Source organism: Nostoc sp., assembly GCF_036917465.1.
Taxonomy (GTDB): Bacteria; Cyanobacteriota; Cyanobacteriia; order Cyanobacteriales; family Nostocaceae; genus Nostoc.
The window spans coordinates 1-115,343 of the sequence record NZ_JBALDL010000096.1 but is presented as its reverse complement, the minus strand read 5'-3'; the positions used below and the strand labels follow the sequence as shown (position 1 = coordinate 115,343).

Genomic DNA, 115,343 nt, shown 5'->3' with positions numbered 1-115,343 from the left:
ACAGAAGATGTAGAAATGGTGATTCACCAAATGGCGATCGCAGGTTCAGAGCCGACTTTCTGCATGGGGGATGATATTCCTTTAGCAGTGCTGTCACAAAAGCCCCACCTGCTTTATGACTATTTCAAACAGCGCTTTGCTCAGGTGACTAACCCGGCGATCGATCCCCTACGGGAAAAGCTAGTGATGTCTCTGAAAGTCGAACTGGGTGAACGGGGTAACTTATTAGAACCCAAGCCAGAATATGCTCGGAGATTGAAACTGGAATCGCCAGTGTTAACGGATGGTGAATTAGAGGCAATTAAGCTGTCAGGATTTGCTACAGCTGAGTTGTCAACCTTATTTGCGATCGCCACTGGTACTGAAGGATTAAAAGCCGCAGTCCAATCTTTACAAGCACAAGCAGCTGAATCAGTCAGGGCAGGTGCAAAGATTTTAATTTTAAGCGACCAGATCCCCCCAACCCACGCCAGTTGTTTCAAGTCGGCAGAGCCGCCCAACGCACTGGCTCCCCTTAATAAGGGGGGCAACGAAGGGATCGGTACAGAAAATACATATATTCCTCCCTTGTTAGCAGTGGGTGCTGTACATCATCACCTGATTCGGGAAGGGTTGCGGATGAAAACATCCCTGATTGTCAATACTGCCCAATGCTGGAGTACTCATCACTTTGCTTGTCTGATTGGCTATGGTGCTGGCGCAGTTTGCCCATATATGGCTTTGGATACAGTTCGTGATTGGTGCGTTGATCCCAAAACCCAAAGGTTAATGGAGGTGAACAAACTTCCAACCCTCAACGTAGAACAAGCTTTAGGAAACTATCGCAAAGCAGTAGAGTCAGGTTTGCTGAAAATTCTCTCCAAGATGGGAATTTCTCTGCTTTCCAGCTATCAAGCAGCCCAAATCTTTGAAGCTATTGGTCTCGGTGGAGATTTAATCGAACTCGGATTTCGTGGTACGACTTCCCGCATCGGTGGTTTAAGTGTTAGCGAACTCGCTGATGAAGTGCTTTCCTTCCACGTCAAAGCTTTCCCAGAACTGACGACCAAAAAGTTAGAAAACCTGGGCTTTGTGCAGTACCGTCCTGGCGGCGAGTACCACATGAATAGCCCCGAAATGGTTAAGGCGCTGCATAAGGCTCTAGATGGCAAAAACTACGACCATTACGAAGTTTACAAAAAGCATCTCCAAGGCAGACCGGTAACGGCATTGCGAGACTTGCTAGACTTCCAAGGCGATCGCACTTCAATTCCTCTAGAAGAAGTAGAATCGGTAGCTGATATTGTCAAACGTTTCTGCACCGGTGGCATGTCTTTAGGCGCTTTGTCAAGAGAAGCCCATGAAACTTTAGCGATCGCCATGAATCGCATCGGCGGTAAATCTAACTCTGGGGAAGGCGGCGAAGACCCAGTGCGCTATAAAGTTTTAGATGATGTAGACGAGTCTGGTCACTCGCCAACCCTACCCCATCTAAAAGGATTGCGGAATGGGGATAAAGCCTATAGTGCCATTAAACAAGTTGCTTCAGGACGCTTTGGTGTCACGCCAGAGTACCTAGTGAACGCCAAACAAATTGAAATCAAAATTGCCCAAGGTGCCAAGCCTGGAGAAGGTGGACAACTGCCAGGACCCAAGGTGAGCCAATACATTGCGATGTTAAGGCGCTCGAAGCCAGGTGTAACGCTGATTTCACCACCACCGCACCACGATATCTATTCTATTGAAGACCTAGCGCAACTGATTTTTGATTTGCATCAAATTAATCCCAAAGCAAAGGTATCGGTGAAGCTAGTTTCAGAAGTTGGCATTGGCACGATCGCGGCTGGTGTGGCCAAGGCAAACGCTGATATTATCCAAATTTCTGGACATGATGGTGGTACAGGTGCATCTCCGCTTAGTTCGATTAAACACGCTGGTTCTCCGTGGGAATTAGGTTTAAGCGAAGTGCATCGGGTTTTGATGGAAAATAGTTTGCGCGATCGCGTGATTTTACGTGTAGATGGCGGACTAAAAAGTGGCTGGGATGTGGTAATAGGTGCATTGATGGGCGGTGAAGAATTCGGCTTTGGTTCCATTGCCATGATTGCCGAAGGGTGTGTCATGGCGCGAGTTTGCCATAAGAATACCTGCCCTGTGGGTGTTGCTACTCAGCAAGAAGAACTCCGCAAACGGTTTACAGGAATACCGGAAAAGGTTGTCAACTTCTTCTACTTCATCGCCGAAGAAGTGCGGAGTTTGTTAGCACGACTTGGTTACCGTTCATTGTCAGAAATCATTGGGCGTGCAGATTTGTTGAAATTGCGCGAGGAGGCAAAACTTACCAAAACGCGATCGCTAAATCTGGATTGTCTACTTCAGCTACCAGATAGTAGAGACAACCGTAGCTGGTTAGTACATGAAGAAGTCCATAGCAACGGCGTGGTTTTAGATGACAAGTTCCTTGCCGATCCCGATATTCAGACTGCCATTAGGGATCAATCCACTGTCACCAAGACTTATCCCATTGTTAATACTGACAGAACAGTGGGTACAAGATTAGCGGGTGCGATCGCTTCTCAATACGGTGATAGTGACTTTGAGGGGCAAATTAATCTCAACTTCACAGGTAGCGTAGGGCAAAGCTTTGGTGCATTCAACCTTCCCGGCATAATTCTGACTCTGGAAGGAGAGGCAAACGACTACGTAGGTAAAGGGATGCATGGTGGTGAAATCATCATTAAACCTCCAACTGATGCTACATATAACGCATCACAAAACGTCATAGTTGGCAATACCTGCCTTTATGGTGCGACTGGTGGCGTGTTATTTGCCAACGGTCTAGCCGGAGAACGCTTTGCTGTGAGAAACTCCAAAGGCATCGCAGTGATTGAAGGTGCTGGAGATCACTGCTGCGAATACATGACTGGTGGTGCGATCGTCGTCCTCGGCAAAGTAGGACGCAACGTTGCTGCTGGCATGACTGGTGGACTCGCATACTTCTTAGATGAAGATGACTCATTTCGTGAGTTAGTCAACCCGGAAATTGTCAAAATCCAACGGGTAATTACTGAAGCAGGTGCGAAACAACTGCAAGAATTAATCCAAACTCATGCAGAACGCACTGGTTCACCAAAGGCGAAGAAAATTCTGCAAAACTGGCAAGAATTTTTACCGAAATTCTGGCAGTTGGTTCCACCTTCTGAAGCTGATAGTCCCGAAGCTAATCCTGAAAAAAAAACTGAGTTCAGTTTAGTGACTAGTCATTAGACATCGGAATAAAACCTTGGTAGGCACAATTTATAAATTGTATCTACCAAGGTTTTACGGCAACCTATGCTTGATAATTTTAATTAAAAATACTCCTGTAATAGCTCCGTGGAACATTCCAAAGAATAATCTAAAAACGAATACTTCTACAACAAAAAAACAGAAAAAGGCTACATTTATAGTTTAGGAATTTATGAACGCCAGCGAAATACCTTATTATTCATGATGAATTTTAGTTTTTAGCCAATTACTATTGACAAATTAACCATAATTTATAATTAGTGCTTTTTATTAGCAAGCAGCTTTTTATCTGCATCTTCCATTTCTAAAAGTTCTGGAATAGTCACAAAGCGATAGCCTTGTTTTCTAAAATTGCTAATAATTTCTGGCAAAGCTTGTATAGTTCTAGAACGGTTGCCACCACCATCATGCATCAGCACAATACCACCAGGTTTTGAATCTTTAATTACGTTATTTATCAACTTTGGTACAGATGGTAATTTGTAATCTGTAGAGTCAGCCGACCACATCACCACAGTATATTTTTGCCCTTTAGCATAAGCATTTAATCCATTGTGCATGACACCCCCAGGCGGTCGGAACAGATTTGTTTTAGCACCTGTAACTTGATAAATTAGGTCTTCTGTGCGATCAATTTCAAAAGCAGCTGCTTGTGGATTAAAGAAGTGATACCAGTGATGCCAAGTATGGTTGCCAATGACGTGACCTTGAGTTACAATTTTCTTTCCTATTTCTGGAAAGTTTTTTAGATTCTGCCCAACAACAAAAAACGTTCCTTTGATATTATTTGATTTCAGAATATCTAATACTTGCTCTGTAGTGTCAGGCCAAGGGCCATCATCAAAGGTGAGAGCAATCACTTTCTCTCCGTTAGTGAGTTTTGCCTCGTTAATTATTGCCCCTTGAAAACGTGATGGTACTGCATAAGATAGTCCTTTTGTTTGTGCTTCTTGTTGCCAACTTGTAAGCATTGCTGCTTTTAATTTCTCAATGCGCTGCTGAGTTCCTACGTTTGCAGCTACATCCTTGATATCTATATTTTGTCTAATCTGAGCTTCCGAAGCATTTGGTCTTAGAAGCATCATAAAAGCAAGGCTAAAAACACCACCTAAAGCAAGCAGTGCAATTAATATTCCTTCTGGCCACAGAAACGACTTATTGTTTTCCACCTCATTGCTCCTTCAAATATCGAACCATCAACCCCGGTTATGACGGTACGTTATAGCACATTTTTTAGATATCTTAGATACCAGTTACTTTCTGATAATCCTGAAAATTGGAATTGGGGCTAACGAAGATTTACCATTGAGAAGATAGACTATACCGCTTTAACTGAATCTACATACTTTAGATTTGGATGAGCGCTTACACAATACTTAGTACTGTTTAATATCAACCCATTCATCGAAGGCAAAGTCTATACTTCCAAATTCTTAACGCTAGCTCCAAGAAGGAGCAAAATTAGATAATTAGCCACACCCCAACATCCTCTTAAATAGGAATTATGAATTAGTTTCTGTCTTTCATTTCACCGCTAAGGCAACACGAACATTTCAAGTTTTATAGCTTTATAAATAAGATTGAGCTAGACTGTTGCGCCTATAATTTGCAGTTTTCACAAGCTGAAATTTTTATCTTCAGACCTTCTGACAGCAAAATTGTAAGTTATACAACTTTGTGAATTATTTGATTAACATCCAAAACTACTTACAAGGGAAGGGGTATCTTTCAAAAAAGAGTATAGGAAACTATTAGTTCTATTCTTGATAAGATATATTCTACTGCCTGCTGCCATTTGTTCCTTTTTAAGAAAAAGTTAAGTTTTCGACTCACAGAATATTACCTTGCACTTTCTATGAAATAGACCAGACGAAAATTGATTAAATATAGTTTCTCATTGCCAAGGGGCACTTATGCGTTAATCTAGATACTTTTGACTGATTTAGCAAAAATAATTTTATCGGTAGTTTAGTCCTATTTTTAATGTTGATACCTTTAGCCTAAATTGCTAGTGAATTTTGTCTGTTAATCTTGTTCTCGATAATCTAGGAGATTTATATCTTATTAATAGTACAATCTAACATCTAGTGTCACCGTGTAATTACGTAAAAAATCGAATACATATAGGCAAGTTTTTTAAATCAATATTGAGTCCTATGTGGCATTTATGCTATTGAACTATTAAATTCTACACGTAAGTGCAAAATGTATTTTTTTACTATATACCTTGACAAAGCTAAGATTTTGTATTTAAAAGTACATTTAAATAGCAATGAATCTTATGTAATATCACTTAATAATACATATCAAAATATATTTTCCTTCAGCCGATATCAAATCTGCTCAACGATCGATAATAAAACTACCCCACCCGCCCTATGGGGAACCTTATGATGCCTTGGGGAGGGGTAAGGCGAGAACTATGGGCAATTTACTGCACATCATATCAGCCTATACCGAAGAAAGGTAGAGGACAGGAGGAAGTAGAACTGAAAATTATCCAATAACTTGCCTTATAATTGCAACAATTAGAATTAGGATTCTTAATTATCCAGGAATCTTGATGATTTGCTTGTATTCCCTAAGACATGTCATCGTTTATTGACAGTACTTTTACTTGTGTTTAGTAGACGTAATAACTGTATTATTTAATATCTATATGGGTTGATGCAAGACCTAAATTGTTTATAAGTATAAGTATAAGTAAGTAGGCAAGAAAAAATCAAGATATATTAAGGAATGTAAATTAAATTGGAATTAGCTTGTAGTGTTCGCGTAGCGTCTTGTAGAGAAGGCTTAATTTCTCAAATTAGGGCTGAAGCCCCACTACAAACCTTTAATTATTTACGGCGCTCTACTTACCTTTTGAGTCAAAATAATCAAGGTATTTGTCCCACTTCTGAAACTGGCTACAAATTTTTATGATTCCTCACGAAAGTGATGTAAAAGAAAAACATGCGTCGTTAAAAGTATTGCGTAGTTGGCAAGAAAATCTGATTTTAGTTGCGATCGCATTATTTTTAGCACTTCTGATCAGGACTTTTATTGCCGAACCCCGCTATATCCCTTCTGATTCGATGCTGCCAACCTTACATACTGGCGATCGCTTGGTAGTTGAAAAAGTATCCTACCATTTTCACCCTCCCATAACTGGGGATATTATTGTTTTTCAGCCACCCGCAGAACTACAACGTCGGGGATATCCTAAAGACCAAGCTTTTATCAAGCGGGTTATTGGTGAGCCTGGTGAGGTAATTAGTGTTGATTCTGGCAAAGTCTATCTCAACGGTCAACCATTGGCAGAAGACTATATTGCTGAACCACCAAATCAGCCATATCAACCAGTCAAAGTCCCAGAAGATGAATTTTTTGTCATGGGAGATAACCGCAATGATAGTAATGACTCTCGCTATTGGGGCTTTTTACCTAGAAAAAACGTCATTGGTCGGGCAACATTTCGTTTTTGGCCGCTCGATCGCATTGGGTTTATTTAATTAATTTTGGATTTTGGATTTTAGATTTTTCCTTCAATCCAAGTTGCGCTGTCAGCGCACCAAAAATGCAACTCAAAATCTAAAATTAGCAGAGTTAGGAGTTATTTTAAAACTTCTAACTTAAAACTTTAAATAATACATCAGTTGAGCGATCGCATCACCACTTAGCTCTAGCCGTCGTTGAAAATCAGCTAGGTTACGGTAAGGTCCTACTGATTGCCGATTTTGAACAACTGCTTCTGCTAAAGACAAATCTATAAATGGAATTTGGGCTAAGTTTTCGACTGTTGCTGTATTCGGATTGACTAAATGGGTCGGATTGTCTAGAGATTCGCGATCGTAGTAAATAAAATTTAGCAGAGGCTTTAATGGTTCCAGGCGCGGCGCTGGTATAGCCAAAGCCGCAGCGATATCTTCAATACAGTAAAATTTAACACCAGAATGCGAAAGTTCTACAAGCGATCGCGCTTGGTGAATTGACAAACCTGGTAAACGTAACCAATCATCGACAGTGGCTTGATTAGCATCAATGCGAATACCTAATTTTGCCGCAATTTGAATTTCTTCCCCAGATTGCAGGCGATAGTAAGGATCGTTGAGGAGCTTGGCGCGGAGTTTTTGCAGTCTGGGATTCAAAGGTAGCCAGTTATTCATCTTATCGCTTACCTCAAGAAATCTGGTCTAGCAATTGGCGGCGCTTTTGCTCAAACTCATACTCTGAAATCAGTCCATCTTGGCGCAAAGCATCTAATTCTCGCATTGCGTCAGCCATCGCTCCTATCTGATTACTTACCTTTTGTGAGTTTCTTGTCGCTGACTTGCCAAGATTAAAATTACGATCGAAAGCTTCTTCATCTTGGGCTAAATACCAAACTCCCTCAATAGCACTAGCTACCTTGGGAATGGGTGTCCAGGAAAGCAGCACATACAAAATACCCCACAACGGTTGTCCTAGATAGAATTTATGTAATCCTGAAATTGTTAGCGTGCCAGAAAAAGCTAAAACAGCAGCAATACTTCGACTTTTGCGCTTAGTCAACATATTTCTAATAAATCTATCAATACCACAGTTCCGACAATCAGATAGTCAACTACCTGGCTTCCCCTCCAGACTTTTGAAAGTCCCACACACAATTTTGAAGAAATTTGAGTAAGTTTCACATGACTGTGCATTGAGCTTTGATGCTAATTTTAAGTTTTTAACAGCTTTATTACTACTATGTCACAGACCTTACTACCGTCGGGATGGGTTGAAAAGCTTTGCGATCCTTACGCTGTCTTAGGAATCTCTATGATTGCTGACGATCGCCAGATTTTCAAACGCTATTACACTTTAGCGAAATTGTTACATCCCGATCGCAATACTAAAAACTGTAATTCAGATCAACAATTAGCAACGGCAATATTGAGCCATTTAATCAATCCAGCTTATGCACAACTGAAAAATCGACAGAAGCGCTTAATTGCGATCGCTATGCTGCGCTCCGATGCAAGAGTTTTGGATCAGAAGCCTTTGTCTTCTAAAAATGCCATAGCTCAGGAAATGATGGAAATGCCTACACCCGAAGCAGAATTATTTTACGAAGAAGCGATCGCCTGTTATGCAGAAGCTCAATACAAATCACTAGATCAGTTTTATCAGGTGACGCAACAAATTACTATACTAAATTTAGTATACTTACGCTTCCATAAACCAGACCTCTTCCTACCACAAAAAGTTGTTCCCATCATCCCTAAAGTAGAAGTCAACCCAGTTGAATTTACATTAACTGAAGTTAAACCAGTTTTGACAAACTACGCTCAACGTCATTACCAGCGAGCTATTGAATACGTCAAGCTAACCAAATGGCCCCTAGCCGTACAAGAACTGCGCGATGCCATCAAGTTAGAGCCAAATAACAGCGACTATTATGCCTTATTAGGTTTGGTACATCTCAAACAGAAATTTATCGGGATGGCTAGGGTTTATATCTGTCAAGCATTAAAACTGAATCCGCAAAATTCACTAGCTTTAAAATACGCTTCCGAACTGAAAATTAAACTGGGCGAAAACACCAATCCTAAATCAATGGCTAAAGCTATGAGTATTGCGGCTTTATTAAGTCGGTTTACACAGAGAAAAGGTTCTCAAGTCAAGTGTTGAAATTTGGGTAACAAACCTTACTAAAACCGAAGCTTAGTCATCAGATTACTCACCTAGACTAAAATAATAAATAGAAGTAAAACTATTAAGCTACTGAGTCTGGACACTCAGTTTAGTATAAGCAATATGGGATTCTTCGATTCTGAGATAGTTCAGCAAGAAGCTAAACAGCTATTTGAGGATGTTTCCTTCCTATGGCCCACCTAAGAGTGAATAAGGCACATAACATCCTGGCTCAAAGAGCATAAATACTGCTGTTGGTGTGTCTTGTTTTAGACGGCTTTCTACAAACAGCGGACGCGACGCACCCAGCAGTGTAGGAATAGACCCAACCCGTTCAAGTGGCCACCATGCTTTATTGATTAAATCTGTTTGTGACCTGCAATTTAGAGTTTTTCCATACATGTAATCCCGATCACACTCCAGAGGACCGACGTAGCTACGCTGACCGTATGGAATTGTACAAGGAATGCCGTTTCGTCCGGGCAAGGCATAACCGTGTTGCCGAAGGACACGTGGTAGGAACATGGCTGACAGTACGGAAAATGCCAGGATTCCTGCACCAAAGCGTAAAACTAGTTCTGTTAATAGCCATAAAGTCTTAACGAGGCAAATAGAGGTCAATCAGCGCATTTTCCGCGATTACAGACGGAAAGATGAATCTATAACGGGACTTGAACAAAGTTCAAGCCCAAACAAACCCTAAACGCTTTAGGTGTAAAGCAAATACAGTAAGTTTCACAGACCTTTATTGAGTCGGTCTAGCGAGAGGAAGCGTTTTCAAGTCAAGTGTTGAAATTTCGGTAACAAACCGTACTAAAAGCGAAGCTTAGTCACTAGATTACTCACCTAGACTAAAATAATAAATAGAAGTAAAACTATTAAGCTACTGAGTCTGGACACTCAGTCTAAATATAAGCAATATGGGATTCTTCGATTCTGAGATAATTCAGCAAGAAGCAAAACAGCTATTTGAGGATTATCAAGCACTAATCAAGCTTGGTAACAACTACGGCAAATTTGACCGCGATGGCAAAAAGCTGTTTATTGAGCAAATGGAAGCCATGATGGATCGGTATCGCATCTTTATGAAGCGTTTCGAGCTATCAGAAGATTTCATGGCCCAAATGACCGTAGAACAACTGAAAACACAATTAGGTCAATTCGGTGTCACCCCGCAACAAATGTTTGACCAAATGCACCTAACTTTGGAGCGGATGAAAACCGAGCTAGAAAAACAGGCTTAGTAAATTTTAGATTTTGGATTAATTGCCAATCCAAAATCCAAAACGTCAAATTATTGTGACTTAGGGCGAGAAAACTGAGAAGGTGACTTGAAGTTTTCTACTGGTGTGTTCTTAAGTGCCTTCTCCATAAAATCTTTCCAAATAGGAGCGACCATAACACCACCTGTTGCATGGTCAGCTAATTGTCTGTTGTCGTCTCTCCCTACCCAAACCGCAGTTGTTAACTGTGGCACAGTTCCAACAAACCAAATATCTTTTTCTGATGATGTCGTTCCCGTCTTACCGGCCGCTGGACGACCGATAGCAGCACCTTTACCAGTACCTTCAGAAATTACCGAGCGCATCACATCAATAATTGCTGCCGATGCCCAAGGATCGAGAACTAGCTGAGGCTTGGGAGTGTTGTCTAGCAACACGTTACCACTACTATCAGTGACACGGGCAATTACAGTTGGTGGTGACTGCCAACCATAATTAGCAAAGGTGGCATAAGCACTAGCCATTTCCAGAGGTGTAACACCAATTGCACCAAGAGGCAAGGAAGTAACAGGTTCCATCGGACTCATAATACCCAAGGTACGACAAGTTTCGATCACTCGATTCATTCCCACAGCCTTACCAATCTTGATTACAGGAATGTTTCGTGACTGGGCTAAAGCTGTTCTAATTGGCATCGATCCCCTAAAACTGTTATCGTAATTTCTGGGTGAGTACCAACCGTTACCATCTCGATAGCTGACTGGAGAATCTTCCACCGTTGAGTCTGCCGTATATTTACCAGTAGCAAAAGCAGTATAATATACAAATGGTTTAAAGGAAGATCCGGGCTGACGTTGAGCTTGAGTTGCCCGATTGAATTCACTGGTTTTAGGATCTATACCGCCCACCAATGCTTTGATAAAATGTGTGCGCGGATCAATTGACACCAGCGCCATTTGGTTTTTAGATAATCCCTGATCTAAAAGTGCTTTATGCCACTTAGTGACGGTTTCCTCTGCCATTATTTGGAACTTGGCATCAACTGTCGTTTGCACGCGCATCCCACCTTTTAGTAGTGTGTCACGCCCAAACTTTTTAGCCAATTCCTGGGCTACGGTGTTGGTTACGTAAGGTAAGGCACTACCTTGAAAGGATTTGATTTTACCAAGTTTGATTTCCTGCTTGAGGGCATTGTCATACTCAGATTGGTCGATCCAGTTTAATTCCAGCATCCGCCCCAGCACTTCTTTTTGTTTCTGTTTTGCCAGCTTCATGCTCACAAAGGGGCTGAATTCTTCTGGTGCTTGGATCAAACCCGCCATCATTGCTGACTCACCCAAGGTTAAATATTCTGATGACTTATTAAAGTAACTACGGGCTGCCGTTTGCACACCATAATTATTATGACCCCAATAAACTTGATTGAGGTACATTTCTAAAATTTGGTCTTTAGTGAGAATTTGCTCTAACCTGATTGCTAGCACTGCCTCTGCTAACTTGCGGGTAAAGGCGCGTTTTTGAGATAAAAACAGGTTTTTTACCAATTGCATAGTAACAGTAGAGCCACCCTCTTTGACTCCACCTGCTACCGCGTTAACTACTATAGCCCGGCCAACACCAGTCGGGTTAATACCGTGGTGATCGTAGAAGTGGCTATCTTCACTTGCTAATACAGCCCGTTTTAAATTCGGGGAAATTCTATCTAGGGGTACGACTTCCCGGTTGGCTTCCCCGTGAATACTCGTTAAAAGTTTACCCTTAACGTCATAGATGTAAGTTGTTTCTGAGGGAAAAAAGTTACGTAGCTGTCTCACATCTGGCAAGTTACGGAAACTAATGGCTAAACCAACCAGTCCTCCGGCTACAATGGAACTTGCCAACATGGTAATTGAGAGCAGAGTACCGCCAGTTACCTGACCGACTCCTTTCAAAAACTCAAAACCTGATGAAGCCCGACGTTGTGGCTGTTTATCTTCAAAAGTCCTAGAAGACGACACGGCGATTTCACTTCCTCACTTATAAATTTAACTGTAATTGATTGGACGAAGCAAGGCGGTTAATTTTTTGCAATTATAGTAGTTTGGCAGATGAGAAAGTGGATAAATTGCAAGTGTTTATAACCAACTTAACTTCTAGCGGGCAAAACATAGCTAACAGTGGATTTTCTAGTATGACGCAAGATTTTGCTTGGCTGCGTCGTGGTGTTGTAGAAGTTTTTCCACAACCAACTGATGTTAACAGCGAAAATCTAGAAAAGCGCTTGTTAACTACAAACCAACCTTTGAGGATCAAGTTGGGAATTGACCCTACTGGTACTGATATTCATCTTGGTCATAGCATACCAGTACGGAAACTGCGAGCGTTTCAAGATGCAGGGCATATAGCAGTTCTAATTATTGGCGATTTTACCGCACGTATTGGCGATCCGACAGGTAAATCTGAAGTGCGTCGTCAGCTTACAGAAGCAGATGTAGCCCAAAATGCTCAGACTTATCTCGATCAAGTACGTCCTATCTTGGATTTTGACACACCAGGAAGGTTAGAGGTGCGTTATAACTCCGAATGGCTCTCTGGGCTTAATTTAGAGAAAATTTTGGAATTACTCTCCACGATGACGGTGGGGCAGATGTTGGCTAAGGAAGGATTTGCCGATCGCTATAAGAAAGAGAATCCGATTTTTATCCATGAGTTCCTATACCCGTTAATGCAAGGTTTCGATTCCGTTGCTGTTGAAGCAGATGTGGAATTAGGAGGGACAGATCAAAAATTTAACATCGCTGTAGGCAGAGATTTGCAGCGCCATTTTGGTCAAAAGCCCCAGTTTGGGATGCTGCTGCCAATTTTGATTGGCACAGATGGGGTGCAAAAAATGTCTAAGTCTTTAGGTAATTATATTGGGTTGTCAGAACATCCGGGGCAAAAATATCAGAAGTTACAAGGGGTTCCAGATAATCTGCTGGAGGAGTATTTTGAACTGCTGACAGATTTACCTTTGGATAATTTGCCAGAAAATCCCCGCGATCGCCAAACTCTCCTAGCATGGGAAGTTGTCAAGCAGTACCACGGCGAAATAGCCGCCAAAGAAGCAAAAGAAGCAGCGCAAAGTGGCGGAAAGGAAGGTGCAGTTCCCGAATTTTCTCTAGCTGAAGCATCACAGTTTCCCGCGAAATTAGCCTATATTCTGAATGTCACTGGCTTATGCAAAAGTACAGGGGAAGGTAAGCGGAAAATTCAAGAAGGTGGAGTCCGCTTAGATGGCGATCGCATTACCGATGTTGATACTACTTTTGCTGATTCTGGTGAGTTACAAGGTAAGGTTTTACAAGTTGGGAAAAATAAGTTTGTGCGTTTAGTTTAAATGGGGAGTGGGGAGTAGGGAATGGGGAATAGTGAACAGGCTGAAAAACGAGTTATTGTGGCTTTGGATGTGCCGGATGAAGAAAGTGCGATCGCTCTTATAGATCAACTCCCGCAAGTGGTTTGGTGGAAAGTCGGCTTAGAGTTGTTTACTAGCACTGGCCCAAAAATTCTGCAAGTTTTGAAATCTAAGGAAAAGCGCATCTTCCTAGATTTAAAGTTTCACGATATCCCTAACACAGTTGCTGGCGCTTGTCGTAGTGCGGCTCGTTACGGGGTAGATTTATTGACAATTCATTCTACATCAGGGACAGAAGCTCTGAAAGCTGCAACAGAAGCGGCACAAGAAGGGGCTGCCCAAGCGGGTGTAAAACCGCCTAAGTTAATTGCTATTACCTTGTTAACGAGCATTTCTGCTAGAAAGTTGGCGTTTGATTTAAAGATTCCCCTAGAATTACCAGAATACGCGCTAGAAATGGCATTGCTGGCTCAAGAGGCGGGATTGGATGGGGCAGTTTGTTCGCCCCAAGAGGTGGCACAGTTGCGAGAAACTTGTGGAGATGACTTTTTGCTAGTTTGTCCGGGAGTACGACCAACTTGGGCTGATATTGGCGATCAAAAGCGATCGCTTACTCCAGCCCAAGCAATTATTGCTGGTGCAGATTATCTCGTAATTGGCCGTCCCATTACTACTGCTACTGAGCCGGAGTTAGCCTGGAAGAGGATTTCTGAGGAGTTAACCACAGTGACATGAAACTAAGAGTCAGTGAGAAACTCAAAGACAGGGCGCAGGGTGTAGGGGAGAAAAATTTTGCTTCTTCGCTTCAGAAAAAAAATTATAGTTGGCTTTTAGTTTGTAGCTTCTGGGTTTTAGTATTAAATATTCTTACTTACCCAGCATTCTCGATAAACCTTACCCCTAAACCCTCTCTTTTAGCAGAAAGGGAAAATATCAACGACGGGGCGAAATCTTTCTGTTCCGATCAAAATTTAGAAACATTAACTATACAGTTACTCCAAGATTTACCTAGTTATACTAATCGTGCTAGTCAACGCGCCCGTCGCCTCAGCAGAAGCAGTGATATTTACAGTTATATGCTAGTGGCAGGAAGACCTGAATTTACTCCTTTGCCCCTAAACCTTGAAAAATATAGTGCAGATGCGTCTAAAAACTCTACATCAGGAGTCGAGCAAGTTTTCTTTACTACCTTGGAGCGGCAGTACATAGGAAAGAAAGCGATCGAATTGCAAGAATTCCACTGGCTGTTGTTGACTAAAACTACAACTGGTTGGCATTTAGTAATGATGTTTACTCAAACTGGTTCCTATTCAGGAAAGCAGCCGTTATCCCCACCACGCGATAGTAGTAATGGCACTGTTGCCCAAGGGGTTAATACTTGGTTACGCGATTGCCAAGCTGGAAGTGTGCGTAAATAAAACCTAATTCAAAATCTTCTGGTTCTTCGGTTATTTTTATGGAAAATCTGCTTCAAAATCATTGAAAGCCCTACCCTATAAGCATTTCATTCAAAACAGTACCATAATTTTTTATAACCCTTGCCCCACAAGGATTTTGTTACAATCAATCCTCAAATACCATAAAAGGGACGCAAGAGCCAATCTTCTTAAATTAGGAGAATATTAAACAATGTCTAAAATACTTACTCAAATTCTCTATGAACAGGATTATCACTTGTGGTTAGAAACTACCTTAAAACAATTGTAAGAACGAGATTTAGAGCATCTTGATTGGAAGCATTTGATTGAGAAGATTGAAAGATTGGGTAATGAACAGAAGCACAAACTCGAAAGTTATCTTTTGCAACTTCGTAAACATCTCCTTTTGTATCAACATTGGAGTCTTCCTGAATGTAAAAATCATTGGGAAGTAGAAATTGATAATTTTCGGGTGGAACTTAGGAAATTAACCAAATCTAAAAACCTCTACAACTATCTGCTCACAGTGCCTGAAGAAGTCTACATTGATGCGCTACGACAAGCAAAAAAGAAAAGTGGATTGAATTGTTTTCCGCAAACTTGTCCTTATACCATTGAGCAAATTTTAGATGTGGATTATTTACCATCATTTATCTATTGTTCGATTAATCGATTCCATAAATATACATCATCCAATCACCGTGTATCAGTATAATTGCGCCTATGCCTTTGGAAAGATTTTCAGCAAGTTTAGCTGATAAACAGCCAAAGAAAGCATAGATTATTTAAAAACTAAAGCGGGCTTGAATTTAAGCGTTGTAACTCCCGTTTTTTGGCGATAACATAGAAATAAGTTTATTTAAAGCTTCTCAAACCGCTTTTAGCGTGAGTTTTTTTATGGAGATTCAATTAATCAACATCGGCTTTGGTAACATTGTGTCTGCTAACCGAGTAGTTGCGATTGTCAGTCCAGAGTCTGCCCCGATTAAGCGGATTATTACGGATGCACGGGACAGAGGTCAACTTATTGATGCAACTTACGGCCGTCGGACTAGGGCTGTAATTATCACCGATTCCAGCCACGTAATTCTGTCGGCAATTCAGCCGGAAACGGTAGCGAATCGCTTTGTAATTTCCCGCGATCATCAAACTGTAGATAATTAGTAGTAGGTTATTTCTACTCCTCTTTGTACCGAGCGGCAGTATTATCTGAATTAGATAAGTTTTTTGTCACCCTTGCTACAAATTCTTTAGTCACCAGTGAATTTGCTCAGGAACACAAGACTAATGAATAATATCTTCATTGATTAATTTATAGGTTGAGGGGATGATACCAGTTTTACCTATCGAGAGTAGTGCTACTACCGAAGAATATTTGCATTTAGGCAGATTGATTGTTTTAACTGGCCCTAGTGGGGTTGGTAAAGGCACTTTAATGCGATCGCTGCTACAACGTCATCCAGAACTTTATTTTTCCGTATCCGCAACCACTCGTTCTCCCCGTCCAGGGGAAATAGATGGCAAAAATTATTACTTTGTCAGCCGTAGTAAATTTGAACAGTTACTCGCTGAAGGTGAATTTTTAGAATGGGCAGAATTTGCTGGTAACTATTACGGCACTCCCCGCGAAGCTGTACTTAACCAAATTCATTCTGGCAAGTTGGTAGTGCTAGAAATTGAACTAGAAGGCGCAAGACAAATTCGTGCTTCTTTCCCCAGCGCCCTCAGCATTTTCATTTTACCGCCTTCTTTTGAGGAATTGGAGAAACGGATACGCGATCGCGCCCAAGACTCTGAAGAAGCGATCGCTCGTCGTCTACTCCGCGCCCAAGAAGAAATTCAAGCCGCAAATGAATTTGATATTCAAATCGTTAACGACGATTTTGAAACTGCTTTAAATGACATTGAAACGGTTTTGTTTAAATAAGTTTGGAGAGACGCGATTAATCGCGTCTGTACGGGAGTAAGGAGTTAGGAATTTTAACTCCTTACTTCTAACTCCTAACTCTTAATTTCTAAATTAACCAAATAAACCTTGAATTAGTCCCAGGTTGCTAGTCAAAAAGTAAGCAACTACTGCACCACCAATACCACCAATTAAGAAAGAACTGGCAAAGTTGTTCCAGCTTTCTTTAGAGTTAAAAGCATCTACCGGGGGATTGGGTACGGTAACGCTAGCAAGTGCTTTGGGTGGATTGCTATTGGAATACAAGGATAGACAAGCGGTAAGAACAACAACCAAGCCAATCGCTGCCAGTAAACCAGCTAAATTCGCATTATCTGTATCCCGCAGTGGGCCTAATTTGGCAAAGGGGCCAAATAGCAAGTAACCATGAGCCATGCCAACTTCTAAACCGCGTCTGGCAGGAGCCAGACCTGGGCGATAGGCAGGTAAGTTATTAATGAACCACTTGACCAAGGGAGAAGCATTAACCGGGGTTTCTAGGTTGCCAATCTGCGGATCGCGGAAAGCAGGGAAAACAACTTCCCGATTTCTGGGATCGCTGGGGAGATTCTTTGATGCATTTACAGCTTGTGCCATATTTTATGTTCGCCTCTAAATTTAAAATGGTGGCATTTTTATATTAATAATAATTGTAGCTAAAGATGTCTTTTGGCTAAGAAGTTTAGAAAAATTAATTTAGCTACTTTTAAAAGTGTGAAACTCGCGATCCTGTTTACAGAGCGCGAGTTTCAAAAAACTCTTTGTGCTACCTATTTGGGTGATAATTCTGCTTAACTAAGCCGAATATAACCACTACATAATTTTAGGAAAAACACAAGAAATTCAACTGTGCTAAATCCCTTGTTCCACTTATGGCAGTGGGTGGAAAAGTAAGTCGGGGAAAAAGAGGTTGAATTCAATCAAGATAACTGCTGTGATGGACAGCCAGATGGTAGCTGCAACCGGTGCTGTGGAAAGAAATTTAATCAAATAAGCTGATTGAGCGCCTTTGTCTGCCATGAATTTAGTCTCCAAAACGAATGAATTAGTTAAGCTGATTTAGCGTGGGGAAATGGGGATTTCTGAATCCTTGGCTGCTAATTTTCCAGAGAGAAGTTCTTGGACTGCTGCTACTGGCCAAGTAAAGCCTGATGCCATGATGGGTAGTGCCAAACCAAGATCGATTTGGATTTCTTTTAGTTCAGTGTCAGATTCCTTTTTGATTGCTTGCAGATAGGCACGACCTACCCAGCCAATCCAACCAGCAATATATAGAAACAGAATACTGGGAATCAAAAAGTCACCAGCCCGATCTAGACGACCATCAACAATCAAGTGGGGGTAGCCTTCAGGACCACACAGTGCCTGAGAATAACGCTCAAACCGCTTTCTCCCAGATTCGGGATCGGCGGTGGTATTACGGGCATTAGCTGCTAGCTCTTGAAAAGCGGGATTGTCCTTGCAGGGTGTCAAATTAGCCCCTAAAGCTTGTGCTGGGGAGGCAAAGTTGAACCAAAGACAAATCGCTAACATCAAAGCAAACAATCGTCGCATAGAGTTGTTTCCTTTTATTACAAAACAAGAAGTTCTTTGTACAAAACGAAGCGGCTTGTACAGTCGTTTATTTGCATAACTAGGAAGTCATCATACTCTTGGGTGGGAACCGAGTAAAGTTTAAGTAAATAAAAGTTAAAGCTTCTCAACCAAAATTAGAGTGCTGTTAGCGGATAGCTAGGGTTTAGCCCGTGCTGAGTAACGAGTGCTGAGTAAAGGAATTGTTGTTGTAGGGTAGTAAAGAAGCAAGATTTTCTCTCCACTATTCAGGACTCAGCACTCAGCACTCAAGAAATGACAACCGTTTTAGCAATAGAAACCAGCTGTGATGAAACTGCCGTCGCAATTGTTAACAATCGTAAAGTTTGCAGTAGTATTGTAGCCTCGCAAATTCCAGTCCATCAGCAGTATGGCGGGGTAGTGCCGGAAGTAGCGTCTCGCCAGCACTTGGAAACGATAAATGTTGCGATCGCCCAAGCCCTAGAGCAAGCGCAACTAGACTGGGGACAAATTGACGCAATTGCCGCTACTTGTGCGCCTGGACTCGTAGGAGCGCTGTTAGTAGGGTTAACTGCTGCCAAAACCCTAGCGATGGTACACAACAAACCATTTTTGGGAGTTCATCACCTCGAAGGTCACATTTACGCAACGTACTTGAGCGAATCAACTTTAAATCCCCCTTTCTTGAGTTTATTAGTTTCTGGCGGACATACAAGCTTGATTTTCGTCAAAGATTGTGGTAATTACGAAACACTAGGACAAACCCGTGATGATGCTGCGGGTGAAGCCTTTGATAAAGTGGCGCGATTATTAAAGCTAGGTTATCCCGGTGGCCCAGCGATTGATAAGTTGGCACAACAGGGAAATCCCCAAGCCTTTGCCTTACCAGAAGGAAAAGTTTCTTTACCTGGTGGGGGGTTTCATCGTTATGATGCAAGTTTTAGTGGGTTAAAAACGGCTGTATTGCGTTTAGTGCAGCAATTAGAGAAAGATGGTGGACAAGTGCCAGTAGCAGATGTAGCAGCTAGCTTTCAGGAAACCGTAGCGCGATCGCTAACCAAAAGAGCGATCGCCTGTGCCTTAGACTACGGTCTAGACACAATTGCCATTGGTGGCGGTGTAGCAGCCAATAGCGGATTAAGAAAAAACCTCCAAGCCGCCGCCATTCAACATAACCTCCGCGTCCTATTCCCCCCTCTAAAATTCTGTACCGATAACGCCGCCATGATCGGCTGTGCCGCCGCCGATCATCTATCCCGTGGTCATACATCCACCCTCACGTTAGGCGTTGAGTCTAGGTTAGCCCTAACCCAGGTGATGAAGTTGTATCACCCCGTTGAATAGTCATTTTTCATTAGTCATTTTTAACCACCAATGCCCAATGCCCAATGCTCAATGCCCAATAATTAATGACTAATGACAATCGACCGAATGCGATCGGCCACTTCATCCGGCTGTTCCAACATAGCCAAATGTCCGCAATTAGGAATTTCCAGAACATTGTCACCACAATATTGGAACAGCCTGTGAAAGCTAGCTAAATGGCGCACATACTTGGGTTCCATAACCTTATCCTCAGCACCAGCCAAAAAATAAACTGGCTGCTTCAGTTGAGATACTAGCTCAGGTAAACGATTGATTTCTTCCTCCGTTGTGGAATCTAACAGAGTTCCTAACGCTGCTTCTGGGTCAGCCACAACGAAATCAATTAGCCTCTGACGTGCCCAATGACGGTCTAAAGGACGAGCTACACTGGCTCTAGTAAACAGCAAATCAATCAAAGGCACTTGGGAGAGCCAACGCGGACGGACTTGCAAAAATTTCTGACCCGCCGAGCGAAACTGCTCAAAGGCTTCTTTGAGGTAAATACCACCGCCAGCGTTGATACAGATAACTCCCTTAACACACTCAGGTATTCGATCTGCTCCCCAAAGAGCGATCGTCCCTCCCAATGAGTGACCAATTAGCCAAGCACTAGTAATATTCAGCTGTTTTAGGAGAATGGCTAAATCCTGAGCATAAGCCGCAGGAGTATAAAGAGAATCGATTGGTGAGCCAACCGCACTACTGGAGATAGGCATTAGACTCAGAGAAGTTTGGGCCCCACTAAAATCAGTTTTTACCTGAGACTGGGATTCACCAAAACCCCGCAAATCATAGGAAAGGCACTGCAAATCATCTGATAGGCGGGAAATCACAGGTTGCCAATACCCACTGCTATTGAGCCAACCGTGGATAAATACTAAAGCGTGGGGGCAGGAAGTGGGAGCCGTTAGCTCGTATGCGTGTGGAACGCCCAAGATTTCAATAGTTGCCATACTTATATCGTACCCTGAAGGGCGAGTGCGACTAAAGACCGGACAAGAAGAGCTAGGAGTTTGGAGTGAGAAGTGAAGAGTTGTGAATTTTTAACTCATAACTCATAACTCCTAAGTGATTAACTCCTCACTTTTTTCATTTCCCCAGCAACCTCTGTCGGACTCCTTCGGCAATCTTGTGACCGAGATATTCAGGAATGAGGCTTTCATTTGGCCCCAATAAGTAGAGAATTAGCCGTGTACGTCCACGCCAAACCAATAAATTGGCATTGACTACCAGCAGGTCTTCCTGCCAGATGGCGTACATCACTTTGTAGAATAATCCTGGTTGATTATCGGCTTCAATCACTAAGGCAGGGAGATGAAAGACCGGATCGACATAGAATTCAGTTTGTACCTGCTCTAAACCAGTGTCCAGATTGAATTCTACTGCCAGCATCTCTTCTACCTCAAACCGACCTCCTAAAGCCTCGCGGATGGCGCGACAGACATTTTCTGCGGTTTTCTCCGTCAAGGCTTTACTACCACGAGATACCAACAATTTGATAAAAACTAACATTGGTGGACGGATCTGACCGTATAAACTCAGACCGTGAATAGTCAACCCATAAGCTGCTAATACACCAAAAATATCGCTGAGGAGAAAAGACTGGTTGCGGTAAGCAAAATGCAAAGCACTTTTACTACCTTCCGGTTTCAGTTCAATAACAGCGCGTCTAGTTTTATAGAGACGGTAGGCTAGGCGCAAATTTTGCAGTTGAATCTCACTGCTGACGAATTGCTCGTAAAACTGGGGAAACGCTCGGTTAAAGCGTTTTAGGAGTTCCAGTGTTGAAGATTTTAAACCAGAAGCCATTTTTAAGGGTAAAACTCGCTTGCTTTCATCACCTGGGGACTAGGGGCTGGGTGTTGGGGACTAGTAACGTGACGCTCTCTTGGAGACGCTGCGCGAACGCGGACTCGCTTTTCGCGTCGCTAACGTAATTCGTAATTACTATTGCGTAAGGGTTTTAGACATTTCAAAGGGGTAGTTGATTTCCGCCTTGCTGTACTAGGGATTGGCGGCTGGGGACTAGGAAAGAATTTTCCCGAATACTCAATCTCTTGTATACAATTCACTCCTAAGCTAACGTGCATTTAAGCTCTACACGAGCAATTGCCAGGATTTGGTTTTTCCATATTAAATTTTGAATTTTAAGCGGAGACTTCCCACCATCATAACTTCGGTGTCCAATTGCATTGGTAAGTAAGAGGGCGAACTGAAGAGGATGCGAGCTGCAATTTTGAATTAGTTTACATCCTTACCCTTTTGGGGAATTTCTCCTAGCCTCTACAACAAAATGCTAAAGTTGAAAATGATTGGTGTGAAACACGCTCTAACTTGCTGTTACTATTGCAAATCCCGAAAACAACCGAAAAACTTTCAGTGTAAGGGGTTAGCAAATGGGGGTAGCTATGTTAAACGTGAATCAACACTCCTGAGAGTGGAAACCAATTTAGTTATACTACCCGAACCACGTTGGCATGGGTTTTTGGAAAACTTGGTTTAGTACTCCTGAATCTGTAGCGACAACTAGGACAAACCCCTTAGAAGAACGTGTGGATGCTGCGGGCAACTCCAACCCTAGCAGCATTAGCGAAGCTTCTTCAAAGGAGACTCGCATCGTCTTCAGTACGGAGCGAGATATTGACCTGTATGAGCTAGAAGAACTCTGTGATGCAGTTGGTTGGTCGCGTCGTCCTCTAAGAAAAGTGAAAAAGGCTATTGAGCATAGTTTTCTTGTCGCCTCAATGTGGCAGGTGAGAGGAAACCAAAAGCGGCTCATTGGTTTTGCCCGCGCTACCTCAGATCACGCGTTTAATGCCACTATTTGGGATGTGGTGGTTCACCCAGACTTTCAAAGTCAAGGACTGGGTAAAGCACTGATGAAATATGTTCTCAAAAAACTTAGAAGCGAAGAAATTAGTAATGTCACTCTCTTCGCCGATCCTCATGTTGTAGATTTCTACCGGACTATGGGGTTTATGGCTGACCCAGAAGGCATTAAAGGTATGTTCTGGTATCCTCACTAGTATTTAATCAAAATAAAACCCGATTTGCACAAGAAAATCAGGTCAAATGATGAAAATCCGTTATTTTGATTTAGTTTTGCTTTTTTCTGCCGACGAGGGCGCAAGTATATGTCTTGTAAAACTAAGTCGGCAAAAAACCTTATCAGTGTAAATATTTAATCTATCTTATTCTTGGTAAAAAAGATTAGGCATAAGCCGTATGATGTGATATAGTTACCTTAATGCTTTTGGTAAAGCGCGATCGCTTTCATGGGAAACTAAAACCCAAGCCCAAAAAGTAGATAAGTATAACCGGGATGTAGCGCAGCTTGGTAGCGCGCCTGCTTTGGGAGCAGGATGCCGCAGGTTCAAATCCTGTCATCCCGATTTAAGTAATACATTTAATATCCAAAGCGAATTGACAGAGTTTGTTATCCGTAAAAATGTGCAATTTAATAAATTGCACATTTTTACGGATAACAAGCAGATTGCCTGTTAAGTAAGTTGGCATAATAAAACCAACCTGTGTAAAAAAAGACAAACTGGGCTAAAACCGTTTTCCCTCCAGCCTCCAGCCTTATCCCAATGACAAATTTTTACGCCAATCTACTTGTATTGTTTAGTTTGCTGTTAAAGCCTAACAATAATATTACGCCGTTAAGCAGTAAGATATTCCTGGTATTGAGCTTTGTATAGATTTGAGAAGATATTCAAGCAAGCGGGGTGGAACGATTGATTAAGTAATAGCGTCACCCGATATTAGAGAAAGCCGATAGAATGGCATTTATCATATCCAAGGTCGAGAGACTAAGAAACTTTTCACCGTTTGAGAAGACATATAATAGGCATCTACAGAATTTCGTGGTGAATAAGCGAAATCCAGAAAAACACAACTCTAGCACTGTGAATTTGTGAAAACGATACTATAGCAACCCTCAATACTTGGGGAATATTGGATTTTGACCGTTGACGCTTAACCTCAACCTCAACGCGCACAATGAATTTTTCCCAACTGAAATAGATTGCTATATAACTAAAGCTAGTTGGTGCTGTGCAAATCCAACCATTTGTTTAATTTAATTGGATTATTGATGCGAGGAGCAGTCATGAAATCATTTATTCGCTTGGGCGCAACATTGGGCATAGCTGGCAGTGTATTTTTAACGGGACTTTCAGGAATAGGCAATTTACCAGGAATAGGCAATCTAGAGGCGGTAGCGTTGCCACAAGATCAAATTGTGAAAAAGCTCCAAGAAGTACCTGTATTTACGCTTACCAATCCTAAAGGCGAATTCGTAGTTCTTTCGAGGAACAACGCATCTAAGCCTGTTTCTCAAGTGGGATTTTTTATTAGCAAGCAAGATGCTCAAAAATTCCTTGACAATCGGCTCAAAAAAGAAAATCCCCAATTGGCAGGCACCTTACAGGTTAGACCTTTATCTCTGGCAGACTACTATAAAATCGTCCAAGAGAGCAAAAAGAAATCAGACTCCGTAATTTATACTTTAGTACCGACGCAAGAACAAGTAGCTTCGGCAACAAGTATGCTGAATCAAAATGGTAAAAAAGGGCAGCAATTCAATGGGATTCCCTTATTTGTACCCAAATTTAAGAAAGATAATAGCTATTTGACCATTCCCCTTGCAAAAGGCAACGAGCGATTCATTCCATTCTTTTTTGAAAAAGAGCAAGCAGTAGCTTTGTTAGACCAATTCAAAAAAGCCGTGCCAAAGGAAGCAGACAACACTGAAATTCAGGTAGTTGATTTGTACGGTGTTATGGAGGCTCTCAATAGCAGCACCGATCCTAGTATCAATAAAATTGTTCTCTATCCATCGCGGGAGTCCATCAATTTTATTCGCTCACTTGCGCCGAATCAATCATCAGGTGCGAAGCCTGCTGCTGCACCCGCGAAAAAATGACGGTTAATGTACTCCAAGGTTGACATGGGTGAGAAGCATCTGATAGTTTCTGGTTTACAACTTTGGCAGTGGCGAAATGGAGCTATTGAAGCAGCGATCGCCACTGATGTGCCAACAATGGAGGTAGATTGGCTACTCTTAGAAGTTGCTGGGTTAGACCGCTTGGTACTGCGTTTGGAGTCTTTTAAAGACTGGCCGCAAATTCAGCTGCAATTGCCTCTAGAAGAGTTAGACCAGTTATGGCAGAGACGATTAAACGATCGCTTCCCAGTGCAGTACATTGCCAAAGTGACACCTTGGCGTAACTTTCAAATCGTGGTGTCAAGCGCAGTTTTGATTCCCAGACCAGAAACAGAGTACTTAATTGATTTGGCTTTAGTATCTGCTAGTAATGCTTCAGGAGATTGGGCAGATTTGGGTACTGGGAGTGGAGCGATTGCACTAGGATTAGCAGATGTCTTGCCAAAAGCGATAATTCATGCAGTTGATTACAGTTTAGCAGCTTTGGCGATCGCCCAAACCAACGCCGATAATTTGGGTTTTGCCGATCGGATTAAATTTTATCAAGGTTCTTGGTGGGAGCCACTGACACTATTAAAAGGTCAGTTCAGTGGCATGGTGTCGAATCCTCCTTACATACCCACCAGCACCTTACCTACTTTGCAACCAGAAGTATTTAACCATGAACCACATCTAGCTTTGGATGGTGGTGATGATGGCTTAGATTGCATTCGACATTTGATAGAAATTTCTCCCAGCTATTTGCAATCTGGTGGCGTATGGCTGATTGAGATGATGGCAGGGCAAGCGGATGCAGTGCGAGAACTTTTGCAAAATCAAGGAAGCTATTGTAAGATTCAAATTCACGCTGATTTAGCTGGAATTGAACGCTTTGCCCTTGCCTACAAAAGTTAGGAGGGCATGGGGTATGGGGGGGCATAGCACATAGGAAAAATGCTCCATACTCTATACCAATTACGATAAAAATGACACAAGTTTCTTTAACAAATCTAATAGCTGGCGCACGGTCTGGTCTTTTAGTGAGCTTTCCTACAGATACAGTTCCCGCACTTGCGACGATACCAGAAAAAGCCGGGTTAATTTTTACGGCGAAACAACGCAGTCAGGATAAACCTTTGATTTTGATGGCCGCTAGTGCTGAAGATTTGTGGCTGTATGTCAAGGCTAATGAGAATGAGTATCAAGTTTGGCAAGAACTAGCTGAGAAATATTGGCCAGGAGGACTGACGTTAGTTTTGCCAGCAAGTGAACGATTGCCAAAAGTCATGAACCCTATCGATCCAACCACAATTGGTATTCGAGTTCCCAACAGTGCGATCGCTCAAACTATTTTGGCGCAAACAGGCCCGCTTGCGACTACGAGCGCCAATTTTTCTGGTCAGCCGCCTTTACAAAAGATGGCAGAAATTGAGAGTCAGTTTCCTCAAGCTTTAACTCTAGCCATGACAGAATGCCAGGGTGAAATAGCAGCGATCGGTGTACCTTCCACCGTTGCTAAATGGACAGGCATAAATTGGCAGATTTTGCGGCAAGGCGCGATAAAGTTAGATATTTCGACTGATAAACAAATATAGGTAGCTATAATGTTGTTTTCCTGATTTTCACAACGGAGAAATCTGGAACTTTAGTTTGCGCTGCTGTGATCAATTAATAAATTAATAATTGCCAAATTATGAATTGGAGTAACTGGATATATCTAGGAGCAGGACTAGCACTAGGTATAAATTTTCGTCGGTTATTTGGGCGATGGCTACGCCCAGAGCAGGTATCGCCAAACATTTCATCTAGCTCATTCCCTGTAGCGCCATTAGAGCAAGAGGATATGCCACCAATATCGCAACAGCTACAGCAAACGCAGTTAGCATACCTGATGGCAAGGGAAATGAGCCAGTTTAAGGCTGGTTTTTTGGCGCGGACTACCCATGAATTGCGATCGCCCCTCAGTGGTTTGATTGGCTTACATCAGTTAATTTTGTCAGATTTGTGCGAAGATCCGGCTGAAGAACGAGAATTTATTGCCCAAGCTTACGAGCAAACGTTGAAGCTGCTCAAGCTGATGGATGAAATTCTCACCGTTGCTAAAACGGAACACGGTACTAATAAATTAGATTTTCAGCCCCAACCGTTAGCCCAAATTTTGGAAGAGGTTCATAAATTAACTTATATGCTGGCGGCAAATCGCAATTTTCCCTTGCAATTGTTACCCGCCGATCCAGAAATTTATGTTTTGACAGATTATCTCTGGCTCCGCCAAATATTGATAAGTTTAATAGACACTGCCATTACTCAAATGGAGGAAGGCAGCATCTGTATTTCCAGTAGCACCATGCCTACAAATAATTTTGTCAACATTTGGTTAGATATACCAACCCATGCTGTGTCTTGGAGCGAACCGATTGATTTGCTCAAATCCGATCAGCAGCAGATCCAGATTGACCAAAAGGCTGCTTTTTCCCCAGGAATGAGGCTATTAATTAATCAGACTCTGATGGAAGTTATGGGAGGAAAGTTAGAAATCTTGCCTTCGACCATTGCCAATAAACAACATGAGGAAATTACCAGACTACAAATCTCTATCCCCCTAGTGATTCCTGAAGCTGAACTTCTGTAGCAGGAGCAAAAGTAAGGTTAGCTAAGTTGTCTAACACCATCGTAGTGGTGGTGTTAGGCTGGAAACCAATCTTTTTATAAAATCCCTGCTGGTGAGTAGTCATTAGGTAAATGCGCTCAACCCGCCTCATGCGGGGATGACTCAAAACAGTTTTCACTAAATTGCTTCCCAGCCCATTACTTTGATACTCTGGATGAATGACAACATCCCAAATTGTGGCGCGATATATGCCATCAGATGTTGCTCTAGCAAAGCCAATGAGTTGATCGCGATCGCACACAGAAATCACTGGTTCACTGTTGGCAATGGCTATACCTAAATCTTCAACACTGCGTCCCTTTGCCCAGAAAGTTGAAACGTTTAACAGTTCTTGGAGTTGGTAAAGATCAATTTCAGACTTGCGCTCGCTAAATTGAATCCGAGACTCATTCATGTATGGCATCCACTTTCGGCACTATCTTTGTATATTTAAGTCATCTTTTGCTACAAATGGCTGTACGTGTATATGTTGTATATGCAACGAGAAAGATAAATTATTGACAAACCCACTTCCATAGAGGATGAGTTGGCCCTTGTTGACGTATCCGATAAACTTGTTTTTCTAAACGCTGTTTTTCCGACTGTGGTAGTCCAAATAAGATATTCCGGCTTTGCCAAACCAAAACAGAGGCAGTCATCCCAATACAAAAGGCTAAACCGAAGGTAGCGAATGGATGGTAGAAAAGTCCATATCGCACCGCTACCCAGGTAAAATATTGTTGCCACAGATAAATTTCTGTACGTAAACCCCACAAACTAACAGGCGCAATGGTGAGCCATAAACAGCCGACAAACAGCCACCGCCCATATACTGTCAGCTTGTGTAACCTTTGTACTTGTTGAATAAAGGATGCGTCAGAGTTCTCAAATTCTGGGTCAGTGATTGATGGTTCTTCAGGTTGATCCATATGGGAATAAAATTCCAAAGCATGAGTGAGCAGTTCAAAATGCTTTAACCTAATTGTAAAATGCCCACAAGTTTAACTATCCTGAGAGCTAGCAGATGTATCAATTGGCTCTGCGCTCCCCACGATCTGGGATTCACTCCTGCGCTCTCGCCACCAAGCCAGGAGAGTACTGGCGATAAAGATACTTGAATATGCACCCATTGTGAATCCAATAATTAAGGCAAGGGCGAAGTTTCTCAGGGTTTCGCCGCCAAATAGGAACAGGGAAAACAATGTTAGCAAAACGGTTAACGTGGTATTGATCGATCGGGTTAAAGTTTGATTGGTTGCATCATCAACAACTTTGTCAATATGATCGTTAGGGTGTAGATTCAGTATTTCTCGAATGCGATCGTAGATGACCACGGTATCTGTCACAGAGAAACCAGTAATAGTCAAAATAGCCACGACAAAAAGGCTATCAACTTCAATACCTGCGACTAATCCCAAGATGGAGAAAACACCCAGCGTAATCAAAACATCATGGAACAAGGCAAGAATTGCGATTACGGCATAGTCTAGCTGGAAACGTACACTCAAATAAATGACGATGCCAGCAAAGGAAACAACCAGAGCTAATAAACCTTGGGTAAATAGCTGACGGCCAAGTGTTGGGCCAACGGTGTCAATTTGAGTAGCTTTTGGGTCAAAGGCTCCAAGTTTTTCACTCAAAGCTGTTTGTAACTGAGTGCGTTGCTCGACATTTAATGTCTTTGTGCGAACGGATATTCCTTGTTGGTTTTTACCAACAACTTGGATGCTACTATTATTTAACTTTTCAGCGTCAACTACTTCTCTGACATCAGAGATATTAATCGGTTGACTGCATTTGTCTGGTTGCGTACAATCGCGTTCAAATTGTAGTCGCGTACCACCAATAAAATCTAAACTAGGGCGTAGCGGTGCGCCTAGTTGTTGCCAAGAAATCAGCATCGCCACGATGCTAATCATCATCAGGGCGGCAGAAATCGTCCACCAAAAGCTCCGACGTTTGATGACACTAAATTTCATGACTGCACCTCCGCACCTGACTTAATTGACGTTGAGAGATTGGGACAAAACAACTCTGGCTTCCGCAAGTTGGGAAATCCCAATGTTAAAAATAGCAGTGTGCGACTACAAGTAATGGCAGTAAATAAATTCACTCCTAACCCTAGCGCCAATGTCAAAGCAAAGCCTTTAACTAAACCTGCTCCTAACCAAAACAGTGCTGCACAAGAAATTAATGATGTGACATGACTATCTAAAATACTAGACCAAGCTCGGTAAAATCCTGACTCTACAGAACGATATAAAGTTTTACCAGCACGTAGTTCTTCACGGGTGCGCTCAAAAATCAAGACGTTAGCATCAACTGCCATACCGATACTGAGGATAAACCCAGCAATACCGGGGAGAGTTAATGTAATGCCTAACAAAGCGAAGGTAGCATAGGTCAATAGCGCATAGATAATCAAAGAAAAGTCGGCAATTAACCCTGGTAGTCGGTAGTAAACTAACATGAAAACCAATACTAACAGCAATCCGCCAATCCCAGCGTAAATACTGCGTTGAATACTATCTTTACCTAATGTTGCCCCGACGGTACGGTTCTCAACGATTTCTACTGGTACGGGTAATGCCCCACCGCGTAGTTGCACGCCTAAGTCATTGGCTTGTTGGGCGGTAAACCGTCCTGTAATTATGGCAGAGCCACCACTAATCCCGGCGGCGGCAAATTCTATACCTACGGTAGGAGCGCTAATCAGTTCATTATCCAGAAAAACACCAATGCTCCGTCCAGTACCGGCAAGATTTTTCGTCAAATTGGCAAACAGTTCACCACCCTTTTGGTCGAAGCGAATGGTAACATGCCAGTTGTTACCTTGAGTGGGTTCACCATAAGCATCCTTGAGGTATTTGCCAACTAGCGGTGGATTGGTGCTTTCAAACAATTCTGCGATCGCTTGATTATTTTTTTGTAAATCTTCTTGATTCTTAGCAATTGCTGCTTTATCAGTACTCTTTCTCAAATCTTCTTGCTTGACTTTCAATTCGGCTCTAGATGCTTGGAAAGCAAATAGTTGAGTTTCTGTATTCGGCTTTTGGGTACGAAATTCTAACTGTGCTGTCCCCCCTAGTACCCGTTCGGCTTGTTCTGGATCGTTGACACCTGGCAATTGTACCAATATTTTATCGGAACTGACTGTTTGGATTACTGGTTCAGAAACACCCAAACCATTAATCCGACCTTCGACAACTTTCTTTACACCTTCCAATTCGCGTTCGGTGATTTTGGGGATTTCTGGTGATGGTTTCACCTGAATTGTGAGTTGTGAACCTCCCCGCAAGTCCAGTCCCAGGGGTATCGGAATTGTCGCAATCACCGTTATTGCGGCGATTATCATAACTAAAATCAAAATTAATAGCGATCGCTGTCTTTGCATACCATAACTCGCAACTGACAAAGGCTATAATAGCGCTCTTTTATGGAGTTATGAGTAAGTATTGGGTACTAGGGATCGGGGATTGGGAATTGGGAATTGGGAATTGGGAATGAGTTATTCTCCTAGTCTCCAGTCCCCAGTCCCTAGTCCCCAGCCTCCAGTCCCCAATCCCTAGACTCGCAACGCCACCATTTTTTCTACAGCTTCCACGATTTGCTCTGGCTGGATGATTGTTAATCGTTCTAGATTGCCGTTGTAAGGCGTGGGGATATCTTGGGAAGAAAGCCGTAGTACTGGCGCATCTAATTCATCGAATAAGCGATCGTTTATTGAGGCGATGACTTCTGCTCCGATACCCGCAGTTCGCATGGATTCTTCCACTACAATCACTTTATGGGTTTTACGTACTGATGCACCAATTGTATCAAAATCTAATGGTTTGAGGGATATTAAATCAATAACTTCTGGATCATATCCTTGTTTTTCAAGTGTTTTTACCGCTTGCAGCACATGATGCCGCATCCGAGAATAAGTGATAATTGTGACATCTTTACCTTCGCGCACAACTTCGGCTTTATCTAAAGGTAGTAAATATTCTTCTTCTGGTAAATCTTCTTTCAAGTTGTAAAGCAAAACGTGTTCAAAGAACAACACGGGGTTATCATCGCGGATAGCAGATTTTAGTAGTCCTTTGGCGTTTCTTGGTGTGGAACAGGCAACAATCTTCAACCCTGGCACAGCTTGGAAGTAGGTTTCTAGTCGCTGGGAATGTTCTGCACCTAGCTGCCTTCCTACACCCCCAGGGCCGCGAATTACCATTGGAATTTTAAAGTTACCACCGGAAGTATAGCGCAGCATCCCAGCGTTGTTGGATATTTGGTTGAAGGCGAGCAATAAAAAGCCCATATTCATGCCTTCGATGATGGGACGTAACCCAGTCATCGCTGCTCCTACTGCCATGCCGGTAAAGCTATTTTCAGCAATGGGGGTGTCTAGAATGCGAAGTTCGCCATATTTTTGGTACAGGTCTTTGGTAACTTTGTAAGAACCGCCGTAGTGTCCTACGTCTTCACCGAGAACAAATACGCTGGAGTCTCGCGCCATTTCTTCATCAATGGCTTCCCGTAAGGCGTTGAAGAATAGTGTTTCTGCCATTTAGACCTTTTAGTACGATTATGGTTTTAGAATTTTATCGTGCTGCTGTCGCAAATACGGTGAGCGATCGCACTAGTTAGAGATTGGTTTTTTAAACGAATCGCCCAAGCATAGAGCAGCTATATTAATTTAGATTTTAGAGGTTTTATGAGCGATCGCCTCACCCTCTAGCAAATGCAACTGATTTATTTATGTAATAAAACTTAGAGAGGTAGTATCAAATAATTTAAATTCAAAGATGCCAACCTAACTTTAGGTTTTTCTAGAGTGGTTTAGGCGAAGTCATAACCCACCAATTCACTAAGAATTAAGGTTCTAGTTTCTGTTTTTGCCTAAGTTCTGCCAATCATAAAAGCCAAAGATAGCCTGGAAAATGACTTCCAGAGATATCTCTTTTGTTAGGTTACGAGTTAAAAAGGGCTTATTTAGTGGTAACTGACTAAATATTTGTTTAAAAGAATTACAGATTAGCTAACCATAGGCTTGCATTCGCTCTCCATGAAAAGAGGGTGTGACGATTTGTCGTTGACGTTTGTGGCGATAGCCTTCATTAAAGACGATCTTCAATTCTAGTGAAAGTCTAGATTTGTAGTTGATGTCTATGCTGTAGCGATCGCTCCCGTAGTCGCATAAAGCAATTTGCTGTGAGAATGTTGCTGTTATCAGAGTTTTTGGGAACTATAGGATTGTCAGAGAATAAATTTATCAACTCAGTCTGCAAAAAATTAGAAGCTACTTAACTGCGATCGCAGAGCAATAGGAAACAATAAGAAATAGAAAATTTATCAATTATTAAAATTAATATTTAGTCAATTTAGTTGAATATCATCGTCATCGAATAATTTGTGGTTCACAATTGATAATTAACTACGGTTTTAGTTCAACAGAATTTATTTATGGAAAGACAGCAAAGTTTTGTCCTGATAGCAAATAAGCTAAACTATGCATAGGCGATCGCGAGATGTAAGGTAGAAAAAGCCTTGCCAAACCGGGAACTGTTGCAACGACAAGGTTCAGAGATTATGATGACCATCACAATTTATTAGAAACACAAGTAAACAACAAATTTTCTAAATAAAGATATCAAGCAGTTACTTTATAGATATTTTGGGGAACTCTATAACTGTAGTTCCAAGATTCTGTCCTCAAAATTTATGACCAATGTACTTAATCACCCAATAGCTACGCTTAATCTTTCTTTAGAACGCGATATATTTTTACGTACATTAATCAGAGAATTGTCTGGTACTTTGCAGGATGTAGTTGGTTTAGAAGAAGCTTCTGGATTTATTAGTGTAGTTGGTGAAAGGATGGCTACGCAGATCAACCAAGATTACAAATCTGCTCTGGAAGTCTCAAATCTTTCCCCTAACCAGGTTACTGATGTCTTGATTGATTTAAAAAGACGAATCCAAGGCGATTTTTATGTTATCGAGCAGGATGATGAAAAAATTGTCTTTGGCAATCGCGTCTGCCCATTTGGGGAAAAAGTGCTTAATCGCCCTGCCATGTGTATGATGACTTCAAACGTATTTGGGACGATCGCAGCTAACAATCTGGGCTATGCGAAAGTAGAATTGCAAGAGACAATAGCACAGGGTGCTTCTGGATGTAGAGTTATTGTTTACTTAAAACTTACAGAAGAGGCAGAAGATGCAGAAGGTCGAGAATACTTTAAGGGATTAGAATCTGTATAAACTCTTCATTACTAAAATAACTCTATAGTACAAGCTTGAGTGCAGATATGTAAATTAGAATCGAACCCTGAAATTGGAATCCCCATGACTCCTGAACAATTTCTTGAATTTGCCAGAGTTTTACCAGAACCTTTGCTCTTGGTAAGTGGAGAGGGTCAGTTGTTAGCGACCAATCCACCATTAGCAGATATGCTGGGGTTACGTCGTCAGGAGCTGCGGGGAAGAATGCTCTTTGAACTTGTAACTCAGTCTACTGAAGATGTTGTAAAGTACCTGCAAGCTTGTTCATCTAGCAGAGCAATGGTGATTGGCTCCTTGACTTTACGAAAGAATGATGGACAAACGCTAATATGTCGTAGTCAAGGAGCCGTTATTCAACCTTGGTCTCCTGAATCTTCAGCTTTAATTCTCTTACGCTTAGAAAATAGAAGTTTAGCCAGCAGTAATTTTGTTCTCCTAAACCAGAAAATCGATCAGTTAGCAAAAGAAGTCCAGAGACGTAAACAGGCAGAGGAAGCGCTCTTGAAAGCTAATCAAGAGTTAGAAATTCGGGTTGAGGAACGTACAACCGCTTTACAAGAAACACTAAACGAACTACAACTTACCCAAACTCAACTTATCCAAGCTGAGAAAATGTCTAGTTTAGGTCAGATGATCGCTGGTATTGCTCATGAAATTAATAACCCGGTGAGTTTTATTCATGGGAACCTTCACCACGCCCATAAATACACTCATGATTTACTGAAATTGGTGCAAATTTATCAACAAGTTTGTCCAAATTTATCTACAGAAATCCAACAGGAACTAGAAGAAATAGACTTAGATTTTTTGATTCAAGATATAACTAAACTCTTCCAGTCAATGCAAGTAGGAACAGAACGAATTCAGGAAATTGTTAAATCACTACGTAATTTTTCTAGACTTAATGAAGCAGAACTTAAGGAAGTTAATATTCACGAAGGAATTGATAGTGCTTTAATGATTTTGGAGCATCGACTCCAAGCTAGGCATGATTACTCAGAAATAAAAGTCATCAAAAAATATAGTCAGCTACCTAATGTAACTTGCTATCCCGGTCAACTAAACCAAGTGTTTATGAATATACTTGCTAATGCAATCGATGCACTTGAAGCTTCGGTAGGCAATTCAGAAATAACTGACAATCAAAAGCTGATAAGAAATAATCTCCAAATTCAAATCAAAACTGAAGTAATCGATGACAAATGGGTAACGGTTAGTATTGCTGATAATGGTTTGGGAATAAGTGAACAAGTTCGCTCAAAGGTATTCGATCCGTTTTTCACTACTAAACCCGTGGGTAAAGGCACGGGACTAGGGCTATCCGTAAGCTATCAAATTATAGTTGAAAAACATGGCGGACAACTTAGCTGTTTTTGTGTTCCAGGAAAAGGTGCGGAATTTGTTATTAAGATACCTGTTAATTCAGGCTCGTAAAATTTTAGGAATTACAGAAATCAATTGCCCCTACAATTGATTTCTGTAATTCCTAGCATAATTGGTATTAAAAGATACGGAGAACGCCTGTTTGCTAATTAGCAAACAGGCGTGTCTTTGAGTACAAAGTTGTATTAAGACTCGATTAAATCTTAGCAGTAGAATCAACTGAGGGTTGAGACTGACTAACCGAATCTAACTTTGGTAAAAGCACTAGATTTTGTGTTTTTACATTACTTTTGATTGTTGCTTGCAAAAATGGGGTATTGGAGATGGAATTGTTAGCCAATGTAAACAGTGGATTTGACAAAATCCCTGCTATAGAAGTGGCAATTAATGTTACCACCAACCCTACTTGCAAAGGTCTTAGCCCAGGTAAATCCCAACGCACTTGGGGATAATTTTTTACTGCGTCGGACATTTCATGGGGTTCTTTGACTACCATCATCTTAACTACGCGAATGTAGTAGTAGATGGAGACAACGCTGGTAACTAAGCCCAGTAAGACTAACCAATAAAGTCCTGCTTGCCAACCTGCCCAGAATAAGTAAATCTTGCCAAAAAACCCAGCTAATGGTGGAATACCACCCAAGGAAAGCAGGGCAATACTCAAACCGAGTGTTAAGAGTGGGTCTTTTTGATATAAGCCGGAGTATTCGGCAATCTGGTCGGTCCCTGTCCGCAGTGAGAACAGGATGATGCAGGTAAAGCCGCACAGGTTCATGAACAAGTAAACCAGTAGGTAAAATATCATACTGGCATACCCGGCTTGTGTCCCAGCAATCAAGCCAATCATCACAAACCCAGCTTGGGCAATGGATGAATAAGCTAGCATTCGTTTCATGCTGGTTTGGGCTAGGGCGACTACGTTACCCAAAATCATGCTGAGAACGGCTAGAGCAGTGAAGACAAATCTCCACTCGTCTGCAACCAGAGGGAAGGCTGTTGTCAGCAAGCGGATAGCTAGGGCAAACCCAGCTGCTTTGGAACCGACAGATAAAAAGGCGATGACTGGGGTGGGAGCGCCTTCGTAAACGTCTGGTGTCCACTGGTGGAAGGGTGCGGCGGATATTTTGAAACCAATACCTGCGATCGCAAAAACTAGGGCAATCACTAAACCTAAAGATTGACCGACTTTCGCTGTGGCAATGCCATTAGCGATCGCACTTAATTCAGTTTGTCCTCCAGATAGCCCATACAGCAGTGATACACCGTACAAAAATACTGCCGTACTGGAAGCTCCAATTAACAAGTATTTCAGCGCCGCTTCATTGGAGCGAGGATCGCGCTTGGTATAACCTGTCAACAAATAAGAGGAAATACTCAGGGTTTCTAGGGAGATGAAAATCATCACCAACTCACTAGCCCCGGATAAAAACATCCCTCCTAAAGTAGCACTCAGCAAAATGGCGATGAATTCAGCTAAAGGAGTACCGCTTTGCTCGACGTAGCGAATTGACATCAGTATAGTAGCGATCGCAGACAAGGCAATGATGCCGCGAAAGACGATACTCAGGTCATCACCATTAAAGCCACCGGTAAAAGAGATGGGATTAGGAGAGTCCCATTGAAAATATAGGGCGAGAATGGAAGCAAATAAACCTGCGATCGCTAGATATCCAATCCAGCGTGCAGATGTACGCCCCAAAATCAAATCAACAATCAAAACCCCCAAGAGGGTGAGAATAACAATCCCCTCTGGTAAAATCGTTCCAGCGTTTAGCTGGGATGCAATATTAGCAAAATCCATGAGATGTATAGGTTTTGGCGATTAGACATTAAGGCTAACTCTACGTTCACTCTAGCAAGTTTTCTAATCCCCAGACTAGCTGTTTGAACAAGAGCTTAACAGCTTGGGTGCAGATTGCGATTGCACCAACTTCACTAGCTTACCAGCAGGTTTCCCAGTATCTACGAATTAACCTAAAAATTTTCCTACTTGTTTTTCAAGGCGTGACCTTAATTAAACAGGACTTACAAAGAAAGGTAGGAGGTTAAAAATATTAAAACTAAAGTTGCTGAGTCTAAAGCTCAGTTTAATATTGAATTATACCGAGACGCGCAGCGCGTTAGCGTAGCGGCACGTTCGCGGAGCGTCTCGTAGAGAAGTGCGGTATAAAGCGTCCAAGATCAATCTCACGTTTTTAAACCTGGGTTCCTCCAGCATAGCTGCCTTGTCTATGTCTACGACACGCTGCGCGAACCATCTCCTGCCTCCTGAAGCAAGAACCCTCTAAAACTCTTATTCCTTTGTGTCCTTTGCGTCCTTTGCGGTTCGTTTTATCATGATTTTGCGTAAGTCCTATTAAATAATGATGCCTCGGTTGCGATCGCTATCTACAAAAAGCTCATTAATAATTAATAAGGACACAGCAATGCTGTGCCCCTACAAGATTCATAACTTCTAACTTTCTTAAAAATCTACTGATGGCAGCTTACCTTGTAACGACTGAAATTTAGACTGAACGCAGTTTGCACAATTGCAACCAACTCCATCGCTAATCGGATTGGATGTTTGAATCAAGTTCAGTATTGTCGGTTCAGGAATTTGTTGTGTAGATACTACGGTAATAATGTGTGTAGCATCTACATATTTTAGGCTGGATGCATTTGCTGGGTTAACTACCAGCAAAATGGATACCAGGAGTGTAGAAAAAGCCAGTAAAACCAGTTTGACTATGTTCATAATTTACACAAACCTTTGGTGATACAGAATAACCAATAAATTGCCGAACTTCAACTTTTAGCTGCGCCCGAATCCTTGACCCCGCAAAACCTTTGACCAAATAATTAATTCCCCTTGCTCACCACCTGCGGCTAGTAATTTACCCTGGGGATGCCAAGCTAGGCTAGAAAAACCTCCTGAAACACCTGTAATAATTTGTGATACTTCCTTGGCTTTGTTCCACAAACATAACCAGCCATCAGCAGCAGCAGAAGCGAGAAGGAAGCTTTTGGGTGCAAAGGCGATCGCATTAATCACACCCACATGATTTGTTAATACTCGTGCTTCCCAGCCTAAAGTATCATCCTCTAGTTTTTCCCACACCACAATCCCTTCAACGCTAGAAGATGCCAGTATTGGCGCACCCACTTTGGTGGTAGCTTCTGACCATGCTAATTGGCGAATTTTACCAGGGAAGCCACGCATTACCCAAGGGTCGGGATTGTTCCATTCCAAAACGGTGATACTACGATCCATGTTGCCAGAAGCAAGGAATTTACCATCAGGCGACCAAGCGATCGCTACGCTGACAGTAGTCATATCTAGGTTGTATGGTTCTTCATCCCAGTTTTGACTGTGCCAAATCTTGACTCCCTTGTAACCATTAATGGCTAAGTATTGTCCGTCAATCCGCCAATCTATACCTAATACTGAAGAATTTTCAAAATTCAGCGTCACGACAATTTCACGAGTATCTGCATCCCAAACTTGGACATAACGCCCCAAACTAAAAGCCAGTTGGTTACTAGTGTAATTCCAAGCTAGCTTGTCAACCCATGCGGGGGCATTTTCCAGCGTGGCGATTAATTCAGTATCGCGCCAAATTTTCACCTGTCCATCTTGTCCGCCAACGGCTAAAAATTTTCCATCTGGGGAAAATGCCAGACAGTCTACTGATTTACCGTTACCAGTTTGTAAGGTTGTGAGTTCGCCATTATTCCATAGAACGACTTCCCCGGCGGCAGAAGTTGCTGCTAAAGTTTGACCTTGTGGCGACCAAGCGATCGCAGTTACATAATCTGAAAGTGTCCCCGAATAATGTTGTTCAAATTCCTTAGATTTGCTGGTTGTGGAGTTCATATTTTCTACAGGAGTTAGAAGTTAGAAGTTAGGAGTTTTGAATTTTTGACTCGTAACTCCTAACTTGCTTTTTATACTAGACAGGCGAGGAAATCTTGCTTGAGTTTGGCTGCATCAAGGTTGCGGCCGATGAAGACTAGTTCGTTTTTGGGGGTTTCGCTTGGTTTCCAGGGGCGATCGGGTTTGCCATCAAATATCATGTGTACTCCTTGGAATACAAATCGATTATCTTCTCCAGCAATATTTAAAATTCCTTTCATCCGAAAAATATCTGTCCCTTGGGTACGCAGTAACTCCGAAAGCCAAGCGTTTAATTTTTCTCCATCGACTGCACCTGCTTCTACTAAAGCTACAGAAAAGACGCTTTCATCGTGTACGTGGGTATCTTCGCCTAAGAAATCTGGATCAATTTCTAATGCGCGGTCTAAATCAAAGGCTTTTACACCTAATAAAGCATCCATTCCTAGCTCAGAATTTTGGGTACGGTAGATTTTTGCGATCGCATTCATCGCCCGAATCCGTTTTTCTAATTCATCCAACTCTTCTGGCGCGACTAAATCTGTTTTATTAAGTAAAATTACATCGGCAAAAGCAATCTGTTCTTGGGCTTCGTCTGCATCCCAGTGCTGCCAAATATGCTTCGCATCTACCACTGTAACCACTGCATCTAAAGACAATTGGCTTTGCAAATCTTCATCCACAAAAAATGTCTGAATCACTGGTGCAGGATCGGCTAATCCAGTTGTTTCAATTACCAAATGGTCAAATTTATCGCGCCGCTTCATCAAATTGCCAATGATGCGAATTAAGTCGCCGCGCACTGTACAACAGATACAGCCATTGTTCATTTCAAATATTTCTTCATCGGCATCGATAATCAATTGATTATCAATACCCACTTCCCCAAATTCATTGACAATCACAGCAACTTTTTTGCCGTGTTCGTAGGTGAGGATGTGATTGAGTAGAGTCGTTTTACCTGCTCCCAAATAGCCTGTAAGAACAGTAACGGGAACTGAATTGTTGATTACGTCAGCCACCATACTCTAAATTCCCCTTGTCTTACCTTATGGATAATCATTATCACATATCATAAATCTTTTTATATTTTTGTGCGAACTTGCTGTTATTTTGGCTTTCAGCAAAATCATCACATAATTTAATCTAGAGACATTTTATTTTTCTGCATCTGTAATAAGTAATAAATATTTATCAGTTGGAAATATTCCATACAAGCCTACACTCTGCCGGAAGTCGCAGGTTAGTACCTTGACAATCTCATAACTATAGTGATAATCATTATCACAGATAAATAAATTATCCTTTGATGGAGAAGCCTGGTGGTTTCAAGAAACATTACCTGCTTGAAAAAGCAATTAACTCAGACGGTGCAAGCATCTGCGTCTATTGCAGTCAATTTTTTGGTCGTTGCACCGTTGGTTGTATCTACTGCAATAGCCCCTGCACTAGCAGATGATACTCATAATCATTCAGATGAAAGTAGCTTTTATACCGGGTTAGATAGTTTAGAAGTTATTTCTACAGGGACATACGCAGGTTTAGAGAACCCCAACTACAATCGTTTGACCTTTCTCTTTGCACACAGAAATGAAGACCAACCTGAATCTAGCCATTTCCACGGCATTGGTGCTTATAGCTACTCAGGGTCGTTAGATAACCCAAGCATTAACTCAACCAATACAAATAACCGAATTCCTGAATCTTACTCAGCACAACCGCCACTAACATTATTACCTGGCACAGGGTTTTATAGTGGTCGCTTGATTAGTACCGCAACAGATAAGGAATATAGCAATCTGACGATAGAACCTTTAGCGTCTTTAGAAACTTCAAAAGAATTAGACAACCAGTATCTGTTCAATAGCTCTAATGGTCGTTGGCGATCCTCCCTACAGGGTGCAAATATTGGTTTACAATTAGCTTCAATTAGCAGTGGATTGAATATTGGCGATTCAGCAGGCGTTGATATTGTCAAGTCAGTCGGCGATATCTACACAATTGGTAGTGGTGATAATTTTTCCTTTACCCCTACCTTTTGGACTGATGCTACTGCACCACTGGGAACTTATTCTGCATCATTCAAACTTGTGGATTTAGGCAATGGCACTAACCCCATTCCCTTTAAGGATTCTGGTACTTTCAGTTTTGATTTTGAAGTGAAGACAGTGCCTGAGTCATCAACTATCCCTGCCCTTGGTATAGTCGGTTTACTGGCGCTTTCTGTTTCTCGTTTGCAAAAACTTACTCGCAGTAGCTTGAACTAATCTTAATCTCGCACCAAGGGACAAAATGATTTTTTGCGTCTTGGTGCGAGGATTTAATTTTATGAAGATAACAAAAAATCTTGAACTGCTTCTAAAACAACTGCTGGGTATTCTTCATGCAGTCCCAGAGAACCCCGAATAACAACGCTTTTAACTCCTGGTAAGGCTACCAAAGCGTTCATTTCTTCTCGTGATTTAGGGGGGCTAGATTCCCCTATTACTACCATGAGCGGTACGGTTAAAGACTGCACAAGTTCTAAAAAATCAGACTGTTCGTGTACAGCATCAAGATTACCAGTTACAAAAGCAGCAGATGCAAATCGCGCTCCCGGTTGTTGAGTTGTTTGCCACTTTTTATCGATGAAACTGGGTGTAATTTTAGCCGCGTCAGTAAAAACATGGCGGCGGTACATAAAACTTAGTAAAGATGGGACAGTGTTGAGTTTGTAGAGAGCTTGACCAAGTATAGGCGATCGCACCAATTCTCTCACCATGCCAGCTATTTGCTGACTTGCCCCCATTGTCGGTAAAGGGCCACGCCAAGTAGGAGCTAACAATACAATTTTTGAGATAGCAGCCTGCTTCACAGATAATTGTAAAACGTAACTAGCAGCATGACCAGCCGCGATCGCAGTAATGGGAGTATTAAAAATAGATTTGACAAAATCTTCCAGAAATTGCTGATATATTTCCGGTCGATAATTCAAACCAGGGCGAGAAGATTCACCAAATCCAGGCCAATCTATAGCTACAACTTGAAAATTGGCAGCTAGTAATTTAGCAAGTTCGCCTACTTCCGAACGGGTTGAAACACTGCTGAAAGATGGTAGTAGCAAGAGCGGTGAACCTTTACCAAGGGTTTCATAAACAACGCGCAATTGCTGATTTTCCCAATTCCAGAGATATTCTTGAACTACTCCACCAAAGCCAGTAGCAGCAGACTTAGATAATAAATTTGTTGACATAACACTAAATTTTGGTAGTTATACGTTATTTGTCATTTGTCCTTTGTCCTTTGTGAGTTGTAACCTAGCAATGACGAATTACCAATGCCCAACATATACGGTTCAGTTAAGGCTAAAACTCTGGTTCCAAAGTCAATTTTTGAACGTTCGCGGAGCGTGCCGGAGGCATTACCGCCAAGGTGTAGAGAACGCAGAGAGAAGAAAGAGATGCTTAACTTAACTGTATTGCAATGCCCAATGCCCAATAACCAATGACCAATGACTAATAACCAAGTTTAGCTAGGCAAATCTAACTTACATTCCAACGCTTTTTTTTGCATGGTTTTAAAAATGTTGTAAAATCCATTAGCGCGGGAAGGTGTCAGACTAACGTTTAAGCCTGTCTCTTGAATAAAATCTGGGGTAAGTTGGACAATCTCAGTTGACGTTAGTCCCTGCAATCCTTCAACTAGCAGCCCTACTAAACCTTTGGTTAACTGAGAATCAGACTCGCCCTGAAACACAACCTTACCATCATCCAAGGTTGCTGTGATATAAACTTGAGACACGCAACCAGGAACTTTATTTTCGGGCAATTTCTCAGCTTCTGGGAACTCATTGAGCTTCTGAGCATACCAGATTAGCTGTTCGTAGCGCCGCTTAGGTTCGGAAGCGCGTTGGAAGCGCTGGACAATTTTAGCAAGCGCAGGTGGCAAAGAATCTAGAGTTGAGGACATAACAGAAGCTGAAAACGATCGGTCTTACCTTGAGTGTAGATTATCTTGCTTGGCGATGCCCGCCGTAGGCATCGCATTCATATTCAGTTAGGTATTATATGCACCCAATCGTAAAAACTTAATTTTTTTATAAGCAACCTTGAACAACAATTTTATAAAAATTGCTTTGTATCAGTATATTTTTACTTACAAAAATAGCTGCAAATAGACGTTAACTAAGCAGCTAGGTGATAGCCAACAATTAAAAATTAAAAATCAAGAAAAATTCTGACTTTTAATTTTTAATTTCTCTTCCTTAAGGATTAATTCGTAGTTTGTGCAGCTAGCATTTGCTTCAGCTTTTCTAATTCCGAAGCCCAACGAGGATCTGGACGAATAGCGTCTGAATCGGTAGTTGTTGTTGTGCTGTTTTCACGAGAACCACCGCCACCACCGCCACGGCGAGGCTTCTTAGAGCTTTTTTCCCGACGGCTAGCTTCTCTACCTTCTCTATTAATGGTAGGAGCCGGCGTACTACCAGCCAGATTAACTGGTTTAGGAGCTTGTTCGTCGCCGCCCTCTTCACCCTTTGTCCGAGGCAATGCCTTTTCTAGCTTAATGGCAGTGTCTTTAAACATCTGACCATTATATTTTTCAATGATTTCGTCAGCTTGTTCGTCATTGTTGACGGTAAGAAAACCAAAACCACGGCATTTGCCAGTTTTGCGGTCTTTAATTAATTTAGTAGTTACAGCTTCACCTTCTGCTGCAAAAACTGCTTGCAAATCTTGACGATCGATTTCTTCTTTAGGCAAATTACCTATATATAGGCGAACGGACATGAACTATACCTCCAGAGTTAAATGAACATGGCAAGGCAAGAAAACAATTACTTGGCTTTGGACTTTTAAATAGATGCTATTGACCAAGACTGCCATCAACCAATTTTTTGCTCGAAACTGTCAACTTATACAACAATACAGTTTTTCGTCGGGATCAAGCTTGTTTAATCCGAAAGCCCACACTATGGTGAGCTAATAACACCTTAATTCTAAGAATTGTAAATTTAATAGCCTATTGCCTGCTAAAATACACGCTTTCTTCCATGCCTTTTTCGCAGAATCAAATACCATTCCTTACATTACCACGGTATTTTCTACGTAGCTAGTTTAGCGCATACATTTCTAACGTTAGTATTACTGCATCGTAACATAAAACACATTTTTTTATTCAAGGGAGTATCTTTTGAAACAAAAACCAGCCTGTGGCTGGTTGATTTCCTGCTGTGTTGGGAGGATAAAAAGGTATGGAGGGGGGAAAGCATCCGAATTAATAACTAAGCTGTAGTGCTGAGTTATTTTGGCTGCTATAGTTTGTGTAAATAAATGTAACATCTTTAAAGAAAACCTGCAACTTTTGTTTACATTCTGATTTGTCAGTTGTCCATTGTCCTTTGTCCCTTGCAAATAACCAATTCCCAATTCCCAATAATTAACCAGTAAGAAAAACGTATGCGCCCAAAGCCTGTGCTGCAACTGCCAAAAAAGTAGACCAGATGGGATGAGGGCTATGAATGGTTTTACCACTTTGAGTTTCTAGGGTTTGGATATCGATCCAAGGTGTTGCTCCTCGCCGGAACCAACCTGTGACGATAATTTGGCGACCGATTAGATCCTGGTGATTCACTGACTGTCCTAGCCAAGAAATGTGGTGTAATTTCACCAAACCTGCGCTGGATTGGAGGATTAAATCTTGCGCTAGGGAGTTGCTAGTGCCTTGACGACCTAATAATTTACCCACAAGACGCACGCTAACGCTATCAATGGGTAAGGCAGAAGGGTCAGCTAATAAGTTCGGTAGGTAGTCGTCAGTTTGTACGGTGGGGGATTTGATATCGGGGAAAAAAGAATTAATCCGCATCACTGTACCGACGCTAAAGCCAATTAGAAGGCAGCCTGTAATGAAAGACCAATCTTCATATATCCACTTTAGATTCAAAAACTTGAGTGCAAATGCTAGTTGCCAAGTTAGCCAGACCAAAGCTGCAAACAGAAGCCCTAGAGGAATTCCCAACCAGGGAGCGATTTGTAATAAGAAAGACTGACGCTTCACCCTTGATGGAACGCTAGCAAAATGTAGTTCGGTGTCTAGATGCCAGTGATGGGCGATTTGGCAGAGGCGTTCGATGCGATCGCCCATCAGTGGATGACTATTATTAATCGTAAACCATTGGCGATAGGGATTAGCAGTATCCCACTTCAAAAATGATTCAAAAGATAAATTGCTGGCAATAGTGCCTAAAGAAAGGCTCTGCTGATGGCTAACTGGTATCAGGAGATTTAGGTTTTCTAGTTGCCAACTGGTCTGTTCTTCTTTTTGGATATCTGCTGCAATGCCAATGGAAATTTTTAGTAAAGCGCGAATCAAGGCGTTGGGATTACCGGTGATTTCAGATGCGACGCGATCGCTATAATAAAGCCGCAACCGCGATAACCATAATCCAGTCCCAGTTAGCAAACCCCAAAGTCCATAAACAAGACTAGCCACAATTGTCACTGGCCAGCGCCAAACTTTCCCTGATATTTTGTCTCCTAACTCGGATATCTGCTGATATAGCTTATGAATTGGTAGTGTCACCAGCAGCAACAAAGACATGACAGCAAAATCCCAGTGAGCAATATGCCCTAGCTGCGTGGCGTAAATAATAGCGATTTCATCATCTGCCAGTTGCTCTAATAGCCCTTGACTCACAACAATCCTGGCATTACGTGGTAAACTACCGTAAGTCAGGATAATTGGTGCAGCCATTGGCAATATCCGCAGTTTGGGTAATGGCCAGTGGCGCTGTTGACAACAACGTTGTAGCACCCGCACAGCTTCGCGGCTATGGGCATTCAATACATCTTTGGAAAATTCTCGCTGACCATACAACTTCGCCAGTAGCAAATCCAGCAACCAAGGTGATACTCCGAGCAAAATCACCAATACCGTTAGCAACAATTTAGTAGGGTTACTGTATAAAAGCTGCAATGGCTCCAGATAAGGTAGTTTGACTAAAGTCAGGTTGATGAATCCCATTGCGAACTTGAGGATTTCTCGCATCACCCAAAATAGGGCAATGAATGTTCCTGCTGTCAACAAGCGTAAGGGAATTAATTTCGGCTTACGTAGGGGTTGCCATGCTTTGGCGCGTTGTGCTTGTCGCCAATAAATAACGCCGAATAATTTAGCTTGGGTGCGGGTTACGGAACCCATGAAACCGTTTAGAGGTGCAGTCGGTGGTGGTAATGGTGTCGCTACTGTAGCTTTGAGCTTAGGTAGTGGTACCATCGCCGGGATGTCATCACTCTTGGTTTCTATTACTTGAACTTCTGGCTTTTCCTCTAATGTAGGAGTTACCGGGGGGGTAACTGATGGAGAATCTGGGGTTGAATTCTCAAAAGCAACAAATCCAGTTTCGACATTTTTTGATTCTCGATCGCGTTTCTTGCGCTTTGTCAGGTGTTCGAGAGCGCGTGTTGCCCACTCTTGAACTTGCGGATTGTTACTCTCAATGAGATTCTGGGAAATAGCGATCGCTTGGGAAACTTCGCCAGTGCGAGCATAAGCCATCACTAAACCAACCTGGGCTTGTAAGCTAGCAGTACCATTGCTTTGGCTGTTAGCAATAGGTTCAAGTTGAGCGATCGCTGTTTGGTAATTTCCTTGCTTGAGGGCAACTAAACCAGCCTCCAAAGATGATTTGGCATGTGAAGGCATACAAATTCTGGCACTCCAATCTCTTCTAAGTGATCCACGTTTGGGCAAAAGCGCGAACCTCGGATGCCGTGGAAATCAACCGCGCCCAAGTTTTGCTTGTCTAAGTGAATTGATCGAGAAAGAATCCAGGAGTCAGGAGCGGAGCCGGAGACGCTCTGCCTCCAGTCAGAATTCAGTTGAGTCTATATGTAGGACTCATTCGGAATTCTGGATTCTGAATTCTGTATTCTTCTTCATTCTTTCACTGGTTCTTGACTAGAAAATACTGGAGCGATCGCGCTTAATTTTAACTCTGGATGGTCGCCCAGCAACTGTTGACAATTCCATTCATTACGGAATAACAACACTGGCCGTCCCATACTGTCCTTAACTGTAGTGGTATTGAATATTCGTCCCACTTTTTCTAATGCTTCCCAACCACCCTCAACCCAACGGGCGACACTGTAGGGTAATAAATCTAATATGGTTTCTACACCATACTCGTTTTCTAAGCGAAACTGTACGACCTCAAATTGCAACTGGCCCACCGCCGCCAAAATTGGATCGCGCTTGGCTTCATCAGTTGAATACATAATTTGCACAGCACCTTCTTCTCGCAATTCCGCAACACCTTTTTGGAATTGTTTTGACTTCGAGGGGTTGGGATTCCTCAGAGATGCAAACAGTTCCGGCGAAAAATACGGAATCCCTTCATATTCGAGCTTTTGTCCCGTGTAAATTGTATCCCCGATCGCAAAAACACCGGGATTGTTCAAACCAATCACATCGCCAGGATAAGCCACATCAATCGATTCCCGCTCTTGAGCAAAGAGTTTTTGCGGGCGAGATAGACGGATGAGTTTACCGATGCGGGCGTGATTCACCATCATATCTTTTTCAAACTTACCAGTACAGACCCGGATAAATGCGACGCGATCGCGGTGTTTCGGATCCATATTCGCTTGCAGCTTGAAGACAAACCCCGAAAATTCTGGGTAGGTAGGAGCAACTTCGCCCACACTGCTGTAATGAGAACCAGGTTTAAGGGCATATTCCAGGAAGTACTTGAGGAATAACTCTACCCCGAAGTTAGTCATAGCGCTGCCAAAGAACACAGGTGTCATTTTGCCTTCGTGTACCAACTGCAAATCTAGTTCTGGCCCAACTCCTTCTAAGAGTTCCAGATCGTTTTTCAGTTGGTGGTACAGGCTTTGTTCTAGCTGTTCTTCTATTTTCGGATCGCCTAATTCGACTACCGTATCGCGGGCTTCTCGGCTGCCGTGGGCGCTACGTTCAAACAGGTGAATTTGTTGTTTATGTCGGTCAAAAACACCTTTAAAGCGATCGCCCATCCCAATCGGCCAGTTGACTGCATAGGTTTGCAATCCCAATTCTTGCTCAATTTCATCCAACAATTCTAGAGGTTCTCTTCCGGGGCGATCGAGCTTGTTGATAAATGTAAAAATCGGGATACCCCGCAACTTGCACACTTCAAACAATTTGCGGGTTTGGGGTTCCAAACCTTTTGCCGCATCAATTAACATTACTGCATTGTCGGCAGCCGCGAGAGTCCGGTAAGTATCTTCACTGAAATCTTGGTGTCCTGGAGTGTCTAATAAATTTATTTGGCAATTCTGGTATTCAAATTGCAACACCGTGGAGGTAATGGAAATACCCCGTTGTTGTTCCATTGCCATCCAGTCAGAGGTAGCCTTACGCTGTGCCCGTCGTGCCTTAACTGCTCCAGCTTCGTGAATTGCACCTCCGTACAAAAGTAGCTTTTCTGTTAGTGTAGTTTTACCAGCATCAGGGTGAGATATAATCGCAAAATTGCGTCGCAGTTCAACTGCTTGAATAAGTTCAGACTGAAGTTCAGTAGACATAAATGTATTTGTTTGTTAGCTAACTTAATTCTTTTGACTCTAGTAAGTCTTTTAATCTTAAGACAACGATGCTCGTGATAGGGTCGTAGTATAACCAACAATCTGATTAAATAGGAGAAAGCAATGTACGACACAGACAAGCGAAAGCTTCTATCCGCCTTGGCACATGGATCAATTTTCTTCAGTACAACATTGGTATCTGTCGGTATCCCGATCGCCATACTGTTTGTATCTGACGATCCTGTTGTTAAAGAAAACGCCAAAGAATCCATCAATTTCCACTTTAATGTCTGGTTCTATGGTGCAATTCTGGGAGTGTTGTTTTTCCTATTCGGTTGGTTAGTGTTACCTCTATTATTGCTAGGGCCATTAGCCGGTCTGGGATATCTATTGCACTGGGGATTAACAATTTGGGCGCTCATCGGAATTTTCAGCAATCCTGATATACCTTTCCGTTATCCCTATATTTTTCGATTTCTTTAGAACAAATTGGGCATTGGGCATTAGGCATTGTCAGTTATTTTATTAACCTCTTATGCCTTGAGTTTGTACCCAACCAATCGTCAGGATTTTGCCAACAGAGGGTTTTACGATTTTGAATTTTGAATTTTGAATTACGAATTACGAATTATTTTCCCAGTCCGTTGGATAGGTGCAACCAAGCTGTAGAATACAAAATTGCCCCACAACTTGATTAAGAGTAGGGCAAAGGACAGTTAAGCACTGTTTGTAGTCTGTCTGACGGCAGGAAAATTTTAACCTGCTTTTGTGACGCTTTGTTTTGTGTCCATTTGCGTTGTTTTTCTTCATAAAATTTTATGTTTCCTATACATCGTCCCCGTCGTCTGCGTACTCATCCCCAACTGCGCCGGATGGTTCGTGAAACTGTTTTAACAACAAGCGATTTAATCTACCCATTATTTGCTGTACCAGGTGAGGGAATCGCTAACGAAGTGAAATCGATGCCTGGAGTCTACCAACTTTCGGTAGATAAAATTGTCGAAGAGGCAAAAGAAGTTTATGACTTAGGAATTCCTTCTATTATTTTATTTGGTATTCCGGCTGATAAAGATGTCGATGCCACTGGTGCTTGGCATGATTGCGGTATCGTCCAAAAAGCAGCGACGGCGGTAAAAGCAGCAGTGCCAGATTTGATTGTAATTGCCGATACTTGTTTATGTGAGTACACTAGCCACGGTCATTGTGGTTATCTGCAAGTTGGTGATTTAACAGGACGAGTTTTAAATGACCCAACTTTGGAATTGTTGAAGAAAACAGCAGTTTCTCAAGCGAAAGCCGGTGCTGATATCATCGCCCCATCTGGGATGATGGATGGGTTTGTCCAGTCAATTCGTGTAGGTTTGGATGAAGCAGGATTTCAAGACACGCCGATATTGTCTTATGCTGCTAAATATGCTTCGGGTTACTATGGCCCATTTCGGGATGCAGCAGACTCGACACCGCAATTTGGGGATAGAAGAACTTACCAAATGGACCCAGGTAACGGGCGCGAAGCAATTAAAGAGATTGAATTGGATATCGCTGAAGGTGCTGATATGCTCATGGTTAAGCCAGCTTTGGCATACATGGATATTATCTGGCGCGTGAAGGAAGCAACTAACTTACCAGTTGCAGCTTACAATGTTTCTGGTGAGTATGCGATGGTAAAAGCTGCGGCTCTCAATGGTTGGATTGATGAGGAGCGAGTAGTTATGGAAACTTTAACTGGATTTAAACGTGCTGGCGCAGACTTGATTTTGACTTACCATGCCAAAGATGCGGCGCGATGGTTGAAGTAAACTAGACAGTTAAATAATTGATCAATAAATCTCACGTAGAGGCAAGGCAGCACGATAGGAATCACATTTTATTTCTGAAATACGTAGTAGGGGCGCACAGCTAGTACCGTTCGGCGTAAATAAGTCAGCCTAAACGTCTAAAACCCTTATGCAATGGTAATTACGAATTACGTTAGCGTAGCGGTAGCGAGTCCGTGAGCGTCATTACGAATTACGAATTACGCAAAATGTAGGGGCAATTCATGAATTGCTCCTACGTGTAATTTTTTCCTGTTTTTGATTTTGTTGTCACCGATGATTTGTCAACATAAGTGTTTTTGAATTAACTATTTTTACCCGCTTTTAATCGGACACCTGTTATGATGAACCGGGCATTTTTGGCTGCGATAATAATAATGAACACAAATGCTACTTGATTTTTTGCTTAATAAAGGTAACAACCTGAGTTAGTTGTTTCTTCAAGCCATCGATTTCAGCTTGCATTTTGACAATTTTCTCGTTCAACGCATTAATTTCTGCCTCAGAGACTCCTCCAGCAGTAGGAGTTGCGTTGCTTGCCGCCGTAGGCATCGCAGTATTGGCAGCAGTAGGTATTGCTACCGTAGCAGTATTTGCGGCGCTAGGGGCTGCTACCTTAGCAGTATTTGCGACGCTAGAAGTTACAACTGTGCTATTTTTAACAGCAACCCCTGCTCCGACTGCGACTAATTCTGGGCGCGGCAGTTTCGCCTTGGTCATAGCTAACTTAATTGCGTTAATTAGTTGCTTTTGATCAAAAGGCTTGCCCAGAAATTCAAAGTATTCAAAGGGTTCCGTGATCTTCTCAGTTACTTCTTCCTTGCGACCAGACATGATCACCAAAGGAATTTTCCTTAATTCTGGATCGGCTTGAACTTTCTGGAAAACCTCCCAGCCACTCATTTTAGGCAACAGGAAATCCAGCATAATTAGGCTGAGTTTTTCCTGAAGAATAAAATTTAGTCCTTCTAAACCATCTTTTGCTTCCAGTACCTCAAAATTGCCCGGAGGCAACATTTCGCGTACTTTTACTCTGACAACTGTAGTGTCATCGATAACTAAAATCTTGTTGCTTGCCACGACTGTTTGCTCTAACAGAAACTTTAAGTGTAAATAGCGACTTTGCCGATTGTCCTTGAGAATCCTCCCACTATATACAAAATTTCTAGCAATTGGGGGATAGTATATTTCGGTATAAATGACATTGCTAGAGGTGTTTTGTAAAACTTTTTCTGGCGCTCTTTTCGATTTATGTCATGGTGATATTTAAGGCTTTAGCTTTGCTCTAGGGCATAAAGCAGATAAGGACACCGAGACACGGAGATATTAAGACTGTTCCCTGCGTCTATTCTTGTCTATGATTTGTCCATTGAAAGACCACTACTTTATATCCGTATCTTGCTTGGATGTCTATGATTTCGTCACAACAAGCTGAACTAAAGTCTGAAATTGCGGCAATGCCTAGCTGGTTACGTCGCCCTATCGGTAAAGCCAGTGAAATATCTACTGTACAACGCATTATTAAACAGCGCCAAATTCACACGATTTGCGAAGAAGGTCGCTGTCCCAACAGGGGAGAGTGCTATGCTCAAAAAACTGCAACTTTCTTGCTAATGGGGCCTACTTGCACTCGCTCTTGTGCTTTTTGTCAAGTAGATAAAGGTCATTCACCGATGCCTCTTGATTTAGAGGAACCGCAAAAGGTAGCAGAGGCTGTACAGCTTTTGGGATTGCGTTATGTAGTGCTGACTTCTGTCGCCCGTGATGACTTGCCCGATCAAGGCGCGGGTCATTTTGTGGAGACGATCGCTACTATCCGCCAATTAAACCCAGAGACTCAAATTGAAGTGCTGACTCCAGATTTTTGGGGTGGTGCTGGTGTTGGAGAATCAGGTCAACGCCAACGAATAGCGATGGTTGTAAAAGCTAAACCAGCATGTTTTAATCACAATATTGAGACAGTGCGGCGATTAACTGGGCCAGTGCGTCGGGGAGCTAAATACGATCGCTCACTCTCAGTACTTGCTATGGTCAAAGAAATCGATTCGACAATTCCCACTAAGTCAGGTTTGATGCTGGGACATGGTGAAACACTTGATGAAGTTATTGAAGCAATGGCTGATTTAAGGGCTGTAGAGTGCGATCGCTTGACTATTGGGCAGTATATGCGTCCTTCTCTAGAACATCTGCCAGTCCAAAAATATTGGACTCCAGAGGAATTCGATCAACTCGGCAGATTAGCATGGGAAATGGGATTCAACCATGTCCGTTCTGGGCCTCTGGTTCGCAGTTCCTATCATGCTGGAGAGGAGGGAGTGGGGAGTGGGGAGTAGGGAGTAGGGGAGATGAGGAGGATGAGAGAGCAGGGGGAGCAGGGGGGGAAGAATTAACCAATTCCCAATGCCCAATTCCCAATTCCCAATTCCCAATTCCCAAATTCACACAAATATTCTTAAAGAATTTGGGTATTTGGTACAGCAGTTTGGTATTTCTTAAAAAGTCATGACATTAGGAGAATCGGATTATGACCGCTAAAACAACGAAGAATCCTGCAAATTCCCCAGTTGCCGACAGTGGAGCTAAACCTCCCTATGCCTATCGCACAGGCTGGGCAATATTGTTGTTAGCTATCAATTTCTTGGTAGCAGCGTACTATTTCCACATTATTGAATAGTTAGAAGTGGAGAGGTGCTGCTCAAATCGTTCCTTTGAATAAACCTTTGGGACGAATGAGCAGCACCAAAATCATGATCAACAATGCTACACCCTGTTTGTACTGTGAACCCAGCCAGGGAGTACTGGCTTCTTGGACGATGCCAATGATAAAAGCTGCTGCGATCGCACCGTAAGGGTTGCCAATCCCACCAAGAATCACTGAGGCAAATAACGGTAAAATTAAAAACCACCCCATATTTGGACGCACGGCTGTAATCAAACCATACATACTGCCGCCCAATGACGTAAGAGTGCCAGCAATTAGCCAAGTCCAGAAAATTACTCGATCGACATTTATACCTGAAACCCTGGCTAAGTCCAGATCGTCAGCAACTGCTCGCATCGCCTTACCAATTTTGGTATTTTGCAATAGGTAATGCAGCCCCAAAATTGCTAGCACCGCTAACCCCAATACCAATAATTGATTTTGCGGTACTTTTAAGCCAAAGATATCTAAAGCTGTAGTCACAGGTAAATTATAATTTTGGTTCTTGCCACCCCAGATAAAAATAATCCCATTGCGAAGAAATAAGGCAAGCCCAATAGAAATAATAATCAGGGTAGTGGAAGTAGCACGGATAGAGCGCATCTTCGACCATAACAACTTTTCCGATAACAGCATTGCTGCTACTGTTCCTGCTGCCGCCAGGATCATTGACAGCCAAATATTAATTCCTGGAATATTTAGGGAAAACCAGAAAATTTGAATATCTATACCAGTATTTAACACAAATGTCAAATAGGCTCCTAAAGTTAAAAAGTCACCATGAGCAAAGTTAGATAACCGTAAAATTCCATAAGTAAGAGTCAGTCCAACTGCGGCTAGAGCAATAATGCTCCCCACCGCAATCCCATTGACGATTAGTTGGGCGAATTGTGTATCCATAAGTCTTAAGTTGCTTTAACAAATTTTAAGTGAGTGGTTCATATAATAATTTTTTTAGAATAGCTGCTAAATTCGACATCATAAGTTATGGTTTATAACAACATAAGTTATGGTTTATAAATAAAAAAGAATTGTCCGCTAATATACATAAAATCCTTTTCGGATTTTTATGTGAAGCTAAATTTGTTAAGCGGTCTAGTTGACCATGCAGCAGTACTCAAGCTTACCAGACCAGAACTCACAGATAGATGCAACGCCAAAAGTTTTGACAACAATTCAGCAACTTCGCGCCAAGTTGTGGCTGGAGAGCAGCTTGAACCAGTTGCAAAGTCACCTTAATCAGTACCTGCTTTCTGCTTGTAACAATGTCCTACAGGCAGAAGCCGCAGAAGCAGAAATTCTCCAAGCTGTGGTTAACGAGATTAACAGTGTTGTGAACAGCAGTAATCTGGCGCTTACAGATTATGCCGTTGGCATCGCTCTGTTTCAACCACAAGAAACTGTTGCCACGGTTTGCTATGTTTCTCGTTCTCCATCCCCAAAATCACAACCTTTATTTTTAGATGTGCTGACAGCAAAAAAAAAGCTGCTGTTGAGATTGCAAGAGGTTATAGAACTCGAAGATTTGCAACAGCTTGAGAATCAACAGCCACCAAGTGCTTGGCAGTTAGCTGATGATTCTGGCTGCATGGGCTGGCTAATTATTGCTGCAACACCCTTAAACTCAGATTGTAAGTCGCCCATAGAATCACAAGATCAACTTAGATCGGAATTGATGGCTAGGTTTGCCAAGCACTGTACTACAGCCTTGGTACAACTCAGACATATTCTATCTTTGCAGCAACAATATCAACATTTAAGTAACTCCAATCAAGAATTGCAGCGCACCAATCAACTGAAAAACCAGTTTTTGGCAAACACCAGCCACGAAATTCGCACACCACTTAGTTCTATTATTGGGTTTACCCATCTGCTTTTAGCTCCAGGGTACGAACCAACTAAAGAACGCCAGCAAGACTATTTAAATATCATTCAGTCTAGCGGCAAGCACTTGCTAGCTCTGATTAATGATATTTTGGATCTCTCAAAAATTGAAGCAAACCAGCTAGAAGTGCAGTGGGAAAGTGTAGATGTACAACTGCTATGTAGCAATGTTTTGGCACTGGTGAAAGAGAAAGCCGCTAATAAGGGTTTAAAACTGTGCCTAGAAATTAACCCCGATATCACAAGCCTAGTAGCCGACTCTTTGCGACTTAAGCAAATGCTGCTGAATTTACTCTTCAATGCCTTAAAGTTCACCAGCAAAGGAAGTGTTGGCTTACAGGTTGTTCCTGAAGGTGTATCTGTACATTTTACAGTTTGGGATACTGGCAGTGGCATTTCTCAAGAAGACCAAACTCAATTATTTGAACCCTATTTCCAAATTGCTAAGGCTGTCGCTGGTGGTGCTGAAGGGACTGGTTTGGGTTTAGCAGTGACTCGCAAACTTGCCCAAATTCACGGTGGTTCTGTGAAAGTGGAATCTGAAGTAGATAGCGGTTCGCGTTTTACCCTTGTACTTCCTCTTAAGCAAGAGACGGTATTAGTGGGAGATGAGGTAGATGAGGAAGCAAAATACTCCTCATCTCCTCTACCTTTCACCCCTAGTTCTTCTGTAGATATTTTGCTGGTAGAAAATGACTTACCCAACGCTGATTTGATGCAAATTTATCTACGGAAATTGGGATATCAGGTGACTTGGGTTGAGAATGCTGTGGAAATGTGGGATATTTTGACACAGCTAGAACCAGCAGTGATTTTGATGGATGTTTGTCTAGCAGATGAAAATGGTCTTAATTTGATAGAAAAACTGCGAGAAAATGAGCAATATCAAGCGATTCCGGTAATTGTTCAAACAGCAATGGCGATGAAAGGCGATCGCGAAACCTGTTTAGCAGCTGGAGTAAATGACTATATTTCTAAGCCGATTGATTTACCACATTTAGCCAGTTTGGTGGCCAAGTACAGCAAACCACCAGTATAGGGGAAGCAGGGAGCAGGGAGCAGGGAGCAGGGGGAGAAGAACTATTAATTGATTGCCCAATGCCCAATAACAAATGACTACAATAAAAATGTGTTGGGTGCTATAGGGTTTGAGTAGGATTGGGAAATGATGCTGATAGAAAAATTTGAGCAATTAAAAGCCTTATTTCAAGAGATGGAGCAGGCTTTGATTGCCTATTCTGGGGGCGTTGATAGCACTTTGGTTGCTAAAATTGCTTATGATGCACTGGGCGATCGCGCTTTGGCTGTTACGGCTGTTTCTCCTTCGCTCTTGCCAGAAGAGTTGGAAGATGCCAAAATTCAAGCCGCAACTATTGGGATTGCCCATAAAATCGTCCAGACTCACGAGATGGAAAATCCCAATTACACTTCTAACCCGGTTAATCGCTGTTATTTTTGCAAAAGTGAGTTGCACGACACTCTCAAACCTTTAGCTTTGCAGTTGGGTTATCCCTACGTAGTAGATGGCGTAAATGCCGATGATTTGCATGATTATCGCCCAGGAATTCAGGCTGCGAAAGAAAGAGGGGCGCGATCGCCTTTAGCTGAAGTGGGTGTTACCAAAGTTGAAGTTCGCCAACTCTCGCAACAACTCGGTTTACCTTGGTGGGATAAACCCGCTCAACCTTGCCTAAGTTCTCGGTTTCCTTATGGTGAAGAGATTACTGTCACTAAGTTACAACGAGTTGGGAGAGGAGAAATTTTCTTAAGAAAGCTAGGTTGGCAGAATTTGCGCGTGCGATCGGAAGGGGATACAGCACGCATTGAATTATCATCAGAACAAATTAAAGATTTTGTGTTAACTACAGATTTACAGAAAGTAGTTTCTGTATTTCAGGATTTTGGATTTGTTTACGTAACCTTGGATTTGGAAGGTTATCGCAGTGGTAAGTTAAATCAGGTTTTGAATAATCGGGAAGCCTTGGGTGTTAAATTATAAAATTTTGGTTTTATATTTCTTTAGCTTCTACAGAAACTAGAAAGCAACCGTTAATTCTCCAGGCATTATCCGGCTGTTTTTCCAGAAAATATAAAGCTCTCAAGGGAACTCCATCAGGAGCAAGTAGTAGAACTGGCTGAGTTATGTTTCCCTGGATGGTTGTTATCTTCTCAAAAAAGACGGAACGAGGACGGTAGACTGCTGGGTAACTTGTCTTCACCATCTGCATAAAATTTTCTGGTGTGCCAAATTGCGCCTTAATTCCCAGACTGGCGAAAGCAAAAGCGCCTTGGGCATCATCCTTTTTAAAAGCTGCCAATTGGTGTTCAATTAGCGAATGTATGGCGATCGCATCGTTGTTGGTAATTTCCATAAATCTAAAAATAGCGTAGCCGCAGCCCGTCGTAGACATCGCCCGACTTTGAAGCGATCGCTCAATTTTCACGCTGAGTCAGCTTGTATTCTATCTGTTGTAGCGCCGAGCGCCAAACATCATAACCCTCTTGCGACAGGTGCAAACCATCTGTGGTTAACTCTGGGCGCATATTGCCTTCCATATCCGTAAACCAGCTATAAATATTTAGATAATTAGCGCCTTCTTGTTTAGCAATTTGGGTTAATTGGGTGTTGATGTGACGAATGCGGCTATTAGAAAGTTTTGCTAGGCGAGTAGGCAAAATTGATTGGACAATGATTTCAGTTTTTGGGTGATCGTCCCGTAAACGACGGACAATGCGGCGATAATTACGCAAAATTGTGTCATCACTAGCGCCTTTTCGTAAGTCGTTAATCCCAGCCATGACGTAAATTACATCGGGACGGGTTGCCGAAAATGCCCCCAATCTTTTTAAAACCCCACTGGAAGTATCTCCAGAGATGCCTTGATTGAGCCACAATTTCCCACTAGGCAGTTTTTCTCTAGGAAACCACATGCTCAAAGAATCACCAACTAAGATACTTAGATGATTTGATCCTTGACCTTGAGCGATCGCTCTAGCTTCTAAAGCTAGTAAACTTTTCCAGTCATCATAAGTTAGTTGACGCTTCCTGATCGACTCCCACAATGATTGCAAATTATCACTATTTGTGCGTGTATAAATCTGACCTGTTTTCAAAGCCGCCAATCTTTGGTAATAAAGTTGATTACCAGATATCAGTGAAATACCCGTTGCTTGAGCGCTGGGGTTGACTGATGATTCTGTTGAAGCTGGTAATCCTTCACTACTAAGTTCGGGTACGCTAGAGACGTTTTTCTCGTCTACCGTCGGCTGTGAATTTTTTAGGGGTTGGAACGCTTGCCCACTGAGTTCTGGTAAGGAGAGATCAACACTGGGGATGATTTGTCTACTTACTATTGCCTGCGAGCCTTGTTTTAAATCCCACAGGAATCTCGAACTTTCTGGCAGGACAATTGACAAATGTGGAAGAGCCGATGCTGGTATTGCTAATCCTGTTAACAAGCCTGCTGCCAACAGATAAGGATCCCTCATCGCTTTCTCTCTCCTCTACTCACTCTTTTCCCTATCACAACATTATTCGCCTGCATTCAGGAAAATTTTACTTCGGTTAAGTTATTATTCTTATTTACACTGTATAGTTCTGTAAAGTGTGTTGAGGAGATTATCTTAGACAATTTACGATCTCTTTAAAGTACAGTTTTTTCGGTGGTATACAAGTCTTATTTGCGAGAACAGTGTTACTGAAAGCACTATCTTTACAAACTAACTATTTCGTAGAACTTAGTGGTCACAAATATTATAAGTGTGTATAACTTTGGAGATTATATCATAAGATTATCTGCCCTTCATGAGCAAGCGAAAGGTTTTTGTTACTGATATTCGAGAACTTGCTTAAAAAAGGTTAGGCTCTAAAATTGGTTTGGGATAATTCTGGAATCATCTACAGCACTGTCAAACAATATACATATTACGGCTTCACCAGTCTTAGCAAGTTGCATTAAGTCACAGTTTGAAGGCTCTAATGAATCGAAAAATATTTTTTCTTCTAATAGCGATCGCTCCTCATTATATAGAGACAGGATAGCTTGCAACAGTGATTCAACAAGTTTAGTGTTCATTTCGTATTTCGGTTTGTTTTACATACATTTTTTCTCTTAACTGCCTTTCGTTTTTTCCTTTTGGGATATGTATGAGAGATAACGAGATACTTATTTCTTGTTCATCTTCTCGATCAAGTGATTCAAATTGCGTGAATTCATCCTCCATCAAGAAGTAACGTGCTTCTTCTTCATTAGAAAATGTATATTTAGAACCATCACAATCTAATATTTCAGCAGAAAAATCATCATAAACTCTTAACCTTGCCCAATTTAAGTTAGGAAAACTACAGCACATCAGCCACCAATTCTCTTTAAGAATAGGTTTTTCTTGGAATTGCATTTGATTTCTATTTATTTCTATAATATCTTTGACTTTTAGCTAATTTCATGTCAATAAAAATCCCCCACCTTGCGGCAGGGGATTTTTATTACTTATCTACAAAACTAGCAGCCGAATTAACCGAACTTACCAGCAGTAGAAGCAATCAAGAATGCTGCGTAAGTCACGATGTAGCCAACAGTGAAGTGAGCTAGACCAACTACACGAGCTTGAACAATGGACAGAGCCACGGGCTTGTCCTTCCAGCGAACCAAGTTAGCTAGAGGAGTACGTTCGTGTGCCCAAACAAGGGTTTCAATCAACTCTTGCCAGTAACCTCTCCAGGAGATTAAGAACATGAAGCCAGTAGCCCAAACTAGGTGTCCAAATAAGAACATCCAAGCCCAGACAGACAGGTTATTCACGCCGTAAGGGTTGTAACCGTTAATCAACTGAGCGGAGTTAGCCCAGAGGTAATCGCGGAACCAGCCCATGAGGTATGTAGAGTTCTCATTGAACTGAGCTACGTTGCCTTGCCAAATACCTAGATGTTTCCAATGCCAGTAGAACGTAACCCAACCCAGGGTGTTCAGCATCCAGAATGTAGCGAGGTAGAAGGAATCCCATGCTGAGATGTCGCAAGTACCGCCACGACCGGGGCCGTCGCAAGGGAAGGCATAACCGAAGTCCTTTTTATCGGGCATCAGCTTAGAACCACGGGCATCCAAAGCACCTTTGACCAAGATCAAGGTGGTGGTGTGCAGACCTAAAGCGATCGCATGGTGTACCAAGAAGTCGCCAGGGCCAATGGTCAAGAACAGGGAGTTAGTACCAGCATTGATGGCATCTAACCAACCTGGCAACCAAACGTTAGCGTAGTTAGGCCATGCTGTGTAAGCAATACTATCTGGGTTAGATAGCAATGTATCTAAACCGTAAAGTACCTTACCGTTAGCAGCTTGGACGAATTGAGCAAATACTGGCTCAATCAAGATTTGTTTTTCAGGAGTACCGAAAGCAACTACTACGTCGTTGTGTACGTACAGACCAAGGGTGTGGAAGCCTAAGAAAAGGGATACCCAGCTGAGGTGGGAAATAATCGCTTCTTTGTGCTTCAACACGCGCTCAAGAACGTTACCCTTGTTTTGCTCTGGGTCGTAATCACGTACCCAGAATATTGCTCCGTGAGCAAAAGCACCAAGTATCAGGAAACCAGCAATGTATTGATGGTGCGTGTACAGCGCTGCCTGAGTCGTGTAGTCCTTCGCAATAAATGCGTAGGAAGGCATGGCGTACATGTGCTGCGCTACCAAAGAGGTAACGGTTCCCAGAGCAGCTAGGTGAATACCCAACTGGAAGTGCAACGAATTGTTATAGGTGTCGTACAAACCTTGGTGAGGCAGGTTGAACTGACCTTCACTATTAGTACCAGGTACTAAACCGGATTTGGAGTTCAGCATTTCTTTCATGCTGTGACCAATCCCAAAGTTTGTCCGGTACATGTGACCGGCAACAATGAATAAAACTGCGATCGCTAAGTGGTGGTGAGCGATGTCAGTCAACCACAAAGCTTCTGTCTGAGGATGGAAGCCACCCAAGAAAGTCAGAATTGCAGTTCCTGCACCTTGGGATGTGCTAAATACATGCCCAGGAGTGTCAGGGTTTTGAGCGTAAACAGCCCAGTTACCTGTAAAGAATGGTGTCAAACCGGCTGGGTGGGGTGGTGTGTTGAGGAAGTTATCCCAACCTACGTGTTGACCGCGAGCTTCGGGGACAGCAACGTGAATTAAGTGACCAGCCCATGCCAATGAACTAACACCAAACAAACCTGCTAAGTGGTGGTTTAGGCGATGTTCAGCGCTCTTAAACCATGCCAAGCTAGGACGGTACTTGGGTTGCAAGTGCAGCCAGCCAGCAAACAGGAATACAGCTGCGAACAATAACAGGAATACTGAACCGTTGTACAGTTCGCCGTTTGTCCGCATCCCGATGGTATACCACCAATGGTAAAGACCAGAGTAGGTAATGTTTACGGGATTACTAGCGCCCGCTTGGGTAAAAGCTTCGATCGCTGGTTTACCGAAGTGGGGGTCCCAAATCGCATGGGCGATAGGACGGATGTGAAGGGGATCTTTAATCCACTGTTCAAAGTTACCTTGCCAGGCCACGTGAAACAGGAGGCTGGATGCCCACAGGAAGATGATTGCCAAGTGACCGAAGTGAGTTGCGAAAATCTTTTGGTAAAGATTTTCTTCCGTCATGCCATCATGGGTTTCAAAATCGTTGCCTGTAGCGATCGCATACCATATCCGACGAGTCGTCGGATCCTGTGCGAGATCCTGGCTAAATTTCGGAAATTTTGTCGCCATAGGTTTAATAAATCCTCTGACCTTTAGCCATCAAATATCAGCGTCTAGAGTCCTGAGTCCTGAGTCCTGAGTTCTGAGTTTTGACTCAGCACTCAGCACCCAGCACTCAATAACTGATTGCTACCCTACTGAAAGGATGTGTGCATGGAAGAATGCCCAAGTTGTGGCAATTCCTCCTAAGAGGTAATGAGCTACCCCGACAGCTCGACCCTGAATAATACTCAGAGCGCGAGGCTGGATTGCTGGAGCTACCTTCAGTTTGTTATGTGCCCAAACAATGGACTCAATCAGTTCTTGCCAGTAGCCGCGACCACTGAACAGGAACATCAAGCTGAATGCCCAGACAAAGTGAGCGCCTAAGAAGAGTAGACCATAGGCAGATAACGCGCTGCCGTATGAATTGATGACTTGTGTAGCTTGTGCCCACAAGAAGTCCCGTAACCAACCGTTAATGGTAATAGCACTTTGGGCAAAGTTACCACCAGTGATGTGAGTCACGGTACCATCTGCATCTACGGTTCCCCAAACATCTGATTGCATCTTCCAGCTGAAGTGGAAAATTACAATTGATATCGAGTTGTACATCCAGAATAGTCCGAGGAATACGTGATCCCAACCAGACACTTGGCAAGTACCGCCACGACCAGGCCCGTCGCAAGGGAAGCGGAAGCCCAGGTTAGCTTTGTCTGGAATCAGACGAGAGCTACGGGCGTACAGCACACCTTTGAGCAGAATTAGGACGGTGACGTGAATGGTGAAGGCGTGAATGTGGTGAATTAGGAAGTCGGCTGTACCCAACGCAATGGGCATCATCGCCACTTTACCGCCAACAGCCAAAATACCGCCGCCAAAGGCATAGCTAACTGGTTCTAGGGCATTAGGTGCAGTTGTACCAGGAGCCAAGGTGTGGATATTTTGTATCCACTGGGCAAATACTGGCTGCAATTGAATCCCTGTATCAGAGAACAAGTCTTGAGGACGACCCAATGCGCGCATTGTGTCGTTATGGATGTAAAGTCCAAAGCTGTGGAAGCCGAGGAAAATAGACACCCAGTTCAGGTGAGAAATAATCGCGTCGCGGTGACGAATCACCCGATCCAGTACGTTGTTTTGGTTCACAACTGGATCGTAATCCCGCACCATGAAGATAGCAGCGTGAGCCGCTCCACCAACGATCAAGAAGCCACCGATCCACATGTGGTGTGTGAATATGCACAACTGCGTAGCGTAATCAGTTGCCAAGTATGGATAGGGGGGCATCGCGTACATGTGATGCGCGATGATGATGGTCAGTGAACCCAAGAAGGCTAGGTTAGTAGCCAACTGAGCATGCCAAGATGTGGTCAGGTTTTCGTAGAGACCTTTGTGACCTTCACCGGTGAAAGGGCCTTTGTGGTTTTCGAGGATCTCTTTAATGCTGTGACCAATACCCCAGTTGGTACGGTACTGATGACCAGCAACGATAAATAGAACTGCGATCGCTAAATGGTGATGAGCAATATCAGTCATCCACAAGCCACCAGTTACTGGGTTCAGACCGCCCTTGAAGGTTAGGAAGTCAGCATACTGACCCCAATTCAAGGTGAAGAAAGGTGCTAAACCAGCAGCAAAGCTGGGGTACAACTCGGTCAACAAGTCTTTGTTCAAGATGAACTCATGGGGCAAGGGGATGTCTTTGAGAGCAACACCTGCATCCAAAAGCTTGTTGGTCGGATTGGACACGTGGATTAAGTGACCTGCCCATCCCAAGGAACCACAACCTAGCAATACTTGCAAGTGGTGATTCAGCATGGACTCCACATTCTGGAACCATTCCAGTTTGGGAGCGCGTTTGTGGTAGTGGAACCAGCCGGCAAATAGGAATAAGCCTGCTAATACCAACCCACCGATCGCAGTTACGTAAAGTTGGAAGGAGTTTGTAATCCCCCAACCACGCCATACTTGGAACAAACCGGAGGTGATTTGAATACCGTGGAAACCACCGCCAACATCACCGTTTAAAATGTCTTGTCCAACAATAGGCCAAACGACTTGAGCGCTAGGCTTAACGTTTAACGGGTCACTTAGCCAAGCTTCGTAGTTAGAAAACTTCGCGCCGTGGAAAATCATTCCGCTCAACCAAACCATCACTACAGCTAGGTGGCCGAAGTGGGCTGAGAATATCTTGCGGGATATATCTTCTAAATCGCTTGTATGTGTATCGAAATCATGGGCGAGTGCGTGCAGGTTCCAAATCCATGTGGTGGTTTTGGGACCTCTGGCTAAGGATCTGTCAAAGTGTCCAGGTTGCGCCCATCTCTCGAATGAGGTTGGAACTGGATCGTTATCGACGATTACTCTTGCCTTTTTTTCCTCTCGCTCTGGAGGACTTATTGTCATTTGACCTCCTCTCTTGATAAGGAATGAGGAATCATGAATACCACAAACTGAACCATTACCGCATACTCAGAATTTCACTGAAGCCGCGATGAAGACCCTATGTGGATAGTTGTTTCTCGTTGAATTATAGAGTCTTCACCTACACTTTGTTGGAGATATTTTAACAATAATTCAAACTTCGGCAAATATTGCTGAAATTACCGTCTAATCTGCCTTTTAACTTCAAAGTTTTTGTCTAAAAGTCAATAGATTAACCATTTAATTTACAAAGAATAACAATTGACAAGTTTGATGATTTTGCTGTATGCACTTGGCTTACAGCTTTTACTACTATTAATTATGAACATTTGTGTCATATTTCCATTGTCGTAAGTAAAAAGTTGTAGTAAGTATGACTTATTTTAAAATTTGCTGGAATAAGTAGGGTATGTGAAGTAAATTTCACCTTTTGGGCTATAGTGCCAGATGGACAGTTTGAGCGAAAATAATCTCTGCAATTGTCGAAGACTATCACTGGGTGCAACGCATGAATTCGTGGCAGAAAAGGGTGTTAGAAAAGCTCCTCCCTGAGAGGTTCCCGATTCTTAGGTGGGTAATGACATTGGTGCTGGTATTAAGCTTGATTAGTTGCGGTGAGAAAGCCGATAGCCAGGAAATATCAACTGGTTATAGAGAAAACCCTCCACAGATTTCTCAAATTTCAAAGCAATTTTCGGAAGTCTCGCCACCATCTGTTATCCAAGCACTGCGTCCAAGTTTGGAAGTTTATCAGCCACAAGTGACAATTGTGACTCCAAAATTTGATGAAGTTCTTCAAGACAACAAAGTTACAGCCAGTTTTCAGGTTAAGGATCTACCAATATTTAAAGATCCACAATTACAACTGGGGCCACATCTCCATGTAATTCTGGATAATCAACCTTATATTCCTGTTTACGATCTGAATCAACCTTTGGTTTTGCCAGAGTTGTCTCCAGGTACTCATACTCTGCGTGTCTTTGCCTCTCGTCCTTGGCATGAAAGCTTTAAGAATGAAGGCGCTTATGCCCAAGCAACATTTCACGTCTTTACCAAAACCGACGACAATAATCCAGATCCTAAGTTACCCCTGTTAACCTACAGCCGTCCTCAAAGTAGCTACGGGACAGAGCCAATTTTACTAGACTTTTATCTGACTAACGCTCCCCTGCACCTCGTTGACAAGGAAAACACTAACGAAGGATTTAGTGATTGGCGCATCCGCGTCACTATTAATGGTGAAAGCTTTGTTTTCGATCGCTGGCAAGCAGTTTATCTTAAAGGCTTCCAAACTGGTAAAAACTGGGTAAAGCTAGAATTTCTCGATAATCAGGGAAATCCTCTCAAAAATGTCTTCAATACCACAGTGCGAGTCATTGACTACGAGCCAAAGGGTAAAGATACTTTGTCGAAAATTGTGAGAGGAGAACTCACAGCAGATGAAGTGCGCGGTATTGTAGACCAGAATTATAGACTCACACCTACGCCTTATGTTGAAAAAACACCCCAAATACAACCGAAGCTAGAAAAACAGCCCATTCCTGAAACTGAAGTTCCGAAAGAATCCAAAACACAACCAGAAAAACCAAAGTTGGAAGTTCCAACGGCTGTACCATCTCCTACTTTATCCCCGACACTACCAGAAATAATTACGCCAACTCCTGAATCAACGCCGCTACCTGAAAAAGTTGCGCCTCAGCCAACCAAACCTAAAGTTGACGGATTTTTTAACCGTCGGGCTGGTAAGACACCTATTCCAGAAGCAACAGTTGAGCCATCTCCGAGTTTGCCACCCACGCTACCAGAGATTATTGAGCCTCCAGCACCAGAAATAATTACGCCAACACCAGACGTACAGCCAGAGGTAAAACCAACTCCTGAATCAACGCCGTTACCTGAAAAAGTTACGCCTCAGTCAACAAAATCTAAATTCGGCGGATTTTTTCAGCGTCGAACGAGTAAGACACCTACTCCAGAAGTAACGGTTGCGCCATCTCCGAGTTTGCCACCCACGCTGCCAGAGATTATTGAGTCTCCTGCACCAGAAGCACAGCCAGAGGTGATACCAACTCCTGAATCAACGCCGTTACCTAAAATAAGCGCTCCCGAAGCAGAGAAACCAGAATCAACTAAAGACACTCAAGTGCAACTCTTGCGCTAAAGCTTCAACAAATGCGATCGCACCTACAGGATTTCCGATATTATCTAACCCAGGACTGTAGCAAGCGATCGCTCCCTCACCTGGTACTATTGCTACAAGTCCACCACCAATCCCTGATTTCATTGGTAAACCAACTCTGACTGCAAATTCCGCAGAAGCTTCATAAAGTCCACAAATTGACATTACAGCATTGACAATTCGGCGATTTTGTGATTTTAATAACCTATTTTCAAAAGCTAGGAGTTTTCCTAACAGGGCTAAGTCTTCAACTCGCCCAGATATGCAGCATATTTGATTGTAGGTGTCAAGTGCTACTTCAAGATTTTCTAAATAACCTGTTTCGGCAAGATAGTTTGCGATCGCTTGATTAGCTGTTGAATGTCTTAATCGCACTGAAGCTAACATCACTTCATCTAAAGATAGTTGGCAACCTGCTAATTGGTTGAGCCATTGACAAAGTAAAAGAGTGCGTTGGCTAGCATCCTTTCCTGGTAACTTATCAGCGAGAGTGATTGCCCCACTATTAATCATCGGGTTACGGGGGCGGCCGCGATCGCTAACTAATTGTTCTAAAGAATTGAAAGGTGCATCCGATGGTTCCACTCCAACCCAGCCAAAAACCCTTTCTACACCAAAATGTTCTAGCAGATAAAGTAGGGAAAATGTCTTAATAACGCTCATTAGCGGGAAAATACAAGCTGTATCACCAAAGCTGATAGTTTTTCCCGATTTACAGCAGATGTGAACTGCAAACCAACCAGGATCTGCTAAAGATAATTGGGGAATGCGATCGATAACTCGTCCCTGTTTAGCCTGGATTTTAGCTTGTTGTACCCAAACTGATAACTCTCTAGTAGTTAGTTTATTAAGTCCTTTCAAAGCTGTTAAACCATTTCTAGTTTAAATAAAGCAGTTACTGTTGAGCGGGTTGGTAGCGAACTTGTAAAGTTACAAAAGTTTCTATTATTTGTTCTCCAGCAACAACAGGCGTGCTAGCTAAATTCATTGAAGCCGTTCTCTGCATTAAGTCAGTCATCTCCATTGCTATTGGCATAGGTGGACGAGCGCCGTTAATTTGAATGCTGAGAATTTCCTGTTGCTTGAGTTGCAAAGCACCAAGCGCTGCATCTGCTTGAGAACGAGCATCTTTCGAGGCTGCATCAATTGCCTGTTTTTGTGCAGCAGCTATTGCCTCATCGGATGCTACTAATGTTACACCATCAATTCGCGTAGCTCCTGTTTTAATCGCTTCATCTAGCAACCTACCAATTTTTTCTGGAGGAATTTGGAAGTGTACAAGATTACTTGCAGAATAGCCAATTATTTGGTTGCCATCTTTTGGGCTGTAGCGAGGATTTAGAGTGATACTAGCTGTTTCTAATTTAGTTACATCTTGACGCGCTTTTAATAAGTTAACCACTGCTTGCGATCGCTTAACAAGTTCCTCTTGCACAAGTCCAGATGTTTCACCCTGTACCTGAACGCCTAAACTAACTCGTGCATTTGTTTTGGGAATATCCACCATACCTCTTCCAGAAACCAGAAACCACAAGTGTTTGAGATTGGAATGGTACATTTGGTTCAACTCGGCTTTGGCTTTGAGCCGCTTGACAACCTACCAAACTCAACAAACATAAAGCAGGTAGCAACCGTGGTAGTGTTTTACCAAAATCGACTTTAAAATTTATCAAAGAATAATACATAACCGTATCAGAAAATTTTCGTGTGTTTCTAATGTGGCACTTAGTCAATTGATAACTGATAACGTTACAGTTTTGGAAACTGAGAAAATTCTCTTTTACTATGCTTCCCCGTGTTAGAGCGCCTGAATTACCGCAAAATTACTCTTGGCTTAATACCGATAAACCTTTATCTCTTAAGCAGTTCAAGGGTAGAGTCGTAATTTTAGATTTTTGGACATACTGCTGTATAAATTGTTTGCATATCCTGCCAAACCTCAAATATTTAGAACAAAAATATAAAGATAGCCTTACCGTTATTGGTGTTCATTCTGCCAAATTTGACAACGAGAAGGAAACAGAAAATATTCGCCAAGCCATCTTGCGCTACGACATTGAACACCCGGTTATAGTTGACAGCAATTTTCGACTTTGGGAAGAATATGCTGTACGTGCTTGGCCTACTTTAATAATTATCGATCCAGAAGGTTATGTAATTGGTCAAATAGCTGGAGAAGGAAACCGTGACGCTTTAGACGAGTTGATTCAAAACTTGATTCAGCAACACCAAGATAAAGGCACGATTAATTTTCAAGAACTTAGCTTGACTTTAGAAAAACAGCGTCAACCATTAATTACACCTCTAGCTTTTCCTGGTAAAGTCTTAGCTACCCAAGCGGGTTTGTTCATTGCTGACTCTGGACATCATCGCCTGATTATGAGTAGCTTCGATGGTGAAATTCTGCATTTGATTGGTACTGGAAAATCTGGCTTAACCGATGGTGCTTTTCACGAAGCGCAGTTTTTTGCACCACAAGGAATGGCTTATGATGCAGAAAATCAAATTCTTTATGTTGCTGATACAGAAAATCATACCCTGCGGCGAGTTGATTTGAAGCGTCAAGTAGTGGAAGCGATCGCAGGAACTGGAGAACAAAGCCGCAATATTCATCCTCATAGTGGTGCTGGTTTAGAAACCGCGCTAAATTCCCCTTGGGATTTAGTGAAAGTGGGGAATACTTTGTTTATTGCAATGGCTGGGCCACATCAAATCTGGGAAATGGATTTAGAAACTAAAATCATTAAAACTTATGCTGGTACTGGTGCAGAAGCTTGTGTTGATGGTTCGCTTACCGAATCTGCTTTTGCTCAACCTAGCGGTATCACCACAGATGGAAAAGAATTATATATCGCCGACAGTGAAGTTAGTTCAATTCGTGGTGTTGGAGTTGTAGAACCCTATCAAGTGCGAACCGTTTGCGGTAGTGGCGGTTTGTTCGGTTTTGGCGATGTAGATGGAAAGGGTGAAGATGTCCGTTTGCAGCACTGTTTAGGAGTTGAATTTGTCCAAAATTTTCTGTGGGTAGCAGATACCTACAATCACAAAATTAAATTAGTTAGTCCTAGTGGCAATTGTCAAACAGTTTTAGGAGATGGTATTGCGAGTTTACAAGATGGACAAGGTAAGAATAGCCGATTTTTTGAACCTTCGGGATTAAGTGCTAGCGGCTCATATCTATATATTGCTGATACTAATAACCACTCTATCCGCCGCGTAGATTTGAATACCTTTGAGGTGACAACGCTAAAATTTATTGGGTTATGTGCGCCAGATGTTTGTATTCCACCTGATTCATAGTGTTTAAGTATTTTCACTAACTTGATATCAACAAAATTACAGAATAAGCTGGGAGTAAGCTTAAATTACCAAGCTAGTTACGCTCTGAATTGACTCGATTGATATGAATAATAAATTCTTTACTCTAGACTGTGATGATGATGTTGTACTCTTGCAGACAGATACTTTTAAAGTTAGCAGATTAAAGGAGTTAGTTCGGCAACAGATTTGCAGCAAGTGGGAAAATCATGGTGCTTATGATTTCTCAACTCAAAAAGCTATCACTTCAATTTCTGCATTTTTCCAGCAACTAGCTTTTAATCAAGAAACTATCAAAATAGATGAAATTAAATTTAATTTGGTTACAGATTGCCAGATACTTAAAATTAAAGGTACAGGCTGGCAGAAAGGTAAACTGGAAATTCAAATATACATATCAAGTACAACCAAAGATAAATATAAATTTTGTCTTAAATTTTGTCCTTATGAACAAGATGAACCTGAATCACCTTTAGATGATATCCGTAAAATGATACAAGCAGAAATAACATGAATACTATCCTCCACATTACCAAACGCCAACAATGGGAAGACGCGAAAATACTCGGTAGCTATCGCGCTGATTCGCTAGAGAGTGAAGGTTTTATACATTGTTCACAATCAACGCAAATACTCAAAGTTGCAGAGAGATTTTTTAATAACCAAAAAGAATTGGTAATACTGTTTATTGATTTTGAGAAAGTTCAAGCGGAAATTCGTTATGAGGAGGCTGAAATTGGCGAATTATTTCCTCATATTTATGGTGAGTTAAATATTGATGCTGTGTATAAAGTGATTGATTTTGAGGCTGGGGAAGATGGTTTATTTGAGTTGCCGCAAGAAGTTATAGATTTAGAATAACGAACCGCAGAGGCGCAGAGAACGCGGAGAAAGAGATAAGAGATCAAGGGTTTGATTCATAATAAAATTATTTAACAAATGATATCAGATGGTTACTCTTCAACTCAGACAAATTCGAGTTCCCGCAGGGCAAAGAATAATCCTGGAAGATGTGAGTTGGCAAGTATTTGAAGCAATCCTCAACGAGTTAGGAGAACATCGCGCGAGTCGAGTAGCATACAGCAAAGGAACGCTAGAAATTATGGCTCCATTACCAGAACATGAACGAGCTAAGGTAATTATTGGAGACTTAGTGAAAGCTTTGCTAGATGAACTCGAGCGAAATTGGGAATCTTTAGGTTCAACCACTTTTAAGCGAAAAGATACAAGTGCGGGTATTGAACCTGATGATTGTTTTTATATTCAAAACTATCAGCTAATGATCGGAAAAGACAAGATTGACTTAACAATTGATCCTCCTCCTGATTTGGCGATTGAAATTGATGTCACCTCTAAAACTCAAATTAGTGCATATCAGGCTTTGAGAGTGCCTGAAATTTGGCGATATGAAAACAAAAATTTAGAAATTAGCTTGCTGCAAGGTGAGCAATATGTAAAGTCTCTCACAAGCGCCACATTTCCTAAATTTCCTATCATTGAACTAATTCCCCAATTTGTAGAAATAGCGCGAACCACAGGAATGAGTTCAGCACTTAAAGGGTTTCGACAATGGGTAAGAGAACAGATAGAAGATAGTCAGGGTAAATAAAATTCGCGGCTATATAAACAAGTCTAAGGAATTCCGCGCTTTACTTAAAGAACGGGGAATAAATAATCTAGAGCAATTGTGACCGAATTTAATTTACAAATCCAAGAAAATAGCGATCGCAGCACCAACGCCAAGGGTGAACGCTTCTCTTCTGATATAGAGGATGCAGCACTTAGCTTACTTCCTTCCAGTAATACGATACACTGCACCGACACTAAAGGCGATCGCATTGACCGTTTCCTTTCCCAAGAATTACCAGATTTATCCCGTTCGCGCATTCAACAGTTAATCGAACAGGGTAATGTCCAACTTAATGATAAAGTTTGCACATCTAAGAAGATCAATGTCAAGCTAGGCGATCGCATCACTCTTGAAATACCAGAAGCACAACCCCTAGAACTGTTAGCAGAAGATATCCCTTTAGATATTCTCTACGAAGATGACCAATTACTTATTCTCAACAAACCCGCAGGCTTAGTTGTCCATCCTGCACCCGGTCATCCAGATGGCACACTAGTAAATGCTTTGTTAGCTCACTGTCCCAATTTACCAGGAATTGGCGGAGTTCAACGACCGGGAATCGTCCATCGATTGGATAAGGATACAACGGGTGCGATCGCGATCGCAAAAACAGAAGTTGCCCATCATCACCTACAAGCCCAACTCAAAGCTAAAACCGCACGCAGAGAATACTTGGGTGTGGTTTACGGTGCGCCAAAACTTGAAAATGGCACAATTGACTTACCTATTGGTCGCCATCCACAAGACCGCAAGAAAATGGCTATTATGCCTGTTGAACAAGGCGGACGAACTGCCGTCACTCATTGGCAAGTACTAGAACGCCTCGGTAACTATACATTAATCCGCTTCCAACTAGAAACTGGACGCACCCATCAAATCCGCGTCCACAGCGCCAAAATGGGTCATCCTATTGTCGGCGATCCAGTTTATAGTTCTGGTCATTCAGTGGGCGTAAATTTGACCGGTCAAGCACTCCATGCTTGGCGCCTAAAATTGCAGCATCCCATATCTGGCGAGATGATTGAGGTGACAGCTACTCCTCCCACCCAATTTACAAAACTTTTAGAGATGTTAAAAAGACGAACTACACTTTAGTTCATCCCACGCCTAAAAATAACGCTATTTTACAGACATTGGGCATTAACAAAAAACCATGCCCCATGCCCCATGCCCATTAACAACTAGCGTGCATTAGACATGGGATAGAGTCTGTTCCACTAGTTATACCTAAATGAAACTCCTACATAACCCAAGACTCATGCACGCTATAAAATAATCAAAGCGATGTACTAGACAGCCTCTGACTAAAAATCGTTACTTAATTCCAGCTAACTGGCGATAAGGTACAGACTTTTCGATATCGATGTTGAATGACGAGATTCTTTGTGGTGTATTGCCTGTTGCATTGACACTTTGTGCCATAGACAAAAATAGAGCTGGATCGCCAGCCTTGGGCTTTCGCTCTTGTGGAAGGAATCTGCGTACTTCGACCTGCCAAATGATTTGGGGGAAACCCAGTTTAGCACGGTGGTAATCTTCGTATCGCGGAGATTTGATGTTAAATGGCAACTCACCCGCAGATTGAGATGGCAGTATTCGACGGCGTTGATAAGGCACTGTGGAATATCCAAAATTGCTTAGGTATTCTTCAGTGTTGAGAACTTCATCAACAAAGCCTCTAATACCTTTAGTAGCGACCACAATTGACCAAGCGATTTTTTCCCGCTCGTTGTATGGATCGCGTCCTAGAACACGCTGAATTACTTGCTCAACAAAGCGATAGTTATTGTTGAGGTCGTAAAAGCTTCTCTTAAAGGTATCGGAAAGCACCAATCCACGAACAAAGTCCCGCACTGTAATTTGTCCATTACGGAGTTGAGACTCTAAATATGTTTCGCGATCGGCAGCAAAAGCATAAAAGAAAAGTTGACGATATGCTGCTTCAATCAGATCGCCTAAATCTGATGGAGACAGGATATTGTCTGTAGTAAAAATCCTTGGCTGTTCATCACCAGGTACTTCATATCCAGCTACACGCTGGTTTTGACTTGAAGGTTCATACTCTAACAGAGGAATTGCCATTTTAAAGCCTCCATGTTCTTAATTAAAGTTAACAACTTTAAATCATATATTAAGGGAGTAGTTGTATCAGAACCTCAGATTCTGATAAAATTTCACGAAACTTAACTAAGGGTGATTTCAGTATTTGTTAGGAAAAACGATTAATCGCGATCGATTCAACCCGTAGTGAATCAATACAGCACTTACCGAAGTTATCAGGTACACTAATTGATCGAATTATCGTTGATCTGGGATAAGAAAGTTCGTAGTCAGGAATGAAGTCCTGATTTTATAAGCACGTTTTGTGCTTACTACAAACTTTTCATTACTAGCTTGACAGACTACTAATAGCATCCCAAGTATGTGTACCTCATAGCAGGAGCAAGTGCTGTAAAAGTAATGCAACTTAGTGCATCTTCCAAGCTTAATAACTACAAATGATTAAAAAGTTTTGTTCACATATTTTAGATTAGAAGATTAAGTTTCACTTTTTTTAGCTGAAGTAATAATTTTTAACATTTAATAAAAGAAATTAACGGGGATTGGGGATTGGGAATTGGGGATTGGGCATTAGCTATGGTTCAATAGTTCTCCCTCTGCTCCTCTGCCTCCCCCAGGGTGGTTTCATACAAAGAAAGAAAAAACCTTTTGGATTTGATTAGCTAAAGCACGTTGAGCTTGAGGGATAGTGCGAAAACCAAGAAATCTGGCAAGAGTGGTGAAAAAATTATCTAAGATTGCCCAGTTAACTGGAGCATTACCACCTCTTCGCAGTAGAAAGTCTTCTGAAAAAGTCACATAGCGAAGCCAATGGAGTCGGTTTTCAATTCACCAATATTTCTGGGTGTCGGTTAAAGCATCTTTAGCCGACATTCTCTGACTACAAATATTTCCCTGTTCAAGGTTAACCATATAAAAATCAAAAAGCTTGAACAAAGACTTATCACAACATTGAGCAGGAACTAGCTAAAAAATAGCGATGCGTATTTCTTTAATTTGCTTAGGTTCTAGCGGTTCAATCGGAGACAGGCACAGACGGTCGAATTCATGCAAAGTCTGATCCATCAGTCCAGCTTTGTGCAGCCCCGTAGCCGTTTCGTGAACGGCTTCAAGAATTGCTGATTTATTCTTCGGCATTGCAAATTACCTCCATCAATTCATCTTCCAGCTTGGCTTTTTTGAGATTCTATCGCACAATAAAGCCACATAAAAATATCAATGTGTGGTTTTCACTACGCTATTACATTTAATTAGTAAGATAAACTTGACGTATGTATGTCATCAAATTACTTACCTTCATCTAGTAACAAAATAGGCATAAGCAATGAACAAAGAAGTAGTCAAAGTAATATTATGGGAAGAAAATCAAAAAGATTTTCTCAAGAAGTTCTACGATCTCCAATTTACTCCCAGAGTAGGAGAGGAAGTTTACTTAAAAAAGGAGAGATGGAAAGTAACCAGAGTTGAGCATGATTTAGAAATTAGTGAGATTAATGTCTATATGGAATTAATCAAAAAAGCCAAGCAGGAGAAATCATCTAATTCATAAATAAAATTAAATACACTCAACCATCATAAAAGGGAGGTTATTAGCCTCCCTCAATTCTTAAGCTGCGTAGAAGTTTATTATTAATAAGACTTACGCAAGAGTTACGGAATAACAAACCGCAGAGGCGCAGAGGACACGGAGAAATCAGAGTTTGATATATATTTTGCGTAAGTCCTAATTAAATGGGAGCGCAAAATTAAACATAAAGGTAATGCTGTTTGTTAAATTTAGCTGCGTAACAGCTTACGTCGTTACTGAAACCGAATTTTAAGAGGTAGGCGATCGCACCCCAGCAAGTACAATCGAGGTACAACTAGTGTTGTACCTCCAAAGGCTAATAAAATGAAACGCACACTCTATATTCCTGATGAGTTGTGTCCACAACTTGACCAATACTTAAAAGATCGCTCAGAGCAAAACCCATCTAGTGTTGTATAGTCAGCACTGGCGGAAAAGTTACGCCCCAAAAATGGTTCAAGGCTACTATCGCTGGCAGGAATTGTAGAAAATGCTCCTACAGATGCTTCGATCAGTTGAAACATTATCAGCTTGAGCTATGGTGTCCAATGCCCCACACCCAATTTTGGCTGTAACGATAGACTATAAGAGTAAAGAAATGTAAATAAATTAAATTTTGCAACCGTGGAAAACATCACATTGGGGCAAAATGGCCCAGTTGTTACACCTTTGTGCATAGGCACTTGGGCTTGGGGTGATAAACTATTTTGGAATTATGGCGATCGCTACGGCCCAGAACAGTTACAAGAAGCCTTTACAGCAGCCTTAGAAGCTGGTATTACCTTCTTTGATACTGCCGAAGTCTACGGAATGGGACTATCAGAGAAATTTTTGGGGCAATTTCTCCAACAGACACAACAACCTGTACAAATCGCCACGAAATTTGGCCCTCTACCGTGGCGATTTACAGGTCAATCTGTCTCTGATGCTTTAACAGCAAGCCTCAAACGTTTGCAATTAGAGCGAATTACCTTGTATCAAGTGCATTGGCCTTTTGCTTTCTTTTTAAGTCAAGAAACTTTGATGAATGCCCTAGCGGATGAAGTGAAGCGGGGGAGAATTACTACAGTCGGTGTAAGTAATTACTCTGCAGAGCAAATGCGAGACGCACATCAAATATTGGCGGCTCGTGGAGTGCCTTTGGCTGTAAACCAAGTCCGTTACTCTTTACTAAGTCGCCAAGTTGAAAGCAAAGGTATCATCACAACTGCGCGTGAGTTGGGTGTGACTATTTTGGCATATAGTCCTTTAGCTCAGGGATTACTTACAGGTAAGTACAGTATTGATAGTGCAGAAACCCCCACTGGTGCGAGAAAAATAGACCCACGATTTAAGAAAGAAGGTCTGCAAAAAATTGCCCCAGTTATATCTTTGTTACGCAACTTCGGGGAAAAATACGATCGCACCCCCGCTCAAGTTGCTCTCAACTGGTTAATTGCTCAGGGTAATGTTATTCCTATTGCTGGAGTTAAGACAGCCGAACAAGTGCGCCAGAATGCTGGTGCTTTGGGCTGGAAATTGAGCGACGATGAAGTTGGAGAGTTAGAACTAGTTAGTCGTCTTTGGCTGTAGTATTTCTGAACTACTCAAACACAGGAGGCCAAATTTCTGACACTACTAGCTCCCAACCTGGTAATAAGTCTGGTAGTGTCAGTTTATCGTTATCCTGCAAAACTATTGGTTCTTGGTTGAGCCGATAAACTGTGAGTGTCAATTTATCAGGATCAATTAGGATACCAACAATAGATCCGAGTTGTAAGAATAGCTGAATCTTTTCTACCAGTAGTTTAATTCGGTCTGACTTAGATTTTATTTCAACCATTAAGTCAGGTACGAGTTCCACAAAGTCGCGCTTGCTTATTTTCAGTCTATCAGCACGAACAAAAGACACATCGGGAGCGCGGAGATTTCGTTTTTCATTATCAGTTTCTAATGTAGGCAATATAAAACCTGCACTAGAACCAGTTACCCGTCCTAGCTTCTGTGGTCGCACCCAATTGCCAAGTAATCTAACTAACTCAGCACCAATTTCTTCTGACTCATAATCTGATGGCCCCATAACAACTATATTTCCGTCTACTAGCTCCATCTGCCAGTCTGGATGCTCTGCTTGTAGTTGCTCTAAGTCTGGAATAGTGAACATAAGACCACGAAGAATGCATCTTTAATTTAACGTGACTTCGACAAACCTCTCCCTGTCTTGAACTTTAGTTCAAGTCTGTCCCTCTCCGAATCGGAGAGGGACAGGTTTTACGTAGTAAAACCAGGGAGAGGTCTTTTGATTTGTGTCACCCGTTGAACTCGCGTTAATTGATCTTTCTACAAACGGGTAGAAAAAGTTACCCAAAAAGCCAAAAAGTCAAGAGCCAAAGTCAAAATCATGACTCTTAACTCTCAACTCTCCAATTTTAGATTTGGATTTTGGATTAAAGAAAAAATCTAAAATCCAAAATTAATTAACTTCTAACTGTTGACTAAGAAGCTGATTCCCTAGCTGTAGGTGAACCTATCTTTTTACTAGGGGATGGAGAAGACTCTTGCCCACTTGTCCGCAGTTTTGGCTTGGGAGAAGAATGTCTTTCTTCATTGCTATCTGATTTCCACGCAGAACGGGGGCGATCGCTAGAAGATGATTCACGACGCTTACCAAGTCTTGGTTTGGGAGCGGAGGATTCCTCTTGAGGAATTTCCACGTCTGAACTCAACCAAGCGGGACGAGTTTGATCGTAAGCGATTTGCAGTGCAGCTGCGGCGATCGCTTGAGCATCGTATTCTTCAATCAGTTCGCTGACAATTGGCAAGAATGAAGCCAAACGCTCACCTGTCAAAGCTTCGCGCACTTGTTCTTGCAATTTCAGAATGTGTTTTGCTTCAATTTGGGCGCGTGTGGGAATTGTCAGCACTTGCCAACTTTGGCGGTTATGACGTTCAAATGTTTGCTGTTTGCGCCGCTCAAATGGTTGTACTAAAGAAATTGCTGTTCCTTCTTTACCAGCACGACCAGTCCGACCAATACGATGGACGTAGGTTTCTACGCTATCGGGTAAGTCGAAGTTGATTACGTGGGAGAGTTGATCGACATCTAACCCCCGTGCTGCAATATCAGTTGCTACCACCCAACGGACTTGACGGTTACGGAATCTGATTAATAACCGTTCCCGCGCTTGTTGTGACAAGTCACCGTGGTATTCATCAACACTGTGACCAGCGCCTTGTAATTGACTGGTAAGTTCTGCGGCGGTGCGTCTGGTGCGAACAAAGATTAAAGCTGTTTCTGGATCTTCCATTTCCAGAATCGGCTGTAATGCTTTGGCTTTTGTCCAGTGGCGGGGAATCAAGTAAGCGACTTGATTAATTTTGTTGGGAGCAGCTTTTGGCTGCTCAACGGTGACAGTTGCAGGCGAGCGCAAGAACTTGTTCACCAACATCCGAATCGATGGTGGCATTGTTGCCGAGAATAATGCTGTTTGGCGGTCTACGGGCGCTTGCGAGAGGATTTTCACCACATCGTCAATAAAGCCCATGCTCAACATTTCATCGGCTTCATCCAACACAAACCATTTCACTTGATCGAGCTTTAAACAGCCGCGATCCAGTAAATCGATCACCCGTCCAGGAGTACCCACAACCATGTGAACGCCACGTCTGAGTTGTAACATTTGGCGGTCAATTGATTGACCACCATAGATTGCTAACACCCGCAATCCTTCATCGCCAATGAATTGGGCGATCGCATCGTGAACTTGCATTGCTAATTCACGAGTTGGGGTTAAAACTATGGCTTGCACGGCTTTTTGATTAATATCTAGCCGCTCTAAAATAGGCAGTGAAAATGCTGCTGTTTTGCCTGTTCCAGTTTGAGATTGACCTACTACATCACGACCACCAAGCAATTGGGGAATTGCTTGGATTTGAATGTTAGTTGGTTCGGTAAAACCGATTTTTTCTAGTTGTGCAACACGTTCTTGGGAAATGCCTAATTCTTGGAATGAAAGAGTCATTAATTCGTCCTAAATTTTATGTAAGGATTTTTGGATTAGTCATTTAGTCATTAGTTATTTAGTCATTAGTCATTAGTCATTAGTCATTAGTAAGCCAAGGGCGGTAGCGAAGCCTCAAGTCTTTGAGAGACTATGCCAAAGAGTCCGCGAACTTCAGGTAAACCCTCATGAAAACTGCCATTAACGCAGTGTTGACCTATAAAATAAGGGTAAATCTGTAAGGGTCATTTAACAAAGGACAAAAGACAAAAGACAAAGGACAATTTAGTTATTGACTACTTGACCATAGAGGTCGTATGTATCAGCGTGGTGAATCGCTACTGGCACGATGGTTCCTAACTTTGCCTGGCCTTTGACATACACCAGACCATCAACCTCTGGGGAAAATCTACCTGAACGACCTATTAATTCACCACTTTCAGGATTTTCTTGCTCAATCAGGACATCGACTATTTTGCCTACTTCCTGTTGATTTTTCTTTTGAGAAATCGGTTGCTGGAGTTCCATCAGTTGGTATCGGCGATCGTCCATCACTTCTTGGGCCAACTGATTTGGTAGCTTGTAAGCTGGGGTTCCTTCCTCCGAGGAAAAGGTGAACACACCAACATGATCGAATTCATGCCGTTGAACGAACTCTAGTAGATGCTCAAAATGCTCTTGTGTTTCTCCTGGGAAACCAACAATAAATGTTGTCCGCAATACGGCTGTTGGTAGCGCCGTTTTGATGCGATCTATAATCCCATCATTTACCCGCCCTTGCCAAGGACGGTTCATGGCGCGGAGAATATCTGGATGAGAATGCTGCAAGGGCAAATCCAGATAAGGCAAGACGTTTGGTGTTTCTTGAATCGCCGCGATCGCATCTGGGGTCAGTCCCGTGGGATAAGCGTAATGCATTCTGATCCACGGTATATCTACTTTCCCCAAGGCGCGAAGTAATTCGGCTAATTTTGGCTTACCGTAAATATCCAAACCGTAATTAGTGGTGATTTGGGAAATTAGAATAATTTCCTTTACCCCTTGACTAACTAACTGCTCCGCTTCAGCGACTATAGATTCAATAGTACGCGATCGCTGGTTCCCTCGAAGATGAGGAATGATACAAAATGCACAACGATAATCACATCCTTCCGCAACTCGGAGGTAAGCTACACCCTCGGTTGTAGTGCGATAGCGCGGTGTAGTTTCGTCGGCAATATAGGTTGGTTCAATACTAACCTGTTTGACCCGTTCGCCAAGTTCAACACGCTCAATTACATTAACAATTTTGTGATAATCGCCTGTACCCACTACAGCCACTGCTTCGGGCAATTCTTCCAAAAGTTGTTCTTGAAAGTGTTGCGCCATACAGCCAGTGATTACGATCTTTTTATTTGCCTCTGCCAGTTCTACTAAAGTTCTGACAGATTCTTGCCGGGCTGCTTCAATAAAACTACAAGTATTAACAATAACGTAATCTGCTAACTCTTCATTTGTATCTACACCGTAGCCTGCTTCTACAAGCATTCCCAGCATGTGTTCTGTATCAATTCGATTTTTCTCGCAGCCCAGGTGAGAAATGGCAATTGTTGGCTTGTCACCCATATTTGGAAAATATCTTCATTTTTTTCTTCTTGTATAATCAAACATTCCGGCGCTAACTTCACTTTTTGCTATCAGCATCCTCATGAAAACATTACAGTGGCAAATCCCCACTGTTAGTAACTGTCCGTGGACTCATAACCCTATCAATAAATAAAAATAGAGGTCATGTTATGATATTCCTATCAATCTGTTCCCCAGGGTAAATTGAAGTGTCTTTGGGTACATTTGACACTTGTAATCTTTTTTAACAATTCGCCTATTGGTATTTTACATTACCTTGGCGTGTGCGTTGTTAATCTACCCATCGGGAAGCCGCCCAAAGGGCTTGTTGTTGAGAAGTCGCTACCCTCCGGGAAATCGACGAAAGCGACTACGCTTGATAAAGCAGTAATGCTAACCTGGCGATTGGCAAGTTTTGCGACTGGGCGCGGATAAGATGCCTAAACGATGGAAAGCTGCTTTGCGTCTAGTGAGTGGCAAACTCCTCTTGTAGCCAAGTTTTATCTTAACATATCTTATGGGAGGTTTAACACCAATTTCCATCTGAGGAAGGAGGCAATAAACCGACTATCATAAAACACATTTGACTAGTTAATGAAAAGTCAAGAGTCAAGGGTCATACAGTCAATAGTCAAAAAATTCTAGACTCTGGACTCCGCGAGGCGGATTTAAAGACGTGGACTTATATCAATTATTTAAAACTCGCTCACCGATTATTGGCGTGGTTCACCTGCTACCACTACCTACTTCGCCCCGTTGGGGAGGTAGCCTCAAAGCGGTGATTGACCGAGCCGAGCAAGAAGCCGCAGCCCTTGCAAGCGGAGGGGTTGATGGGTTGATTGTGGAGAATTTTTTCGACGCGCCCTTTACCAAAAACCAAGTAGATCCCGTGGTTGTGAGTGCCATGACCATTGTGGTGCAACGGATACAAAACTTGGTGACTTTGCCTATAGGCTTAAATGTTTTGCGAAACGACGGTAAAAGCGCAATGGCGATCGCTAGCTGTGTACAGGCGCAATTTATCCGCGTCAACGTTCTCACAGGGGTGATGGCGACCGATCAGGGATTAATTGAGGGAGAAGCCCATCAACTACTCCGCTATCGACGGGAGTTAGGCTGTGATGTTAAAATCCTGGCCGATGTGTTGGTGAAGCACGCCCGTCCTTTGAGTTCTCCAAATCTCACAGTTGCCGTAAAAGACACCATTGAAAGGGGTTTAGCAGACGGGGTAATTTTGTCAGGTTGGGCTACTGGTAGCCCACCTAACTTAGAAGATTTGGAACTAGCTTGTGATGCAGCAGCTGGCACGCCAGTATTCATCGGTAGTGGGGCAAATTGGGAAAATATTGATACATTGATGCAGGCAGCAGATGGTGTAATAGTTTCCAGTTCTCTGAAACGTCACGGACGGATAGAGCAACCAATCGACCCAATTCGCGTCAGTCAATTTGTCGAAGCCGCGCGTCGCAGTAAGAACTCCAAAGTTGAAAGCAAATCAGCAGAACAAGTGAAGTTACATTCTTAAATGGGAATTGGGGCATGGGGCATTGGTAGAAATAAGTAGTACCCAATTCTCAATACCCAATACTTCTCTGCGAGAGGCTGCGCCAACGACAACGCTCAGTAGAAGTTCCCAATGCCCGATTCCCAATTCCCAATTCCCAATGCCCAATTCCCAATTCCCAATTCCCAATTCCTAATATTTATGATTCGCCGTCGTTCTACTCCTTGGATTCATAAATGGTCACGTCCATTGATTGCCGCGATCGCTGGATGTGGTGCCCTGATCACAGGTTATCTTGCCATCGAAAAGTTAACAGGAGGCAGTGCAGCTTGTGTAGCAGAGGCTGGTACCAAGGGCTGTAATGATGTGCTTTCCAGTCCTTGGGCAACAGTTTTTGGTCAGCCATTAGCTTTGTTTGGGTTTTTGGCATACATCAGTATGGTGATATTTGCTTTGGCTCCCTTGGTATTTAACTCAGGGGAAAACAATAGCCGCAAACAATTGGAAAATGGGACGTGGTGGTTGCTGCTGGTGGGTGCGATCGCTATGTCTGTCTTTAGCGGCTACTTAATGTATGTTTTGGCATCTCAAATTAAAGCTATTTGTCCTTACTGTATCGGTTCAGCTTTGTTTTCTGTGAGTCTTTTGGTACTCACAATTATGGGTCGCAGTTGGGATGATATTGGACAAATCTTATTTACTACCCTAATTGTGGGTATGGTAACGTTGATTGGCACTTTAGGGGTTTATGCTGGCGTGAATAAATCAGATGTAACATCTGGAACTCCTGGAAAACCCGCGCAAATTACCTTTAGTCCCAAGGAAAAACCTAACCCAGCGTTCGGCTGGGAAGTTACCACTACTTCTGGAGAGGCAGAAATAGCCTTAGCAAGCCATCTAGCAAAAGTAGGCGCAAAGGAATACAGTGCTTACTGGTGTCCTCACTGCCATGAACAAAAGCTACTTTTTGGTAAAGACGCTGAGGAAATAGTCAACAAGGATATTAAGGTAGAGTGCGCTCCCGATGGACTTAAAGCTCAAACAGAACTGTGTAAAGCTGCAAAAATCGAAGGCTTCCCCACTTGGATTATCAATGGTACAAGCTACAGCGGAGTCCAAAACCTAGAGGAACTAGCAAAAGTTTCTGGTTACACAGGGCCTCGCAACTTCAAGTATTTGAGGTAATTGTTTTCAGGAAGTCTCAGCTAGCTGCGGTTTAGGGGCAATTCATGAATTACCCCTACCTAAATAAACTGCAAGCTCACATAGAATTGCTATCAGGGCTGAGTACAGTCAACTGGATGAATACAGCAAAGTCTGTTTCCAGTTGGCTTTTTTGTTTTTGGTAATAGATAATAAGTCTTGTCTAAGTAAGTCGGTGAGAATAAATAAAACTATGTTAATTAATATGAAGCTAGATAAATTTAGCTCTTAGTAAGGGCTTTAGCCCTTTTCTTAGGACTAAAGTCCTTCCTACAAACATTGAATTGTTTACACCGTTCTACTTAATATCCAATAATCAATTTTTCTGCGGCTTTTATCCGCAAGCACTTAAAGCTCAAGGAAATTAATCAAGATTTATACTTAATTAGGACTTACACATTGACAGAAAACAATAAATATGTGTCGCGGAAAAACCATATTTCTCCTAGAGGTTTAGCAATGCTAAACCTCTACTCCACGGTTAATTTATCGGTAAAAATATAATTAGTCAAAGTCTGAAACAAGCTATTTCGATGAAAGCATACTATGACTAATTTTTACAGTGCGTAAGTCCTATTAATTTGTGCTGATAGCTAAAAAAGTTCCAGCTGCCGTTTGGTAAAATAATTGACCTCAATATATGCTATTACGTCAGAAATACCAGGATATCTTGAAGAATATTACGGAGTTGAAAGAACTCTTAGAAACTCTATTTAGCTATCCTTTGAGCTAGGTTATAGCGGTTCCCATTTAAATGTGGTACAACATCATCTCGTAAGGTGTAGGGGCAATTCATGAATTGCCCCTACGGGTTTACCTCACATAAATGAGAACCGCTATAGTTAGTCCGATAGTTAAGAGCTATAGGAAATAGAGAATATTTCTCCCCACTAGGTAATGGGAATGAATCAGCAACTAGACAAGCGTTTTGTAAAGTTAATCTTTAGACTAAAACAATCGCTTAGTCGAGGACACAGAGAATTGATTACTGCCGTCAGCGTAGCAGTCTGCGTCATCCTGTTGCACTCCATCGGATTATTGCAATCTTTGGAGTTTGCAGCTTTGGATCAATTGTTTCGCTTGCGTCCAAATGAACCGCCAGAAGAGCGTATTACAATCGTAGTGATTGATGAAGCCTATTTAAACGAAATACGTTCGTGGCCGATTCCAGATGCGAAGATTGCAGTGTTGTTGCAAAAATTAAATGTCCACAAACCCCGTGCTATTGGCTTAGATATCTACAGAAATTTGCCAGTAAAGCCTGGTAATCGAGAACTGCGTAATACTTATCAGTCAATACCCAATTTAATTGGTATTGAGCTTTTGGCAAATGACAAAAACAAAAACTTTAGGGTTTTGCCTCCACTAGGACTGAATAAGGATCAAGTTGGCTTTAATAATGTGCTGTACGATCTTGATGGTAAAGTACGTCGCAGTTTGTTGTATTGGCACGTTGATAATCAGTTACACGAAAGTTTTGCCCTGAAGTTGGCTTTATTGTATTTAAAGTCAAAGGGAATTACCCCCACCAAAGCAAAAAGCAACCCTAAGTATTTGCAATTGGGTAAGGCATCATTTACTCGTTTTGAGGGTAATGATGGTGCTTATGTGAGGGCTGATGATAGAGGGTATCAAATTCTGAGCAATTTTCCCAAACCTAAATGTCAAAGTTCATCTAGAGAATTATGTAGCTTTCGCCAGGTATCGATAAAAGATGTACTGGCAGATAAAGTCCAAGAAAATTTAATCAAAGATCGGATTATACTGATTGGCTCTACTGCACCCAGTCTCCTGGATTTTGTCTTCATTCCATATTCCAGCAATCTAATAGGTACGGCAAAGCCTGTACCCGGAATTCAACTGCAAGCTTATTTTATTAGTGAGTTAATCTCTGCTGCTCTTGACGGACGACCATTATTCAAATTCTGGTCTGACTTGATAGAATACTTGTGGATTTTTATCTGGTCTTACCTGGGAGCCGTGACAACATGGCGAATACGGCACGCTACGAGGAACCTGCTTTGTATCCTAGTTTCTTGCTTTGTATTGATTCTGAGTACATACCTTGCTTTTTTATCCGGTTGGTGGATACCGCTCCTTCCCTCACTGTTTAGCTTTGGCAGTTCAGCTATTTGGATGATTAGTCATATTGCCCACATTCAGCAAGAGTGGAAACGTTCTAAAGAATTTTTGCATCACGTAATCAACACAATTCCCGATCCAATTTTTGTTAAAAACGAACAACACCAGTGGATTGTTTTAAATGAAGCTTATTGTCGATTTATTGGTTATCCAAATAAGTTGTTGATTGGAAAGTCAGACTATGACTTTTTCCCTAAGCATGAAGCTGATGTGTTTCGACAACAGGATGAACTTGTGTTCCGAACTCAAAAACCCTACGAACATGAAGAGGAATTTACAAATGCAGATGGACAGACTCATCAAATTGCCACTAAGCGATCGCTCCACAAAGACTCAGCTGGCAATTTCTTTTTAGTTGGGGTTATTCGAGATATTACTCAGCGCAAGCTGATGGAGGAAAAACTTAAGCGGACTGCTGCTGAACTATTCCGCTCTAACAATGAATTAAAACTCAAAGAAGACCACTTGCGTTATTTAGCGGATCACGACCCTCTGACCGGTTTGTCCAATCGCAAATTTTTTGGGGAACAGCTTTACGAGTCATTAGATTGGGCGCAACACAATAACCTGTTGCTGGGACTGCTGTTTATCGATCTGGATGGCTTTAAGCAAATCAATGATACTCTGGGACACGAGACTGGCGATCGCTTGCTAATGACTATCGCTGGAAGACTCAGCAACTCTTTACGCACTAGTGATACAGTTTCTCGTTTAGGTGGCGATGAATTTACTATAATTTTACGCGCAATTCCGAATGTCCAAATAGCTGCTAAAGTCGCCGAAAAAATCTTAAGCAGTATTACCAAGCCAATTGTTTTGGATGGCTATGCGATCCGAATCTCTGCCAGTATTGGCATTAGTGTGTACCCATACAACAGTCAAGACAGTGAAACTTTGATGAAACAAGCAGATACAGCAATGTATCGTGCCAAGCACCTGGGTAAAAATCGCTACGAGTTTGCTTAATTAGTCAAGGTCAAGCTTCTAGATTGCTTCTAAGCTGAAGTAAAATTTTTTACCATAAAATTAGGAATGTGGACTTCAAATACATGCAAGGCACTATCCTTAAAAAAGCATTGTGTATATTTCTAGAAGTGGCTTTTTAATCTGATGACTAAAACGAAGAATATAGGTAAGAGAGGAATTAGTCATTACAGGTAATTATAAAAATAAATATTTTGTGGTATTTTTTTTACTAAATAAAATATACTATTGCGGACTAGTATTATTACGGAATTGCATAGCTCTAAATTTATAAAATCCTTACGAGATAACAATCGTGTTGTTTTATCTTTAATCTAAGGAAAACTTAAATATACAAAAAATAAGTATTGTTTTATATTTTAGGAACTAGCTATTCAAGTAGGATAGTGTTTATACTTAAAAAGATTAAAATATTATTAATAAATAATGAATTCACAAAACCGTTTACAATAATGAATCAACATATCTGACTTTAGACTGATGTAAAAATAGCTCATTAAGAATACTACTTAAGTATTGAAACTATTTAATACCAGCAAATTCAGGTTAATGTACAGTCAAAAACCACAACGTGTTGTATATTAACGGTAATACTTTAATAAAGTTACAATATTTTTTCAAAAATGCAAGTAAATATACTTTATATACTAAAAGAACCCTTTAAGATGAAAAACTAGTAAATTTACTGAAGCAGATGAAAACCAATTTCCGAATCACAAAGCTCATAATCTTCTGTATAAGTGCTTACATATTAATACCGAAAGTTTTCTTTTGTACGAGTATATTCAATACTGCAAGCGCTAATAGTTTTAGCACTACTAGCAATACCAGCTTAATTGTCCGCAAAGTCAATTCTGAAAATTTAAAAGATATATATATTCCACCAAATTATGGTGGACCGGATAGTCAGCATGGTAGCGGCACTCGCTGATGGCAATTTTGGATTTGAGATTTTAGATTGTGGTAAAGTCGCACAATCAGTTAGCTAGTGTATTAAACACCAAATTTTTTGCCTGGAGATATTCCATCACCCTTTGGATCAGACCAGAGTTGTCCAGGTTTAGGTAGATAACGTTAGCAAGTCTTTTTGCCTTGAAGAAAGTTTATTCAAGATAATAGTGGAGATTTCCGCCAATGATGTGTTTGTACTAGTGTGTGAACTTGCCAATTTGGATTTGGTTGAGGATAGTCTAAACGGTAGTGTCCGCCTCGGCTTTCGGTTCTAAAAGCAGCACTTTTAAGAATTAAATCAGCCACATCTAATAAATTGCGGGTTTCTGCCCAAAGTCGCAATTGCCGTTCAACATCTGGTAACTCAAAAACAGCTGGTTCTGCTGGACGTAAAGCCAGCAAGAATTGACTTAAAGGTAAGGAAGCAAAATCTTGTTGCCAAGATTCAATAGTAGCGATCGCAGTTTCCAACTTTGATTGTTCTCGACAAATACCAGCATTTTCCCAGACTAGACGTGGTAACTTCTCTCTGAGTGCTTCTAGCTGTGCTTGCTGGATGTGCCACTCACTAGCATCAACACTAAATTTTCGTGATGGCAACACTGGTATTTGTGACGGCAACCCGATATTTTCCAACTCAATTTGGCTCATCTGGGCCCCAAACACAATACATTCCAGCAGTGAATTACTGGCAAGGCGATTTGCCCCATGCACCCCAGTACTAGCGGTTTCACCTACTGCGTACAAACCGGCGATATTTGTACGATTCATTAGATCGGCAACAATTCCACCCATCCAGTAATGAGCAGCAGGCGCTACAGGAATTGGTTCATGAAAGACATCAATTCCCCAATGCTGACAAACTTTAATGATGTTAGGAAAGCGGTGACGAATCTTGTCGGCAGGGATGGGGCGCATATCCAACCACACATGAGCAGTCGCCAAATCTGCGGCAGTACGTTGTAAATGGCTAAAAATGGCTCTACTGACCACATCTCTGGGTGCTAGTTCACCCGCAGGATGGTAGTCAAAGGCAAAACGCCGCCCTTCGTTATCGACAAGGTGTGCGCCCTCCCCGCGTACAGCCTCGCTAATGAGAAAGCGATCGGCACCAGGTTTTGTTAGGGCTGTGGGGTGAAATTGCACAAATTCCAAATCGCGGAGGATAGCCCCAGCCCGATATGCGATCGCTACCCCATCACCTGTACTCACAGCCGGGTTAGTGGTTTGGGCAAATACCTGGCCGCCGCCGCCAGTTGCCAATATTACAGCACCAGCTTTAATCCATGCGATCGCACCTTGATAAAACAGGCTTATTCCCTGACAGCGACCGGTTTCGGGTTCAATCCACAAACTCAAAGCTAAAGCTTGCTGAATGACTTGAATATTCGGGCGACGTAATACTTGAGCGGTGAGGGTGGTGGTAACTTCCCTGCCTGTGGTGTCCGCAGCGTGGAGAACGCGATTGCGAGAATGGGCAGCTTCTAAAGTTAAAGCTAAGGCTTTACCATGACGGTCAAAAGCAACCCCCAAGTTAACTAGGGATTGAATGCAGTTAGGGGCAAGTTGGGCGAGAAATTCTACAGAGGTGCGATCGCACAAACCTGCACCTGCCCGGATCGTATCTTCAATGTGTAGCGTAGGAGAATCTTCTGGGGAAACGGCTGCGGCAATACCACCTTGTGCCCAATCGCTAGCGGACAAAGCAACAGTTTCTTTGGTAATCAAGCCGACTCGCAACGACTCTGGTAGACACAGCGCTGTGTATAGTCCAGCAGCACCAGCGCCGACTACTAAGACATCAAATTGGCTAGGAATATCTATCTCAGGCAAGGTAATAGGGGAGGGGGGAAAGGGGAGCAGGGGAGGAGGAGGAGCAGGGGGAGCAGAGGGAGCAGAGGGAAAATTTTACTTTCTCCTCTTTGTTTCCCTTGTCTCCGTTATCCTCCTCATCCCCTTCATTTCTAATAGAAGAATCCCACTCCCTCGAATCAGGAGTGGGCTGCTATTTGCTAGATTAACTGCAACTTATCTGTAAATACCGTTGTTAAAGCGATCGTCTCCTTCGTTGAAGGCAGGTTCTAGTTCTGTGACGGTAAACTTATCCAAGTTGGCTTGCAAAGTTGCTTTTTGGCGATCGCTCAATCCTGGAAGATCCAATACATCCTTTACATTATTGTAGGGAGCATTTGTGATGATTTTTTTAGCCAAAGTGGGATAAAGCCCTGGATATTGTTGAAAAGCTCGGACATTGGTATTATTCAAATCAATTTTTTTACCAAATTCCGTCCCTAGCTTCTTATCTGCCCGATTCTGCCGCTCAATTGCCAGAATTGGCACTTGAGGAAAAGCAAAACTGTTAAAACTAGCAGCTTGGGCTATCTGAGTTGTTCCCAACCATCCCCAGCAACTAAGTAACAAACTAAACACTGTTAATAAACGCGCCAATCCTTTCACGATTTTCTACCTCTCTCCATCAAACAGAAATAAAAGTTTTAAGCTAACTGTGGTCATTAGTCATTAGTCACTAGTCATTAGTCAGAGGGCTAAGGATAAAGGACAAAGGACAAAACCTGATAGCTTAATTAACACAGCAGTCATCAGAAACTAATATACAGCGTATTAATATCCACAATATTTACTGTTACTGCGTTTGACTGTGGTTTTTACAAAATTTTTATCGCGTTCGGAGTATCTATATAGCTGTAATAACGTTCTATCAATGATCCTGGTAGCATTCCCAGCGAGACGAAATCTTTTTGGGGTGGGTGATTCTACCTTCCAAGCAGACACAAAACTGTCCGATGTCTAATACCAAAGACCCTAGCAAGATAACTTGAGGATCGTGGACTATTATGTAATATTTCTTAACTCATAAATCATCAACACCATCATTCTTGATGTGCTGTAGACTGGGCTGGAAAAAGTTTCGGTATATAGAAGCATCTTGTCTCGTGTCACCTTCACGCGGCGATCGCAGCTAACAAAAACAGGCTATCTACCAAAATGGTGCTTAAAACTGCGCCACCAAAGGCATACCAATGTCTTTGCTTTCCACCTAAGGCTAAAATTCCGACTGTTAGCAGCACTAAGGCGAGAATTATCGCCCAACTTTGTCCCCAAGGTGTTTGTACTTGCATCAGGGCGTTTTGTAAAATTTTTGGTGCTAAATCTGCATCCACTCTCATAATTTGCCTCCAGTAAGGCATCAAGTCTGCTAGATAAAAATATACGTCTGTTAAAACAGTACCGAGTAAAGATCCTAAATAAAACCAGCTACCAACCTTGCCCCAATTCTTCGCCAGACACCAGCAAGCAAACGGTAATCCTATAGATTCTACTGGTAGATGCAATACAGGTTCCCAACGTAACCAGCCCCAGTAAATCGCCCCTGCTAACCAACTCCAGCTAAAGCCTAAGAGTAAATCTCCCCAGACATAAGTTGCAGTCCGTGACATTAAGGTAAAACTTAGCCACACCCAAAATGCTGTCAGCGCTAAACTGAGAGTTGGTAGCGATCGCACTATTGGCGCTTCTACAAATACTGGCACTGATACCAAAAACACTGCCGCCGCAAATACTAACCAATTTTGTCGAGCAGAAATAGATAAGGGCAAAGCGGGAGAAAAAGAGAGTGCAGATTCCAATTGCCTGATGCCATTCTGCCCAGTATCAGCCAAATTCAACTCGGTATCAATCGAAGGGGTAGAAGCAGTGTAGGACGACAGTGTATTATTAATCAAAGTTTTTAATATTTGTTATTAAACTTTATCTTATTTAATATATCACATTTTAAAATCCCCCCCTGGGGCATTGTAATTATACTGAAATTTCACCGAGCGCTGGTGCAAACCAGACAAAACATTCTGCGCCAGACTAATCCATTCAAGTTCCACCATGTACAAAGCTACTCTGTAGTTTCTTGTAAATAGGGAACTACAAAGAGATGCAAGGTAAAATTTAACAGTTAAAAAGTTAACGGCATCAACCTGCTAAATATTAAAGTTTGATGAACTGCCAAAATTTCGTTGACTTATTCAGGTGGGTGTAAGAACATAGTCAGCGTCTTAGATGATGTTATTGATCGGTAAAATCGAATTTCTATAAGATTAGGTGCAGTAGAGAGTATATAAAACAACATCGTCTAAACAATCAATGTTCATAATGATGTCTAAAAAAGGGAAAAAGTATTAATTGCTATGGAATTTATTCAAGCTTTTATTTTGGGTATTGTTCAAGGTATTACAGAGTTTTTACCAATTAGTAGCACTGCACATCTGCTGATTTTTACCAAGATATTTGGTTGGAAAGAGTTAGGTTCTAAAGATTTTGTCGATGCCATTCAATTTGGTAGCGTTATTGCAATTGTGGGGTATTTCTGGTCACTGATTTCTAATATTGTCAGAGGTGGAATCGAAGCATTTAAAGATAAAGATTGGCAACGTGAGGAGTGGAAAATTCTTGTGGGGATTGTAGTCGGAACATTACCTGCCTTAGTTTTCGGCTTTCTTTTGAAAGACATTCTACCAGAGAGCGCACTAATTATTGCCATCATGTCAATCATCATGGCACTTTTACTAGCTTTGGCAGAAAAAATTGGTACTCGCAAGCGAGGTTTTAATTCATTAGAGATTCGGGATGGGATTTTAGTTGGATTAGGACAAACACTTGCTTTAATTCCCGGCGCTTCTCGTTCTGGCTCAACGTTGACAACTGCCTTATTCTTAGGATTAGAACGTGATACAGCAGCGAAATTCTCATTTTTGTTAGGCTTTCCAACTCTTACCATTGCTACGCTGTATAAAAGTTTGAAAATCTTCAAATTATTTCAAGCCCACGAGTTGCCAGATAACATTGTTGGACTATTAATTGTTGGGATTATTTCAACCTTTATTTTTTCCTACCTATCAATTGCATTTCTGATTAAGTACTTAGCAACCAAAAACACTTTGGTTTTTGTTTGGTATAGATTAGCATTCGGCAGCGCTATTTTAGCTGCGATCGCAGCAGGTTGGAAAGGATAATTAAATAATAGTCATTGGTCATTGGTCATTTGTTTAAAGCAAACGCCCAATGCCCAATGCCCCATGCCCCATGCCCAATTCCCAATTCCCATGACTACCATTAATCCTGCCCGAATTACCAAGGTTCTTCCAGACTCAATAGCCGCAGAGATTGGCTTTGAGGCTGGGGATGCGATCGTTGCAATCAATGGTACACGTCCCCGCGATTTAATTGATTATCAGTTTTTGTGTGCTGATGAAGTTTTAGAACTAGAAGTTTTAGATGCTGCTGGTAAAACTCATAGCCTAGAAATTGAAAAAGATTACGATCAAGACTTGGGGCTAGAATTTGAAACCGCCCTATTTGATGGCTTAATTCAGTGTAATAATCGCTGTCCATTTTGCTTTATCGACCAACAGCCACCAGGTAAGCGTACCAGCTTGTACTTGAAAGACGACGATTATCGTTTGAGCTTTTTGTACGGTTCTTATCTTACCCTAACCAATTTGCCAGAGAGAGAGTGGCAGCGAATTGAGCAAATGCGCTTGTCTCCGTTGTATGTTTCTATTCATGCGACAGAAGCTGATGTGAGAATTAGACTGCTAAAAAATCAGCGTGCGGGACAAATTTTGCAACAACTAAAGTGGTTTCAAAAAAAGCGACTCCAAATTCATGCTCAAGTTGTTGTTTGTCCTGGTATAAATGATGGCAAACATTTAGAAACAACTCTCAAAGATTTAACGTCTTTTCATACTGGGGAAGTCCCTGCGGTGGCATCGGTGGCAGTTGTGCCAGTTGGGTTGACACGGTTTCGCCCTCCAGAAGATGAACTCATACCCGTAACTAAAGAAAAAGCCCAAGAGGTGATTTCCCAAGTGCAAATGCTTTCACAGCAATTTCGCCAACAATTTGGTTCTAGCGTTGTTTGGTTAGCCGATGAGTGGTTTTTGATTGCAGGTGAGGAATTACCCAGCGAGTCCGAATATGAAGAATATCCTCAAATTGATAACGGAGTTGGTTCGATTCAACTATTTATCAAGCAATTTGCCACTGTTGCGGCAGAATTACTTCCACCAAAAGTATATCCTCAAAGAAAATTGACCTGGGTAGTTGGTAACGCCGTAGAAAAAGCATTTAAACCTATTTTGAAACGCTTAAATTGTGTTGAAGGTTTAGAAGTCAATATGCGTGCTTTATGTAGTGATTATTGGGGACAAACTATCAGTGTAACCGGATTACTAACTGGTCATGATTTGCTTTTAAATTTAGAAGGACAAGATTTAGGTGATGGGATTTTGCTACCCAATGTCATGTTAAAAAATGGGGAATTAGTATTTTTAGATGATATGAAGATTGAGGAATTAGCTAGGAGACTAAATACAAAAATTTTCCCAGTTGCAGGAGTGGAAGATTTAATCAAAAACTGTACTTTTAATTATGTTCAGGTTTAGTTATCAAAGATCAGTTGTTTTTCGGAGGTAATTTATTGTTATGGTGGATGATAAATAAGAAGTAATGATTAATAATTAATCCACTGAGGAGTCAGTAGTGAAGAATCGGAAAGAGTTTCATGAAAAGGCAAATTTCCAAATAAAGAAAGCCGGATTCTTCATTTTAAGTTTTAACTTTTTAATTTTAAATAGTTTTAGTATTTTGCCAGTAACGGCGGCGACTGAAGAACCTGTATTGAGCGTAGTGCATAGCCCAGAAAATGCGAATCAATGGACAGGGATAACTGACCGCTTGCAGACAATAGGGATGAAATATTGTGTAATTTCCCTAAATGATGTCAATAATAGTGAAGACTGGGGCGATCGCCGGGTATTATTTTTGCCAAACGTCGAGACATTAACGCCAACCCAAGCGATCGCTCTCGAAGAATGGATGAGTAAGGGAGGGCGCTTGATTGCTAGTGGCCCTGTGGGTAGTTTGTCATCGCCAGGAGTGCGGCAGTTATTGCGATCGCTCTTGGGAGGTTATTGGGGATTCAGCCTTAGTGACACAGAACAGATCAAGCCCACAAAAACTAATATTCCAGAATGGGCAAATCAAACTGAACTCTTTGGTAAAATACGCGGCGGCGTTGTGATTCCTAATGATATGGGCGTTGAATCTCCTGCTGTTTGGAATTCCAAAGATAATCCAGCCGCAGTAGTAACAACCGAGCGTACCACCTTTTTGGGCTGGCGCTGGGGAACAGATACAGCCTCAGCCGCAAAATTAGATAATGCCTGGTTAAAAGCTTCTATAAATCATTATTTGAAAGCGCTAGCACCATCGAATCGGATGAAAAAAGTAGCAGGAGCTTCGCCAAACTGCTCTACAACAGTGGCGGCTGCACCAAGGGAGCAGGGAGCAGGGGAGCAGGGGAGCAGAGGGGCAGAGGTGCAGAGGAGCATATCTCCCTCATCTCCTCTTAAAACTGCCACCGCTCCCATACCGAGAGCGCTTCCTATAGTTAAACCACCAAGTTCGCAAGAGGCGATCGATCAGTTAGAACAGGCGGTGCGTCTAGATGTTGCACCTAACTCCAATGAGCCGATTGACACTAATCAAGCGATCGCTCTCCAGCAAGAGCTAGAAAATCTCATTGGTCGAGTGGAAAGCGCTAATTTAGCGGTGTCAGCCGATGCAGTTAAGGAAGGCGTTGGGATATCTGAGAGAAAACAGTCCTCTAGGAATTTGGACACCTACACCCCCCAATCTGTCAAGGAGCAGCCAATACAATTAGTCTCAACTAAATTGGGGGGGCTAGCTAGAAGCAAAGACCAAGCCTTGGCACAAGTAAGGGTAATTTCCAAAAACTTACCCCAATTGATTGCTCAAAAAAACTATGCTTTGGCTCGTCAGCAGTGGCTGGTAGCAAAGAGAATTTTGTGGCAGCAATTTCCTGTCGATCGCAGGTTAGCCCAACCAGAAATTCGGGCAGTTTGGTTAGATCGGGGGACAATTGTTCGTGCTGGTAGCAAGGCGGGACTAGCCCAGATTTTTGATCGCCTAGCCCAAACTGGGATTAATACTGTCTTCTTTGAAACTGTTAATGCTGGCTATACAATTTATCCCAGCCAAGTTGCAAAAGAGCAAAACCCATTAATTCATGGATGGAACCCACTAGAAGATGCGGTGAAATTAGCTCATGAGCGCGACATGGAATTACACGCTTGGGTTTGGACTTTTGCTGCTGGCAATCAACGGCACAATCAGATTATCAACGTTAATCCAAATTATCCAGGCCCAGTGCTGGCGGCTCATCCCGATTGGGCAAATTACGATAATCTTGGCAACATGATTCCCGTTGGTCAAACTAAGCCATTCTTTGACCCAGCCAACCCCGAAGTGCGCCAATACTTACTCAAGCTGTATGAAGAAATCGTTACTCGCTATGACGTGGATGGTTTACAGCTAGACTACATTCGCTACCCCTTTCAAGACCCATCAGCAGGTCGAATTTATGGCTATGGCAAAGCTGCAAGAGCGCAGTTTCAGCAACTTACTGGTATAGATCCGATAAATATTTCTCCCAGTCAAGCAGACTTGTGGCAAAAGTGGACAGCATTTCGCACCGAGCAAGTTGATAGCTTTGTTGCCCAAGTATCGCAGCAATTGCGACAAAAACGACCAAATTTGATTTTGTCGGTTGCAGTATTTCCTCTGCCAGAACAAGAGCGGATTCAGAAAATTCAACAAAACTGGGAAACTTGGGCAAGGCGGGGAGATGTGGATTTAATTGTTCCCATGACTTATGCTCTGGATACTTCTCGCTTCCAACGACTAGCCCAACCCTGGATCGCCTCTAAACAATTGGGAGCTACATTGTTAGTGCCGGGAATTCGCTTACTTTCTTTACCAACAATCGGGACGTTCGATCAACTCCAGTTGGTAAGGGACTTGCCAGTTAGTGGTTACGCACTCTTTGCCGCAGAGAATTTTAACAACGAGCTACAAAAACTTTTTATTAGTACCCAAGGTAGAGTTCAATCTACAAAAAGAGAACCGATTCCTCACCGCCAACCTTTTCAAACTGCCGCCATCCGTTACACCGCGCTGCAACGAGAATGGAAATTTGTTTTTCAAAATGACCCACGAGAAAGACCTGCCCAGACAATATCAGATTTTAACAACCAGGCAGAAGTTTTACGCAGTGCTTTAAATCAGCTTGCTGCTTCCCCTTCTCCTAGTAAGTTGCTGGTGGCAAAAGCATCTCTAACTCGCTTTCAGTCTCAATTTCGGGTATTGATGAGCCAAGAAATTAAGTCGAATTCCTATCAAGTCAAAGTTTGGGAAAATCGGCTTGTAACTATAGAAAGGCTATTGCGTTACGGCGAACGACGGGTGCAGATGCGTCCTTAGTGAAGAGGCAAAGGAGTAGGAAAAGATTTAAATGAAGCTCCACTGTCAGCAACAGAATTTGAAAAACTTTTATTGACTAACAAATGTTTATATGTATGAAAATTGGGAATTGGGAATTGGGAATTATTTTCCCAGTACCTAATCTTCTGATAGGTTGACTAAGTAAGAAAAATGGGACTTTAGACTGGTGGCAATTATCAAGTCTTAAGTCTAAAGTAAGAAAATTATGTCCTGGTGTCTACTGTCATGAAAGTCTTTGCGCGTTTATTGCTACCAGTTTTTTTATTGACTTTGGCAGCAGCGTGTAACCAGACTCGCGCTTCCTCAGATAATCCCACACCACAAATATCTGTATCTTCTCCACAACAAACACAGAATTCTACACAGCCAAAAAATATTGTCCGCACTGAAGCACTTTCACCTACGCCCATTCGGATAAATCTGAAGAATTTACCGGCACCCTTCGCAACAGAAAGTGCTTCTAAGCAGCCTGAAGTTGTGCCTATTCCACAAAATCCGGTTCTGCGTGTACCACGAGGTTTTACAGTTAATGTCTTTGCCGAAGGTTTAGATGCCCCACGCTGGCTAGCTTTAACTCCCAGTGGCGATGTCCTGGTGACTGAAACGGGGCAAAACCGCATTCGTTTGTTACGTGACAGCAACGGTGACGGTGTAGCCGACGTTCGAGAAACCTTTGCTAGTGGGGACAACGGACTCAATAGACCCTTTGGGATGGCTTTTGCAGATAATTCCTTTTTTCTAGGAAATACAGATGCTGTGGTGCGTTTTCCCTATAGCCAAGACCAAAATAAGATTACGGGTAAAGGGGAAAAAATCGCCGATTTGCCTTCTCAAGGTTATAACAACCATTGGACGCGCAATGTGGTTGTCTCGCCCGATCGCAATAAATTATATGTCTCAGTTGGATCGGGAACCAATGTGGATGAAGAACCCCTACCACGCGCTTCGATACAGGTGATGAATTTAGATGGTTCTCAGCAGCAAACTTTCGCTTCCGGCTTGCGTAACCCGGTTGGTTTGGACTTTCATCCTGTAACTAAGGAACTTTACGCCACTATTAACGAACGCGATGGAATCGGTGATGACTTGGTTCCAGATTATCTGACACGGGTTAAACAGGGAGGATTTTACGGCTGGCCTTATGCCTATCTAACACCAAACAACCTCGATCCGCGTCAAAAAACAGATGGCAAAAGTAAACGCCCCGATTTAGTAGCCCGTACCCAAACGCCAGATGTGCTGTTTCAAGCGCATTCAGCAGCATTGGGTTTGCAGTTTTATAATGGTAAGACGTTTCCAGAAAAATACCGGAACGGTGCTTTTGCTGCTTTTCGTGGTTCTTGGAATCGCGATCGCGGCACTGGTTATAAAATTGTATTTGTTCCCTTTGATGCTAAGGGGCGATCGCTTGGCTACTACGAAGACTTTCTCACAGGATTTTTGCTAAATCCTTCTGTACCAACCACTTGGGGACGACCTGTAGGTTTACTCGTGTTGCCAGATGGTAGTTTATTACTAACAGAAGAAGCCAATAATCGGGTTTATCGGATTCAGTATAAAGGGGGGTAAACAACTTTTATCCCGTTTACGGTAAATTTACGGTAAATTACAGAAAAATACCAATACTCATCTGGTTGAGAAATTGATTATGACTCCCAATGAAAATAATACTCAGTCAAATATCAACGAATTCGCTCCACATTCAGGTACGCGCTATTGGGGTGAGGTGGAAGTGATCGAACAGGGAGATACTTATAGAATTAGCCGTGTTGAAATCAAGCCCAGGCACGGAATTAAACCACAAATCCATTATCATCGTAATGAACATTGGGTTGTAGTCTCCGGTGTAGCCAAGGTAACTTGTGGTGATGCAGAAATATTACTGAATCGAAACGAATCAACTTATGTTCCCGCAGCAACCCTACATAAGGTAGAAAATCCTGGACATATCCCCCTAGTTATTCTGGAAATTCAAAATGGTGAATATTTAGGTGAGGATGATACTGAGCGTCCTTATGACTTAAATTTGGTCAAAACTGTAGCTGAAGGTTAGTGAGAGACGCGATTAATCGCGTCTGTACAAAAGTGAGGAGTTGGGATTCAAGTGATTAATGCCCAATGCCCCATCCCCAAATTAAAACCACCCTTCTTGTTCTAGGGTTTCAATCAGCTGTAAGCCACGGGGATCGCCTACTCCTAACAGTGAAGCTTTCGCGTCTTCTCGGACTCCCAAATCTTGATCTTCAGCAAAGGCTTGAATTAGAGCATCGATCGCTGTGGCATAAACTACATTAGAAGGTAGTTCGCGGCACAGTTGACCAATTGCCCAAGCACAGTTACTCCGTACTGCTGCCACGGGATCGTTGACTAAGGCTTCAATTAATGGTGGTATTGCCCCTATAACTGCTTCATAACCCACTTCCGCCATCTGTGCTAAGGCGCTAGCAGCCCACAAACGGACTGCGGAAATATCAGTTCTTAAGGCATCTGCAAGGGGAGGTAAAGAACGGCGATCGCGACAGTTTCCTAAAGCCCAAACAACGCCTTTACGCACATAGCCGTTCCAATCACTGTTTAGTTGAGCAATTAATGGAGTCACTGCTTCGGAACTGGGATTGCGTCCAAGGGCATAAGATGCACTTACCCTGACTAAGGGACAGATATCAGTTAACAGGCGAATCAAGTGAGGGGTAGCACGCGCATCTTCTATATCACAAAAAGCACGCGCCGCTAACATTCTTTCCTGGGGCTGGGGATTTTCCAGGAGGGCTAGCATCACTTCCGGATCGGGCTTTACCACAACTGAATCGGCAGTTAGCGGCTCTATTCTATCTAGGGGGCTTTCTAGCTCCTCCTCAATATCGAGTAGGCTTAGATCGTCTTCGTCATACATAATTTCATTTCAATCCCGAAAAGGGATTAATACATAATCTCCCGTGCCAATAAGTTAAAACTTTATAAGTTGTGTAATTATACATTTTCTTTTCCCCTCGTTGAATTTTATCCAAACGAGAGCTGCTATAACTCAGACGCTAAAGTATTTTACGGTTCTCCTCTAGTTTATTTTTCTGCATTCAGGAATTTTACCATCCACAGGGATTGAGTTTGATAACCTAACTGATTGTAAAGATTCAATGCAGGTTTGTTTGATTGAAACACTTGTAATCCAATCTGGCGATCGCCTCTTTGAATGGCCCAATTTTCCACATATTGCATTAAGGCTGTACCAATACCTTGCCGCCGATATTCTGGCACAACGTAGAGGATAAAGATATGAGCATGACGATTACCCTGTACTTGATCTATGGCATTGCCCACCCAAAGGCAGGCGATGGGGAATTGGGAATTGGGAATTGGGAATTGAGTATAGTTATTCTCCTTATCCCCTTGTCCCCTTGTCCCCTTGTCCCCCTGCTCCCCCTCTTCTTCTACCCACCACAAAGGCGTATCGCTAGAAAAGTATTGCTTAACTGTTTGCTCTAAGTGAGAAAAATCCTCATTGGGAAAGAGATCCTGGTAAGTTCGGTGCATGAATTTAAGCAGCAGCGATCGCTCCAATGTGGAACCACGGCGAATAATATACCCCGGTAGTAGTTGCTCAGACACTTCTGGCATTTATTGAGTTAACTAGCTGAGTTTTGAAGTGCGGGTGGCAAATTAGCAGGAGTGGGTTGAGAACTTATTCCTACCTCTTCAATTGGTGCAGGTGCTGCCATATCGGATGGTAAAAAGATGCGGGCGCTGACTGCGACTAGGGCAAAGACAAATACCAAAACTGCAAGCAGTGGGGCGATGTATTGACGAAAAATAGGCATATTTTAATTGCAAAGAGAGCTACGAACTTCTATGAGAATTTAGCTGAAGATTTGTGAATTATTCTTTATTTTAGCAATTTTCTGTATATGGGAATTGGGAATTGGGAATTGGGGAAGAAACTTGTTAAATAATTCCCCCTTGTCTTCCTTATCTCCCTCATCTCCCCCTGCCCCCTGCCTCCTACTCCCCTAGTACTATTGGCTACGTTCTAAGTCATCAAGCACTCTTTCGCAATACCAATTTTCCGGCATCCCAGGATAAGTTTCCTTTGCCTGTTCAATTAACCGTTCGGCTGCTGCAGTGTCACCAGATAACTTAGCGATTAGCCTATTTTTGAGATAGCTATCAGATACACCATCGTCTACCTGGTTTGATATCCCTTGATTTATAGTTGATGGTCGAGACTGATCTCTTCGCAACTGCCAAAATAAAACGTAATAAAGTGTACCAAAAATTAAAATTAGGCTAAGTGTTCCGAAAAAAGTTAGGAGGTTAAATGCTAGAAATCCTAGAACTAACTGCGATAGAACATAGCCAAGTAATAAACCAGTGAGTAAGAGAATAAATGTGCCGACAGCAATAACTACTTGATTCCCCATATATCCTCTTCTTCGTCGTCAATTCCTGGTCTGGATAATACTACCACTGGCTTTGGATTCCAAGGGGCAAAAAATGGCAATAATAATAATCCTGGCAAAGCTGCTATTGCTGTCAGTAGAAAGAATGTAGACCAACCGGTGGCTTGCGCCCATGTACCTGCTGGAGCCGTGACAATATCTCTACTAAAAGCCTGTAAACTGGATAGTAAGGCGTACTGTGTAGCTGAAAAGCTTTGGTTACAAAGACTCATCAAAAATGCTACAAAAGCAGCAGTTTCTAGACCAGCACAGAATTGTTCGATATTAACGGCAGCTAACATTAGATAGAAGTTTTTACCGACTACTGCTAACGCAAAAAAAGCCAAGTTGCCGACAGCTTGCAATATGGCAAATATCCAGAGCGCACGATTAACACCAATTTTGGTCATTATTGCTCCTGCTGCCAAGGTACCAACAATGGTGGCGAAAATTCCCAGCGCCCCAGGAAATGCGATTTCGGTTTGAGTGAAATGTAAACCTTTATCTAACAAAAATGGGGTGGATACATTCTTTAGTAAAGAATCTCCCAGTTTGTATATCACAATGAATATCAGAATTAAAAGTCCTTGTAGCCAGCCATGACGCTGGAAAAATTCAATGAAGGGTAATTTGACGGCGGCGGATAAAGTCTGAGGCGGGCGATCGCGCAGGACTGGTTCTGGTGCAAAAATAGAACTTACCATACCTACGAGCATCAACAGCGACATCAACAAGTAAACAGCTTGCCAAGGCATTCTATCTGCTAAAAATAGAGTGACGTAACCGGTTACTAAAATGGCAATGCGATAACCTAATAAGTAGATAGATGCTCCAGCACCTCTTTCTTCTACTTCTACTACATCAGTGCGGTAAGCATCAACTAAAATGTCTTGACTGGCGCTAAAAAAAGCAACAGCCACAGCAACAATTATTAAAGGTTGTAGGCCTTGGGATGGGTGTTGTAGAGCCATTGCAGCTATACTTAACAGTAATGCTACTTGTGTAATTACCAGCCAACCTCTGCGTCGCCCCAAAAAAGGTGGTACAAATCTATCTAGTAAAGGCGACCAGAGAAATTTTAAAGAATATGGTAGCTTGACTAAACTAAAAGCGGCGATCGCTGCCAAGCCAATCCCTTCTTTGGTCAACCAGGCTTGTAATGTCTGACTGGTTAAATATAACGGCAACCCTGATGAGAAGCCAAGAAATAACAAAGCTCCCATCTTCTGGCTGCCAAAAATTCGTAGCAGCGATTTATTTACTTCCACAATATTGAAAATTCCTTGTTATCTAAGTTGAATTGCAGTTATATTGCCATACCTGCTGTCTAATTTCGTATAAGCACACAAATCTGCTAAGATTTTCCTTATTTAAGATACATATCAACAATGCTCTAACAGTGTGATTATTCCTTAATTTTCCTTAATTGAATAAACCTGATGCCCTCTGATTTCTACTCCGTTTGCAGCAAGGCATTTTTCCCAACCTTCACGAGTGCCGATGTCGCTTTTGTTCTTGAGCAATCCTAATTCCTCTTCTTGTTGGGTGAGTTTAGCAAATTCTTCGTAGCGTGGGTAGTCGCTGGTAACAAATGTTTCTTTACGGTGCAAAATCGGCGGATTGGCCCTAGTTTCGTAGTCTCGGTGAGTGATAAATAGGGTTTTTAAATCAATACCGATGCTAGCTTTTAACGCCGGATGGGGATCGGTGTCGAAATCAGGGTAAAACAGATAGGATATTTGCGGCTTATCAGTGTGATATTTGATCAATGTGGCTCCATCTACACGCCCAATGGTACGGCTAGCGCAACCTTCACAAATTCGCAGCAAGGGATCGAGTGCTGCTAATGCCGAAACATGCACGTAAATAGCACCGCGTGTATGTTTACCTATTTTGCTTTTTTCACACGCAGCTTGAATTACTCCAGATTTACCCAAGCTGAAAAGTTTTTGGTCGGCTACTTGACAAGCTTCCTCGTAGCTGCTGAAAAAAGCTTTAATATCGTGACGCATTTCTGGGGCTAGCTTTTGCCATGCAGGGCGTTTATCAAAGTGGGTGAGGGCGAGATAAACTTGGATATCCAAGGAACGACGATAAGCGATCGCATCCCATTCAGCCTCATCAGTAGCTTGTAAAATTACACCAAAGGCACGGCGGAAGTTACTAAATTCGCTCAGTAATTCCGGTTCATTTTCCAATTCGCCTTTCACAGGTAGTCTACCGCGCTTGGTAAAAAACGCCATGAGTGGTTGCAGCTGTTCTTGATAATCTTCAAACCGCTTAGTGGGGATGCGGACTCGTGGTGTAGAGGTGTTAGAAAAGAAGCGGATAGCTTTATAACTTTCTTTTTCAGCTTCATCTCGAAAAGCAAAATATACGCCTAGTGCGATCGGTACTGCATCGACATTTAGGACTTCATCAATATAAGTTTTGAGTTCTTGCTGTTCGTAATATTTCTGAAAAGTATTGCGGCGCGTCACAATGCCATCATTGTAAGCAAGTTGGGTTTTGCTGGGTGCGTTAATTAGTATTTGAGCCGCGACAATTAAAACTTTACCGGTGAGTTCCCAAGCTTGGATTAGGCTTTGACGGCGTTCCTCTGGATCTTCAATGACGTTGAGGATATAGCCCAAGTTGACCACATCGGCGGCGGTGCGTGGTACATCAGGATAGTAGTAAGGATCCCAACCTGCGCTGGTGTAACCTAAGTTTGCTACTCGCTGAACATCACCACCATAGCCGCAACCGTAGTCAAAAAAAGTGGTGTCTGGATTCAGGATTGCCCATTCTATTGCCAATCGTACAGGGCGGGATAGGTCAGTGCGAGCGATCGCAGCTCTATGACGCTCGATTTCTAGTGCTTCAAGCATAATATTAGTGTCAGTTAACAGTGAACAGTTAACAGTTAACTAATATCCTTTCAATTTTTAACCGCCAGTTCAATTAAATCTTCAATTTTCTTGATATTTGGATCGCCTGCTAAGTAGCCAATACCTCGATGTAAATGTAAGCGGAATTGGGTGGCGAGGGTTTCTTTGTCGGTGGGATAGCCGTCATTGTGACAACGTTGCTTGAGGGCGAGGAGGAGTATATCGGACATTTCGCCGCCAAAGACGCGCCAAGTCATCTCGACGTTGCTATCTTGGGGAATTGGGACAGGGGAGGGTGTGGTTGCTTCTGCGAGGGAACGACAAAACGCCCAACGACAGAGGATATTCCATTGGTCGATTTTGGTACTGCGTTTGAGTTTGGTAAGTTGGTCTTTAGCTGTTTGGGAGAGTTTAATTCTTTCGATGGGGGATTCCATAGTCTTCCTAAAAATTGAAGTAGTTTTCGCTCATAAACCCAAACAGTAGCGAACCGCAGTTTCAACTTCAAGCATCTTTGAGTCAGAAATATTGCCAACTGGATCAGCAGGAAAACGATTTGGATCTAAAGAACGAATCTGAAGACATAAAAACACTGTTTCTTGTCGCAATCCACTACTACTTGGAGATCCTCTTATATTGGTTGGATAATCGTGCTTAATATTTGTTCCTTTCGTCCCGACAACTACAGTTACAACCAAAGGTAATTGATTGATAGCGTCTATAGATAGCACTAAAACTGGTCGTGTTACTGCTTGTTCTCGCCCCTCCACTGGATTAAGATTGATAAAATAAATTTGTTCTCTCTGAATACTCACCACTTTTTTAAACCCTTCTGTAAGCCATCCATTTCTGTAACAACAAATTCATTATTGATAGAAGCAATTTCTGTCTGTATATCTAAATTAGCAGCCATTGCAGCTAGTTGTTTATTCATATATTTAACATCAGTTAATTGATCTGATATTTGCTTTTTTTCTTGCACTTGTCTTGTCATAAGTTCTAAGAGCCATTCTAGTTCTTCTAATGACAAAGTACGTAGTTCACGCTCTATTTTTACTAAATGTGGTGAGTTCATCATTGCTTATCTACTTTCCAAGGGTCGTTATATATATTGTAAATATCTTTTTTAGACAATATCATTACCAAAAATATTGATTTTCTACTACTGTTGTTTGGCGGGTGGAGGAGTCGTATTTGAGGAGATATTCGCGGGCGATCGCTTCATTTTCTCGCAGTGTTTCAACTTCTTTTTTACCAATCTCAGTATCCGTAGATAGCAAAATTACTTGATGGCTGGCGGATGGAAAGTAACGTTCAACTAAGTTACTGCGGTGAGAGGAGTCGAGTCTACCTAGTGGGGTATCGATTGCTACTGGCAAGCGGTGTCCAGAGACTTTGGCTAAACCCCAGAGGAATGCGATCGCAAGTAGTTGTTTTTCGCCAGCAGAGAGGCGATGTTTAGGGACAGGTTTACCATTTAAATCGTAAAGCAAAAGGCTAAAAGTCTTAGTATCAATAGTGATGCGATGCACTAAGTCTGATTTATGGAGAAGATAAAGGAAGCAGTTTTTAACTTCCTCCTCTAATTTATTCAGCTTTCGCAGAGTTAATTTTTCCCGAAAAATCTTGAGTGTATTTTGAACTTTAGCCGCAGAGGTAATAATATGTTCGCTATTTTTATGTTTAATATTTTCTACTGTATATTCACTTAATTCTTTTTTAGACTTAGCAATAATAGTTTCTAATTCAGATAAACGGCGGCGGATTGTTTCATAATTTGCTTTAGCTTCAACAACTTGATTTTGTGCCGTTTCTAGTGATTGACGCAGCTTTGTATAATCTTCTGGTGCGGCGGCTGTCTGCACTTGTCTTTCGAGAGTATCAATTTCTTCTTCTTGATTTTTGAGAATAGCTAATTTCTCTTTTGCAGAAAGTTTAGAATTTTGTAAGTGATATATAAGATTATCTAGCTGACTTAAACTTTCATCATCAGCTAATAACCAAGGTGCTTCTATCTGGATAGTCTTTGCATATAAATTATCTACATCTTGCACTAAAAAAGATTTAATTTTTTCAACTTGAATCGGGGAAATTTCTACTTGATTTAGCCAATTTAGTAAGCGCTGATCTCGTTCAATTAACAAATCCTTAGAAATTTGTACCTGTTGATGGCGAAATTCCTTTTCTCCCTGTGTTTGCACCTGATTAAGCAGATTGGGAATTAATGCTAGGGGTAAAACATCAGCCGCTAATTCACACATCGACTGACGTACTTGTTCAATTTCCGCAGTTTTCGCTTTCTGTTGCAATTCTAGTTGATTGCGTTCTGCTGCAATCTTCCCACCTTCAGAAATAAATTTATCAAAGGCTTCTTGCTGCTTTTGTTCTAACTCTTCTACCTGATTTTTGAGAGTTTCTAACTTTTCTCCTGTTCTTTGATAATCTTCTTGCTGTTGGGTTAACCTAGTTTCGATTTCTTCTAGGTTTGCTAAATCCTTACTATTACCAACTTCTTTAAGTTTACGGTTAACTAAGATATCTAAATCAACTGTTAACCTATCTGCTAACTCTAATCCTAAAAGTCCGCGAATTGCATCTACTACAACTGGTGGTGGTGTTTCCTGTTCTGCGAGTTCTTTAACCTGTTCACCGTCAAAGAGAAATAAGTTAGAAATGCCTAATGGCAGGAGATTTTCAATATATTCATCCCAGATATTAACTAAAGCATCAGGCCATGTATCACTGTCACCTAAAATACCTAATGTATCTTTACCGTCTTTAGGATTTTTTGTCCAACTACGCACAACACGGTATTTTATTGGTTTATCGTTTTCAATATGTTCAAAAAGTAATTCAATCCGGGTGTCTACAACTGGATTTGTTTTGCTGTTAACACATTGGTTGAGAAAATCGCTGTAACTTAAATTACCACGGGTAGAACATTGGGCGCGGGGGCCGTAAAGGGCAAGACGAATGGCATCCATAAGGGTAGTTTTTCCACCGCCATTCATTCCACCTAAGAGGATAATTGGGTGTGAGGTTTCCTCATCAATTTTTGGGTTAAGATTAATTACTTGTTTTCCACTGTAGGGGCCAAAGTTTTGTAATACGAGTTCAAGAAATATCATTGATTTTTAAGATTAACATGAGTTCAACGGCGATCGCAGAAGCAGAAAGTTTGTGATGAAAGGAATCAGATAAAATTAATTAGATGATTATGTCTGACGCATTGATAAAAAATATTGTCTATGAAATATAGATAATACCATCACTAACTGTTAAGAAATGCGATCGCATCTGTCTCGGTGTTGGTAAGCGATGTAGTTGGTGGATATTAACAGATGGGTGATTCATATTAGACCATGTTTAAAAAGTCCTCTTGTTGATAGCAAAACGTTTTAGATCCCCCTAAATCCCCCTTTTTAAGGGGGACTTTGATCCTAGTTCCCCCCTTTTGAAGGGGGGTTATGGGGGATCATTTAAGTGCCTAATAGTCACAGTCAACTACTTTTCAAACAACCTCTTACACCCTTACAGCTAGGTTGTGGCTAGATTTGCACATCTCCAGCTTGAAAAATCTGTTCGGCGGTTAAATTCAATTCTGGGAAAGTAGGGGAGACAATATGGGTATCGCCTCTAAATTGAGTAACTTGGTACTCACCATCGATTAATAGATAAATGGATATAGTAGGCACTTTAGGATTGCCAATAAACTTCCTAGCGCCATAAGCCGCGTAATCTATAATCCAATATTCGGGAATACCTATAGCTTCATAATCAGCTAATTTTTTGTAGTAATCATCTCGCCAATTAGTACTAACAACTTCAATAACTAATGGAATAGATGTAGATTGAGATACAGTTGATTCCTTTTTCCATAAAGGCTCATTCACTAAATTTGGTCGATTGATTATTAAGATGTCTGGTGAATAAGCTGATTCACCTTCAAATGGTTTGACTAATACAGTTTTTGGAATGAAGTAAGGAAGTTTTTGTCGCCCAATTTCGATAGATATATTTAGCGCCAAAAAACCAACAACATCCTCATGATCTCCCACTGGTTGAGCCATTTCAACAATCACGCCATCATGTAATTCGTATCTCCCACCCTCCGGCCGCCAAGCTGCAAAATCTTCAAAAGTTACTAATTTATGTATGGCTTGAATCATAGAACCTCGCTTGTTTTAAGATAATCAAACTTTGTCAAGCGTTCTTTAAGTAGTTTGGTTGACTCCCAATACGGTTCGGTTAAGATCCCCCCGCCTACGGCGACCCCCTTAAAAAGGGGGTAAAAGATGGTTATAAGCCCCCGTTTTTAAGGGGGGTTGGGGGGATCTTCGAGGAATAAACACCTTAACCGAACCGCATTGGGTTGACTCCCGTCTTCTATTATTCTAAATTTTCCTTTTTAAATTTCATACTTGCCCAAGTTACCTGCTCATCACTTTCACTTTTACCTTTATCTACTTCATTGATTGCTGCAACATCGCCCAAAGTCATCTGCTTGACTTTTGCAACGTCACCTTGACTAACTGCTTCGCTTAATTCGCGTTTCAAACGAGCATTTTTAATCGCATCTTCTGGAGAACGGGAACTCGTATTAAAGCATTTTTCTAAAGTATCGTATATTCCCACGCGACGAGTCTTTTTGCGATACTGGCGTTCTGTGTCTAACAATTTCGCCATGAGTTCCAAGTGCATCGCGTCACCTTCACAGATTTCTTCTAATACTATCCATTCATCACGACCTAGTAGGCTATAGTCAGCGCCAGGACGGGGGTCTTGAAATTCTTCGCCAGTCACTTCTTGATAAATCCGGGGTAAGCTATCATCAAATTCGTGTTTGTCTTCTAGCCAAATGCGGCGAATTTCACTCATTTCTTCGAGAGTAATTAGGGTGATATCGCGCATATTTTCTGGCGCTGTCCGACGGGTTTTCGTTTGAGCTTCTAATAATCGTCTAAGCCAATGTTCTCGCCAATATTTTGTATAGGGGCCAGGTATTGGTTCAACAGAGATTTCCCCATCTTTGTTACGCTCAAAAAGTTGGACTTCACCCCAAATTCTTCTAAAATCTCTTTTGTCTCGGTCATCTTTAATATCTAGTTCGTTACGGATATCTAATAATGGCTGCATCCATTCTTTTTCTTCATCATTTTGGATCATTGCCTCCATTGATTTATCCTTATTCACTAGTGTGCAAACCCAGCAGCCAAATCGGGAATCACCACAGCTAGGAGTAGAAGTATCAACAACTAGTGGACATTCATTATCGGCTGTTGCACCTCGATACATAGTAAATAATTCTTTATTGCTTTGTCCCCAAGGATTATCCCATTGATTCAGATATATCCAGACATCGTTATTACTCCAATCTTCAATAGGGGTATAGATTAAAGAGTTGGGTAGACTGGCATTAGGACTCAGGCGATCGCGTACTCTATCAACTTGATGCTTTTTCATTGTGGCAGCACGTTTTGAGCTTTCTGCTTTGCGAGTACCCAATACAAGAATTGTTTCACCGTTAGCTCTAACTATTTCACGGATGAATTGATTAGCAGGATTAATTTTTAAGCGTGGTGTACACCAGCGAAACTGGTTACGAGGTGCTGGATATCCTTTACCAATAAGATTTACCCAAAATGTGTCTTCAATTACTGGTTGTAATAGATGTGGATCAATTGGCATCCCCTGTTCTTTTGCAGCTACCTTGAGATTCTGCAAGGATTTGCGAACCCAAGCAGACACTACAGGATTTTCTACCTGAGTATCGGTTGTAATTACATAGACTGTTTTAGTTCTTTTTTCTGGAGGAAGGGCAGCGATCGCATTCCACACAAGCTGCAATACTGTACTAGAGTCTTTTCCCCAAGACACGCCTAAAACCCAAGGTATCTGATCCAAACAATACAATTCTTGAATTTCAGTGGTGAGAGCTTTGATATCTTCCACTAACTCTGCTACAGTACGTGTTTGCTGACCTTTATTTTCTGTTTGTTGTGCTGTAGTCATTTCTCCCTACCTCTGGAAACACTGGCGTAATCTCTCGGTGAATAGGGCGAATATAATTCGCTTCTAAACATACAAAACCCACCGACCTGGGTTGAAAAAACAGTTTTTAAAAACTTTACTACTAATATCTGATTTTTTGGATAATTAAACTACATAATACTATTCTGTTTTTAAAATTTAACATGAAAGATAGTGCATCTGACCCAACTGCTGACATTGCTAGAGAATACCTGGAACGAGAAAACAAGGAAAAACAGGTACTAGCTTTACTCCTAGAAAAGTTTTTAGGGAGAAAAGATCAGATTCTCGTTCAAAAAACCGAGATGGGTGGTACTGAGGCTTATGTTAGCTCTGTTACACTGGAATGGTTCGCCGGTCGGGTTCACTTCGCCTCTGGCTTACCTCTGTTTCAGAAAAAGTATAATGCTGAGACAGATAATGTCGAGATTGACGCAGATAGTATTGATGAAATTCAGCAACGTCCCCTCGATTGGTCACGTCAAGCACCGCTAGTCCAGTATTTAGCGGCCAGAGACAATCATAAGTTTCCGCCGGTGCTGGTGGTAATTAATCAACCGTGGGTGGATAATCCTAAAGCTGCTGAGTGGGACAGCGAAGGACGCGCTACAAAGTCTACGACTGATTTTATACCTTTAGATAAAGATAGTAAGGTAGGTCTGCTAAATATTTCTGAGGATGATGTAACCATTTATGCGCTAGATGGACAACATCGACTGATGGGAGTTCAGGGGTTGATGGAGTTAATCAAAACTCGTAAACTCCAGCGCTATAAAAAAGATAAAGGTGCTGATGACAGTTTTATTACAGTGAATGATTTGATAGAAAAGTACCAAGTAGACCTTGCTTACTTGCAAAATTTACCCAAGGAAAAAATTGGTATTGAGTTCATCTGTGCGGTAGCGGCTGGGGAAACTCGCACCCAGGCGAGACGGAGGGTAAGATCGATTTTTGTTCATGTCAACTTGATGGCTGCACCATTGACTAAAGGGCAACTAACACAGTTGAATGAAGATGATGGTTTTGCGATCGTTGCTAGAAAAATTGCAGTTACACATCCACTATTAGAACAAAAACAAGAGCGCAATCCCCGTGTCAATTGGAATAGTGCAACAGTGGCTTCCAATTCTACAGTTTTGACGACTTTGCAAGCTCTGCAAGATATGTCTGAGCGATATTTGGCTCAAAAGTTCCCCCACTGGAAACCCTTGGAGAAAGGTCTAATTCCCATGCGTCCAGAGGATAAAGAACTTGAGCAGGGGATTCAGGAATTTAGCAAGCTATTTGACAATTTGGCTAGTCTTCCCAGTTATAAGATTTTAGAACACGAAAATACACTAAGTCTACGGCGGTTCAGCTTTGAGAAGGATGGAGGCGAAGGAAATATGCTTTTCCGTCCGGTTGCTCAAGTTGCATTGGCGCAAGCTTTGGGAATTTTGGTATTTAAAAAAGGTTTTTCTCTGGCAGATATTTTTAAGAAGCTGCGGAAGTTTGACCAGCAAGGCGGCTTTAGTGGTATGGAATATCCCCAATCTCTCTGGTATGGGGTTTTGTATGACCCAAATAAAAAGCGAGTGCAAGTTGCTGGACGAGATTTAGCCTCGAAGTTATTGGTTTATATTCTGGGTGGAATTCAGGAACAGATGGAACGTGCTGAACTTCGTAAGGCTTTAGCGGATGCTAGGACTGTTGAAAATAAAACTATAGGTTTTGATGGCGAGTTTGTTGAACCGAAAGCAGTAGGACTTCCACATATCCTGAACTAGCCAAGTTAAGTATGGATTTTTCGGTGTGGTTTTTACCGATGCTACAGCCTATAAGGGTTGCATATCATGTTTGCTAACATCTACTACTAATTTATATTAGGTATTGATATGGTTCAACCAATTGAGGATGTTAATAATAACATTTCTCCTCAGATCAAAGCTCAGTTTAGCTCCTTTATTGAGCCATTTTTCTCACAATATCATCGCGATCGCTGCTATCCAGGACTTATTTTTAGGCAAGGAAAGCGCACTATGCTGCAAATTAATGTGCCTGCAAGTGACTTTTCTGGTCTTCTCCAAGCTAAACCATCCAGTGGGAATGATCCTGATTCTGGTAAAAATCGCCCAGTGATTAAAGGTCATGCTGATGAAATCAAAAAATATATTGTTGACCGTTCCCGAAAAGAAAAACCTTGGATCGTAGGAACTCTGACCGCTAATATAGCTCCAAAAGACATAACAATTATTGAACTGGGTAGGGGCATTTGTCTAGTTGTTATTCGTCGTGGAGTCAAATTAGATATAACTGATGGACAACATCGTAAACTTGCAATTCACGAATTGATAGAAAGTACTCAAAGCCACTTAATCAGTGATGATGATTTTGCAATTACTCTAGTTTTAGAGGGTGATTTTCAACAGTGTCAGGCAGATTTCAGAGATATGGCTCAAACCAAACAATTAGATAAATCATTATTATTATCATTTGGTGAGTTCTCTGGCCGAGTTGGTATTACTAAAGAATTAATAAAACGAGTACCAATGTTTCTGGATAAGACAGAAAAGATTAAAGCAAGTCCTGCAACTAAAGATAGGCTGATTTACACAATTAATTTTATAGCTAGGTTTGTAAGTTGCGTTTTTACTAACGATCCAAGTAATCAACTTCGAGATTATGATGTTTATCAAGCATCTGATGCTTTGGTTATTTGTCTTAATCGATTTTTCTCAGAATGCAGTAACACTGAGTATATTGCTGATACAACTGTTGAAGAACTAACAATAGATGAAGTAGCTGCATTTAAAGAAGATTGTATTCTAGGTGTAAGTGTGGGGCTAGAAGTTTTAGGGCGTTTATTGCACTATATATACGATCCAGAAAACAATTATTTTAATGAAGAAAAAATTTCACAACTAGCACAACTAGATTGGTCAAGAGAAAATCAACTTTGGAAGGATAATGTAGTTAGAATAGATACCCAACCTAAAAATCCAGACAAGCCTTATAAAATATCTGCTACTGTTAGTGCAGTAACAGATGCAGTCAAAACAGTAAAAATTACACTGGGATGGATCTAACGTTTTTGATTTTAAGCATTACTTCAAGACTAAGATAGGAATTTTGTTAGATCAAATTCCTCATCTTTTTGCTCTGTATTAGTTCTCTCATAACTAATAAATAAGAAAAGTCGCTCTGAATAGTCTACTGCGCCATGCAGTTCATTTTGTATAATTTCTAAACCAGCATTCGCATACTCTTCAAAAATGTGAATACGTTGCTCATCAGCAACATTATCATCGTCTAAAATCTTAATATTTTCTGTTTCGGTGATAGCTAACAAATTAATTAACAGAGTGAAGCTGCTAGTAAAATAATCTTGTCGCAGTGGGGATAAATCTTTAGAAATTACGTCTAAAGGAATGCGCTTTTTATTTTTAACGCCCAATGCTGCTGCAAACACCATTACTTCTACATAAGTCTGAAAAGGCCCAGTTGTGTCTTTTGATGCTACTAGAGATTTCACCAACTCAGCCTTATCTTTAGCAACCCTGATTCTATTTGCAGCCATGATATTAATATTTACATTGTTGCCATCTTAACCGACAGCCAAAAGCGATCGCTACGTTTACGCAATTGCCAAGGTATGATTTTATGATAGTATGTGGGCGATCGTTAAACCAACAAATTATCCGCTCACATATTCACTCTCTTCTCTTCTCTTTGCGTCCTCTGCGCCTCTGTGGTTCGTTTTTCATGCAAACTGAACATCCTCATAAATCAAAGAAATCGGAAAGTGAAAATCAACACTAGTTAAATCAACTTCATCCCCCTCTTCATAAGGATGTAATTCCCAAAGTCCTCTTTCATTTAACCGGAAGCAATCTAAAGCAATTTTTTCAGCATCGATGAGGATATATTCTTGCAAAGTCTGAATGCGACGATACCGCGTAAATTTTGTACCTCTATCGTAAGCTTCTGTGCTTGGGGACAGAACTTCAACAATCAAACAAGGATATTGGAGAAATTCAATAGCTTGTTTATCCCGTTCGTCGCAACTCACCACAACATCGGGATAATGAAAAGGCCCCTTCTCAGATACACCTACTTTCCCATCCGCCATATTCACACGACACCCACTTCTTCGCAGGTGACTTTTTAACGCTGAAGCGAAGTTGAGAGCAATATCATTATGGGGAAGAGTACCCCCAGTCATGGCGAAAACTTCACCATCAATATATTCATATTTAATTTCTTGGCGTTCTTCCCATTCCAGATATTCCTGGGGGGACATATAGTTTCTGTCTGGACTCGCAACCATAACCTTATTCCTTCTCAAAAGCCACTTTTCTCAACTGTAACTAAAATCAGACTTACGCACAGGTAACGGAAAATCAAACCACAGAGACACAGAAAACACGGATGAATAAGAGTTTTAGAGGTATTTTGCGTCAGTCCTGTAAAAACCTTTGCGCCTACTTCATATCACAGATGTGGGTCAAAGACATCAAAACTGTTGTAATTATCTATCGCGTTCAACTTCCATAATTTCCGTATACTCAAACTCATTCGGACTTTGTTTCACCAAAGGGTATCTTTCCCCACCCAACTCAATATAATCTTGTTCGCAATCCGGCTTAGATGAATAATACGTAAGCACATATTCTCTACCGATTCTCTCTGTCATTTCTGCTTCTACTTCACCCCGCCACTGAGTCTTAGTAACTAAAACTATCAACTGATTCGCTAATTGGGGAATTGTCTTTGCAATGTGTCGCCGCGAATTCTCATCTAAACTACCGAAGGGTGAATCCATCACAATTGGAAAAGTACTACTATCGGGAATCATCATCATTTTACGCTTTTCACTCCATTCCCGTACTTTGTCAATGATGCTAGCTATGAAGGATAAACTAAGAATCTGATTTTCACCAGTAGATGCTGCAACAAGTGCCTCCACACCTGTAGTATTTTCTACTAATGTAAGTTCATATTTATCGCTAATTTTAGGAATGTATGGAGTAACAGAAATCTCAGTGAATATCTCTTGGACTCGCTTTTCTAATTGCAGGCGAAATTGTTGTTCTTGACGATTTTTAACTTCCGTTAACCGTTCGATTGCATCTTGAGTGGCGTTAATCCGTCGCTGCGCTAAAGTTTGCTTGTCTTCATTCAGCTTTTGTTTGGCAATTTGTTTATTCAAACCTTCAATTTCAGTTGTGAGTTGAGCAATTTGCTGCTGGTTTGCACCTTGTTCTCGATTTAATTCATCAATTTTACTTTCAATTTCATCTAAGCGTTTTTGCAAACTGCTAATTTCTTCATTAGCATCTTTTCGCAACCGTTCTTGAATATTGTCTAAATCGGCTTCAATTTGAGATATACTTTGCCTTAACTGATTAATCCTAGTCTGCTCTCTATCAACTTCTTCCCAAAAACCTATAGCTTGCTTATAGCAATTATCAGTCTTATGAAGTACAGTAGCAGCAGTGAGTAAACCAACCCACTAAATTTTCTATCGTCACTTCTGCAAATGCCGCATCT

100 protein-coding genes, 1 tRNA gene and 3 pseudogenes (1 of these 104 running past the window's edge) are annotated in these 115,343 nt (G+C 41.9%); 46 read left to right on the top strand and 58 right to left on the bottom strand.

Going from position 1 to position 115,343, the window contains the following annotated elements:
• On the top strand, nt 1-3,246 hold the 3' portion of the coding sequence (gene gltB, locus V7K38_RS26375; protein ID WP_334862184.1) for a glutamate synthase large subunit. 1,518 nt of this gene lie to the left of the window's left edge; only the last 3,246 of its 4,764 coding nucleotides appear in the window; the start codon falls outside the window, past its left edge; it ends in the stop codon at nt 3,244-3,246.
• A gap of 278 nt (nt 3,247-3,524) precedes the next feature.
• On the opposite strand, the gene V7K38_RS26370 is transcribed toward gltB, so the two are convergent.
• A complete protein-coding gene (locus tag V7K38_RS26370; RefSeq protein ID WP_334862182.1) occupies nt 3,525-4,436 on the bottom strand; it encodes a polysaccharide deacetylase family protein in 912 nt (303 codons plus the stop codon).
• Between the two features lie 1,752 nt (nt 4,437-6,188).
• On the opposite strand from V7K38_RS26370, the gene lepB reads away from it, so the two are divergent.
• Complete coding sequence (gene lepB, locus V7K38_RS26365) at nt 6,189-6,761, top strand: signal peptidase I (protein ID WP_334862180.1); 573 nt, start codon at nt 6,189-6,191, stop codon at nt 6,759-6,761.
• Nucleotides 6,762-6,881: 120 nt separating this feature from the next.
• Here lepB and V7K38_RS26360 read toward each other — a convergent pair whose 3' ends face one another.
• Both V7K38_RS26360 and V7K38_RS26355 read right to left on the bottom strand, forming a co-directional pair.
• Nucleotides 6,882-7,415, bottom strand: coding sequence for a ComEA family DNA-binding protein (locus tag V7K38_RS26360; protein ID WP_334862178.1), 534 nt, complete (start codon nt 7,413-7,415; stop codon nt 6,882-6,884).
• 13 nt (nt 7,416-7,428) lie between these two features.
• Nucleotides 7,429-7,803, bottom strand: a complete 375-nt coding sequence (locus V7K38_RS26355) for an NINE protein (RefSeq protein ID WP_334862176.1) — start codon at nt 7,801-7,803, stop codon at nt 7,429-7,431.
• Nucleotides 7,804-7,980: 177 nt separating this feature from the next.
• Here V7K38_RS26355 and V7K38_RS26350 point away from each other — a divergent pair, with 177 nt between their 5' ends.
• The 3 genes and pseudogenes from V7K38_RS26350 to V7K38_RS26345 all read left to right on the top strand — a co-directional run bounded on the left by V7K38_RS26350 (nt 7,981) and on the right by V7K38_RS26345 (nt 10,151).
• Nucleotides 7,981-8,904 carry a J domain-containing protein gene (locus V7K38_RS26350; protein ID WP_334862174.1) on the top strand — a complete coding sequence of 308 codons (924 nt, stop codon included), beginning with the start codon at nt 7,981-7,983 and terminating at the stop codon, nt 8,902-8,904.
• 126 nt (nt 8,905-9,030) lie between these two features.
• Nucleotides 9,031-9,099, top strand: a pseudogene (locus V7K38_RS29735) (DUF1825 family protein); the annotation flags it as partial.
• A 728-nt stretch (nt 9,100-9,827) separates the two neighbouring features.
• Nucleotides 9,828-10,151: a DUF1825 family protein gene (locus V7K38_RS26345; RefSeq protein ID WP_334862172.1), complete on the top strand. Its 324-nt coding sequence runs from the start codon at nt 9,828-9,830 to the stop codon at nt 10,149-10,151.
• Nucleotides 10,152-10,201: 50 nt separating this feature from the next.
• Here V7K38_RS26345 and V7K38_RS26340 read toward each other — a convergent pair whose 3' ends face one another.
• The gene (locus tag V7K38_RS26340) at nt 10,202-12,127 is read right to left on the bottom strand and encodes a transglycosylase domain-containing protein (RefSeq protein WP_334862171.1); all 1,926 of its coding nucleotides are present in this window, start codon (nt 12,125-12,127) and stop codon (nt 10,202-10,204) included.
• 173 nt (nt 12,128-12,300) lie between these two features.
• On the opposite strand from V7K38_RS26340, the gene tyrS reads away from it, so the two are divergent.
• The 6 genes and pseudogenes from tyrS (at nt 12,301) to gmk (ending at nt 16,851) form a co-directional block, all read left to right on the top strand.
• A complete protein-coding gene (gene tyrS, locus V7K38_RS26335) occupies nt 12,301-13,488 on the top strand; it encodes a tyrosine--tRNA ligase (RefSeq protein WP_334862169.1) in 1,188 nt (395 codons plus the stop codon).
• Between the two features lie 21 nt (nt 13,489-13,509).
• On the top strand, nt 13,510-14,241 hold the full coding sequence (gene pyrF / locus V7K38_RS26330; RefSeq protein WP_334862167.1) for an orotidine-5'-phosphate decarboxylase: 732 nt from the start codon (nt 13,510-13,512) through the stop codon (nt 14,239-14,241).
• Nucleotides 14,238-14,924, top strand: coding sequence for a hypothetical protein (locus V7K38_RS26325; protein ID WP_334862165.1), 687 nt, complete (start codon nt 14,238-14,240; stop codon nt 14,922-14,924). Before pyrF ends, V7K38_RS26325 begins: the two co-directional genes overlap by 4 nt.
• A 301-nt stretch (nt 14,925-15,225) precedes the next feature.
• A pseudogene (locus V7K38_RS26320) lies at nt 15,226-15,639 on the top strand (DUF29 domain-containing protein); the annotation flags it as partial.
• 182 nt (nt 15,640-15,821) lie between these two features.
• Nucleotides 15,822-16,088: an extracellular matrix/biofilm regulator RemA gene (remA, locus tag V7K38_RS26315; protein ID WP_012410221.1), complete on the top strand. Its 267-nt coding sequence runs from the start codon at nt 15,822-15,824 to the stop codon at nt 16,086-16,088.
• 163 nt (nt 16,089-16,251) lie between these two features.
• Nucleotides 16,252-16,851, top strand: a complete 600-nt coding sequence (gene gmk / locus V7K38_RS26310) for a guanylate kinase (RefSeq protein ID WP_334862163.1) — start codon at nt 16,252-16,254, stop codon at nt 16,849-16,851.
• A 93-nt stretch (nt 16,852-16,944) separates the two neighbouring features.
• Here the strand turns inward: gmk and V7K38_RS26305 are convergent, their stop codons facing one another.
• The 3 genes from V7K38_RS26305 to V7K38_RS26295 all read right to left on the bottom strand — a co-directional run bounded on the left by V7K38_RS26305 (nt 16,945) and on the right by V7K38_RS26295 (nt 18,423).
• On the bottom strand, nt 16,945-17,466 hold the full coding sequence (locus V7K38_RS26305) for a photosystem I reaction center protein subunit XI (protein ID WP_334862161.1): 522 nt from the start codon (nt 17,464-17,466) through the stop codon (nt 16,945-16,947).
• Between the two features lie 273 nt (nt 17,467-17,739).
• On the bottom strand, nt 17,740-17,889 hold the full coding sequence (gene psaJ / locus V7K38_RS26300) for a photosystem I reaction center subunit IX (RefSeq protein ID WP_334862159.1): 150 nt from the start codon (nt 17,887-17,889) through the stop codon (nt 17,740-17,742).
• Between the two features lie 39 nt (nt 17,890-17,928).
• Nucleotides 17,929-18,423: a Photosystem I reaction center subunit III gene (locus V7K38_RS26295; RefSeq protein WP_334862157.1), complete on the bottom strand. Its 495-nt coding sequence runs from the start codon at nt 18,421-18,423 to the stop codon at nt 17,929-17,931.
• A gap of 294 nt (nt 18,424-18,717) precedes the next feature.
• On the opposite strand from V7K38_RS26295, the gene tsaD reads away from it, so the two are divergent.
• A complete protein-coding gene (tsaD, locus tag V7K38_RS26290) occupies nt 18,718-19,767 on the top strand; it encodes a tRNA (adenosine(37)-N6)-threonylcarbamoyltransferase complex transferase subunit TsaD (RefSeq protein ID WP_334862155.1) in 1,050 nt (349 codons plus the stop codon).
• A 62-nt stretch (nt 19,768-19,829) separates the two neighbouring features.
• Here the strand turns inward: tsaD and V7K38_RS26285 are convergent, their stop codons facing one another.
• Both V7K38_RS26285 and V7K38_RS26280 read right to left on the bottom strand, forming a co-directional pair.
• Entirely contained in the window at nt 19,830-20,741 is a 912-nt protein-coding gene (locus tag V7K38_RS26285; RefSeq protein WP_334862153.1) for an alpha/beta fold hydrolase, read from the bottom strand.
• Between the two features lie 136 nt (nt 20,742-20,877).
• On the bottom strand, nt 20,878-21,597 hold the full coding sequence (locus V7K38_RS26280; RefSeq protein ID WP_012410214.1) for a hypothetical protein: 720 nt from the start codon (nt 21,595-21,597) through the stop codon (nt 20,878-20,880).
• Nucleotides 21,598-22,265: 668 nt separating this feature from the next.
• On the opposite strand from V7K38_RS26280, the gene V7K38_RS26275 reads away from it, so the two are divergent.
• The 6 genes from V7K38_RS26275 to V7K38_RS26250 all read left to right on the top strand — a co-directional run bounded on the left by V7K38_RS26275 (nt 22,266) and on the right by V7K38_RS26250 (nt 27,347).
• Nucleotides 22,266-22,814, top strand: coding sequence for a GNAT family N-acetyltransferase (locus V7K38_RS26275; RefSeq protein ID WP_334862151.1), 549 nt, complete (start codon nt 22,266-22,268; stop codon nt 22,812-22,814).
• 292 nt (nt 22,815-23,106) lie between these two features.
• Nucleotides 23,107-23,180, top strand: a tRNA-Pro gene (locus V7K38_RS26270).
• Between the two features lie 719 nt (nt 23,181-23,899).
• Nucleotides 23,900-24,715 (top strand): Tic22 family protein, encoded by an 816-nt coding sequence (locus V7K38_RS26265; protein ID WP_334862149.1) that lies wholly within the window; start codon nt 23,900-23,902, stop codon nt 24,713-24,715.
• A gap of 6 nt (nt 24,716-24,721) precedes the next feature.
• Nucleotides 24,722-25,630, top strand: coding sequence for a peptide chain release factor N(5)-glutamine methyltransferase (gene prmC / locus V7K38_RS26260; protein ID WP_442940804.1), 909 nt, complete (start codon nt 24,722-24,724; stop codon nt 25,628-25,630).
• A 71-nt stretch (nt 25,631-25,701) separates the two neighbouring features.
• A complete protein-coding gene (locus tag V7K38_RS26255) occupies nt 25,702-26,310 on the top strand; it encodes an L-threonylcarbamoyladenylate synthase (protein WP_334862147.1) in 609 nt (202 codons plus the stop codon).
• 98 nt (nt 26,311-26,408) lie between these two features.
• Nucleotides 26,409-27,347, top strand: a complete 939-nt coding sequence (locus V7K38_RS26250; protein WP_334862145.1) for a sensor histidine kinase — start codon at nt 26,409-26,411, stop codon at nt 27,345-27,347.
• Here the strand turns inward: V7K38_RS26250 and V7K38_RS26245 are convergent.
• The 5 genes from V7K38_RS26245 to V7K38_RS26225 all read right to left on the bottom strand — a co-directional run bounded on the left by V7K38_RS26245 (nt 27,310) and on the right by V7K38_RS26225 (nt 31,914).
• Entirely contained in the window at nt 27,310-27,780 is a 471-nt protein-coding gene (locus V7K38_RS26245) for a GNAT family N-acetyltransferase (protein WP_334862143.1), read from the bottom strand. The two genes, V7K38_RS26250 and V7K38_RS26245, sit on opposite strands and share 38 nt — an antisense overlap.
• Nucleotides 27,781-27,880: 100 nt before the next feature.
• Complete coding sequence (locus V7K38_RS26240) at nt 27,881-28,294, bottom strand: hypothetical protein (protein ID WP_334862141.1); 414 nt, start codon at nt 28,292-28,294, stop codon at nt 27,881-27,883.
• Between the two features lie 72 nt (nt 28,295-28,366).
• Nucleotides 28,367-29,344 carry a protein translocase subunit SecF gene (gene secF / locus V7K38_RS26235; RefSeq protein ID WP_334862139.1) on the bottom strand — a complete coding sequence of 326 codons (978 nt, stop codon included), beginning with the start codon at nt 29,342-29,344 and terminating at the stop codon, nt 28,367-28,369.
• Entirely contained in the window at nt 29,341-30,759 is a 1,419-nt protein-coding gene (gene secD / locus V7K38_RS26230) for a protein translocase subunit SecD (RefSeq protein WP_334862228.1), read from the bottom strand. Before secD ends, secF begins: the two co-directional genes overlap by 4 nt.
• 171 nt (nt 30,760-30,930) lie before the next feature.
• Nucleotides 30,931-31,914: an alpha-ketoacid dehydrogenase subunit beta gene (locus V7K38_RS26225; protein ID WP_334862137.1), complete on the bottom strand. Its 984-nt coding sequence runs from the start codon at nt 31,912-31,914 to the stop codon at nt 30,931-30,933.
• Nucleotides 31,915-33,068: 1,154 nt separating this feature from the next.
• Here V7K38_RS26225 and V7K38_RS26220 point away from each other — a divergent pair.
• The gene (locus V7K38_RS26220) at nt 33,069-33,611 is read left to right on the top strand and encodes a methanogen output domain 1-containing protein (protein ID WP_334862135.1); all 543 of its coding nucleotides are present in this window, start codon (nt 33,069-33,071) and stop codon (nt 33,609-33,611) included.
• 84 nt (nt 33,612-33,695) lie between these two features.
• Entirely contained in the window at nt 33,696-35,066 is a 1,371-nt protein-coding gene (locus V7K38_RS26215; protein WP_334862133.1) for an ATP-binding protein, read from the top strand.
• A 145-nt stretch (nt 35,067-35,211) separates the two neighbouring features.
• Here the strand turns inward: V7K38_RS26215 and V7K38_RS26210 are convergent, their stop codons facing one another.
• From V7K38_RS26210 to V7K38_RS26195, 4 genes are all read right to left on the bottom strand, one after another.
• The gene (locus V7K38_RS26210) at nt 35,212-36,816 is read right to left on the bottom strand and encodes an NAD(P)H-quinone oxidoreductase subunit N (RefSeq protein WP_334862131.1); all 1,605 of its coding nucleotides are present in this window, start codon (nt 36,814-36,816) and stop codon (nt 35,212-35,214) included.
• Between the two features lie 663 nt (nt 36,817-37,479).
• Nucleotides 37,480-37,752 (bottom strand): hypothetical protein, encoded by a 273-nt coding sequence (locus tag V7K38_RS26205; RefSeq protein WP_334862129.1) that lies wholly within the window; start codon nt 37,750-37,752, stop codon nt 37,480-37,482.
• A 57-nt stretch (nt 37,753-37,809) separates the two neighbouring features.
• Entirely contained in the window at nt 37,810-38,871 is a 1,062-nt protein-coding gene (locus V7K38_RS26200; RefSeq protein WP_334862127.1) for a WD40 repeat domain-containing protein, read from the bottom strand.
• Nucleotides 38,872-38,942: 71 nt separating this feature from the next.
• On the bottom strand, nt 38,943-39,914 hold the full coding sequence (locus V7K38_RS26195; protein WP_334862126.1) for a CobW family GTP-binding protein: 972 nt from the start codon (nt 39,912-39,914) through the stop codon (nt 38,943-38,945).
• A 297-nt stretch (nt 39,915-40,211) separates the two neighbouring features.
• Here V7K38_RS26195 and V7K38_RS26190 point away from each other — a divergent pair, with 297 nt between their 5' ends.
• Nucleotides 40,212-41,156: an all3515 family Zur-repressed PEP-CTERM protein gene (locus V7K38_RS26190; protein ID WP_334862124.1), complete on the top strand. Its 945-nt coding sequence runs from the start codon at nt 40,212-40,214 to the stop codon at nt 41,154-41,156.
• A 59-nt stretch (nt 41,157-41,215) separates the two neighbouring features.
• Here V7K38_RS26190 and V7K38_RS26185 read toward each other — a convergent pair whose 3' ends face one another.
• Nucleotides 41,216-42,121: an alpha/beta fold hydrolase gene (locus V7K38_RS26185; protein ID WP_334862122.1), complete on the bottom strand. Its 906-nt coding sequence runs from the start codon at nt 42,119-42,121 to the stop codon at nt 41,216-41,218.
• A gap of 84 nt (nt 42,122-42,205) precedes the next feature.
• Between V7K38_RS26185 and V7K38_RS26180 the strand changes: the two genes are divergently transcribed.
• Nucleotides 42,206-42,376 (top strand): hypothetical protein, encoded by a 171-nt coding sequence (locus V7K38_RS26180; protein ID WP_334862120.1) that lies wholly within the window; start codon nt 42,206-42,208, stop codon nt 42,374-42,376.
• A gap of 20 nt (nt 42,377-42,396) precedes the next feature.
• Here V7K38_RS26180 and V7K38_RS26175 read toward each other — a convergent pair whose 3' ends face one another.
• The 4 genes from V7K38_RS26175 to prfC form a co-directional block, all read right to left on the bottom strand.
• Complete coding sequence (locus tag V7K38_RS26175) at nt 42,397-42,837, bottom strand: SufE family protein (RefSeq protein WP_334862118.1); 441 nt, start codon at nt 42,835-42,837, stop codon at nt 42,397-42,399.
• Nucleotides 42,838-43,139: 302 nt separating this feature from the next.
• Nucleotides 43,140-43,658, bottom strand: a complete 519-nt coding sequence (locus V7K38_RS26170; RefSeq protein WP_334862116.1) for an RNA recognition motif domain-containing protein — start codon at nt 43,656-43,658, stop codon at nt 43,140-43,142.
• 649 nt (nt 43,659-44,307) lie between these two features.
• The gene (locus tag V7K38_RS26165) at nt 44,308-46,575 is read right to left on the bottom strand and encodes a M48 family metalloprotease (protein WP_334862114.1); all 2,268 of its coding nucleotides are present in this window, start codon (nt 46,573-46,575) and stop codon (nt 44,308-44,310) included.
• A 233-nt stretch (nt 46,576-46,808) separates the two neighbouring features.
• Nucleotides 46,809-48,437, bottom strand: a complete 1,629-nt coding sequence (gene prfC, locus V7K38_RS26160) for a peptide chain release factor 3 (RefSeq protein ID WP_334862112.1) — start codon at nt 48,435-48,437, stop codon at nt 46,809-46,811.
• Between the two features lie 123 nt (nt 48,438-48,560).
• Here prfC and V7K38_RS26155 point away from each other — a divergent pair, with 123 nt between their 5' ends.
• A complete protein-coding gene (locus V7K38_RS26155) occupies nt 48,561-48,920 on the top strand; it encodes a DUF4870 domain-containing protein (protein WP_334862110.1) in 360 nt (119 codons plus the stop codon).
• A gap of 335 nt (nt 48,921-49,255) precedes the next feature.
• Nucleotides 49,256-50,236, top strand: a complete 981-nt coding sequence (hemB, locus tag V7K38_RS26150) for a porphobilinogen synthase (RefSeq protein WP_334862109.1) — start codon at nt 49,256-49,258, stop codon at nt 50,234-50,236.
• A 408-nt stretch (nt 50,237-50,644) separates the two neighbouring features.
• On the opposite strand, the gene V7K38_RS26145 is transcribed toward hemB, so the two are convergent.
• Nucleotides 50,645-51,334 (bottom strand): response regulator, encoded by a 690-nt coding sequence (locus V7K38_RS26145; protein ID WP_334862107.1) that lies wholly within the window; start codon nt 51,332-51,334, stop codon nt 50,645-50,647.
• Between the two features lie 332 nt (nt 51,335-51,666).
• Between V7K38_RS26145 and lipA the strand changes: the two genes are divergently transcribed.
• Both lipA and V7K38_RS26135 read left to right on the top strand, forming a co-directional pair.
• Nucleotides 51,667-52,587: a lipoyl synthase gene (gene lipA, locus V7K38_RS26140; RefSeq protein WP_334862105.1), complete on the top strand. Its 921-nt coding sequence runs from the start codon at nt 51,667-51,669 to the stop codon at nt 52,585-52,587.
• Between the two features lie 191 nt (nt 52,588-52,778).
• On the top strand, nt 52,779-52,928 hold the full coding sequence (locus V7K38_RS26135; protein ID WP_334862103.1) for a photosystem I protein PsaX: 150 nt from the start codon (nt 52,779-52,781) through the stop codon (nt 52,926-52,928).
• A 21-nt stretch (nt 52,929-52,949) separates the two neighbouring features.
• Here V7K38_RS26135 and V7K38_RS26130 read toward each other — a convergent pair whose 3' ends face one another.
• Nucleotides 52,950-53,855, bottom strand: a complete 906-nt coding sequence (locus V7K38_RS26130; RefSeq protein WP_334862101.1) for a branched-chain amino acid ABC transporter permease — start codon at nt 53,853-53,855, stop codon at nt 52,950-52,952.
• Nucleotides 53,856-54,060: 205 nt separating this feature from the next.
• On the opposite strand from V7K38_RS26130, the gene hrmK reads away from it, so the two are divergent.
• Entirely contained in the window at nt 54,061-55,878 is a 1,818-nt protein-coding gene (hrmK, locus tag V7K38_RS26125) for a hybrid histidine kinase/response regulator HrmK (RefSeq protein ID WP_334862099.1), read from the top strand.
• A 126-nt stretch (nt 55,879-56,004) separates the two neighbouring features.
• Nucleotides 56,005-56,838: an ATP-dependent sacrificial sulfur transferase LarE gene (gene larE, locus V7K38_RS26120; RefSeq protein ID WP_334862098.1), complete on the top strand. Its 834-nt coding sequence runs from the start codon at nt 56,005-56,007 to the stop codon at nt 56,836-56,838.
• Between the two features lie 10 nt (nt 56,839-56,848).
• On the opposite strand, the gene V7K38_RS26115 is transcribed toward larE, so the two are convergent.
• The 6 genes from V7K38_RS26115 to psaA all read right to left on the bottom strand — a co-directional run bounded on the left by V7K38_RS26115 (nt 56,849) and on the right by psaA (nt 63,964).
• Nucleotides 56,849-57,211 carry a DUF4864 domain-containing protein gene (locus tag V7K38_RS26115; RefSeq protein ID WP_334862226.1) on the bottom strand — a complete coding sequence of 121 codons (363 nt, stop codon included), beginning with the start codon at nt 57,209-57,211 and terminating at the stop codon, nt 56,849-56,851.
• A 61-nt stretch (nt 57,212-57,272) separates the two neighbouring features.
• Nucleotides 57,273-58,328 carry an SGNH/GDSL hydrolase family protein gene (locus V7K38_RS26110; RefSeq protein ID WP_334862096.1) on the bottom strand — a complete coding sequence of 352 codons (1,056 nt, stop codon included), beginning with the start codon at nt 58,326-58,328 and terminating at the stop codon, nt 57,273-57,275.
• A gap of 377 nt (nt 58,329-58,705) precedes the next feature.
• Nucleotides 58,706-58,915 carry a hypothetical protein gene (locus V7K38_RS26105; RefSeq protein WP_334862094.1) on the bottom strand — a complete coding sequence of 70 codons (210 nt, stop codon included), beginning with the start codon at nt 58,913-58,915 and terminating at the stop codon, nt 58,706-58,708.
• The gene (locus V7K38_RS26100; protein WP_334862092.1) at nt 58,905-59,237 is read right to left on the bottom strand and encodes a hypothetical protein; all 333 of its coding nucleotides are present in this window, start codon (nt 59,235-59,237) and stop codon (nt 58,905-58,907) included. Before V7K38_RS26100 ends, V7K38_RS26105 begins: the two co-directional genes overlap by 11 nt.
• A 116-nt stretch (nt 59,238-59,353) precedes the next feature.
• Nucleotides 59,354-61,585 carry a photosystem I core protein PsaB gene (gene psaB, locus V7K38_RS26095; protein ID WP_334862090.1) on the bottom strand — a complete coding sequence of 744 codons (2,232 nt, stop codon included), beginning with the start codon at nt 61,583-61,585 and terminating at the stop codon, nt 59,354-59,356.
• 120 nt (nt 61,586-61,705) lie between these two features.
• The gene (gene psaA / locus V7K38_RS26090) at nt 61,706-63,964 is read right to left on the bottom strand and encodes a photosystem I core protein PsaA (protein WP_334862088.1); all 2,259 of its coding nucleotides are present in this window, start codon (nt 63,962-63,964) and stop codon (nt 61,706-61,708) included.
• Between the two features lie 526 nt (nt 63,965-64,490).
• Here psaA and V7K38_RS26085 point away from each other — a divergent pair.
• Nucleotides 64,491-66,143 (top strand): hypothetical protein, encoded by a 1,653-nt coding sequence (locus tag V7K38_RS26085; RefSeq protein ID WP_334862086.1) that lies wholly within the window; start codon nt 64,491-64,493, stop codon nt 66,141-66,143.
• Here V7K38_RS26085 and glsA read toward each other — a convergent pair.
• Entirely contained in the window at nt 66,108-67,022 is a 915-nt protein-coding gene (gene glsA, locus V7K38_RS26080) for a glutaminase A (protein ID WP_334862084.1), read from the bottom strand. The genes V7K38_RS26085 and glsA overlap by 36 nt on opposite strands.
• A gap of 34 nt (nt 67,023-67,056) precedes the next feature.
• A complete protein-coding gene (locus V7K38_RS26075; protein ID WP_334862082.1) occupies nt 67,057-67,719 on the bottom strand; it encodes an SIMPL domain-containing protein in 663 nt (220 codons plus the stop codon).
• Nucleotides 67,720-67,946: 227 nt separating this feature from the next.
• Here V7K38_RS26075 and V7K38_RS26070 point away from each other — a divergent pair, with 227 nt between their 5' ends.
• The 5 genes from V7K38_RS26070 to V7K38_RS26050 all read left to right on the top strand — a co-directional run bounded on the left by V7K38_RS26070 (nt 67,947) and on the right by V7K38_RS26050 (nt 72,204).
• Nucleotides 67,947-69,461, top strand: a complete 1,515-nt coding sequence (locus V7K38_RS26070) for a thioredoxin-like domain-containing protein (protein WP_334862080.1) — start codon at nt 67,947-67,949, stop codon at nt 69,459-69,461.
• A gap of 103 nt (nt 69,462-69,564) precedes the next feature.
• Nucleotides 69,565-69,993: a KGK domain-containing protein gene (locus V7K38_RS26065; RefSeq protein WP_334862078.1), complete on the top strand. Its 429-nt coding sequence runs from the start codon at nt 69,565-69,567 to the stop codon at nt 69,991-69,993.
• Nucleotides 69,990-70,340: a DUF952 domain-containing protein gene (locus V7K38_RS26060; protein ID WP_334862076.1), complete on the top strand. Its 351-nt coding sequence runs from the start codon at nt 69,990-69,992 to the stop codon at nt 70,338-70,340. The genes V7K38_RS26065 and V7K38_RS26060 overlap by 4 nt, the downstream gene beginning before the upstream one ends.
• Before the next feature lie 88 nt (nt 70,341-70,428).
• Nucleotides 70,429-71,088, top strand: a complete 660-nt coding sequence (locus tag V7K38_RS26055) for a Uma2 family endonuclease (protein ID WP_334862074.1) — start codon at nt 70,429-70,431, stop codon at nt 71,086-71,088.
• Between the two features lie 198 nt (nt 71,089-71,286).
• Complete coding sequence (locus V7K38_RS26050) at nt 71,287-72,204, top strand: RluA family pseudouridine synthase (RefSeq protein WP_334862224.1); 918 nt, start codon at nt 71,287-71,289, stop codon at nt 72,202-72,204.
• Between the two features lie 219 nt (nt 72,205-72,423).
• Here the strand turns inward: V7K38_RS26050 and V7K38_RS26045 are convergent, their stop codons facing one another.
• The 3 genes from V7K38_RS26045 to V7K38_RS26035 form a co-directional block, all read right to left on the bottom strand.
• On the bottom strand, nt 72,424-73,191 hold the full coding sequence (locus V7K38_RS26045) for a phycobilisome rod-core linker polypeptide (protein ID WP_334862072.1): 768 nt from the start codon (nt 73,189-73,191) through the stop codon (nt 72,424-72,426).
• Nucleotides 73,192-73,794: 603 nt separating this feature from the next.
• Complete coding sequence (locus tag V7K38_RS26040; protein WP_334862070.1) at nt 73,795-73,968, bottom strand: hypothetical protein; 174 nt, start codon at nt 73,966-73,968, stop codon at nt 73,795-73,797.
• Between the two features lie 168 nt (nt 73,969-74,136).
• Nucleotides 74,137-74,307: a hypothetical protein gene (locus V7K38_RS26035; protein WP_334862068.1), complete on the bottom strand. Its 171-nt coding sequence runs from the start codon at nt 74,305-74,307 to the stop codon at nt 74,137-74,139.
• Between the two features lie 187 nt (nt 74,308-74,494).
• Between V7K38_RS26035 and V7K38_RS26030 the strand changes: the two genes are divergently transcribed.
• On the top strand, nt 74,495-74,719 hold the full coding sequence (locus V7K38_RS26030; protein WP_334862066.1) for a hypothetical protein: 225 nt from the start codon (nt 74,495-74,497) through the stop codon (nt 74,717-74,719).
• A gap of 356 nt (nt 74,720-75,075) precedes the next feature.
• On the opposite strand, the gene V7K38_RS26025 is transcribed toward V7K38_RS26030, so the two are convergent.
• The gene (locus tag V7K38_RS26025) at nt 75,076-75,261 is read right to left on the bottom strand and encodes a hypothetical protein (RefSeq protein ID WP_334862064.1); all 186 of its coding nucleotides are present in this window, start codon (nt 75,259-75,261) and stop codon (nt 75,076-75,078) included.
• 100 nt (nt 75,262-75,361) lie between these two features.
• On the opposite strand from V7K38_RS26025, the gene V7K38_RS26020 reads away from it, so the two are divergent.
• A complete protein-coding gene (locus tag V7K38_RS26020) occupies nt 75,362-76,309 on the top strand; it encodes an aldo/keto reductase (RefSeq protein WP_334862062.1) in 948 nt (315 codons plus the stop codon).
• A gap of 10 nt (nt 76,310-76,319) precedes the next feature.
• Here the strand turns inward: V7K38_RS26020 and V7K38_RS26015 are convergent, their stop codons facing one another.
• The 3 genes from V7K38_RS26015 to rimO form a co-directional block, all read right to left on the bottom strand.
• Nucleotides 76,320-76,880, bottom strand: a complete 561-nt coding sequence (locus tag V7K38_RS26015) for a Uma2 family endonuclease (protein ID WP_334862060.1) — start codon at nt 76,878-76,880, stop codon at nt 76,320-76,322.
• Nucleotides 76,881-77,211: 331 nt separating this feature from the next.
• Nucleotides 77,212-78,738 (bottom strand): DEAD/DEAH box helicase, encoded by a 1,527-nt coding sequence (locus V7K38_RS26010; protein ID WP_334862058.1) that lies wholly within the window; start codon nt 78,736-78,738, stop codon nt 77,212-77,214.
• 264 nt (nt 78,739-79,002) lie between these two features.
• On the bottom strand, nt 79,003-80,322 hold the full coding sequence (gene rimO / locus V7K38_RS26005) for a 30S ribosomal protein S12 methylthiotransferase RimO (protein WP_012410841.1): 1,320 nt from the start codon (nt 80,320-80,322) through the stop codon (nt 79,003-79,005).
• Between the two features lie 676 nt (nt 80,323-80,998).
• Here rimO and btpA point away from each other — a divergent pair.
• The 3 genes from btpA (at nt 80,999) to V7K38_RS25990 (ending at nt 86,137) form a co-directional block, all read left to right on the top strand.
• A complete protein-coding gene (btpA, locus tag V7K38_RS26000; protein ID WP_334862055.1) occupies nt 80,999-81,847 on the top strand; it encodes a photosystem I biogenesis protein BtpA in 849 nt (282 codons plus the stop codon).
• A gap of 180 nt (nt 81,848-82,027) precedes the next feature.
• Entirely contained in the window at nt 82,028-83,011 is a 984-nt protein-coding gene (locus V7K38_RS25995) for a vitamin K epoxide reductase family protein (RefSeq protein WP_334862222.1), read from the top strand.
• Between the two features lie 921 nt (nt 83,012-83,932).
• Nucleotides 83,933-86,137, top strand: coding sequence for a CHASE2 domain-containing protein (locus V7K38_RS25990; RefSeq protein WP_334862053.1), 2,205 nt, complete (start codon nt 83,933-83,935; stop codon nt 86,135-86,137).
• A gap of 1,125 nt (nt 86,138-87,262) precedes the next feature.
• Here V7K38_RS25990 and nadB read toward each other — a convergent pair.
• From nadB to V7K38_RS25975, 3 genes are all read right to left on the bottom strand, one after another.
• Complete coding sequence (nadB, locus tag V7K38_RS25985) at nt 87,263-88,939, bottom strand: L-aspartate oxidase (RefSeq protein ID WP_334862051.1); 1,677 nt, start codon at nt 88,937-88,939, stop codon at nt 87,263-87,265.
• Between the two features lie 195 nt (nt 88,940-89,134).
• A complete protein-coding gene (psbU, locus tag V7K38_RS25980) occupies nt 89,135-89,563 on the bottom strand; it encodes a photosystem II complex extrinsic protein PsbU (protein WP_334862049.1) in 429 nt (142 codons plus the stop codon).
• Between the two features lie 506 nt (nt 89,564-90,069).
• Nucleotides 90,070-90,849, bottom strand: a complete 780-nt coding sequence (locus V7K38_RS25975; protein WP_334862047.1) for a DUF3120 domain-containing protein — start codon at nt 90,847-90,849, stop codon at nt 90,070-90,072.
• Between the two features lie 456 nt (nt 90,850-91,305).
• Between V7K38_RS25975 and V7K38_RS25970 the strand changes: the two genes are divergently transcribed.
• The 5 genes from V7K38_RS25970 (at nt 91,306) to V7K38_RS25950 (ending at nt 98,534) form a co-directional block, all read left to right on the top strand.
• Entirely contained in the window at nt 91,306-92,130 is an 825-nt protein-coding gene (locus tag V7K38_RS25970) for an undecaprenyl-diphosphate phosphatase (RefSeq protein ID WP_334862045.1), read from the top strand.
• A gap of 90 nt (nt 92,131-92,220) precedes the next feature.
• A complete protein-coding gene (locus V7K38_RS25965; protein ID WP_334862220.1) occupies nt 92,221-93,561 on the top strand; it encodes a TIGR03279 family radical SAM protein in 1,341 nt (446 codons plus the stop codon).
• Nucleotides 93,562-93,658: 97 nt separating this feature from the next.
• Nucleotides 93,659-96,460, top strand: a complete 2,802-nt coding sequence (locus tag V7K38_RS25960) for a glycoside hydrolase family 10 protein (protein WP_334862043.1) — start codon at nt 93,659-93,661, stop codon at nt 96,458-96,460.
• Between the two features lie 246 nt (nt 96,461-96,706).
• Nucleotides 96,707-98,050: a PQQ-dependent sugar dehydrogenase gene (locus V7K38_RS25955; RefSeq protein WP_334862041.1), complete on the top strand. Its 1,344-nt coding sequence runs from the start codon at nt 96,707-96,709 to the stop codon at nt 98,048-98,050.
• Nucleotides 98,051-98,129: 79 nt separating this feature from the next.
• On the top strand, nt 98,130-98,534 hold the full coding sequence (locus tag V7K38_RS25950; protein ID WP_334862039.1) for a phosphomannose isomerase type II C-terminal cupin domain: 405 nt from the start codon (nt 98,130-98,132) through the stop codon (nt 98,532-98,534).
• A gap of 81 nt (nt 98,535-98,615) precedes the next feature.
• On the opposite strand, the gene V7K38_RS25945 is transcribed toward V7K38_RS25950, so the two are convergent.
• The 12 genes from V7K38_RS25945 to dndC form a co-directional block, all read right to left on the bottom strand.
• A complete protein-coding gene (locus tag V7K38_RS25945) occupies nt 98,616-99,374 on the bottom strand; it encodes a HEAT repeat domain-containing protein (protein WP_334862037.1) in 759 nt (252 codons plus the stop codon).
• Between the two features lie 167 nt (nt 99,375-99,541).
• Entirely contained in the window at nt 99,542-100,096 is a 555-nt protein-coding gene (locus tag V7K38_RS25940) for a GNAT family N-acetyltransferase (protein ID WP_334862035.1), read from the bottom strand.
• An 8-nt stretch (nt 100,097-100,104) separates the two neighbouring features.
• Nucleotides 100,105-100,296 carry a hypothetical protein gene (locus V7K38_RS25935; protein WP_334862033.1) on the bottom strand — a complete coding sequence of 64 codons (192 nt, stop codon included), beginning with the start codon at nt 100,294-100,296 and terminating at the stop codon, nt 100,105-100,107.
• A gap of 195 nt (nt 100,297-100,491) precedes the next feature.
• Nucleotides 100,492-100,896, bottom strand: a complete 405-nt coding sequence (locus tag V7K38_RS25930) for an ABC transporter permease (protein ID WP_334862031.1) — start codon at nt 100,894-100,896, stop codon at nt 100,492-100,494.
• Entirely contained in the window at nt 100,881-102,182 is a 1,302-nt protein-coding gene (locus V7K38_RS25925) for an AmpG family muropeptide MFS transporter (protein WP_334862029.1), read from the bottom strand. The genes V7K38_RS25930 and V7K38_RS25925 overlap by 16 nt, the downstream gene beginning before the upstream one ends.
• A gap of 144 nt (nt 102,183-102,326) precedes the next feature.
• On the bottom strand, nt 102,327-103,784 hold the full coding sequence (locus V7K38_RS25920; RefSeq protein ID WP_334862027.1) for a DNA phosphorothioation-associated putative methyltransferase: 1,458 nt from the start codon (nt 103,782-103,784) through the stop codon (nt 102,327-102,329).
• Between the two features lie 50 nt (nt 103,785-103,834).
• A complete protein-coding gene (gene dndE, locus V7K38_RS25915) occupies nt 103,835-104,221 on the bottom strand; it encodes a DNA sulfur modification protein DndE (protein ID WP_334862025.1) in 387 nt (128 codons plus the stop codon).
• A gap of 30 nt (nt 104,222-104,251) precedes the next feature.
• Nucleotides 104,252-104,602: a type II toxin-antitoxin system PemK/MazF family toxin gene (locus tag V7K38_RS25910; RefSeq protein ID WP_334862023.1), complete on the bottom strand. Its 351-nt coding sequence runs from the start codon at nt 104,600-104,602 to the stop codon at nt 104,252-104,254.
• The gene (locus tag V7K38_RS25905; RefSeq protein ID WP_334862021.1) at nt 104,596-104,862 is read right to left on the bottom strand and encodes a hypothetical protein; all 267 of its coding nucleotides are present in this window, start codon (nt 104,860-104,862) and stop codon (nt 104,596-104,598) included. The genes V7K38_RS25910 and V7K38_RS25905 overlap by 7 nt, the downstream gene beginning before the upstream one ends.
• A gap of 61 nt (nt 104,863-104,923) precedes the next feature.
• Nucleotides 104,924-106,912, bottom strand: a complete 1,989-nt coding sequence (gene dndD, locus V7K38_RS25900; RefSeq protein ID WP_334862019.1) for a DNA sulfur modification protein DndD — start codon at nt 106,910-106,912, stop codon at nt 104,924-104,926.
• Between the two features lie 420 nt (nt 106,913-107,332).
• Nucleotides 107,333-107,953, bottom strand: a complete 621-nt coding sequence (locus V7K38_RS25895; protein ID WP_334862017.1) for a Uma2 family endonuclease — start codon at nt 107,951-107,953, stop codon at nt 107,333-107,335.
• Between the two features lie 220 nt (nt 107,954-108,173).
• Nucleotides 108,174-109,796, bottom strand: a complete 1,623-nt coding sequence (gene dndC / locus V7K38_RS25890; RefSeq protein ID WP_334862015.1) for a DNA phosphorothioation system sulfurtransferase DndC — start codon at nt 109,794-109,796, stop codon at nt 108,174-108,176.
• Nucleotides 109,797-109,978: 182 nt separating this feature from the next.
• Between dndC and V7K38_RS25885 the strand changes: the two genes are divergently transcribed.
• Entirely contained in the window at nt 109,979-111,580 is a 1,602-nt protein-coding gene (locus tag V7K38_RS25885) for a DGQHR domain-containing protein (protein ID WP_334862013.1), read from the top strand.
• A gap of 108 nt (nt 111,581-111,688) precedes the next feature.
• Nucleotides 111,689-112,879, top strand: coding sequence for a DNA sulfur modification protein DndB (locus V7K38_RS25880; protein WP_334862012.1), 1,191 nt, complete (start codon nt 111,689-111,691; stop codon nt 112,877-112,879).
• A 29-nt stretch (nt 112,880-112,908) separates the two neighbouring features.
• Here the strand turns inward: V7K38_RS25880 and V7K38_RS25875 are convergent, their stop codons facing one another.
• The 3 genes and pseudogenes from V7K38_RS25875 to V7K38_RS25865 form a co-directional block, all read right to left on the bottom strand.
• Nucleotides 112,909-113,370, bottom strand: a complete 462-nt coding sequence (locus V7K38_RS25875; RefSeq protein WP_334862010.1) for a DNA phosphorothioation-associated protein 4 — start codon at nt 113,368-113,370, stop codon at nt 112,909-112,911.
• Between the two features lie 183 nt (nt 113,371-113,553).
• Nucleotides 113,554-114,120, bottom strand: a complete 567-nt coding sequence (locus tag V7K38_RS25870; RefSeq protein WP_334862008.1) for a Uma2 family endonuclease — start codon at nt 114,118-114,120, stop codon at nt 113,554-113,556.
• 201 nt (nt 114,121-114,321) lie between these two features.
• Nucleotides 114,322-115,257: pseudogene (locus tag V7K38_RS25865) on the bottom strand (AAA family ATPase); the annotation flags it as partial.
• Between the last annotated feature and the right edge of the window lie 86 nt (nt 115,258-115,343).

What these genes read in the sequence shown, in the direction of transcription:
- lepB (WP_334862180.1), top strand. Translation starts at nt 6,189, where the DNA reads ATGATTCCTCACGAAAGTGATGTAAAAGAAAAACATGCGTCGTTAAAA.
- V7K38_RS26360 (WP_334862178.1), bottom strand. Translation starts at nt 7,415, where the DNA reads ATGAATAACTGGCTACCTTTGAATCCCAGACTGCAAAAACTCCGCGCC.
- V7K38_RS26355 (WP_334862176.1), bottom strand. Translation starts at nt 7,803, where the DNA reads ATGTTGACTAAGCGCAAAAGTCGAAGTATTGCTGCTGTTTTAGCTTTT.
- V7K38_RS26350 (WP_334862174.1), top strand. Translation starts at nt 7,981, where the DNA reads ATGTCACAGACCTTACTACCGTCGGGATGGGTTGAAAAGCTTTGCGAT.
- V7K38_RS26345 (WP_334862172.1), top strand. Translation starts at nt 9,828, where the DNA reads ATGGGATTCTTCGATTCTGAGATAATTCAGCAAGAAGCAAAACAGCTA.
- tyrS (WP_334862169.1), top strand. Translation starts at nt 12,301, where the DNA reads ATGACGCAAGATTTTGCTTGGCTGCGTCGTGGTGTTGTAGAAGTTTTT.
- pyrF (WP_334862167.1), top strand. Translation starts at nt 13,510, where the DNA reads ATGGGGAATAGTGAACAGGCTGAAAAACGAGTTATTGTGGCTTTGGAT.
- V7K38_RS26325 (WP_334862165.1), top strand. Translation starts at nt 14,238, where the DNA reads ATGAAACTAAGAGTCAGTGAGAAACTCAAAGACAGGGCGCAGGGTGTA.
- remA (WP_012410221.1), top strand. Translation starts at nt 15,822, where the DNA reads ATGGAGATTCAATTAATCAACATCGGCTTTGGTAACATTGTGTCTGCT.
- gmk (WP_334862163.1), top strand. Translation starts at nt 16,252, where the DNA reads ATGATACCAGTTTTACCTATCGAGAGTAGTGCTACTACCGAAGAATAT.
- V7K38_RS26305 (WP_334862161.1), bottom strand. Translation starts at nt 17,466, where the DNA reads ATGGCACAAGCTGTAAATGCATCAAAGAATCTCCCCAGCGATCCCAGA.
- psaJ (WP_334862159.1), bottom strand. Translation starts at nt 17,889, where the DNA reads ATGGCAGACAAAGGCGCTCAATCAGCTTATTTGATTAAATTTCTTTCC.
- V7K38_RS26295 (WP_334862157.1), bottom strand. Translation starts at nt 18,423, where the DNA reads ATGCGACGATTGTTTGCTTTGATGTTAGCGATTTGTCTTTGGTTCAAC.
- tsaD (WP_334862155.1), top strand. Translation starts at nt 18,718, where the DNA reads ATGACAACCGTTTTAGCAATAGAAACCAGCTGTGATGAAACTGCCGTC.
- V7K38_RS26285 (WP_334862153.1), bottom strand. Translation starts at nt 20,741, where the DNA reads ATGGCAACTATTGAAATCTTGGGCGTTCCACACGCATACGAGCTAACG.
- V7K38_RS26280 (WP_012410214.1), bottom strand. Translation starts at nt 21,597, where the DNA reads ATGGCTTCTGGTTTAAAATCTTCAACACTGGAACTCCTAAAACGCTTT.
- V7K38_RS26275 (WP_334862151.1), top strand. Translation starts at nt 22,266, where the DNA reads ATGGGTTTTTGGAAAACTTGGTTTAGTACTCCTGAATCTGTAGCGACA.
- V7K38_RS26265 (WP_334862149.1), top strand. Translation starts at nt 23,900, where the DNA reads ATGAAATCATTTATTCGCTTGGGCGCAACATTGGGCATAGCTGGCAGT.
- prmC (WP_442940804.1), top strand. Translation starts at nt 24,722, where the DNA reads ATGTACTCCAAGGTTGACATGGGTGAGAAGCATCTGATAGTTTCTGGT.
- V7K38_RS26255 (WP_334862147.1), top strand. Translation starts at nt 25,702, where the DNA reads ATGACACAAGTTTCTTTAACAAATCTAATAGCTGGCGCACGGTCTGGT.
- V7K38_RS26250 (WP_334862145.1), top strand. Translation starts at nt 26,409, where the DNA reads ATGAATTGGAGTAACTGGATATATCTAGGAGCAGGACTAGCACTAGGT.
- V7K38_RS26245 (WP_334862143.1), bottom strand. Translation starts at nt 27,780, where the DNA reads ATGAATGAGTCTCGGATTCAATTTAGCGAGCGCAAGTCTGAAATTGAT.
- V7K38_RS26240 (WP_334862141.1), bottom strand. Translation starts at nt 28,294, where the DNA reads ATGGATCAACCTGAAGAACCATCAATCACTGACCCAGAATTTGAGAAC.
- secF (WP_334862139.1), bottom strand. Translation starts at nt 29,344, where the DNA reads ATGAAATTTAGTGTCATCAAACGTCGGAGCTTTTGGTGGACGATTTCT.
- secD (WP_334862228.1), bottom strand. Translation starts at nt 30,759, where the DNA reads ATGCAAAGACAGCGATCGCTATTAATTTTGATTTTAGTTATGATAATC.
- V7K38_RS26225 (WP_334862137.1), bottom strand. Translation starts at nt 31,914, where the DNA reads ATGGCAGAAACACTATTCTTCAACGCCTTACGGGAAGCCATTGATGAA.
- V7K38_RS26220 (WP_334862135.1), top strand. Translation starts at nt 33,069, where the DNA reads ATGACCAATGTACTTAATCACCCAATAGCTACGCTTAATCTTTCTTTA.
- V7K38_RS26215 (WP_334862133.1), top strand. Translation starts at nt 33,696, where the DNA reads ATGACTCCTGAACAATTTCTTGAATTTGCCAGAGTTTTACCAGAACCT.
- V7K38_RS26210 (WP_334862131.1), bottom strand. Translation starts at nt 36,816, where the DNA reads ATGGATTTTGCTAATATTGCATCCCAGCTAAACGCTGGAACGATTTTA.
- V7K38_RS26205 (WP_334862129.1), bottom strand. Translation starts at nt 37,752, where the DNA reads ATGAACATAGTCAAACTGGTTTTACTGGCTTTTTCTACACTCCTGGTA.
- V7K38_RS26200 (WP_334862127.1), bottom strand. Translation starts at nt 38,871, where the DNA reads ATGAACTCCACAACCAGCAAATCTAAGGAATTTGAACAACATTATTCG.
- V7K38_RS26195 (WP_334862126.1), bottom strand. Translation starts at nt 39,914, where the DNA reads ATGGTGGCTGACGTAATCAACAATTCAGTTCCCGTTACTGTTCTTACA.
- V7K38_RS26185 (WP_334862122.1), bottom strand. Translation starts at nt 42,121, where the DNA reads ATGTCAACAAATTTATTATCTAAGTCTGCTGCTACTGGCTTTGGTGGA.
- V7K38_RS26180 (WP_334862120.1), top strand. Translation starts at nt 42,206, where the DNA reads ATGCCCAACATATACGGTTCAGTTAAGGCTAAAACTCTGGTTCCAAAG.
- V7K38_RS26175 (WP_334862118.1), bottom strand. Translation starts at nt 42,837, where the DNA reads ATGTCCTCAACTCTAGATTCTTTGCCACCTGCGCTTGCTAAAATTGTC.
- V7K38_RS26170 (WP_334862116.1), bottom strand. Translation starts at nt 43,658, where the DNA reads ATGTCCGTTCGCCTATATATAGGTAATTTGCCTAAAGAAGAAATCGAT.
- V7K38_RS26165 (WP_334862114.1), bottom strand. Translation starts at nt 46,575, where the DNA reads ATGCCTTCACATGCCAAATCATCTTTGGAGGCTGGTTTAGTTGCCCTC.
- prfC (WP_334862112.1), bottom strand. Translation starts at nt 48,437, where the DNA reads ATGTCTACTGAACTTCAGTCTGAACTTATTCAAGCAGTTGAACTGCGA.
- V7K38_RS26155 (WP_334862110.1), top strand. Translation starts at nt 48,561, where the DNA reads ATGTACGACACAGACAAGCGAAAGCTTCTATCCGCCTTGGCACATGGA.
- hemB (WP_334862109.1), top strand. Translation starts at nt 49,256, where the DNA reads ATGTTTCCTATACATCGTCCCCGTCGTCTGCGTACTCATCCCCAACTG.
- lipA (WP_334862105.1), top strand. Translation starts at nt 51,667, where the DNA reads ATGATTTCGTCACAACAAGCTGAACTAAAGTCTGAAATTGCGGCAATG.
- V7K38_RS26135 (WP_334862103.1), top strand. Translation starts at nt 52,779, where the DNA reads ATGACCGCTAAAACAACGAAGAATCCTGCAAATTCCCCAGTTGCCGAC.
- V7K38_RS26130 (WP_334862101.1), bottom strand. Translation starts at nt 53,855, where the DNA reads ATGGATACACAATTCGCCCAACTAATCGTCAATGGGATTGCGGTGGGG.
- hrmK (WP_334862099.1), top strand. Translation starts at nt 54,061, where the DNA reads ATGCAGCAGTACTCAAGCTTACCAGACCAGAACTCACAGATAGATGCA.
- larE (WP_334862098.1), top strand. Translation starts at nt 56,005, where the DNA reads ATGATGCTGATAGAAAAATTTGAGCAATTAAAAGCCTTATTTCAAGAG.
- V7K38_RS26115 (WP_334862226.1), bottom strand. Translation starts at nt 57,211, where the DNA reads ATGGAAATTACCAACAACGATGCGATCGCCATACATTCGCTAATTGAA.
- V7K38_RS26110 (WP_334862096.1), bottom strand. Translation starts at nt 58,328, where the DNA reads ATGAGGGATCCTTATCTGTTGGCAGCAGGCTTGTTAACAGGATTAGCA.
- V7K38_RS26105 (WP_334862094.1), bottom strand. Translation starts at nt 58,915, where the DNA reads ATGAACACTAAACTTGTTGAATCACTGTTGCAAGCTATCCTGTCTCTA.
- V7K38_RS26100 (WP_334862092.1), bottom strand. Translation starts at nt 59,237, where the DNA reads ATGCAATTCCAAGAAAAACCTATTCTTAAAGAGAATTGGTGGCTGATG.
- psaB (WP_334862090.1), bottom strand. Translation starts at nt 61,585, where the DNA reads ATGGCGACAAAATTTCCGAAATTTAGCCAGGATCTCGCACAGGATCCG.
- psaA (WP_334862088.1), bottom strand. Translation starts at nt 63,964, where the DNA reads ATGACAATAAGTCCTCCAGAGCGAGAGGAAAAAAAGGCAAGAGTAATC.
- V7K38_RS26085 (WP_334862086.1), top strand. Translation starts at nt 64,491, where the DNA reads ATGAATTCGTGGCAGAAAAGGGTGTTAGAAAAGCTCCTCCCTGAGAGG.
- V7K38_RS26075 (WP_334862082.1), bottom strand. Translation starts at nt 67,719, where the DNA reads ATGTACCATTCCAATCTCAAACACTTGTGGTTTCTGGTTTCTGGAAGA.
- V7K38_RS26070 (WP_334862080.1), top strand. Translation starts at nt 67,947, where the DNA reads ATGCTTCCCCGTGTTAGAGCGCCTGAATTACCGCAAAATTACTCTTGG.
- V7K38_RS26065 (WP_334862078.1), top strand. Translation starts at nt 69,565, where the DNA reads ATGAATAATAAATTCTTTACTCTAGACTGTGATGATGATGTTGTACTC.
- V7K38_RS26060 (WP_334862076.1), top strand. Translation starts at nt 69,990, where the DNA reads ATGAATACTATCCTCCACATTACCAAACGCCAACAATGGGAAGACGCG.
- V7K38_RS26055 (WP_334862074.1), top strand. Translation starts at nt 70,429, where the DNA reads ATGGTTACTCTTCAACTCAGACAAATTCGAGTTCCCGCAGGGCAAAGA.
- V7K38_RS26045 (WP_334862072.1), bottom strand. Translation starts at nt 73,191, where the DNA reads ATGGCAATTCCTCTGTTAGAGTATGAACCTTCAAGTCAAAACCAGCGT.
- V7K38_RS26035 (WP_334862068.1), bottom strand. Translation starts at nt 74,307, where the DNA reads ATGCCGAAGAATAAATCAGCAATTCTTGAAGCCGTTCACGAAACGGCT.
- V7K38_RS26030 (WP_334862066.1), top strand. Translation starts at nt 74,495, where the DNA reads ATGAACAAAGAAGTAGTCAAAGTAATATTATGGGAAGAAAATCAAAAA.
- V7K38_RS26025 (WP_334862064.1), bottom strand. Translation starts at nt 75,261, where the DNA reads ATGTTTCAACTGATCGAAGCATCTGTAGGAGCATTTTCTACAATTCCT.
- V7K38_RS26015 (WP_334862060.1), bottom strand. Translation starts at nt 76,880, where the DNA reads ATGTTCACTATTCCAGACTTAGAGCAACTACAAGCAGAGCATCCAGAC.
- V7K38_RS26010 (WP_334862058.1), bottom strand. Translation starts at nt 78,738, where the DNA reads ATGACTCTTTCATTCCAAGAATTAGGCATTTCCCAAGAACGTGTTGCA.
- rimO (WP_012410841.1), bottom strand. Translation starts at nt 80,322, where the DNA reads ATGGGTGACAAGCCAACAATTGCCATTTCTCACCTGGGCTGCGAGAAA.
- V7K38_RS25995 (WP_334862222.1), top strand. Translation starts at nt 82,028, where the DNA reads ATGATTCGCCGTCGTTCTACTCCTTGGATTCATAAATGGTCACGTCCA.
- V7K38_RS25990 (WP_334862053.1), top strand. Translation starts at nt 83,933, where the DNA reads ATGAATCAGCAACTAGACAAGCGTTTTGTAAAGTTAATCTTTAGACTA.
- V7K38_RS25970 (WP_334862045.1), top strand. Translation starts at nt 91,306, where the DNA reads ATGGAATTTATTCAAGCTTTTATTTTGGGTATTGTTCAAGGTATTACA.
- V7K38_RS25965 (WP_334862220.1), top strand. Translation starts at nt 92,221, where the DNA reads ATGACTACCATTAATCCTGCCCGAATTACCAAGGTTCTTCCAGACTCA.
- V7K38_RS25955 (WP_334862041.1), top strand. Translation starts at nt 96,707, where the DNA reads ATGAAAGTCTTTGCGCGTTTATTGCTACCAGTTTTTTTATTGACTTTG.
- V7K38_RS25950 (WP_334862039.1), top strand. Translation starts at nt 98,130, where the DNA reads ATGACTCCCAATGAAAATAATACTCAGTCAAATATCAACGAATTCGCT.
- V7K38_RS25945 (WP_334862037.1), bottom strand. Translation starts at nt 99,374, where the DNA reads ATGTATGACGAAGACGATCTAAGCCTACTCGATATTGAGGAGGAGCTA.
- V7K38_RS25940 (WP_334862035.1), bottom strand. Translation starts at nt 100,096, where the DNA reads ATGCCAGAAGTGTCTGAGCAACTACTACCGGGGTATATTATTCGCCGT.
- V7K38_RS25935 (WP_334862033.1), bottom strand. Translation starts at nt 100,296, where the DNA reads ATGCCTATTTTTCGTCAATACATCGCCCCACTGCTTGCAGTTTTGGTA.
- V7K38_RS25930 (WP_334862031.1), bottom strand. Translation starts at nt 100,896, where the DNA reads ATGGGGAATCAAGTAGTTATTGCTGTCGGCACATTTATTCTCTTACTC.
- V7K38_RS25920 (WP_334862027.1), bottom strand. Translation starts at nt 103,784, where the DNA reads ATGCTTGAAGCACTAGAAATCGAGCGTCATAGAGCTGCGATCGCTCGC.
- dndE (WP_334862025.1), bottom strand. Translation starts at nt 104,221, where the DNA reads ATGGAATCCCCCATCGAAAGAATTAAACTCTCCCAAACAGCTAAAGAC.
- V7K38_RS25905 (WP_334862021.1), bottom strand. Translation starts at nt 104,862, where the DNA reads ATGATGAACTCACCACATTTAGTAAAAATAGAGCGTGAACTACGTACT.
- dndD (WP_334862019.1), bottom strand. Translation starts at nt 106,912, where the DNA reads ATGATATTTCTTGAACTCGTATTACAAAACTTTGGCCCCTACAGTGGA.
- V7K38_RS25895 (WP_334862017.1), bottom strand. Translation starts at nt 107,953, where the DNA reads ATGATTCAAGCCATACATAAATTAGTAACTTTTGAAGATTTTGCAGCT.
- dndC (WP_334862015.1), bottom strand. Translation starts at nt 109,796, where the DNA reads ATGACTACAGCACAACAAACAGAAAATAAAGGTCAGCAAACACGTACT.
- V7K38_RS25885 (WP_334862013.1), top strand. Translation starts at nt 109,979, where the DNA reads ATGAAAGATAGTGCATCTGACCCAACTGCTGACATTGCTAGAGAATAC.
- V7K38_RS25880 (WP_334862012.1), top strand. Translation starts at nt 111,689, where the DNA reads ATGGTTCAACCAATTGAGGATGTTAATAATAACATTTCTCCTCAGATC.
- V7K38_RS25875 (WP_334862010.1), bottom strand. Translation starts at nt 113,370, where the DNA reads ATGGCTGCAAATAGAATCAGGGTTGCTAAAGATAAGGCTGAGTTGGTG.
- V7K38_RS25870 (WP_334862008.1), bottom strand. Translation starts at nt 114,120, where the DNA reads ATGGTTGCGAGTCCAGACAGAAACTATATGTCCCCCCAGGAATATCTG.